Here is a 97326-nt window from a genome sequence, read left to right as displayed (position 1 = left end):
TGGTTATGCCTGCGCAGCTCAGGCGCAATTGTGAGGCTTGTTGGCAAGGGCGGTATTGAAGCCATCTCTCGTTTGATGGGGTTCTTGCTGGTTTGTATGGGGGTACAGTTCATCATCAATGGTGTGTTGGAAATCATCACGACGCATACCGGTGGGTGATTCAACATAGTGCTCTCAAAATAGGAACAGACAAGGAGACCGTGTCAGTTGCACGGTCTCTGGTAATCGAATAACAGCCTATGTCACTGACTCTGGTGAGTGTTCTCGACGAGGTGAGTAAACTTTCTTATTGAGTTTTGAAGGGGAAGATAAATTAGTTAGTTACGAATGATTTAAATGCTGCCGTTTACTTCTGATATTCATTAAAAAATAGCTTAATAAACTGACGCACGAATTTATTCCATTGTATCAAGCCCGTTTTAACACTAAAGACCAATGTTTTTTATTGAATGGTCCGGTTTTTCAATTTTCGAGGCTTATCTCTTTTTTCTTGGGCACTCACTCCGCACAATTCTAGAATGCTACAGCATAAGGTCATTTGGTCAGCACTTTGACAGAATCCTTATCTATACTTGCTTTAGTAATTGGTGTTTTATACCGATATTGTTATTTTAACGTTTCCTATTATCTTGCATTACATATAGTTTTTTTTGCAGGGTTAGGTATACTCTCAAAAATAGGTTTTTTCGTCGTACATAATGCTGTTGTCAGATATCCATGCTGGGAATTTTTTTCTCGGGCGTAGCGTTATGTGACAAAAAAATTCTCTTCGTATACCTTTATAACAGGTGCGAACGCCGATAATGAATATTACACCTTCCATCAAACTTAGAAGTTTTCTTCAGATGGCTCCCTATCTGGCCATGCGAGGTGTATCTTCGTTAGAGTTTTTTCAACGTCTTGGCATTTCCCCTAATATTTTCCAAAACCCTGATATCTGGATCCCACGTTCGGCCTGCTTTCGTATCGCTAATGAAATGGCATCCATTACACAGGATCCTTTCAGTGGTGCCTATGTGGGGCACCTGACCGAAATTCGCTCACTTGGCGTCTGGGGCGAATTGATCATGGGGTCAACAAACATTGCCCAGGCTTGTGCATTGGCTGCAACCCATGCGGCCATGCTGCATCAGGGAGGTGAAGTAAACATTGTTACTGAAGGCCGTACAACAAAGCTTATCCACCAATTTACAGGGCAATATGAAGCCGATCCGAGGCAATTCATTCTCGGTAGTTTGGCGGTGCTCAGAAAAGTGCCTCTCATGTCCGGCGAACCTTCCTCCATACGTGTACATATCAAGTCCTCAAGAGAAAGGGGAGACGAGGCGCTTGAAGAATACTTAGGGCCAAACCTGGTCATGAATTCGAAGTACAACATGATCGAATTCGACCGCGATTTGCTCGAGATCCCACTGAAAAATATCCGGGATGAAGCATGGAAAACGACTGAAGCCTTGAGAACGACAGTTGAAACTGCAGGTGCCCTGATCAAGCGGATAGCGGACCCAGAGCAACCTAAACTTACTGTTATTTCAAAAAGCATCAGGCTGTCCCCAAGAACTCTACAGCGTCGCTTAAAATATTGCGGTGTTGAATTTGAAGCCTTACGTGACGAGACGCGTCGTTGTGAAGCACTTCAGCTAATGGCTTGCGGTAAATACACGGCGACTGAAATTGCCTATATGGTTGGGTACAGCGATCAAGCGCACTTCACTCGTGCTTTTAAACGTTGGACCGGTAGCACGCCATCGTTCTATCGGTCTGCTACAAAGAAAGGGTGAGCGCCAACTCGCTTATGCCTGCCAACTTGCCGAAGGTTCCCGCCACCAATAAGCTTTGCTTTCAATATTCCATCTGGTCATCCGGCTTTAGGAGCTTCGTATCTACAGCAACCCTTGATCAAGGGTGGTCAGCAGAGATAAAGCCATCCCCCAGCATTTTACTCCTTCTACGCATGCAGGCTTTACCTTTGGCGTCAAATGGCAAGTCTCTGTTGAGGTGTTCTTATACAGTCTGTTGAGATAATTCTGAGATCTGTCAGAGGTACAGAATTAGAAAGTTTGAAATTGGGAAATGGTATTAAATTTCATACCATCATGGGGTTACATGTCATATCTATCCAAGGCCAGTATTGTCGTACTCACGTTGGCTACGTTAGGGAGCGTAAACGCTCAACCTGTCGCTGGTGAGGTGATACCGGTGGGTGTTGATAATTTTGCACGTGCCGAGTCTGATCTCTACATGGGCAATATGGTGAAGAATGGCTGTCTGGGACGGTTTGTACATAGCCGTGAACCGGTATCTATTGACGCTCAGGTTGTCATTCGCATGATGGCATGCGGGATGTGACGCTCAGAACCGGCCTGACCGCGCAGTTGCAGCCTCACTTTGCTTTGCAGGGAGGAATGAAACTGTTGCCCTGACCGCCAGTGCCCGACGGAGTCCACTGACGGATGATACCGTCGGTGTGGGCTTCTATCTGAATGCCTTGTATCAATTCTGACGGAGTGACGTGACACGCAATGGCTATGCGTTTTTTGCTGATGACAGACAGTCCAGTACTGGCGCACCACTTCGCGGTGGTGTGCGCTGGACGAGGTAATGTGTCGGAGACGCCGCCGGTTCTCTGCCTTTCCCCGGGCTCTGGCCATGTTACAGCATCGCCGGGGGGAAGGATTTGTGCTGGATCCCCGGGCGTGAGTAATCGGTATGGATTAGGGGCTGGACCAACAGACAAACCTGATGCATACCAGGTGCAATCACAAATTTATCGAGTGCTTGCATGAGGCAAAGTGGAAACAGGTTATTCCGATGTCCAGATTTTGTGATCCACTACAATAGGCTCTTACTGTCGTTAATGCGACAGAGTCGCTGACCGGCAATGAAGTGTAACCGGTGACTGAATTAATCAGTATAAGTTCATATAATTTCGGTGTGTGAATTGAATGAAACCCATTTAACCTCGGCCATGTCCTGCAACCCATTAGGAATGAGAGCTAAATATGAAGATGATATCTAAGGTTTTATTATTTGTAATCACCTTGTCAGGGCTTTTTCTGGCTGGGGGGGGCGGATGGTTAGTCATCCTGGGAGGTAGTTTATATTATCTATTTGCCGGGATTATTTATTTGCTTTCAGTTTATTTCATTTTGCGCAGAAGAAAAATCGGGATATATTGTATATACTTCGTTTTAGTCTTCTCAATTCTATGGGCTATTTGGGAACGAGGTTTTTTATTTTGGCCATTCTTCTCAAGAAGTCTTGTTCCGTTGGCGCTAACAATTTTAGCTACTTGTCTATTAAACGAGATGCGCCCGTTAATCGGTGTTAAAGAAAAACGAATGTTCATTGCCGGCGGACTGGCTGCTACAATGACTTTCTTTTCGATATTCATAGGGGCATTTTTTCCACATGATGCTCAATATGGTGATGCCGCGGTATACAAAAAACACCCTGAAAATAACAAGTCAGAAAATTGGTACGCTTACGGACGTTCCACTCACGGTACTCGTTTTTCTCCATTCACCCAAATAAACAGGGAGAATATAAAGTCATTACATCCTGTATGGCAATATAGAACCGGTGATCTTGGGCCTGGCATTGACCAAAATACTCCCCTGCAAATTGACCATTTTCTTTACAGTTGCTCACGCAATGGCGTGATAGCTGCACTGGACGTCGATACAGGAAAGGCGACATGGACATTTGATGCAAACGAGCGTTCTCCCATCTGGCAACGATGTCGTGGGCTAGGGTATTACGAGGCACCAAAAGTAGTTAAAACACAACAGCAACCAGAGCGAAGTACATGCTCGGAGCGCATTATCCAAACAACGAACACTGCAAAATTGATCGCACTGGATGCAAAAACTGGCCTGCGATGTGCAGGATTTGGTCACGGCGGAACTGTAGATCTTAAACAAGGAATGGGGGAGGTTAAACCTGGATTTTATTTCCAAACTTCAGCTCCATTAGTTGCAGGGAATAAAATTGTCGTGGGTGGATGGGTCGTGGATAACCAAGAAGTTGGTGAACCCTCTGGCGTGATACGTGCATTTGATGCTGAGACAGGTGAACTTGCCTGGGCCTGGGACCTCGGTAATCCGGCTATCGACCGCCTTCCTCCACCGGGAGAATCGTACACACGCGGCACCCCAAATATGTGGAGTACCGCTGCATATGATGAAAAATTGGGATTGGTGTATATACCATTAGGTAACACAACGCCTGATTATTATGGTGTTTTGAGAACCGAGTTGGAAAATAAATATAATTCATCTTTGGTTGCACTCGACGTAAATACAGGGAAGGAACGTTGGCATTATCAAACAGTTCATCGTGATATCTGGGATTATGACCTTCCATCACAGCCCGCGCTGGTAGATGTTCCTGATGAAAAAGGGAACATTGTCGCTGCTGTAATGCAAACGACTAAACGCGGTGAAATATTTTTACTCAACCGTGAAACTGGAGAGCCCATTACTGCAGTTGAGGAGAAGGCCGTCCCTACCAAGAGCACAATTCCCGGAGAGGTACTCTCACCGACTCAACCGTACTCTGTTGGTATGCCTAGCGTTCGGGCTGGTATATTGTCAGAAAATAAAATATGGGGAGCTACACTTTTTGATCAACTAGCTTGCCGAATTGAATTTAAGCAGTCGGTCTATCAGGGAGATTTCACGCCTATTGGCCTTAAAAAAGCGATTCAATATCCAAGTAACCTGGGGGGGCTAAACTGGGGCAGTGTTTCTGTTGATCCTAAAAATAATATAGCTTATGTTAATGACGTCAGAGTTCCTGTAACGTATTGGTTAATAAAAAGAAACGAATATCCTGAAGTTGAAAAAAAATACCACAGTGATCATACAGGTCACGGACCTTCCGCTCAGACTGGAACACCTTACGGTATGGTTACTACTGTATGGACATCCGCTGCGGGGATCCCTTGCGTTGAACCCCCATTTGGGACATTAACTGCAGTTGACCTCAATAGTCGTAAAATTGCATGGCAGGTACCCGTGGGTACAACAGAAGAATTAGGTCCTTTTGGAATAAAATCTCATTTGCCTATGCCTATGGGATTACCTACCTATGCTGGGAACTCCACAACTGCGGGAGGGGTAGTCTTCTTCGCCGGTTCACAAGATTACTATTTAAGAGCTTATGACGCTGCAACAGGAAAAGAAATATGGAAATATCCTTTGCCAGTCGGTGCAAGTGCAACCCCCATGACGTATATATCTCCCAAGACAAGCAAACAATATGTAGTGGTTTCCGTTGGTGGGGCCGCACATTCGCAGGATATTGGCGACTACGTGATTGCATTTTCTTTGTAGCCAAATAGACTTTGTCATCATGTGGCTTTCTTGGGCTATGTTGAACCGCAGCGGGTTTCCGGGGAAACTAAACTCTCAGTGAAAGGAGATCCAAAAATGACTGGCTCTGTCGTGTTAACAGAAGTGAGTTGGCAAAAGTGACGCTGCCGCTTTTTTAGGCGGCCAGCAAATAGAATTGTTCCGCCGGTGATAAACACTCACCGGCGGGATACTGGAGTTGCCCTTTGCGTTTCATGTGCACCAACTCAATACCCGCCAATATCGTCTGCGCCCGACGGAATGATTTGAATCCCAGCATCGGGCGTATCCGATGTTTGATATTCCCGTGGTCCTGCTCAATCAGGTTATTCAGATACTTGCTCTGCCTGATAGTAATGATGTCTTCTTCAGATTTATCGGCGTTAAGCGTCGCGAGCGCGGCTGAATCGCACCGGTTTTGTGGGAGAGTTTTTAGTCCGGGAACTCAGGCTGCCATAGCGCCGTTCCTGATGGAAGCATAATACGCTTTTTCAGCCTCTACTGGCGGGATGTTGCCAAGACGTTTCAGTAACCTGCGATTGTTGTACCAGTCCACCCACGCCAACTCAACTTCTGAGCGATTTTTCCAGCTCTGCCGGTGTATCACCTTCGCTTTGTAAAGACCGTTGATGCTTTCGGCCATAGCATTGTAACGTTGCGGGGAACTCACATTGACGGCAGGGAGCGCTTATGCGACCCCAGTTCCCTGTCTGCAGTGATTTAGGGTCAACAAGGTCAGGGCTGCAAGTACTGAGGCAGTATTGATGCCTAAGGTCACCGGGTTTCAGCGTCAGGTGTTTGAAGGCGATATCGCGGTTATCAACATGGGTTGTAACCAGCGGGCCGTCAGGCTTACGGGCTGTTTACCGTGTCAGGGACGAGAGTACGGATGACGGGATAGCCGCTCAGGGGGCGGTGCACTGCACAGGGATATCACTCAGGGCTGGCGAAGCGGTACGCCGGGAACGGCAGTAACTTATTCAGCCGTTCTTCCGGCCAGGATGGCAGACGTGGCAGCACGTCGGTCAGCCACGCATGCGGACCCAGACCGTTCATTTTCGCCGTTTCCAGCAGGCTCATAATCTGTGGTGCGCGAGTTCCTGCAGCCAGTGAACCCGCGAAAAACCAGTTAGAGCGGCCCATCACTACCGGCCGTATCGCCCTCTCGCAGCGATTGTTGTCAAGCGGCAGCGAACCATCATCAAGGAAGCGGCTGAGCGTTTCACGTCGTTTCAGCATATAGTTTATAACCTTACCCAGTGCGGAGCTTTCCGGGCACGTATCTTTTTGTTGCTCCAGCCATCGCCACAGTTTGTCGATAACGGCTCGGGAGTCACGTTGTTGCCACTGGCGGATCTTTTCTACCGGTCGATGCCGGATCTTCTTCTCCAGCCGGTACAGCCCGGTGATCTGTCTGACCGCCATCGCCGCACGCGGATCTTTGTTCGCTTTATACAGATCGGCGAAGCCACGGCGGGCGTGCGCCCAGCATCCGACCAGTCTGATCCCCGATACGTTACCCGCCAGCGTTTCATAGGCTTTATAACCATCAACAACCAGAGCCCCCCGCCAGCCCTGAAGCCAGGCGGCAGGGTGTTCATGTCCACGACCCGTCTGACTGTCGAAGCAGACAATCGCCGGGCCACTTTTTTCGCCGCTGGCGTAGGCCCACAGGTAGCCAGAACGCGTTTTACCGCCTTTGCGGGTATCCAGGATACGCAGGGTAGATTCATCGGCGTGCAGCACACTGTGGGTCAGTAGTTCCCGGTGCAACAACTCCGCCAGCGGGTTCAGCGCAACGCCGGCAGCACCCACCCAGCCATCGTGCTGACAGGCAACTCGACGTTTGCACGGGCGAAGATATGCTGCTGCCGGTACAGAGGCTGGTAGTCACGGTATTTTCCGACCACCACCTGCGCCACAAGGCTGGCTTCTGCTATACCTTTTGGGATGAGTTGTGCCGGCATCTGACCGCTGAACACCTTTTCGCAGCAGGGACATCCATACTGAGGGCGAACGTACTGATTGACGACGAAGCGTGCCGGGATGTACTCCAGCTTTTCGCTGATCTCATCGCGGATGAAGCGAAGCGCCACGTTGCCGTCGGCACAGGTATCTGACGCCGGTGGGATAGATTTTTTGACACGAGGAAGATGCGACGGCAGCGCTTTTCGCACAGGACGGGAGGCTAATGATTTTCTACGTCTTCCTTATATCCTGCTGCAGCAACGCGTTCAGTTGCGTTTCTGCGGCGGCGATATCAGCTTCAGTATCTTCTTCGAAGAGCTGATGCTGCAGGCCGGACAGCATTTCAGTTTTGCGTCCGAAGCGTTGCTGACGCGCCAGCATCAGCGTCTCTTCCAGCAAGCGGATACGCTGCTCTTTTGCTATCAGCTCGGTGTCTTTCTGCAACTGAAGCCTGTGATTCTCGTCCACCACCTTTCTCACCATGGCAAGGACCATAGCGCGAAGCTTTTCGATGTCAGTGGTAGTCGAGAGAAGCGAGATATCCATACCGGGTATTATACTCCGGTACAGATATTCACGTTTTTTCATGATGTTACTGTTTGTGATTACAACGAGGTGACAGCAGAACCACTCACCTCGCGGAAGACCCATTTTGCGAGTTCGTGGCCGTTGAGCTGCTGCCAGTCAACGTCCGTGATCAACCAGTTGAGCTCATCCTGAGTGAGAGACCAGGCTTTGTCACCCACACGAGGCCAGCGGAAGTACCCCTTGTGCAGACGACGGACGCACAGCCAGACACCGTGTTTGTCTCAGCGCTGCACCTTAATGCGCGAGCGCGCTGTCAGAATGTTGTTGGAACACCGTGATGAGTATGACTCTGAGCCGGATGCCATTCGTGCCATTTCGTCAAAAATCGGGTGCCATTACGACACCCTACGAGCCTGGTTGCGTCAGCATAAAAATAGTGTCCGTGGTGGTGTCAGCCCCGTCAGCACTGATGATTGCGGACTGAGTACCAATGAGCGCCAGCGTTTAAAAGAACTGGATTGTGAGAATCGGGAGCTACGTCGCAGCAATGATATATTGCGCCAGGCCTCAGCTTATGTCGCCCTAATTATTCCCCCTTAATTAAACAACGGATTAATTTGATCCCCCTTTTTTTTCTTCACTCGCCTCATTATCCAGAATAAAACGAATGCGCCGGATATTGTGTTGCAATGGGGGATCTGAAATTGCATGTGGAATTAACATTTTGAAAGTGTTTGATGTCACTGGTTTCATTTTGAATTTCCTTGTTTCACTAAATGCTTTTTACAAAGTAAAAACCGTTGATATTAGTGCTGGCATAAATAACAGGCCGTGCCGGGAGTTTGCGTCGATATTGCTCTCAGACTATTAACATTACCGACGAGAAAACACCTCGAGTGGTGAGTAAAGCGATGTCAGCCCCATGACCGGGTTACATGGGGGAAGTCGGAACCCCTGCTCTCGTGCATTTTCTACTTATGGCATCCAGGTACCGCGTGATTTTTGGAAAAATCACGGACCAGGATACTCAGAAGCAATGTCCAGGTAACGTATTACGAAATAGAGGAAATTATATGATATATCAACATGTTATTTTCGTTGCAACTGCTGACGCTACTGCATTCGGGAAGGAGAACAAAGTTGCCGCTCCTGGACCTGCCCGTACTCAGCAAAAAGTAGGTGAGTGTCAGAGGATGGGCAACCCGGGGGATCGTATATGAAGATGACACGTCGTTCCGTTGTGCTCGGTGGCCTGGGCTTGCTCGCGGGTACGGCAATGCCCCGGGCTGTACTCGCTGAGCCGGGAGCTTTTTACGACCTTGCTGAGGGTCCTGATGACCTTGGGTTGGCCGCGGAAGCTTACATCTTTGGATACCCTCTGGTGACGATGGAACTGACGCGGCGGGTCATGTCCAACGTTGCTGAAACTGAGGGAATGCGGGGGCCGATGGGTGAAATCGTAAAGATGCGCAATTATCCCGACGCGTCATTCAGGGACGTTACCGCGCCGAATGCCGATACGCTTTACACAAACGCCTTCTTCGATGTTGGCAGCGAGCCCTGGATACTCAGTATTCCCGATATGAAGGGCCGCTATTTCCTCATGCCGATGCTTGACGGCTGGACGACGGTATTTCAGGTGCCGGGCAAACGCACGACGGGTACCGGAGCGCAGACCTATGCGATCACAGGCCCGGGCTGGAAAGGAACGCTGCCGGCGGGCGTACAGGAGTACAAGTCAGGCACCGACATCGTGTGGATGCTTGGCCGTATCTATTGTACCGGTACACCGGAAGATTACGCTGCCGTCCACAGGTTGCAAGACGAATTCAGGCTTGTTCCGCTCAGTGCATATGGAAAACCTTATACCCCGCCGCGAGGTAAAGTTGATGCATCTGTCAACATGAAGACGGCTGTGCGTGATCAGGTCAATCGAATGGATGGGGTGTCTTACTTCACGCTGCTTTGTGAACTGATGAAGACGAATCCGCCGTCAGTGGACGACGCGTCCTCTATCGCCAGGTTTGAACGTATCGGCATCATCCCGGGTCAGGACTTTGATAAGAATAAACTCAAAGCGGAATTCGCACGCCGTGTCCCGGATATTGCGTACGAGAGGATCATGCAGCAATTTAAGTCACTCGATAGCGGGAATGGCTGGTCGTACACGCTCAACACCGGACGCTATGGCACCGATTACCTGATGCGGGCTTTCGTCACCGCTGTTGGTCTTGGGGCAAATCTCCCCGAAGACGCGATATACCCGATCTCGAAGGCTGATGGAGAGAGGCAGAAATACAGCGGCTCGAACAAGTATGTTGTACGTTTCCCCAAAGGTCATTTGCCGCCTGTAGAAGGTTTCTGGTCGCTCACCATGTATGACAGCGGTTATTTCTTTGTGAACAACCCGCTTAACCGATATTCGATCAGCCCGCGCCAGAATTTGCAGGTCAACCCGGACGGATCGACCGATCTCTATATACAGAAGGATTCACCGGGTAAGGATAAGGAGTCGAACTGGCTTCCCGCGCCTCCAGGGGACTTTATGTTGATGCTGAGATTGTACTGGCCGAGTGAGACAGACCCGTCGCTTATCAACGGAACATGGAATATTCCAGCAGTCCAGAAGGTTGATTGATAGGTGGCTGAAGGAGAGGGATTCGACCAGGAGATATAAAGCAAAAAACGCCCGGGGTGGGTTCTTTTAAATGATAGTGCCAAACCGTGCTTGATTCAGTCGCTATTTTCTATCTGTAGCCCCTGGTCGTATCATAGCGATATTTATAACGTGATGAATTCATGTGAAATACATCGTTAACATGAGGTGACTGTGTGGGGAAACACAGGTAAGTAATATTTACCACCGGGCTAAGGCAAAACACAGACCGCCACTCGCTCAGCAGGACAGAGCCGGTGACACTGATGTTGCAGGTGCGGGGTTCAAGGCCCCGCTGGCGGCCCACTTTGGCTTTTCGGCCTGCGATGAAGGGATAACCCTGAGTGGCCGGAGAGCCCATTCTCAGCCGATGTGTGCAAACACTGATCTCACTTGCTGTTGACCACCGCATATCCGCACTTAGCTGCTTGTGAATCTCGCAAGATACCGTCCCCCACAGTATTTACTTTCCGCGATACACCGGCGAGATCCATTCGCATGGATACGCAGGGCCTCCTCTGTCGTGCCGTTTAGTCTACCGGCCTTAATGAAGCGTCAGATTTTGCCTGCGTGACAGGCTGAGGTCATACCTGTTTTCCTTCCCGCCCTGATGGTACGTCTGGCCTGAACGCCGGTTACGTTTATTCATTGAATTTACGTCTGGCATAACCGTGTTACAAAGAATGAGTATCTCCGTTAAAAAAACGTTCGTATGTTTCCTGCTTCGATTGGCCGATATTTTATTCCTCTTTACTCGGTAAATAGATGTCTATCCTGCTTATAAATTAAATAAGCATGATCATTAATACCGTATTTTGAAATTGTCGCAGTGCAAAAAAATAGCGGAGTGACAGTGTTGCACTAAAGACGCAGGGATATTGGCTGGCATTATTAACCCACAGAACAGGGACAGTTATGTCTAACTCTTTTCAGTCAGAAATACCTAAAGCGCGAATAAATCTTCAGCTGGATTTGCACACGGGTGGGGCTCAAAAAAAATCTGAGCTCCCCTTGAAACTGGTCGTGTCGGGAGACTTCAGTAATGGCCGGGAGACGGCACCGCTTTCAGAAAGGAATAAAGTCAATATCAATAAGCTGAACATGCAGCAGGTGCTGGCAGAGTTCGCGCCGTCGACAAGCTTTGACGTGAAGCATACAGACGGTGATGAAGAAACGGGAGAGAAGATTAACCTCACGTTCCGCCACATGAAAGATTTCTCCCCGGAACAGGTTGCCCGGCAGGTGCCGCGACTGCAGGCGATGCTGACGATGCGTAATCTCCTGCGCGATCTCAAAGCAAACCTTCTGGATGATGCCAGTTTCCGCCGTGAACTGCTGAATATCCTGCGTGACCCCGCCCTGAGCGACGAACTTCGCGCTGATATTGCCGCGCTGGCTCCTCAGGACGTCTGATCTTCCCCTTTCCATTCGCGAGATAAATCATGTCAGCAGAAAATACGACAGCCACAACGACAGAAACTCTGGTGCAGGAGCAGTCTGCCGGGATCTATACATCTTTACTGAATAAAATCAACCTGGTACCCGTCGACCAGCTCAACGATATCAGTGCATGGCGGGATGAGGCCGATATGGCGGAAGCCGGTGCAAGCCAGCGTGTGACCGCTGCCCTGGGTGTCTTTCTGGAGCAACTACGCCAGTCGGGTATGCAAAAAGTCGATAAACTGGATAAAGCCCTGCTGGATCAGATGATCGGTGAACTGGATCGTCAGCTCAGCCAGGACCTGGATAAGATCCTGCACCACCCTGAGTTTCAGCGTGTTGAAAGCCTCTGGCGTGGCGTGGAGCACCTGATTACACGTACGGACTTCAGAAAAAATATTCGCGTAGAGCTTCTTGATTTGTCGAAGGAAGATTTGCGGGAAGATTTTGAGGACGCGCCGGAAATTATCCAGAGCGGATTATACCATCACGTTTATTCTTCGGAATACGATCAACCTGGTGGAGAGCCTATTGCGGCGCTGATTTCGGCTTATGAATTTGATGCGTCTGCGCAGGATATCGCGCTGCTGCGTAATATCTCTAAGGTGTCTGCCGCCGCGCATATGCCGTTCATTGGCTCGGTGGGACCGAAGTTCTTCATGAAAAACACGGTTGAAGAGGTGGCGGCCATCAAAGATGTCACCAACTACTTCGATCGTGCAGAGTATATCAAATGGAAGAGCTTCCGGGATAGCGATGATTCGCGCTATATCGGCCTGACGATGCCGCGCGTGCTGGGGCGTCTGCCGTATGGCCCGGACACCGTGCCGGTGCGCAGCTTTAACTATGTGGAAGAAGTCAAAGGCCCGGATCACGACAAATACCTGTGGACCAGTGCGTCCTTCGCCTTTGCGGCCAACATGGTGCGCAGCTTTGAGAACAATGGCTGGTGCGTGCAAATTCGCGGTCCGCAGGCCGGTGGCGCAGTGGAAGATCTGCCAATCCATCTGTATGACCTCGGGACCGGCAGCCAGGTCAAAATTCCGTCTGAAATCATGATCTCCGAAACCCGCGAGTTTGATTTTTCAAATCTCGGGTTAATACCGCTGAGTTATTATAAAAACAGAGATTATTCCTGTTTCTTCTCCGCCAACTCCACCCAGAAACCGGCGCTGTATGACACCCCGGACGCCACGGCCAACAGCCGCATCAACGCCCGTCTGCCGTATATCTTCCTGATGTCGCGCATTGCGCATTACCTGAAGGTTATTCAGCGCGAGAACATCGGCACCACCAAAGACCGCCGGGTGCTGGAGCAGGAGCTGAACCGCTGGCTGAGCGGCCTAGTGACGGAGATGACCGACCCGGGCGATGCGCTGCAGGCGTCTCACCCGCTGCGTGAAGGCAAAGTGGTGGTGGAAGACATTGATGACAACCCGGGGTTCTTCCGCGTGAGGCTGTTTGCGGTGCCACATTTCCAGGTGGAGGGGATGGACGTCAGTCTGTCTCTGGTCAGCAAGATGCCGAAGGCCAAAGCATAACGGGTTGGTGCCATGAAAATTTATCGTCCGTTATGGGAAGACGGGGCCTTTCTGGCCCCACAGCAGTTTCAGCAGCAGGCTCTGTGGGATGCCCATGTGTCGGAGACGGTAGCCCGGATGGCGCTGGCGGATCCGTGGGGCGTGATCACGGCGGAGTTTGATGACGGGGCGCTGGTGCTGGCGCGCCTGAATGCCACCCGTCTGAAAGTACGTTTTCCGGACGGTACGCTGGTTGATACCGAACTCAGCGAGAATCTGCCGCCCGTGTGCGATCTTCAGGGGATCACCGGCGAGTGTGTCGGGGTGGTACTGGCGCTGCCGCTTCTGAACGCCAACGGCGGGAATCTGGATGATGGCAGAGACAGCGAACGTCCTCACCGCTGGAAGTCGGACAGGGTGACGGTGCAGGAGCTGGCGGGTCATGAACAGACTTCCATTCCGGTACTTCGGCATGCGCTGACGTTGCGCCTTGCCCATCAGGAGAATACCGCCTGGCTGACCTGCCCGGTGGCCCGTCTGGTGCGTAATGCGCAAGGGCAATGGGTACGTGATACCGGCTTTATCCCACCGATGCTGGCACTGTCGGCAGCGCCGTCGTTGCTTACCCGTCTGCGTGACTTATTACACCGTCTGCAGGCCCGGCGTCTTCGGCTGATGAGCATGCGCCGTGAAAGCAATGCCCGTCTGGCGGATTTTGCCGTGGCAGACGTATCGTTGTTCTGGCTGCTCAGCGCCCTCAACAGCGCCGAACCGGTGCTGGTCGAACTGCTGGAGAACCCTCACCGTCATCCTGAACTGCTGTACCGGGAACTGGTCAGGCTGACCGGGAGCCTGCTGACGTTTTCCCTGGAGCACGACGCCCGGGATATTCCCGCGTATCGGCATGACACCCCTGAACAGGTTTTTAACCCCTTGCTGACGCTGCTCGATCAACTGCTGGAAGCCAGTTTACCTTCCCGCGTTGTGGCCATTGAGCTGAAACAGGACGGGGTGATGTGGAAAGGTGCGCTGCACGATGCCCGACTGCGCGAGGGGGCCGATTTTTGGCTGTCAGTACGTTCATCGATGCCGGTACATGAGTTGCAGACACGTTTCCCCCAGTTGTGTAAGGCGGGCAGCTTCGATGATGTGTCGGAGGTGGTGAACGTGGCGATGAGCGGGATGGCGATAAAGCCCGTCAGCCATGTCCCTGCCGCTATTCCGGTGCGTCTGGAGAATCTCTATTTCGCGCTGGATCTGAACACCGATGCCGCCCGCGCGATGCTGGACGCGGGCAACTGCACGTTCTATACCCCTGAGTCGCTGGGGGACGTGAAGCTGGAACTGTTTGCGGTGTTACGCTCATGACACAGACCCCCGTGACCCGAACTGAACAGATATTTTATCCCGGCTGGCTGATGGCCTGCCAGTTACGTAACGGACATCCGATCCCCGACGGTCAGGCGCTTTACCGGTGCGCCCGTCAGAGGGTCACTGATATGCGCAGCCAACTGTCTGAAGCGGGGTTCAGCGAGTCAGCCAGTGAACAGATGCTGTTTGCCCTGTGCGCCCTGCTGGATGAGAGCGTACTTAACCGGGGGCAGGATGATGACGCGTACCGGACCTGGCAGAAAGATCCGCTTCAGGCACATTTCTTTTCCCGTCTCGATGCCGGTGAGGCCCTCTGGGTGCAAATCCGTGAGTTGCTTAAATCCCCTGCGCCGGATGCCGCGGTGTTGACCTGCCTGTACCGTACCCTGCAGCTTGGTTTTGTCGGTCAGTACCGTGAGCAGGACGACGAGCGCCGCGAGGATGTGGTGCGTGCGCTGGCGGAGCGGGTACCGCCCTTTACCCTGAGCCAGGACAGCCCTGTGGTGGTACGGCCCTCAACGCTGCGTGGTGGCCGGTGGTGGTACTGGCTGTCATGGGGTGCGGGTCTGGTGGCGCTGGTCGCGCTGTGGTTCGTGTTCTCCACGCTCCTGGATGGTCAGGTGGCGCAGATTATCGGACCGGGATAATGCCCATGCGCTCTATGTTCCTCCATGCGTGGGGGTTGCTGACCTTTATCCTGTCCCTCTGGCTGGTCAACGGCTTTTTGATGGTGTCACTCAGCACGCAACGGCTGCTCAGCCTGCTTGTTCTGCTTTCCACTGGCGGGCTGTTATGGCGTCAGTGGCAACGTCGTCCATCAGCGGGTGAGGCCCATGAACAGTTGGCTGATGATGTCCTTCCGCCGGATACCTTTACCGGTGCGGTTATCCTGGTTGCCGGGGATACCGTGTCCCTGTTTTTACCGGAACAACGCTTTCGTGAAACGTCTCAGGGCTGGTATCTGCGAACTGATACCCCGGAGCAGTTGCCCCGGCTGGCTGAGCAGCTTGCGCATACGCGTCCTGCACTGCTGCCCCGCGTGGCTGTGTTACTGGCGGTCACGCCGGAGCAGCATACTCGTGAAGAAACTTTTCAGCAGACGTTGAGAAGCTGGCAGCGAGCGATTGTGCAGTGCCATGAATGGCTACCTGGGCCGCCTGCCTTACTGAGTGCGGTCTGGCTTTCGCCGCCCGATGTTTCTGCACTGGCGGAAGCCCGCTGGTTTACCGCGACGCCCGGCCCTTCAGGGCTGCGGGCCCATCTCCCCGGTGAAGGTGTACTGACGCTGGGGGACTGGATGCGGGAAGCGGCGCCGGCGGTACGTCTGTCCCTGCTCAGCCAGAGTCTCTGGCTTGATAGCCTGCAGGCATGGTATCAGCGCGTGGTGGTCCCGGCATTGCAGAACGCCCCCCATGGTCAGAACGGTCTGCGGCCTGCGGCACTGGGGTACTGCCTGACGTCAGTTAACGGGGAGCACGATAATCTGTGGCAACAGCGGGGGGCAACACTGACCACGATGATGCCTGCTGCTATTCCACAAGCGTCATTGTTACCGCTACCGGATGTGCTGCTCAGCTCGCTCTCTCGTCACCGTGGCATTAGTCGCCGGATGCAGCACTGGCGGATCGCCGGGCTGATAAGCAGCGTGTTTCTGCTGCTGGCGATGACGTGCTCCTTTGTGAATAACCAGCGCCTTATTCGCACCCTCAGTGACCACCTGACGTTGTATGCCCGTCTGGGTGAGCAATCCACCGGTCCCCGTCTGCAGGCACAGGCTACCCTGCGTAATGACCTGCAACAGCTGAATGACTGGCAGCGCAGGGGCGTTCCGCAGCGCTACGGGCTGGGACTTTATCAGGGCATGCGTCTGATAGCCCCGGTGAACGCGGCGGTCAACGGCTGGACGCCGCAAGCCCCTGTCGCGAAAACGCCCACGGTGAAAACGGCTCCTCAGACCGTGCGTCTCGACAGCCTGTCGCTGTTCGACACCGCCAGCGCCACCCTGAAATCCGGCTCCACAAAAGTGCTGGTGAATGCGCTGGTCGGCATCAGGGCGAAACCGGGCTGGCTGATTGTGGTCAGCGGGCACACCGACAACACCGGCAATGCACAGCTCAATCAGACACTTTCCCTCAAACGCGCTGGCGCGGTACGGGACTGGATGCGCGACACCGGCGGCGTGCCGGAAAGCTGTTTTGCGGTGCAGGGCTACGGGGCCACCCGTCCCCTGCAGACGAATGACACGACGGCGGGCCGTGCGGCCAACCGTCGGGTTGAAATCAGTCTGGTACCGCAGGCGGATGCCTGCCGGATACCGGGCGTAACCCCGGCGTCATCACAGGATGATGGCGCTTCTCAACATCATCAATAAAGGAATCAATCAAATGGCAATTCCGGTTTATCTGTGGCTGAAAGACGACGGCGGTGCGGACATCAAGGGCTCTGTGGACGTGAAGGACCGTGAGGGCAGCATCGAGGTGGTGGCACAGGAACATAATCTGTACATCCCGACCGACAACAACACCGGCAAGCTGACCGGTACCCGCATTCACGAGCCGTTCCTGCTTACCAAGGAAATCGACGCCTCCAGCCCGTACCTGTACAAGGCAGTGACCACCGGTCAGACCCTGAAGTCTGCGGAGTTTAAGTGGTACAAAATCAACGACGCCGGTCAGGAAGTGGAGTACTTCAACACCCTGCTTGAGAACGTCAAGGTAGTGAAGGTCAACCCGGTGATGCACGACATCAAGGACCCAACCAAAGAGAAACACAATCATCTGGAGCAGCTTGAGCTGCGCTACGAAAAAATCACCTGGACCTACAAGGACGGCAACATCATTCATTCCGACTCCTGGAACGAACGCGCCACCGCGTAAGCCCTCTGGCGGACAGCCCTTTCTGTCCGCCTTTTTTGTTCAGTTCCTGCCCGGCGGGTGCTGAGCAAAAAAAACACCACAATCCGAAAAACTGACCTGATGCGCTTAGGGCTCCTTATCCACGGGAAACAGCGACGGGCGGTAGCGTGTCTGAAATCCCCGACTGCGAGTAAATGAACATGGAAAATCCCGCTGTACTGTTACGTCGTCTCAACCCGTTCTGCGCCCGTGCGCTGGAGGATGCGGCCACGTTGTGCCAGACCCGCGCCCATGCGGAAATCCATCCCGAGCACTGGCTGCTGAAGCTGCTGGAGCAGGGCGAAGGTGACCTCACCGTGCTGGCCCGTCGTTATGAATGGGACCTGGATGTCCTCTGGCAGGATTTGCTGGCATACCTGGACCGTCTTCCCCGTTCGGTCAGAAGCCGTCCGCAGCTGTCTGCGCAGTTTAACGAACTGCTGCGTCAGGCCTGGCTGTGCGCGTCGCTCGCCGGGGAAGAGCATATACGCAGCATCCATTTACTGATGGCGTTTCGCAGTCATCCGTCGCTGCTGCGCTGCGATGGTCTCTGGCCGCTGCTCAGCCTGACGGCCGGACAGATAACACAGCTGCGCCCGCTGCTGGATATGCACTCCGATGAGCGCCCTGCGGTTCAGCAGGAAGAAGCCGCACTGATGGCCGATGACAGCCATGATACCGGCAACGGTAACGTGACCTTTGTCGGCCGTCCGGTCGGTGCGGGCGGGGCGGCAGACTCAGCCACAAAAGAAGGTAAACCCGCAGCGGGCCTGCTGGCCGTCCTTGACCGCTTCACCACAGACGTGACCGCCAGAGCCCGTGAGGGCAGAATTGACCCGGTATTCGGACGTGACACTGAAATTCGCCAGATGGTGGACATTCTCTCCCGTCGTCGCAAGAACAACCCGATACTGGTGGGGGAGCCGGGCGTGGGTAAAACCGCCCTGGTCGAAGGGCTGGCGCTGCGTATCGCTGAGGGCAATGTGCCGGCGAGCCTGAAACCGGTCATCCTGCGCACCCTCGACCTCGGTCTGCTGCAGGCCGGTGCGGGGGTCAAGGGTGAGTTTGAACAGCGGCTCAAAAACATCATTGACGCGGTACAGCAGTCGGACAACCCAGTACTGCTGTTTATCGACGAGGCCCACACCATCATTGGCGCGGGCAACCAGGCAGGTGGGGCCGACGCGGCTAACCTCCTCAAGCCCGCCCTAGCCCGGGGCGAACTGCGCACCATCGCCGCCACCACCTGGTCGGAATACAAACAGTACTTTGAACGCGACGCTGCCCTGGAGCGCCGTTTCCAGATGGTGAAAGTGGATGAGCCAGATGACGATACAGCCTGCCTGATGCTCAGGGGCCTCAAGTCCCGCTATGCGGAACATCACGGCGTGCATATCTCAGACGAGGCGGTGCGCGCGGCGGTCACGCTTTCCCGGCGCTACATTACCGGGCGCCAACTGCCGGACAAGGCGGTGGACCTGCTGGACACGGCGGCGGCCCGCGTGCGCATGAGTCTCGACACGGTACCGGAAGCCCTCACCCGGCTGGCGGCGCAGGAGAATGCGCTGGTGCTGGAAGAAGCGGCCCTGCTGGAAGACCAGGCGGTGGGCCAGTCCGTGCCCGATACCCGACTGACGGACATTGCCCAACTGACCCGTCAGCTCACCGCCGAGCAGCAGACGCTTGAAGTCCGCTACAGCCAGGAGAAGCAGATGGTCACGCAGCTGCTGGACAGCCGCAAGACCTCCGGGCAGCAGGCCGCAACCGCTACGCTTTCACAACAGCTCCGCACCCTGCAGCAGAACAACCCGCTGCTGTGCCCGGATGTGGATGTCCGCACGGTGGCAGAGGTGATTGCCGACTGGACCGGCGTGCCGCTCTCATCACTGCTGAAAGACGAACAGACGGAACTCCTGCATCTGGAGACGCTTTTGCAGCAGCGCGTTGTGGGGCAGGAGACTGCACTCACTGCCATTGCACAACGCCTGCGGGCATCAAAAACCGGACTGACGCCGGAGAACGGCCCGCAGGGTGTATTCCTGCTGGCAGGTCCCAGCGGTACCGGTAAGACCGAAACGGCGCACGCGCTGGCGGATGCGCTGTACGGTGGGGAAAAGTCGCTGATTACCATTAACCTCTCCGAGTACCAGGAGCCGCACACCGTCTCGCAGCTCAAGGGCTCTCCACCGGGCTACGTCGGCTACGGTCAGGGCGGTATTCTGACTGAAGCGGTGCGCAAGCGTCCCTACAGCGTGGTGCTGCTCGATGAGGTGGAAAAGGCCCACCGGGACGTGATGAACCTGTTCTACCAGGTGTTTGACCGGGGCGTGATGCGCGACGGTGAAGGCCGGGAAATTGATTTTCGCAACACCGTCATCCTGATGACCTCCAACCTCGGGAGCGAACACATCATGCAGCAGTTCGCGGAAAACCGGGAGACCACCGACGGCGAACTGCACGAGCTCGTCAGGCCGCTGCTTCGCGACCACTTCCAGCCTGCGCTGCTGGCACGTTTTCAGACGGTGCTGTACCGCCCGCTCGGCGAAGCGCCACTGCGCACCATCGTGGCGATGAAGCTGGAGAAAGTGACGCAGCGGCTGACGCGCCACTACGGTATCACCACCACCATCGGGGAAAGTCTTTACGACACGCTGGCATCCGCTTGCCTGCTGCCGGACACCGGGGCACGCAACATCGACAGCCTGCTTAACCAGCAGATACTCCCGGTACTGAGCCAGCAGCTGTTGCATCACCTCGCCGCAGGGCAGAAGCCGCAGCACCTGACGCTGGGCTGGCACGACGAGGAAGGGATAGTGATGGAGTTTGGCAATACACAACGTGACGCGACGGAGAATAAATCAGCATGAATAACACCCTGAACCGTTACCGACTCAATGTGGGCACCTGTCCATCCCTGCTGGACGTGGAAGATTTTACCGGCGCAGAGAAGCTGAGCGGGACGTACCGGTATGTCATCTATTTTACCAGCCCGGATAAGGACATTCCGGCAGACCAGATGTTACGCAAACCCGCCAGCCTGACGATGGCCGGGGGACAGCTGAAGCTGCTGACGGAGCAAAAACGGGTCCATGGCGTGGTGACGCAGTTTGAGCGCCTGACGGGCTCTGCTGACCAGACGAAGTACCGCATTACGCTTGAGCCAAAACTGGTGCTGCTGGACAGGCAGTTTCGTACCCACCGCTTTTTTATCAACAAGTCGGTCCCGGAAGTGGTCACGCAGATTCTGCAGGAGCATGGCCTGAAGAACTGGGAGTATGCGTTTTCGCTCAGACGTACTTACCCTAAGCGTGAGCAAATCAACCAGTACCAGGAAAATGACCTGCAGTTTATTCAGCGGTTGCTGGCCGAAGTGGGCATTTTTTACGGGTTTACCCTGCAGCAGGATACGCAGACGGAAGTGGTCAACTTTGGCGACACGCAGTATGCGCTGACGGCCCGCCATACCCTGATGCTGAACAGTCCGTCCGGCATGAATGACAACGCCGTGGATTCGGTCTGGGGACTGAAACTAACCCACAACGTGGTGGAGGCCTCGGTCTCCACCAAGGATTACAACCACCGGGAAGCCCAGTTCCGCCTGGAGTCCACGCCGGCAGACATGACGCGCGGCGATGGGGAAGGGGTGACCTACGGGGATGTGTACCACTATAAGCCACGTCATCTTGAGCTGGGTGAGCGGATTCACTCAGAAACCGAAAGTGCCAACTTCTACGCCCGCCTGGACCATGAACGTTTTCTGGCAAACCAGACGCACATCACCGGTACCAGCACCGATGCCAGCCTTTCACCGGGACAGGTGGTCACTATTACCGGGGACAGTCACAACTCGCTCCCTGAACTACTGCAGGGTGAAATTCTGCTGACCGGCGCACAATACCGTGCCAGCCGAAAAGAAGCTCTGATGGTGAGTCTGCACGCGGTACCGTACAGCGACACGCTCTGCTGGCGTCCGGCACTGCTGCCGCGTCCTCAGGTGACAGGAACCATGACCGCCTGGGTGACCAGCGCAAAAGCCCATGATATCTACGCCTGGCAGGATGCCTCCGGCCTCTACCGCGTGAAGTTTGATGCCGACATGGACGATAAGGACGCGGGGCTGGAGAGTATGCCGGTGCGTCTGGCGAAACCCTACGGCGGGGATATGTACGGTTTCCACTTCCCGCTGATCCAGGGTACGGAAGTGGCGATTGCGTTTCATGAAGGGGATCCAGACCGCCCCTACATTGCCCATGTGATGCATAACTCCCGTTCGCACGACCACGTGACCGACAAAAACGGCACGCGCAACGTCATTCGTACCGCCGGACTGAACAAGCTGCGGATGGAGGATAAACGCGGCGAAGAGCATATCAAACTCAGCACCGAGTACGGCGGCAAGACGCAGCTGAATCTGGGTCACAATGTCAACGCGGCTCGTGAATTACGTGGCGAAGGGGCTGAACTTCGTACTGACCGACATGTATCTGTGCGCGGTGGTGCTGGGGTCTTTATCACAGCCGACAGCCAGCCTGCAGCTGGTGGCAAAATGCTTGCAATGCGTGAAGCCATTTCTCAGCTCAATAATGCGCTGACAATAGCGAAAAGTCTTGCTGCTGCTGCAGAAGGGGCGCAGGCATTACCCTCTGATACCGAGAGCCAGGAAAGTCTTAATGCCGCGCTGAATGCGCTGAGCCAGCCAGGGATCCTGTTGAATGCTCCACAAGGGATAAGTATCACCAGCCCGCAGGCGGTACGCCTGGCGTCAGGGAGCGCCAGCGTGGGTATCATGTCGCAAAAAAATACGGATATCAGCGCACTGAAACGCTTTACGGTTGCTGCGGGAGAAGCGATCAGCATACTGGCCCGTAAAGCCGGAATGAAACTGTTTGCAGCAAAGGGAAAGGTGGAGATACAGGCGCAGGATGATGGGCTGGATGCGATTGCGAAGAAGGATGTCACGATAACCAGCACTGAAGGCCGGGTGGAGATTACTGCGTCGACAGAGTTAATTGTGAATTGTGGCGGGGCATACATCAAACTGAGTGGTGGCAATATTGAGGTGGGCTGTCCGGGAAATATATTGCTTAAGTGTAACACTATCCAGAAGACGGGAAGTGCTGATTATAACATTACCCAGCGCTCCCTGCCTCAGGGGTATAGTGAATATTTTGTTGCCAGAGATAAAGATACTGGAGACATACTGGCAAATACACGATACAGGATTACAACAAGTGATGGCGAGGTTTATGAGGGACGTACCGACAATGAAGGTAATACCTCAGAAATATTCGGCGCGGCAAAAAGAAAAATAAATATTGAACTGCTCGGTGGTTAATGCAGGGAGTGAGAGAATGGCTAAGGGTATACAACAAAGTAATCTGGATAATGTGAGTAAAGCAACGGTTGTCCACGGCGAACATGAGCCTCAGATTTACTTCCATCCTGGAAGCGCAACGCTTTTATGTGTCGATGCTCAGGATAATCGAATAATTGAGCAGGAGCACGCACTGTTATCCTCGCTTCTGGAATCGCAGAATAAAGCACAAAATGTTCTGGATGAGATTAATTATGAAATGCTCACCCAAGTGGGTACTAAACCACAGAGAGTCTATGACAGCAGACTGAAAGATGCTTACGATAATCTCAATAAAGCAAATGCAAAACTGACAGAAGAACTGAAAACTCTCTCAGAAAAAGTCCCCGAAGGTGAGTTGCTTGATGAGAACTCGAAGGAATCAGCAGTCGGGATAATGGAACTCATTCCATTAAAAGGCACCACCGGTTTTAAAATGACCCATGTCAGATCGGATAAAATAAAAAATCACTGGCGAAAATATAAGTTAAGCGAAGTTGATAAAGAAAGTGGTGAAGCCAGTTTTGTTAAATATGAAAACAAAGAAGTGGTTTCAGGGCATGATGCCAAGGGTAATGAAATAAAAACGAAAGTTCGCTCCGCCAAAATTGATGTGAAAGAGCTAAAAAAACAATTAAAAAAAGTATCAGCAACTTTGAAGTTTGAAGATGAACTACTGGAAGACAGCAATGTTGTTCTTACTGACTGGGCAAAAAAAATGAATAAAGGGCTAACCTGGCCCAATGAAAATGATAATCCCAATGATGAGTCAACCTTTCATCAGTACGTCGATCTGAGTGCTCAGGCCCAGTTAATGCGCTACAGCCAGGGGGCTGGGTTATCGGCAGAGTTTAATCCGTTAGAGAAAAAAGCCTCAGCAAAAATCGAGGGGCATTCGAGTTTTGCTCTGGGTGAAGCGAAAGGCTCTGCGGAACTCTATATTCCTGACAGGTTAGGGGTAAAGTTGCTGTTTCCTGCAAGAGAGGATGTCAACAATCTTGCGGAAATGGCGCTACCAGATGCTGGTGTGTGTAACATGGGCGCATTGCGATTTTCGCTTACGGCGGTACTGTCGGGCAACGCGGGTGCCAGCCTCGCGATTGAACTGGGTGTTGAAGCTGATGCCAGCGGGGAAATGGCAAAAGGATATGGTATTAAAGGTCGCAGGGCCAGCCTGGCCCCGCCACCTCAGCCAGGAAGACGAACGATCAATCTCGCCAATCCGGTTATCCCTGATGTTAAAGCGGGTGGGGAAATTGGGGCTTTTGCGGGAGCGCAGGCTGGCGGTAACGTCAAAGGGGCCATTGAATGGTTCGATCCACATCCGGATGAGGGAAAGAAAACGACGGATAATGCTGATAACCCCATTGTACCAACGGAGAAAAAATTTACGGCGATTGCCACACTTTCACTTGGTTCAAGCTTTCAGGTGGGAGCGGGAGGCTCTGGCGTATTTTACATCTCGTATATTAACAGCCGTTTCAGAATTTATTGTAAGGCTGCGCTTTGTTGGGGAGTGGGTGCAAAGGGCTCTCTCGGATTTGAAGTTGATGGTAATGCCTTTGCTGCATTTATGAAGAGCTTTATGTTTATGCTCAGAAATGTGGACTATCAAAAGCTGGATCAGATGATGGCAGGGGATGCCTTCCGTTCTTTGTGCGCAATTCCTATCATTATGGCTGCTCAAGGTATACAGGCTGGCGAAGCAATGCTTACAGATATGGTTGTGTTATTACAACGCATTGAAAAAGATCTTTTTGATGAAAAAATACGTGTTAAGTTAATGGAGAGCATTTTAAGTAACCCTGATCAGCTAAAGTATACACCACCAGAGACAAAGGGGGCCATAATCGCCACTCTGATAGACATCAACTGGGCGGATTGGATTGATCCAAGAAATCAAAACAATAATTTCTTTTCTGTTAATAGCTGGCTGATTGGACCATTGAAACTCCGAAAACAGGCTGTTTTTAAGGCGTTAAAGTGGGTCCAGAGCCAGGCTGATTATAATAACGTTATGCAGCATCTGAGTACGTCGCCAGGCGAGAAGAAAGGCGACAGCAAGCGCAATGAACAGGATGTCATCAAATTCCTTGGTATTGGTGAGCGTAGTTTGTTTTTCTACACCCACTACGGTGAAAAACTGGCGCTGCTATACGGTAACTTGCCCGTCTCTGTTGACCACGACGATCCCTTTGTTCCTATTCCCGACCAAGTAATGGATGAATACCTTGCGATGGTGGATGAACAACATCCGGCAAATCCCCTTATGAAAAACACTATGATGGCGTAATCATTGAGGAACGAGATGAATAAGAAGCTAATAACTATCGTGGCGGGAGTCTGTTTTCTGACCGGTTGTGAACGGAGTAATATTGATACTCAGGTCACGAAAGCCCTAGTAGATAATTCTGTTGCAAACATGATCCCCGTACAGGGAGGTGAATTTTTAATGGGGGACTTTGGGCCCTTAGTGAAAGAAAAGCTGCCATTTAGTATCCAGCAGGATGATAAACATCTGCACAAGGTTATTCTGAGCGACTTTGCGATATCGAAGTTCAAGGTGACGAATGCGGATTACGCGGCTTATCTGAAGTCTACGGGGAAAGAGAAACCACCTGCAGATATAATGGCAAAGCGTCATCCATCCCTACTAAAAGATGACTACCCTGTAGGAGTCATTTGGCAACAGGCTAAGGATTACTGTCAGTGGCTGGGTAAAGAGTCAGGTAAAAAAATCGACCTGCCGACCGAAGCTCAATGGGAATATGCAGCGAGATCAAGAGGTCAATATCTTCCCTTTGCCACCGACAATGGGGTGTTGGAGAAAGGCAAGAACATACCCGACGAAGAGCAACTGGATGAGTATACAGATGGACTAGGTATCCCCATCTACCCCATTGGCAAATACCCCCCAAATCAGCTCGGCCTGTATGACATGGGCTTAAGTGGCTCAGAGTGGGTGAATGACTGGTACGCATCAGATTATTACTCTCACTCCCCTGTGAAAGATCCTCAAGGACCTTCAAATGGTACTAAAAAAGTATTGCGGGGTTATGTTGGTGGTGACAGTCAATACGCCCTGACCATGTTCAGACAATCGTCACTGCCTATACCCAAAATCGACGAAGACGATGATTATGAGAAGTATGGGGTTGGTCCACAATATGTATTTCGCTGTGTGGTTAATTACTAAACTCCAGTTGTTTAGGTCATCATCCTTTCCAGCTTACAGACCTATTTATAAAACGTATTCTGATTATGTTTGTTTTTCTATACCCACTACGGTGAAAAACTGGCGCGTTTATACGGTAATTTGCCCGCCTCTGTTGACCACGACGATCCTTTTGTCTCTATTCCCGACCATGAAATGGATGAATACCTTGCGATGGTGGATGAACAACATCCAGCGAATCCAATCATGAAAAACACTATGATGGCGTAATCTTTGAGGAATAAGATGAATAATAATTTAATAGCTATCGTGACAGGAGTCTGTTTTCTGACCGGTTGTGATCGGAGTAATGTTGATACACAAGTCACGAAAGCCTTGGTAGATAAATCCGTTGCAAATATGATCCCCGTACAGGGAGGGGAGTTCCTCATGGGTGACTTTGGTCCCCTAGTGAAAGAGAAGCTGCCATTCAGTATCCAGCAGGATGATAAACATTTGCATAAAGTCGTTTTGAGCGGCTTTGCGATATCGAAATATAAAGTTACTAATGGTGATTATAATAAATATCTTAAGGTAACCGGTAAGCCCCCCCCTCCAGTCAACATATTGTTGAAAGACTATCCATCATTGGCAAAGTATGATTATTCTGTTGGTGTTACCTGGCAACAGGCGAAGGATTATTGTCAGTGGTTAGGTAAAGAGTCTGGAAGAAAAATAGACCTGCCGACAGAGGCGCAATGGGAATATGCGGCGAGGTCCAGAGGTCAGTATCTTCCATTTCCTACAAACAATGGCGAGTTTACACCTGGGGTTAATATACCAAATGAGGATGAACTGAGTAAATATACCGATGGGTTCGGCTTTCCTTTTTATCCAGTAGGAAAATACCCCCCTAACCCCCTGGGTCTCTACGACATGGGGTTAAGTGGTTCTGAATGGACTAATGACTGGTACGCATCGGACTATTACTCTCACTCCCCGGTGAAAGATCCTCAGGGCCCCAAAAAAGGAACGCGGAAAGTATTGCGGGGGTATGTTGGTGGTGACAGTCAATATGCCCTGACTATATTCAGGCAATCGTCACAGCCTATCCCCAAGGTAGACAAAGATGATGATTACGAGAAGGATGGTGTTGATCCTTCATATGTATTTCGCTGTGTTATTAACAGCTAGATTAAAGATGGTTTGTATATGCGATTATTCTCCTCAAAGATTATTTTTATTTTCTGTTCATTTTTATATTCATCAAGTGTTCTGGCGAATAGTCAGCATTATCTTGTTGAGGATATTAAGAACCTCAACCTTTACTTGTGGAATGGTCCAGAAGTTAAGGATAGAATACTCATTGGATACAATTTTTCAGGTGGTATGGATTTCAATGCTACTACCGGACTTATCTGTGGTGGAGTTGGTGAAGCCAGTAGTTATTTATGGGCTGCAAATGTTAAGTCTGGACTTAAGAAAAGTTTTTTCCCGTCAAGTGATGTGTACTTCAGGACGGCCCCCATCAATAATGTTGTTATTTCGTCAAATGATGGCCGTTGTATCTTTACCGACGGAGAAAATATTTACTCTTACAACATGAACTCTTCTGTATCTAAGGTTATATTTTCCGGTGGGGGAGATAAAACAGACAAGCCACATCGGCTATTCTTTAACGATAAAAACAATATTGCTGTTGCTATTTTTGACAAACACTTCTCTCTGTTATCGAAGTCCAGAAGCGAAAATACATTAAAGGAAGTTCACTTTTCAAAAGACATCAAATACTCTCTAAAATCACTAGGGGATTTTGCTTACCTTTCCGATAATGGCGATGTTTTATATGTCAATGCATATCTTGAAGATAGTGGCATGAATGAGATCGAAAACCCTGCGTTATTGTCAATCAATACACGCACCGGAGTTGTAAATAATATTTATCTACCACGTATGGATGATGCTGGATATGGGGTTGAGCAATTTTATGTCTTTAATGATGAACATAAAATCGCAATGCTACTTGGTGGGCGCTCAAAGCCCGTATGGTATGTTTTTACTGAAAATGGCGCGTCAAAAAGTAACGGAAGTGACTATGGGCTGCTTTTTAATAAATACAATTCCGGATTGAAGGCTGTTCAATTAACCAGTGGTCATGACTATTTTTATTCAGTTACCACCGATAAAGGTGATTTAATAAAGATAAATCTATCTGGTGGTTTTAACACTATTTCTTTTGATGTTAAGGGCGAACTGAACCGTACTGTTAGCGTGTCGCATGGTGAAGCTTCTTATCCGTTTGTAGAACCGAAACTATCCAGACCAAAGAAAGGTAGTGCCGTAAAGGTATTAGGTGATTATATGGTTTGCAAAGATTTGAATAACTCTCCGGACGAAAAGAACTGTGGTTCGGCAAGAAGTGGCGTTGATGCCGTTGTACAGGATATAAGAACCATTGAATCTCAGGAGTTTGTGAAAATATCTCCAGAAAAAGATCCGGATCTAGTTTTCTGGACGGTTGTTGAAAACTTGCAGTCAGTCAATTAATTATTTTTTTCATATAGCAAAGGGAAGATTATCATGTCAAAAGGGTTTGTATTACTCGGTGATAAAACTACGCATGGTGGTGAAGTGATTTCTGCATCGTCCACCATGATAGTCAATGATAAAAAAGTGGCACTGGTAGGTGATAAAGTCAGCTGTCCAAAAACGGGGCACGGTATTAATGCCATTATTGAAGGCTCTTCTGAATGGTTTTTAGATGGTAAAGCCGTTGTCGTCGATGGGTGTCATTGCGAATGTGGCTGCCAGGTGATCTCCGGTGCACCGGATGTCGCAATAGGATAATGCATGGCCTGGATACGTAATAAACCCGCTATAGCAAAAATGCCAGAAGAGCCGTCATTAATTATCTGGCTGTTTGCTGGTCTGGTTGCGCTGATTGCTGGCGTACTGCTGTTTGTGCTTCATGCAAACCATTTACTGAGGGTATGGCAGCAGTACAACGTCTGGCTACTGTCCGGTGCCCCGGTATTTGTCTGGTTTGTGCTGATTTGTCTGCGCGGCTGGATATATAACAATGGCGTGGACAAACACGAGTTTGAAGCTAAAGAAGCGAATTACGCGCAACAACAGTGGGTTGAATGGGCGGGACGTTATCTGGCAGTTATGTACAGTGAAGCGCTTCTGCCTGGCAGGCTGACTCCGGCACAGTTTATGGCCGCTTCCGGCAAGGAGAAACATATAAACCAGGCGCTAAGGATTGATGCGGACAATGACGTTGATGCACTGTCTGTGCTACTCGGTAACGTCTGCCCGGCTATCCAGCGATTGTCTGCTCGCCTCCCCCTGACAGTTGTCCTGTTGACCGATTCCCCCGACGATGATGATGTGTTGCTCCAGGCGTTTAGCGACTGCTGGCAGCAACAGATGCCAGCGGGCAGTGCGGTACCCTCTCTGGAGATATTACGTTCATACTCCTTTGCCTCCATTGAGCAGCGGATCAAAACGCCCGAGATTCTGGTCGAATTAATTCTGGTTCACCAGATGCACGGCGCAGAGCAGTACAGCGATGCGCTGGCAGCGCTGCTGCTGACCCTCGACGATGTCGCCGACAAATTTAAACTTGAGCATGATGTGCGTCTGTTGCGCCCGATGCCGTTGAGTACTGACGTTCTTCTCACAGAGCTGGATCTCTACTTTTGCACACAGATGCAGGCGAATACCACCGGATACATCATTGGCGATCATCTCCGCTGGGGGGATGACTTCGCCACTCTACTCGAAGCCAGCGAAAAATATGGCGGTGACTGGAAAACAGAGCAACTTCACTGGCTGGAAACATATACCGGTATCTGCGGTCCTTTTTCTTCCTGGATTTTGGCTGCCGTTGTCAGTGACCTGGTGCGTCTGCTGCAGGCTGACTGTCTGATGCTTTCCGGCAGCACCAATCATCGTTTTATTAATACCGTGACAACCGGGAATAAGGATCAGGAGCATGAGTAGTTCAGTGTGGCGCGGCAACTGGGGACGCTACGGATTAACGCTGGTGATCGCGGGGGCTATCGCCTGGCTGATAGGGTATTTTGGTGACGAAATCGGGATCACTTCATTGCGGGAAAAATGTCTTATTGTTGTTGCGGTCTGGATATTGTTGTTGATCCTGCGTCACGGTGGCGTGATTGGTCTGCTGGTGCAGGAGCGGTGGCATCGCTTTCAGGCTACACGCAAAAGTGAAATCCCTGACGAGGACATTCGCTCTGTCCAGACCGCGCCTCATAACGTCACCGTCAGCGAAATCCGCGAGACGCTGCGCCATCAGTACGGCCGATTCTGGTCCCATAAGATCCGCATTCTGCTGGTTACCGGCACCCCGTCGGAGGTCGAGTTGCTGACCCCCGGACTGACCACGCAATTCTGGCAGGAAGACCGGGGGACGCTGCTGCTGTGGGGCGGTGACCCGGCACAGCCTGTAGATACGGTCTGGTTGCGGGCGCTGCGTCAGTTGCGCCGCACTCCAGCCGACGGGCTGGTGTGGGTAACGGCCTCGCTGGAATCAGCTGACGAAGACGCTATGGACCAGCTCGGTCGAACGTTCCGGGAGGTTTACAGCCATCTTGCACGACGTCTGCCTCTGTACGTCTGGTCTCTGGAAACAGCGGGTAGTGTACAGGCCGATCGGGTCACCCAGGCGGTGGGCTGTCTGCTGCCTGCCGGTTGTCGCCCGGAGGCGCTGACCACTCACCTGCAGGCTCTGGTACCAAACCTTATCCGCCGTGGCATTCAGCAGATATGCCACGAGTCGACACATCACTTCCTGTTGACGCTGGCTGACCGCCTATCGGCCAGCCCGGAATCTATCTCTAAACCCCTGTCGCCGTGGCTGAATCCGCACCGTCCTCTGCCGCTGTCGGGCGTGATATTCAGCCCGCCCTCCGTCGGGGCTGAGCGCAGCGTGAAGCACCACTGGGCGAAAGACAACCGCTGGGACGTGCTGCCAGCAACGGTGCGGGAACTCCCTGCCGTACTCAGGCCTGCGGGACTCAACGAGGGGCGCATAAAACTCGCGGCCATAACCGCCGCCTCCGCGATGGCACTGTGTGGTATCGCGATGGTGGTCTCCTTTGTGGCTAACCGCACGCTGGTATCTGGTACACAACAGCAGGTGCAGGCGGTCCTGGATACGCACCGGTCCCTGACGGTTCGGCTGCAGGCGTTGACGACACTGCAGAAGACATTAGCCCGTCTGGAGTACCGTGAGGCGCACGGTGCCCCCTGGTATCTGCATGCGGGTCTCAACCAGAATAACGTGTTACTGAGTGCGGCATTTCCCCGCTATGCGCAGAGTGCGCTGCCGCTGATCCGGGATGCGGCAGCCGGCCATCTTCGCCAGCAGCTCCAGGCGTTTGTGCAGTTACCCGCGGACAGTCCGCAGCGGGCTCGCCTGGCAAAACCGGCCTACAACCAGCTGAAGCTTTGGCTGATGCTGACCCGTCCCGACAAAATGGACCCGGCCTGGTTCCGCGACACGCTGATGCAGGCGTGGCCGACTCGCGAGGGGATGGCGCCAGGGGCGTGGCAGGGGGACGGGCCAGCCCTGCTGGCGTTCTATGCCGCCGCCTTACCTTCGCACCCGCAGTGGCGCTTAAACAACGATGATGAACTGGTCAGCACCACCCGTGGGCTGCTGGTCCGCCTGACGGGGATGCGCAACAGTGAATCGGGCCTGTACCAGAAGGTGCTGAAACAGGTGTCACACCTCTACGCCGATATGCGTCTGGAGGACATGACCGGTGAGACGGACGTGGCGCGGCTCTACACCACAAAAGCTGTGGTACCGGGCATGTTCACCCGTCAGGCCTGGGAAAATGCCGTGCAGCCTGCAATTGAAAAGGTGGTGAAAGAGCGCCGGGATGAGATGGACTGGGTGCTGACCGACAGTAAGAAGTCCGCCTCGCAGCAGGTCTCCCCTGAGACCCTGAAACAACAGCTGACTGACCGCTATTTTGCCGATTTCAGCGGTGCCTGGCTTTCGTTTCTCAACAGCATCCGGCTGCAGCCCGCGCCGACACTCTCAGATGTTATCGACCAGCTTACCCTGATGGCGGATGTGCGTCAGTCGCCACTGATTGCGCTGATGAACACCCTGAACGTGCAGGGGCGTACTGGCGAGACAGGAGGCGCCATCACCGATTCACTGGTGAAATCCGCGAAGAATCTGCTGTCCCGTGAGAGCGTTCCGGCCATTGACCAGAGCGCTGCCACGCACGGCCCGCTGGATGACACCTTCGGTCCGGTACTGGCGCTGACGGGCAAACAGACCGACGGCAACAGCGACAGCCTCCTGAGTCTGCAGACCTTCCTTACCCGGGTGACCCAGGTACGCCTGCACCTGCAGCAGGTCACCGACGCCACGGACCCGCAGGCGATGATGCAGGCGCTGGCGCAGGCTGTGTTTCAGGGGAAGAGCGTAGATTTAACGGACACCCAGAACTACGGCAGTCTGGTGGCGGCAGAGCTGGGTCAGGAGTGGCGCAGCTTTGGGCAGACCCTGTTTGTTCGCCCGATGGCACAGTCCTGGCAGCAGGTCCTGACGCCGGCTGCTGAAAGTCTGAACGCACAGTGGCGCGCATCGGTGGTGAACGACTGGAACCGCGCCTTTGGCGGGCGCTATCCGTTTAAGGACACCGACAGCGACGCGTCGCTGACGCTGCTGGCAAAATACCTCGATGCGGACTCCGGCAGGGTGGCCGCGTTTATGAAGACCAGTCTGAACGGCGTGCTGCATCAGGAGGGGAGTCATTGGGTGCCGGACTCGCTCAACAGTCAGGGGCTGACCTTTAACCCCGCATTTCTGGATGCGATTAACACGCTGAGCCATGTTTCTGATGTGGCGTTCACGACGGATACGGCCCGCCTGCAGTTTGACCTGCGTCCGGGGACGGCGGCAGGGGTGGTGGAGACCGATTTTCGCACCGACGGTCAGACGCTCAGTTATGTTAACCAGATGCCGGTCTGGAAACACTTCAGCTGGCCGGGTGATACAACTTCACTGGGGGCTTCGTTAAGCTGGATAAGCGTGCAGGCCGGTACCCGCTCGTATGCTGAGTTACCCGGAGAATGGGGGCTTATCCGTCTGCTGGATAAAGCAGAGGTTAAGGGATATCCCGGACTCAACAGCAGTTACCGGCTGCGCTGGGATGCTCAGGACGGGCGGGCGCTGAATTACACCCTGCGAACGCAAGCCGGTGAGGGACCACTGGTCCTGCTGAAATTGCGGCACTTTACCCTGCCGGACACCGTCTTCGTTGTCAAAGATGCACACGCGGACCGGACAACGGCGGATGAGCAGACGGAGGACTCGGACTGATGGCGACGCTGCATTCCCTACTGGCGGCCTGTCAGGCCGAACAGAATACGCTGGCTGAACAGACTCAGCAGCGGCTTACGCTGTGGGAGAACTGGTTGTTACCGGTTTCGGAACGGGCCCCCACCGGCGATGATCCCGGCTACGACGATGATTTTCAGCGACTGCGCGAGGAGATGGACCGGCTTTCGGGTATTGACCCGGCGATGGTCTGTTGTCTGAGTGAAAAACTACTGACCACTGCCACGAAAGACATTCGTATAGCAGCCTGGTACGCCTGGGCGAGACTGACGATAGAGGGTGAGGCCGGTCTGGCTGACGGACTGGAGCTGCTGGCCGCGCTCCTGCAACGTTTTGGGACGCAGCTTCACCCGCAGCGTGAGCGCCCCCGGACTGCGGCACTGGAATGGCTGGCGGGAACGCGGATGCTGGACAGCCTGGCGCTGTATCCGGAAGCCTCGGTGGAAGATTCTCGACGTATCGCCGGGGCGCTGCAGGTAATAGCAAAGACAACCACGCCTGAGGAGGGCGAACCCAGGCTACAGACCGGTGCGCTGTACACGGCGCTGGCGTCCCGGCTGATGACATCCGGCGGGGCGGATGCCGTGATACCGCAGAACTCTGCCAGTGATGCACCAGGCATATCCGCAACGACCACGCGTACTTCGTCACTCCCGGGTGGAGCAACCATTGCTTCTGGTCGTGACCTGCTGGACCTGGCCCGACAAATGACCGCCTGGCTGAACGAACAACCTGAAGGCTGGCTTGCTGCACACCGGCTGATGAAGACGCTGCGTCATGACACGCTGCAGCAGTTGCCGCCGTCTGAGGGGGATGGCCGCACCCGCATTGAGCCTCCCAGGGCGGATGCCCGTGCACTTCTGAAACGGCTGTATCAGCAGCAGTGCTGGAGCGAACTTCGGGAGCAGGCGGACAGCCTGTTCTCACGCGGGGCCGGTCACCTGTGGCTGGATGTGCAGTGGTATATCCATCAGGCGTTACTGAAACTGGGCCGTGAGACGGAAGCCGCCATTATCCAGGACGACCTGAAAGGGCTGCTCAGTCGCCTGCCTGGTCTGGACGCTCTGGCCTTTAATGATGGTTCTCCCTTTGCCGACGAAGTGACATTGAGCTGGATACGCCAGCGGGTACTGAATGATGCGGCTGACTGGCAGGAGCCCTCCTTCAACACGGCAAGCACCACCGAAAACGATATTCTGGCGCTGGAAACCGAAGCCATGGAAAAAGCCGACAGCGACGGTGTGGAGGCGGCTCTGACCTGGTTACAACAGCGCCCCGGTGTGGTCTCCCGTCGGGAGCGCTGGCTGATGCAGTTGCTGATGGCCCGTATCGCCGAACAGTACGGTAAAAACACGCTGGCCCTGCATCTGCTGGGTGAGTTGAATGCGCAGGCGGGCAACCTGACGCTGCAACAGTGGGAGCCGGAGCTGCTGTTTGAGGTGAAGGCCCGAAAACTCAAATTGTTGCGTCTGCAGGCCGGGCGCAGTGAAGCGGAGAAAACGCGGCTACAGCCGGAGATGGAATCGCTACTGGCCGGACTGGTGGCGCTTGATCCCGCCAGAGCCTTTGTTTTGTGCGGTTAATCCTGAAGAGAAATGACAAATAATGGAAGATTTAACCCTGCGCTATTTTGACGCCGAAATGCGCTACCTGCGCGAAGCCGCGAAGGAGTTCGCTCAGACCCACCCGGACAGGGCAGCCAGGCTGGACCTGGATAAGGCCGGTACGCCGGACCCGTATGTGGAGCGCCTGTTTGAAGGCTTTGCGTTTTCAATGGGGCGTCTGCGGCAGAAAATCGATGACGACCTGCCGGAACTGACGGAAGGGCTGGTCAGCATGCTCTGGCCGCACTATATGCGTACCATTCCCTCCCTGTCGGTGGTGGGCTTCACGCCGGAGCTGCGGGAGATGAAGATTGCCGAAGAGGTTCCCGACGGGCTGGGGGTGTACTCTCGCCCGGTAGGCATTAAAAACACCGTCTGTCGCTATCGTACCACCCGGTCCATGATGCTTAATCCACTCACGGTGCGAAACGTCTCCCTGATCGCTGAGCCGGACGGGCGCTCTAAGCTCATTACGCGATTTGCCTGCGCCCCCCAGATTGACTGGGCGCAGACTGACCTGAAGCGCCTGTGCCTGTATCTGGCCGACGATGCCCCGGTCAGCAGTTCGCTGCACCTGTGGCTGACAAAGCGGCTGGATGCGCTGTATCTGCGTCTGCCCGGCTCCGGGGAGCGTATCCGGCTGGACGGCGGGTTCTCACCCGGTGGTTTTACCGATGAGGACCGTCTGTGGCCGAAGGGGGACAGTGCCTTCAGCGGCTATCAGTTGCTGCTGGAGTATTTCACCTTCCGCGAAAAGTTTATGTTTGTGCACCTCAACGGTCTGGAAAACATCACGCTCCCGCCGGGTATCACCCATTTTGATATTGAGGCGGTTTTCAGCCGGGTATGGCCGTCCGATTTGCCGGTTGCCACCGATGCCCTGCGGTTGCACTGCGTGCCGGTGATAAATCTGTTCACGCTGGACGCGGACCCGCTGAGGGTGAACGGCCTGGAAAGCGAGTACCTGCTGCGCCCGAAACTGCTTCAGGACGGTCATACCGAAATTTACTCCGTGGATGAAGTGACCGGCACCGGTACGACCTACGTCCCGTTCAGCAGCTTCCGCCATCAGGGGGGCATGCTGCGCCGCCAGGCCCCGGAACGCTACTTTCATACCCGAGTGAAGCGGAGCGTCACCGGCATGTATGACACCTGGATAATCCTTGGCGGAGAGCAGAACGTACCGCAGCAGGACACACTCTCTCTGGGTATCACTGGCACCAACGGTCAGCTACCGCGCCAGTCGCTGCAGAGCACGCTGCTGGAGCGCTGCGAGCAAAGGCTCAAGACCCCCGTGACCCTGCGTAACCTGTGCAAGCCGACGCTGCCGGTGTATCCGCCTGACGAGGACAGTTTCCACTGGCGCATCATGAGCCATCTGGGGACCCGCTTTCTGAACATGATGAGCAGCCCGGAAGTGCTCAGTGGCACGCTGAAACTGTATAACTGGACGGACGATGACCTGAATAATCGTCGTCTGTCGGCCATTCAGGATGTACGGCATCACCGCATTCAGCGCTTTGAGGACGGTTTTCTGCTGCGCGGGCTGGATATCGAGGTCACCCTCGACAGCAATGGCTTTACCGGTGAAGGGGATATCCACCTGTTCGGGGAGATGCTTAACCGCTTCTTCGCGCTCTATGCCGACATGAACCAGTTTAACCAGCTCTCCCTTATCGTTCAGCCAGAAGGAAAATGCATCCGGTGGAAAGAGAATCACAGTCCGCGACTGCCCGGCTGATAACGCAGCTTCAGGATACGCTTCCCCGCACCAACTTTTATCGGCTGTGCCAGATAGTGGAAAAACGCCATCCGGAGGCGCCCGTGGCGGGCAGCAGCTGGCAGGTGCGTCAGGAGCCGGTGCGCTTTCGCCCGCATCCAGGCATGGGCTTTCCGGTTGGAGAAATTAAAGGTGCTGAAATCCCGGAACCGCCGCACCTGCCGCCCACGGTGCGGGTCACTTTTATGGGGCTGTATGGCGTGGAATCGCCCCTGCCCACCATCTACACCGACGATATTACACAGCGTCAGGAAGGCTATGAAGCCGTCTGTGATTTTCTTGATATTTTCAATCACCGGCTGATTACCCAGTATTACCGTATCTGGCGCAAGTATTCTTATCCTGCGACCTTTGAGCCCGGTGGTCGGGACCGTACCTCACAGTATCTGCTGGGGATGGCAGGACTGGGCATACCCGGCTGTGCGCAAAATATTGCCACCCCGGTCTCGCGTTTTCTGGCGTTGTTGCCGGTGATGCTGCTCCCGGGGCGTACCGCCGAAGGGCTGGGCTCGCTGGTCACGCTGCTGGCGCCCGATACCCGTGCCACCGTCTGGCATCACGACCGCTACCCTGTACCGCTGACGTCGCCGGCAACCATGAGTACCCGCAACCCGGTCAGCCTGCGACAGCGCCCGGTTATGGGTGACCACGGTACAGACGTGAACAGTCAGGTGCTGCTGCAGCTCACCACGGATAATCCGGAGGAGGTAGAGGGCTGGTTACCTGGTAATCAACTGCATACCGACCTGCTGGCCCTGCTGCATGTTTACCTCGGCAGCGCACTGGATGTGCGCTTGCAGTTGTGTGTGAACCGTACCCTGCTGCCGGATGCGCAGGCACATTGCCATCCTGAGCATGGCGGCGTGCAACTGGGGCGTACTGCCGTGCTGCGGTCGCTGCGCCCACTCTCATCCGACAAACACCGGATACTCACTATTCCCCTGGGGCGCTGGCAGTGCATCAGGGAAAATGTTAACCGCAAGGAGACCGATGAAGATGGTGATTACCGCGCGTAAGACCGTGACGGTATGTGCTGCGCTGACAGCAGCCGTATTACTCACTGGATGTGGCCTGACGCAGAAAGTGTCAGAGGGTACGAAAGCCGTCGCCACGTCCATTTTTTACAAGCAGGTGAGGACGTTACACCTTGATATCCGGGCTCGCGCAGCGCTGAACGTCAACGACGACGGCATCCCCCTGCCCACGATGATACGAATCTACCAGTTGAAAGACCGTAAGGCATTTGATGGTGCGGACTATAAGGCGCTCTCTGCCGGTGACGCCCTAGTGATAAAGGCTGACCTGCTGGCGGAAAAGGATATTCGGCTGAAACCCGGCGAAGCCGTACAGATTGATATGCCAATGGAGGAGACCGCGCAGTACGTGGCGGTGGCCGCTATGTTCCTGTCACCGGACCAGACCCGTAATACCTGGCGGGTAGTCATTCCCCGCAAAGACCTTGCCCCTGATAAAGCGCGTCTGATTGAAGCGGGTGATAACCGGCTGACGCTGCTGCCCGTGAAGGAGAAATAACATGCGCCGTCCGTCGCTGTACGAAAAACTCTATGGACATTTTGCTGGTGGTCTGCCCCTGGAGCAGGTCAACGAAGAAAACCAGTACATTCTGTCGGTGCTGGATAACCTGCAGCGGGTGCTCAACACTCGGGCCGGTTCGGTGGCGCATCTGCCGGACTATGGCCTGCCGGATATGACACACATTCTGCAGGGGATGCCCGGCACAGCGCATGAGCTGAAAACCACCCTGGCCACTGTGCTGCTGAAATACGAGCCGCGCATTCAGGATATTCATGTGGTGATGCTGGAGCAGACCCAGCCCGGTGAACTGCGCTACGCCATCGAGGCTGAGATGCCGGACGGTGAACTGGTACGCTTTGGCACTGAATTTATGCCGGAAGGTAAAGTCCTGCTCCGTCACCTGAAACAACAACGAATACTCCCCTCCTGATTAAAGGTACTGACGCTATGTTTTCCCGACACCTGCCCGTTCATGCGGGCCAGGACCCGCGCGCGTGGTCTGAATACACGCAACTGCGCGATGAACTGAGCAAGCTGACTCATCCTGCGAGACCCGACGTGGATTGGGGCAGGGTAGAGCAGCTGTGCGTGACCCTGTTTCGTCACAACGGTACCGACCTGCAGACGGTAGCGTGGTTCTGCTGTGCCCGCCTGCAGCGCTCCGGTTTACCCGGTCTGTCGGAGGGGCTGGAGCTGGTGGATTCGCTTATCACGCACCAGTGGAGTGTCATGTGGCCGCCCCAGATGCCGGTGCGTAAGGACATTCTGGTGTGGCTCAGTGACCATCTGATGCTGAGCCTGCGCCGGTTTACCCTCAGTCACCAGGACCTGCCTGCTATTTATCGTCTTGAGCAACAACTGCGGCACCTGTGTGACCTGCTGCAGCGTCTGGTGCTTCGCCAGGTGAGTAAAATGGATGCGCTGCTGCACTGGATGCATGCGGCGGTGGTGAGGCTGGAGAACACTAAAGATACCCCCTTGCCCCCGGCCGTTGAGTCTTCATACCTGCATACCTCCCGTGCGATACCGGAGAGTATCGGGCAACCCTGTGGCAACAGTGAACCGGTGGTACTGGTGGTGAGGGATGACGGCACACAGCACATCACGCAGACCTCCATCCTGAAGCGTCATCGTCGTGGCGTGTGGACGGGATTTGCTGGTGGCGTTGCGGCCACCCTGCTGCTCACGGGGCTGAGCGCCTGGGGCTGGCAGCACTGGCAGGGCAATCAGCCGGAAACCCTGATTGGCGCGTCGCTCTCGCCGCTGCCGATGGTGCTCTCTTTCTCAGAACAGGGGGCAATGATTGAAGATAACGCAGTTGCGTTGCAGTCACAGGGGCGTGTTATCACGGAACGCACGCGTCGTCAACTGGATGCGGTGGCAGGGCTTTCCCCGTCATGGGCGCAGGACTACGGCTTCGCCCTGGTGGCGCAGACGCAGCGCCTGTGGCCGCATCAGCCGGAAACGGCAGTGCTTGTGAAGCAGTGGCAGCAGCAGGTGGAGGCAAATGCTCTACCGGAAGCCCGACTACAGGGCTGGCATCAGGCCATGATGCAACTGCAGTCGCTGACGGAGAAACTCAACAGCACCGATACACAGCGAGGGAAATACCTCACGGTTTCGGAGCTGAAATCCTCGGTGTTTGCTATCACGCAGACGCTGAGCCAGAACGTGCCGCTGGAAGAACAGTTACGCCAGTTGTCACAGCAAAAAAACGACAACGGCAGTCAGACAGTGACGGCGCAGCATCTTCAGCAATTGCAGAGCCGTTACGCACTGATAACTCATGCGGATTGAGTGACTGAATAATGAAAATGAAACCGAATTCATCATCAGTGGGTGCTGCAAAAAAACCGCTACGCGTCGTAATCACTATGTGCACTGGACGCTGGCAGAAATTGCCTTTGTTGAAGCAGGATGCCGCTGTTTCTTAATAATCCGGCGCAGCAGCAGACTACTGCTATCTCTCACCGAAGAAATACCGGAGTAAAAGGATAGTGTTAACATAGAAACAGAATTTGTCTGGAGATAGCGGGTCAAGAACTGCATGAACGGCCTAACTATCTTGATAAACTAGATTGAAATCTAAGGGGAATTCAGTTGGAAGTAGAAATGTGGGATGGTGGCTTACAAGCGCAAGAAGTGGTAGCTATCGAGAAAATAAAGGCTGCATTTTCCGATAATTTATCCAAGTCTGACAAGCCTGTTCGTGGAGGTTCTATTGGCGAGCAGCTACAAAGCTATGGTTATACCGGCAACGGAATGTTCCCCTGGAAAGGTTATGCAGGTTTTCGTTTTGTTGAGGCAAAAAAAGAAGGTGAATTCGATTTAGTCATTGTTACGCATTGCAATGTGATCATAGTTGAGTTGAAGGACTGGAACCATCAGCCTGTAACTGCGCGCGGGGAGACTTGGTATAAGGGTGATAAGAACATGGGACGCTCGCCAGTAAGCGTGACTCGTGGCAAAAAGTTCACGCTGGACAACAAACTCAAGCGTCTGACAGATCGTTTTACGAACAAAGGCTATGTTCCATTTGTACATTTCTTTGTTGTGATGACTGGCAATGCGGACTTCAGTGAGTTACCGGAAGAACAACTTCACCATACGATCTCGTTAACAGATTTTCTTAAATTTGCTGATCGCAACACATTCAACAACTACTTCAGACCCCATCCAGGCTCCCAGGTTCTAAACAAAGATTTTCCCCTTTTTGATAACCTTTTCTTAGGACCTCAGACAGCGCCAAAAGCCCTGAGGGTTAATGGATTCGAAGCTAAGGATATGATTTTCGAACATCCTAAAAAGGTGTATCGGGAATACCTGGCAAAATCAGAAATATCAGCAAATAGCGAAGCATTACTCAGAGTATGGAATTTCCGGAATATCCAAGGGACGAAAGCGTACACGCCGGAAGGAAGAGCTGAGATCGTTTCACGTGAGCGGGAAGTGTTACAGCACATCAATCACCAGAACCGGGATCTGTATAACCACTGTCTGAGGTCTCTGACGAGTTTTCAGAAAGACGAAGTGACGGCCGAGTACAGCGAAGTCTATGAACTTCCACCGGGTCATGTTCGGTTTAACGAATTCATCGGAAAGTATGGAAAGGCGTTTTCAGACCTGGACCGATTGAATGTGGTCAAACTGCTCATTGCGAAGTTTAGCGATCTCCATGAGATGAAAATTGCGCACAGGGATATCGCTGATCACAGTTTGTGGATTTCACCTTCAAAAGAAGTCGCCCTTTCGAACTTTATTTCGGCATATCATCGACCAACTGGAACGGTCGGAGATTATCGTAAGCTTTTATCCGTGGGCGCTGTCGAGGTAAAAGACATGCTTGATGGGGGCGAACTTACGCCTTTTCAGCAGGATGTTCATGCTCTGGGCCTTGTAGCGTGGCACTTATTAAACGGTAAGCGCATGTCGCCAAAGAGTCTGGAGACAGTACAGGAGAGTATGTTAAACAGCCAGCACTGGTATTCAGATGTATTACTGGATGCTGTTGCTGCAAAATTTGCTTCCGCGACGGATTTCTTTGATGCCCTTAAACAAGCTGAACCTGCAGGCAAGGTGATCCCAACATTTGATGATACTGAGCTTGACCCTTACAGGCATGCTATTAACCACTCTCGTCAGTATCGGGAAGATGAAGACTTTCTGGTAGAAACATCTGATAAAGAAGTCTATATCTCGGATGGACGGCTGGTGAAGGCGTGGCTGAATGTTGGTGGGCAAGGAGACGATTCATCAATAAACTTCCAGGTTTTGAAGTTTTTAAAACAGGTGGAACAGCTTTCTTTAGTTAAACCAACGTATCTGCCTGAAATTCGTGAATTTGGTATCGCATCTAAATCATCGAGCCTGTATATGGTCACGGATCAGGTACATGGAGAGACTTGGGACAAAATGGTGGTCTCAGATGATGAAAAAATCGATCTCATTGATAAGTTTGTCGCCGCAGTTGAGCATTTGCACAGTCTTGGTGTTTCTCACGGGGACATCCACCCTGGCAATGTGATGCTTGGGACGGAGGGGCGATCGCTTTTTCTCATCGATATCCCCGATTTTTCACTGTCGGGTGACGAACCTAAAAACCACAGCTACAGTCCTGAATATATTGATAATTGTACTTCCTTTGAACGCGATAACTATGCAGTGATGAAGATGTCCTGCGAGTTGTTAGGTTTGTCCTGGGGGCATGAATCAGACCTTTACCCGACCGTTGCGAATGCCATCCGGGCTGAACTGGAAGATCCGATTTTTGGGTTTAAGGATTTAGGCCGGTTTAAAAAAGCGATAGACAGTTATGACCTGGCGTCAAAACAAGCTCTGATAGAGATTACAGCAGGAAACGCCGATGAAATAATCTCTGTTCTGCCTGATAACGGGCATCTGTATGTCAAAGTTGAGCCAAATCGTAAAGAACCAGCTGAAGTAAAAGTCACTTTCACCGGGATTGGGGGCAGTTTTTCTGCAATGTTCAGCAAAGAACAGAAGGCGCTGCTTTATGGCTTTAATCCAAGGGCTCGCTCATCAATTCGTAAGCAAGATATTGATGAAAGCCAGTTCGAAATTGGTACCGGCATAAGGATTATTCCCGGCAGCCCGCAGAATATGTCGGCGTTGGCAGTATTACTTAATGAAGAAGAATCTTTTTCCCGGGCAATCGAGTTGATTGCCGCATCTGAAGACGTTCAGGCACAGGATCCGCTTACTCTTCAGTTAAAAGATGCCTTTGCAAGACTTGATAAGCAGTCTCTGGAGCCTGCTTTAAAAGAAGTGTTGGAAATCCAGACGGTGAAGTTGTGGCGCGCCATTCTGGATACTGAAACAGAATCGTATCCAAACATTGAGGTCAGTGGTGAGGTAGTCCCTGTTGCAGATGCTCATGGGGAGTTACTCATCCCTTACTCTGCAGATGTTGATCCTCTTGGCGCTTTCAGGAGTAGCGATGAAGTTGAAGCCTTACAGGTTGATCAGGAAGGGGTTGAGCGATTTATTGGTGAGGTGTCACTTAAGAAGTCAGAGCTCAAAGAGATTCGACTGGTCAAAGCGCGTTCAGCGGCCTACAGATTGAAAGATTCTGATATTGTCTTCTTTCGCACAAAGCAGGATCGAGCTTCTTATCAGAAGCGTAAACGAGCGCTGGAACGACTCCTCGATCGAGAAAGTGTGCTGCCTGACTTAATTGATCTGTTCGACCCATCCTGCAAACAGGTTGCTCAAAATTATGATATCACTGTCAGCGATGCCGATTTTGCCAGATACGATCGTGAAGACCAGCACGGAAACAGGATCAGTCTGAATGACCAGCAAAGAAAGGCGTTTAACATACTGGTTAATAATGGCCCTCTATCCTTGCTGCAGGGGCCTCCGGGGACCGGTAAAACCGAGTTTATCGCGGCCTTTGTCCACTACCTGATTGAGAAACAGAACACCAAACGCATTTTATTGGTTAGTCAGTCACACGAGGCTGTGAATACAGCGGCCGAGCGCATCAGAAAGCACTGTTCCCGACTTGGTACAGAGCTGGACGTCGTCAGATTCAGTAACCGTGAAGGGGCCGTTTCTCCTGGCCTGAAAGATGTGTATTCAAACGCAATCACAACGGAGAAGCGCGAACTGTTCAATGCTGAAATTAAGTACCGCGTTGAATCGTTGAGTGAAGCCATTGGTTTGGAACCGGGGTTTATTTCTGGTGTCGTGCTTGCGGAGCTAAGGTTGTTCAAGCAAATAGATCACCTTGAGAAATTACTCTATCAGGTTAACGAGTTAACTGATCCAAAAGAGCTCAAGGAGCTGAAAGATATTTCACTTGAGCTCGATTTTTCGATCCGCTCTAGGTTGAGCCAAGAGTATGGGATAAACTTGGACAAAGACGCTAAGGTCTCTGCAGCAAAAGAAATTCTGATTTCCAAGTTGTGTAAGGAGTATGGCGTCAGACCTGATGAGGCAAGACGAGTAAAGGCATTAGCTAAAATATCCCGGGATATGCAGGATGCTATGTCGGGAGAGCGAGTGAACCTTGACGAGTTTTATTCACGCTCCAGGCAGTTAGTGGCTGGTACATGCGTCGGTATTGGACAGGGGCACATTGGCATCCAAGAGAATATCTACGATTGGGTGATCATTGATGAAGCTGCGCGCTCGATTGCGAGTGAACTTGCTATTGCGATGCAGTCGGCGAGACGCGTCCTGTTAGTTGGAGACCATCTGCAGCTTCCACCACTGTACTCAGATGCTCACAAGGCGGCATTAGCGAGGAAATTGGGTATCAATAATTCTCGCACTGAAATTGATGAGGTATTACGAAGTGACTTTGCGCGTGCCTTTAACTCTACTTATGGTGCGCAAGCTAGTGCAGCTCTACTGACTCAATATCGTATGGCTCCACCAATTGGTGAACTTGTATCAAAGACCTTCTATGAAGGGAAGCTTCGAAATGGAGAGCGAGCAATTCCTGATGTCTATCAGCATGCACCAGAAGCTTTATGTAGCGTAGTGACCTGGCTGGATACTGCTACCCTGGGCCATCGGGCCCACCATCTTGAAGATCGTGGAACAAGTATTTACAACCGAAGCGAAGCTGACGAGATTATTTCTGTACTTAAACAGGTGTCAGAGAATGAAGAATTCGTCGCTCAGCTTTCAAAGCTCGTTAACAAAGATGAAGCCGCTATCGGAGTAATTTGTATGTATGCCGAACAAAAGCGGTTGCTACGTCAGAAATTCAATCAGGAAATCTGGAGCGACGGCTTTAAGGATATTGTTAAAATTGACACGGTTGACAGTTATCAGGGCAAGGAAAATCGTATCATCATTTTATCTCTGACGCGTTCGGATAAACAACATAGCCCAGGTTTCTTACGCGCTCCAAATCGTGTCAATGTAGCAATGTCACGAGCAATGGATCGCTTATTAATCGTTGGCAATGCCGATGTATGGAAGGGAAACAATAAAGAGCGGCCATTAGGCTCCGTTGTTCGCTATATGGCTGAACGAGGTCAGGACGCTGGATATGTGTTCCTCTCAGCTCAGCAGGGAGGGAAAAAGAAATGATATCTGATAACAAAGTAACCTATCACGAGGTTGACTTCTTACTTCCTGCGCAAAGGTTTAACATTCAGTTTTCATATGTTTCCCAGAAAGGGTTGCCATTTATCCGGGAATTTGTTCTGAGACTTGTTCATGTAGCCTCAATGAGCAAAGCACAAATATCAACCTATTTCGGCCTGAGCCACCGTGAGACAGAGGAGGCGATCTCAGATCTTGTGCAACGTGGAGAACTTACGCTCTCCTCAGACGGCAGACTGACATTAACCGACAAATCAAATGGATATTTTTCTGAGGTTGGAGAGATGCCGCACCTTTCAACTGTCCAAGATAGTGGAGGTACCTTATCATTTGATTTAGCTACTTTTAGTTGCTTCAGCAACCAAAATGTCCAGGACCACTGGAGGGGAGGGATATCATTAAAGGTTGATGACAATAATATTTCTCAAAGTGAGAGGTTGGTTGAGAAACACTTTCAGTATCAGTTTAATCAGATCCTGGATAAAGGCTACCTGTCTCACTTACAAGTTCAGGGCGGAAAAGAGCAGCCTTCTATTTATACCGTTAATTCTGTTAATAAACTCCGGCAATTTCCGCTACGTTTAACAACTGAGTTTAAAATGGATAACGATGGTAAGGCTGTCGAGCGTGAAGACTACGAATACTTAAATAGCTCTGAATGTGTTCATGAGTTAATGGCTATTGAAATATCAAGGCTATTACGGCTTAACAATACCATGAGTATATTTAAGGGCATGGTATCACTCAATGATGAAAATACGCTTAAATTATTTGACTCAAAAACTAATCAGCTTAATCCAGCTTTTATTAAGGATATGCAGGCCCTGGAAGAATACTCTGCCTCAGGCAGAACGACTTTCTTAGGCCCAATATACGCTAAAAATAATTGGGCAAAGCTGCAAAAAACTTTGGCACCGGTGATCGGGCAGCGTATCAAAGACAAAGCTGATCATGGCAGTAGTCATTTCATGTGGATCGCACCATCAGATCCATACTGGTCAAAGAGCGAATGCTTTATCTCTAGCTTGAGTGATTTTATTCATAAGTCGAGTACTAAAGATAAGCAGTTATATAAACCTGTATTATACGTACCAGTCTCAGATGATGATTCTAGAGTAGCCAAGCAATGGATGTATGAACTTGGACAATTCCACGAGTATGCTAAAGGGATTATTGAAGGATTGTTAGATGGTAATGTTGAGATCCTTCATCTCGATAATGAATTATCTGTTGTTATCTATCATATTTCTCAACCAGAAACTTTGCCAGTGACTATGCCATTGGGTTTTATAACAACTAACAAAGAGTCGGTAAAAATTATTGGAACGCTGATTACTGAATATATTAAAAGTAGCTCTGCTTTTGATAAACCACATGATTGTGGTTCTATTTCATCAATAGTTCGAAATCGTTGAACGGCTGGCATCAGAAGTAACAATAATCCTCCTGAATTAAGGACGTTTGATTATGTTTTCCCGAAACCTGCCCGTTCATGCGGGCCTGGATCCCTGCGCATGGCCTGAATACACGCAGGTGTGCGACGAACTGAGCAAGCTGACCCACCCGGCCAGACCCGACGTGGACTGGTGGAAAGTGGCACAACTGTGTGCCCCCTGTTTCGCCATAACGGCAGCGACCTGCAGACCGCCGCCTGGTTCTGTTGCGCTCCGGTTTACCTGGTGAGAGCATTATTCGCGTCACACCAGACGACCTTGAACATGTGGTTTTTACACTACCACCAGTATCGACTGGAGTTAACCATGATCAGACATATTCTGTTTATCACGTTCACTGACGAGGCGTCAGTGGAACAAATACTGGCCGTCAGATCAGCATTTCTGGAGATCCCCGATCGGATTGAAGGCGTTATAAGCGTGGAATGGGGCATCAATGATAGCCCCGAAGAGAAGAATACGGGGTTTACTCACTGTGTGATGATGACATTTGCGGATGAAGCTGCTCGTCAGCGCTATCTGCCGCATCCGGCCCATGAGGCGCTGAAGGTTATCTTCAGGCCCGTTCTGCGGGACATCATCGTACTGGATTATACCCTGAACCCCTGATTTATTTTTTTTCTGTAGATTGATAACCTGATGGATTTGAGTGAAATGGCACAGACGATGACGGATGACGCAAAACGCATTATGGGTGCATTCAGAGAAGCACCGGTCATGACGTTACAGGCAGTCACCACCATGACAGGCCTGAGTGAGCACACCACGCGATTTATCCTGGAGCAGTTGCGGCAGGCCGGGTGGGTTCTTGACAGGCATGAGCGCTGGAGTCTTGCTGAGGGGGATAACATCCCCGTTTTTAATGACGCAGATAGGTACTGAAGTCATACACCAACTACCGGGCAGGAATGAGGTTGCCGTCAGGGTGATGGCGAGAAGGCTGGGCCTGAAGAAATCCCGGGAAAGCACAGCCGGATTTCGCCCCTGGAGCGCAGAAGAGTGGGCGTTGCTGGAAAAAATATGCATCTCAGTGTTGCTGAGCAACAGGCCACGCTGTTCCCCGACAGGACCAATCGGGCGGTAGAAAAAGCGCGGGAGCGACTTTTACGCAGAAAAAACAAGTGTGAGCTGGATTGACGAAAATATTCGTCGTCAGGTTCCTGTTAACAGAGCGGGGATTAGTCTTCTTGAAGCATCACTAACCGATTGAAAAGTTGTGGTACTCGTTGTGTGTACTTGTTTTTTTATAAAGAACCTTAATTTGCAGGCGTTATTTCAATGAACATGATGTATTACACGATTTCAGCAGGGATTCTTACTTTTATTACCATGCTGGTTGTGATGGTGGTATATAGCAGAAAATTAAAAAATGCCAGGGCGGACGCTGCTGATAAAGCAGCACGGCTTGAACGTTATGCGCCTATCGTTAACGCTGAGTCTGAAGCTATTAGTATCGTGGAACTTGCGAAAGCGGCTGCGCATGAGATAGAAATTGAATCACAGCGCATTCTGGATGAAGGAAAAATAGAAGCAGCTAACATTATTTCTGTTAGTAAGCAAGGGGCGAAAGAGATTATTACCCGTGCCGATAACATTCTTTCTGATGCGCAGGTTGCCGCTCGTCGTCTGAACAGCGATGCGCTGGCCGCTGTGGAAACGCAAAGCACCAGGCGAACTGAAATTGAAAAGCAGATTGATGAGCTGCGCACTTCATATCGTGATAAAAAAGTTATCTTCGACGAACTGGAAGAAGCATTATCCATCTATAAAGACGACATGGATTTTGCCGAAATGGGATTCTATGCGCCGCATTTTGAATTTGATACATCTGCGATTTTCCAGGATGCAATACGTGCCAACCGCCAGCGTCAGAAAGACATGTTACGTGTGAAGACCGCGCTAGGAGCCATCTATTGCAACACGGAATGGATTGTACACGGCTCGAAGTCTGAAGGTAAGAAGATGACCACACGCGGCATTAACATGACTGCCCGTGCGTTTAACGGTGAATGTGATGCAGCCATTGCTAACACCACCTTTAAGAACGTCGCCACCATGGAATCACGTATCTATAAAGCTTTTGATGTATTAAACAAGCTGAACGAAGTGAATCAGATCCATATCAACCACGCTTACCGCGATTTGAAAATTGAAGAACTGCAGCTCACTTTTGAATACCGCGCCAAAAAGCAGGAAGAAAAAGAAGAACAACGAGAAATCCGTGCCCAGATGGCCGAAGAGCGTAAAGCCCAGGCTGAGATTGAACGAGCCATCCGTGAAGCCGAAGAGGAAGAACGCCGAGCACAGAAAGCCCTGGATAAAGCGCGTAAAGAAATGAGCGAGAAACTGGCAAAAATGACCGCTGAGCAGGCGTCAAAATATCAAGATAAAATCGACGCATTGGAAGAGGCCCTGACTGAAGCGGAGCTGAAAGGACAAAAAGCCCTGAGCATGGCGCAGCAGACCAGACGCGGCCATGTATACGTGATATCTAATATTGGTTCTTTTGGAGAGGACGTCTTTAAAATTGGTATGACGCGTCGACTTGACCCACAAGATCGCGTGGACGAATTGGGTAGTGCTTCTGTACCGTTTATGTTTGATGTCCATGCCATGATCCACAGTGATGATGCCCCTGCTATGGAAAGTTCACTTCACCAGCATTTCAGCGAGAAACGCACCAACTTAGTTAACAAGCGCAAAGAGTTCTTTAACGTGAGCCTGGCGGACATTAAAGCCGCGGTGTTTGATGTGGCGGGTAATGATGTCGACTTTATAGAAACGGCCAGTGCTCAGCACTACCACGAAACGAAGGCAATTCGTAAACAGCAGGCTGCAGAAGCCACCGTGGCGAAAATTGAAGTGAAACAATCCCGATTTGCGGAAACCCTTTAATCCTCTGGCTTCCGCATTCTGCTTATGAAGTCCTGAAGTCGATTTTCAGAGCAGTCCAAATCGTGGATACTCTCGTGCTGAGCTGCGGGAGCAGCACCGTTAGTGCTGGTGATGTTGATTAGAACATAACGATAAAAGGACGCCCGGCCACAAAGGCTGAGCGTCCAAGATTATTCTTTTATTTTTTCTTTGATGTAATAGTAATATTAATTAAGGATCAATTAGGCAGAGAGCCCGCCAGATTCTTCGCTGAAACACTGCAGTTGGATTGTTCAGTTACAACAGGAGCTTGCTCTATAGCAGTCATCACTACAGGTGGCCCAGAGCCATGCTGGATATTCAGAAACGACGACAGCATGGTGCGCAAGGTTTCCGGACTGGTGTTTTCAGCCAGAAGCGCAGCCAGTACCGACGGCAACCGGCTGTCAATCTCGCCCAGCGCTATACCAGCCAGTAACGCCGTTCGTGATAATTCACCGCGATCGCCGCGATGATGTGCCTCAATCCTCGCATCAGCAAAACGTTCGCTGGCATGCGTATCAGGGCGAAGGTAAATCAGTACCTTTCTGCGGTTCATTAGACATCCTTATTAACCCAATGCTTTCAGACCGTGAACCAGTGCGAATTGCGGATCCGGTGCCACAAAGAAACGATCTTCGCGCAGGTTAACATGGGTGCGAATGGCATCAGCCAGCAGACAGGCTCCACCACCAACCACCGCGACATGGGTATAACCTTTGAAACGATCAACCGCTTCCAGTACCCGCGCACGATAACGCGCAATACCGTTGTGGATAGCCTGCTTAATGCTATCGACATCACGGGGATCGTTGATATTGTTCGCCAGGTACGTATCGTCGAACCGTTTGATAATCAGCCGGTCCACGTTGTAACGGGATGGCGACATACCGGCTTTACGTAAAGCCTTCTGCACTTCATCGGTCACCAGCGATACGCCTAACGTGGGATCGCCGTAGATACGTGATACCGAAGACATCTGGCCCGCTACCTGCGAGATATCAAGCGTTGTTCCGCCGAGATCAACTATCAATACCGAGTTGGATGCCGAGAGTTGATCGCACAACGCAATCCCGGCAGGAATGGACTCCGGACGCACGGTAACGCGGGTGATGGTAAACAGGTGACCGTTATTCAGTTCCACAGGTTGCAGCAGACTCTGTTTCTTGCGCTCAATGTTATCGAGTCGGTACTGGGCGTCTTCGTCGTAGAACTCCGCCAGCGGCAGTGTCACCACGATATCCACGCACTGTGGTGCAAGCCCACTGGTTCGTAGCGCGTGATGGACTGCAACGGCATTGAGCGGACTGTACTGCCATTCGATATTACTGGTGGTGAGTGAATCCGGAGAAATCAGGTCGAATGAATATTTCTCTTTGCCTGCTGTGTAGTTGAACGGCTTACCGTTGCCAAATGTGGCTGACCATCCGCGTTTGAAGCTGTTAGGGCTGATGTGGGTAAAGGTTTTGCCGTGCTGTTCCCACAGCATCTTGATATGAGTTGAGCCGTCGTCAATAAAAATGCGCATAAATGCACCTCTTGTTGAGTCAAATGTGAGTTGAAATTGAGACTTTCTGCGTGGTCACGAGCATAAATGGTGCTGAATGAGCTATCCCAGAGTCTATGTTGAGAAAAACGGAGGTTTGTTGATGTTGGGGAGGTTAAGGCAGTGGCTGATGGGGCGGTTACACACGAGCAATTGAGCGGTATGAATCGTAGGAAAGGGGCGCCCAGTCTTGAAAGCCAGGCGTCCGGGTTATGCCGTTTTCTTTTCTGCGCTGGTGGCAAGATTGTCAATGTAGTCTGCGTACCATTGCATCATTTCACGTCGGCTTTCGAGATATTGGGCGTGGTTGTATGTGCCACGTATACTGTTTTTGTCCAGATGGGCCAGTTGCATTTCGATCCAGGCAGAATTAAAGCCCTGCTCATGCAAAATGGTGCTCATGGTATGTCGAAAACCGTGACCCGTTGCTTTCCCCTGGTAACCCAGGATTTTGAGGACCTTGTTTATAGTGGCTTCACTGATGGGTTTGTTAACATCATTTCGGCCAGGGAACAGCAAGCGAAATTGGCCTGTGAGGGACTGTAGAGCACGTAATATAGTGATCGCTTGCTGTGATAATGGGACCAGATGCATACGCCGTTTCTTCATACGGGATTTTGGTATGGTCCAGAGCGCATTATCAAAATCGAACTCGCACCATTCAGCAGCCCGTAATTCAATCGTCCGAAGACCGGTAAGAAGCATCAGTTGTGTTGCGGCACCGGTGACCGGTCCCTGATAACTTCGTAGTTTATGAATAAATGCCGGGAGTTCGTCATGACTAAGGTGGGGGAAATGCGATGTTTCGGGGGTTGCCAGTGTACAGGCCAGATCCGCAATAGGGTTTAGCGTGGCACGTCCGGTTGCGATGGCGTATCGGAATATTTGGCTGCAGTAGCGTCGTATCTTTCCCAATTTGACCAGCGCGCCACGTTTTTCGATGCAACGAAATACGGTGAGCATTTCCAGGGGGACAATGTCGGTGACAGGACGGTTACCTACGGCAGGGAAGATGTCTTTCTCAAGCGCATCTAAAGCCCAGTCGGCGGTATTTTTAGCCCAGGTGGTGGATTTGTGCTGATACCATTCTAGAGCCAGGGCTTTAAACGTGTTTTCAACGGAAATTTTACGTGTAAGTTTATCGCGCTTTTTCTTCTCACCCGGGTCTTGCCCATCGGTTATTAACTTTCTGGCGTCATCACGACGACTACGAGCGTCAGCAAGAGAAATGTCAGGATATACACCGATGGATAATTTTTTCTCTTTACCGCCGAAATAGTACTTCATTCTCCAGTAGCGTGAGCCATTGGGTTTGACGAGCAGGTAAAGGCCGCGTTCGTCGGAGAGCTTATATTCTTTCTCTTTTGGTTTGCAGGTCTCTACCTGCCTGGCGTTCAGTGGCATATGGGGGCCCCAAGAAATCGTTGAACTGGAAGAGCCCCAAAAATGGCCCCCACCTTGTAGTTGATTTAGGTGGAAGTATAGAGAATTGGGTGGAGCTCAGCTATGAGTAAAATCAATGATATCAGGGTTTCTAGCGAGGGAAGGTGGAGTTCGGTGGAACTCCATCGACTTGAGTTTGGCTCCTCTGACTGGACTCGAACCAGTGACATACGGATTAACAGTCCGCCGTTCTACCGACTGAACTACAGAGGAATCGTGTGAACGGGGCGAATAATAGCGGGGTGGTGCGGCTTTGTCAAAGCACTAAACTGCAAGAAAAGCGCGTTTGCTGATGGAATGAGCATGTTGCGTTGTTTTTCGGCACTCATCCTGTTCAATCACGCTGTTTATCACCACAAAATCCCCGACTTCCTGGTTGCACCTGCCATTGCACGCTTCTGGTGCGCAAGGGGAGAGGCACCTGGCGAGCAGCAGAAAGATTTTGCCGCGAATTTGCCACTTGATCCCCCCGCTGCGCCTTCTGACGGCAGCAAACCTCCGCGTTTTGCCTCTGATATGTAGGATGAATGAACAGAAAATATGTATTGGCCGTCACAATGGCTGGATTTTTGCTTACCTAAATTCGGGTAATGCGACTGCGCTCTCGCGCAAATTATTTTCCCCGTCTACACATAAAGTGACTGCTCCACGCCCCTGGGCGTTTCGCTAAAACAGTGCTGAGGAATACAACAATGTCATCGAAACTTATTAAAAGTCCGCTCGCTGCTCTGCTTATCGGTTGTTTAGGTTCTGCTTTTTATGCTCAGGCGGATATTGTTATTGGCGTCGCCGGGCCGTTCTCCGGGCCGAATGCGACCTATGGCGATCAGTACTGGCGTGGTGCCTCGCAGGCGGCAGCGGATATCAACGCCGCCGGTGGGATTAAAGGGGAAAAAATCAAACTGGTGCAGGGGGATGACGCCTGCGAACCCAAACAGGCGGTCTCGGTCGCCAACCGGTTAGTGGATCAGGACAAGGTCGCGGCGGTGGTCGGGCACTTCTGCTCCTCCTCCACCATGCCGGCCTCCGAGGTGTATGACGAAGCCGGAATTATCGCCATCACCCCCGGATCCACCAACCCGCAGATCACCGAACGCGGCATGACCAACATGTTCCGCATGTGCGGCCGTGATGACCAGCAAGGGGTGATAGCCACCAACTACATGCTCAATACCCTGAAAGCCAAACGCATTGCGGTGATCCACGACAAAGACACCTACGGCCAGGGGCTGGCAGATGCCGCCAGGGCCGAGATGAACAAGCGCGGCGTGAAGGAAGTGCTGTATGAAGGGTTGTCACGCGGTGAAAAAGACTTCAACGCGCTGGTGACCAAAATCGCCTCGGTCAAACCTGACGTGGTCTATTTCGGTGGTTGCCATCCAGAGGCTGGGCCATTGGTGCGCCAGATGCGTGAGCAGGGTGTGACCGCCAAGTTCTTCTCCGGTGACTGCATCGTGACCGAAGAGCTGGTGACCGCTGCCGGTGGGCCGCAGTACACCAACGGAGTGCTGATGACATTCGGCAACGATCCGCGCCAAATTCCTGAGGGCAAGGCGGTGATCGCCAAGTTCCGCGCCAGCGGTTTTGAGCCGGAAGGCTACACCCTCTACTCCTATGCTTCAATTCAGGCAATCGCCGCAGCCTTCAGCGCTACCGGCGGCAAAGACAGCGCCAAGGCCAGCGAATGGCTGAAATCGCATGATGTGGATACCGTGATGGGCAAAAAGGCCTGGGACAAGAAAGGCGACCTGAAGGTATCGGATTACGTGGTCTATCAATGGGACGATAAAGGCAAATATCACCAACTCTAATCAGCCCGAAGGCTCAGGTTTTTCCTGCCCGCATGGGGCTGGATTGACATGATTGACAAGCGGATCCGCGTGTTCGGCGGATCCGCGCCGATACTTCCCTTGGGCCGCGTCTGCACTAGTTTGCGGTCCCACCAGGCGAGACTGCTCATTATGGATGTTTTCTTTCTGCAACAGTTGATCAACGGCCTGACGCTCGGCGCGGTTTACGGCCTGATCGCCATCGGCTACACCATGGTTTACGGCATTATCGGCATGATTAACTTCGCCCACGGCGAGGTGTACATGATCTCCGCCTACCTGTGCGCCATCGGGCTGGCGCTGCTGTCGTTCTTCGGCCTGCAATCCTTTCCGCTGCTGATCCTCGGCACGTTGGTGTTTACCATCGTCGTCACCGGGGTGTATGGCTGGGTGATAGAGCGGATCGCCTACAAACCCTTGCGCAATTCCACTCGTCTGGCACCGCTGATCTCCGCCATCGGCATGTCGCTCATTTTGCAAAACTACGCGCAAATCAGCCAGGGGCCGCGCCAGCAAGGGATCCCGACCTTGCTGGACGGCGTGTTCCGCCTCAACTTTGACGGTGGGGTGATCCAAATCACCTACACCAAGGTGTTTATCCTGGTCGCCTCACTGCTGGGCATGGCCATCCTCACTTACATCATTCAGCACACCCGTCTGGGGCGTATCTGCCGCGCCACCCAGCAGGATCGCAAGATGGCGTCCATTCTGGGCATCAACACCGACCGGGTGATCTCCCTGGTGTTCGTGATTGGTGCCGCCATGGCCGGGCTGGCGGGGGTGTTGATCACCATGAACTACGGCACCTTTGATTTTTACGTCGGCTTTATTATCGGCATCAAGGCCTTTACCGCCGCGGTGCTGGGGGGCATTGGTTCGTTACCCGGCGCGATGCTGGGCGGGCTGCTGCTGGGCGTGGCGGAGGCGCAGTTTGCCGGCATGGTGAACTCCGATTACAAAGACGTATTCTCCTTCGGTTTACTGGTGGTGATCCTGATTTTCCGCCCTCAGGGCCTGCTCGGTCGGCCAATGGTCGCTAAGGTTTGAGGGGAAAACTATGTCGCAATCTATGGTTCACCCAGGGCTGAACGTTAAACGCAGCCTGCTGGATGCGGTGCTGGCCGGGCTGATCGCTTTGATCGTCTTCGGGCCGATCGTCGGTATTGTTCTCAACGGATACAGTTTTAACTTTGAACCGCGCCGCCTGGCGTGGATTATCGCCGCGGTAATGGCCGGGCGGCTGTTGCTCAGCCTGTTCCTGCAAACTGCGCCGGGGCGGAAATTGTTGACGCGTTTTGACGGCGGCAATGACGGGGTGTATGTCCGGCCGATAGGGGCCAAAACCAGTCTGCGATGGATCATCCCGTTAATGGCGGTGATCGCGCTGCTGTTCCCGTTTGTCGCCACCAAGTACCTGCTGACGGTGGCGATCCTGGGGCTGATTTACGTGCTGCTTGGGCTGGGGTTGAACATTGTTGTCGGGCTGGCCGGGCTGTTGGATCTCGGTTATGTGGCGTTCTACGCCATTGGTGCTTATGGCCTGGCGTTGGGTTATCAGTATCTCGGGCTGGGGTTCTGGGCGATGTTGCCGCTGGGGGCGCTGATGGCCGCGCTGGCCGGTGCGCTGCTGGGGTTCCCGGTGCTGCGCATGCACGGTGACTATCTGGCGATCGTCACGCTGGGGTTCGGGGAAATTATCCGTCTGGTGCTGAATAACTGGATGTCGCTGACCGGTGGCCCCAACGGCGTCTCGGTGCCTGCGCCGACGATTTTTGGCCTGGAATTTGGCCGACGGGCGAAGGACGGCGGGGTGCCGATCCACGAATTCCTCGGTATCGCCTATAACCCCAACCTGAAATTTATCTTTATCTATGCGGTGCTGTTCCTGGTGGTGCTGCTGGTGCTGTACATCAAGCACCGGCTGACGCGCATGCCGATCGGCCGCGCCTGGGAGGCACTGCGTGAGGATGAAATCGCCTGTCGCTCGCTCGGGCTGAACCACGTTCTGGTGAAGCTATCGGCCTTTATGATGGGCGCCTCTACCGCCGGGCTGGCCGGGGTGTTTTTTGCCACTTATCAGGGCTTCGTCAACCCCACCTCATTCACCTTCTTTGAGTCGGCGCTGATCCTGGCGATCGTGGTGCTGGGCGGTATGGGCTCGACCATCGGCGTAGTGCTGGCGGCGTTTGTACTCACGGTGGCACCTGAGCTGTTGCGAAGTTTTGCCGAGTACCGGGTACTGCTGTTCGGCGTGTTGATGGTGGCGATGATGATCTGGCGGCCACGTGGGCTGGTGCGCATCAGTCGTTCCAGTTTTGCTCCGCGCAAGGGGGTAGAGCCATGAGCGACGCTATCTTGCAGGTTGAGCATCTGATGATGCATTTTGGCGGTATCAAGGCGCTGAATGACGTGAATCTGGCGGTAGAGCGCGGTTCCATCACCGCGCTGATCGGCCCCAACGGTGCCGGTAAAACCACGGTATTCAACTGTCTGACCGGTTTTTATCGCGCCACCGGCGGCGCGATCCTGCTCAATACCCACAAGCGGCCAACCGACGTGATCCAGGTGCTGGGGCAGAAATTCCACGCCGGTGACTGGGTTAACCCGAAACGCCTGGGCTCGCGCGTTTACTACAAAATGTTTGGCGGCACCCATCTGGTCAATCGCGCCGGGCTGGCGCGTACCTTTCAGAACATCCGTTTGTTCCGCGAAATGTCGGTGGTGGAGAACCTGCTGGTGGCGCAGCACATGCTGAGCAACCGCAATCTGATCGCCGGCGTGCTCAATACGCCGGGTTACCGCCGGGCCGAAAACCAGGCGCTGGATCGCGCCTTTTACTGGCTGGAAGTGGTGGAGCTGGTGGATTGCGCCAACCGGCTGGCGGGGGAGATGTCCTACGGCCAACAGCGGCGGCTGGAGATCGCCAGGGCAATGTGCACCACGCCGGAAATGATCTGCCTCGATGAACCCGCCGCCGGGCTAAACCCGGTAGAGACGGCGACGCTGAGCCGCATTATCCGTTTTCTGCGTCAGCACCACGGCATCACGGTACTGTTGATCGAACACGATATGGGCATGGTGATGGAGATCTCCGATCGGGTGATTGTGCTCGATCACGGTGATGTGATCGCCGAAGGCACGCCGAAAGAAATTCAGCACAACGATACGGTGATCGCCGCTTACCTTGGCGCGGACGAAGAGGAACTGGCGGGATGAGCAATGTGATGTTGGAGTTTCGCAACGTAGACGTGTTTTATGGCCCGATCCAGGCGTTACAGCAGGTCTCGTTACAGGTGAATGAAGGGGAAACGGTGGCGCTGATTGGCGCCAACGGCGCGGGCAAGTCGACGCTGCTGATGTCCATCTTCGGCCAGCCACGCATCAGCGGCGGGCAGATCCTGTTTCGTGGCGAGGATATCAGCCAGCGTTCCACCCATTACGTTGCCAGCAGCGGCATCGCTCAGGCACCGGAGGGGCGGCGTATTTTCCCGGACATGAGCGTGGAGGAAAACCTGTTGATGGGCACCATTACCATTGGCAATCGCTATGTGGATGAGGATTTGTTGCGCATGTTCGATCTGTTCCCGCGCCTGAAGGAACGGCGCAACCAGCGGGCGATGACCATGTCCGGCGGCGAACAGCAGATGCTGGCGATTGCCCGGGCGCTGATGAGCAGGCCCAAACTGCTGTTGCTGGACGAGCCGAGCCTGGGGCTGGCACCGATCATCGTCAAACAGATCTTCAGCATTTTACGGGAACTGACCCGTGGCGGCATGACGTTGTTTCTGGTGGAGCAGAATGCCAACCACGCGCTCAAACTGTCCGATCGCGGCTATGTGATGGTTAACGGCCAGATCCGCCTGACCGGCAGTGGTTCGGAGTTGTTAAACGATCAGGAGGTGAGGAAAGCCTATCTGGGCGGGGCCTAGAACTGGCGCTGGATCCAGCGCACGTTCAGCCGCACCAGTGCAATAATGCCGTTGGACAACATCCGCAGCCCGGTGGGTAAATCGCGGCGGCGGATATCCAGCAGCAACACGGTGCGCACCTGGTCGCTGTCGTTCCACACCTCGTGTTCGAAGGTATCGTCCCACAGCATAAATTCCCCCTCATTGAGCCGGTATTCCTGCCCGTCGACTTTCAATACGGCGGCGGGCAGACCATCGGCACCCTTGGGCATCGACAGCACCAGATAACCGCGCAGAATGCCACGGAACGGGCCACGGTGCGCCGGCACCTGTTTACCGGGGGCCAGGAAAGACAGCGAGGCGGAGAGCACATCCGGAGAGGAAGCGATCAGGCTGGCCAATAAGGGGCAGCGTGCAAGGTTGCGCGTTATCGGCTGGCCGTAGGCCTGCATGATAAACATGCGCCAGTCACGCGCGTCATTGGCGGAGATCGACGCCTGTTCGCTCATGATTTCGTGAAATCGCGGAATATTGTGCAGATCTTGCGCCAGGGTCAGTGCCTCATCACGGATCTGCGGCCATTGGGCGGTAAAACGCTGTGCGTCGGGGAACAGTTGGGCACTGTCGAGCACCGGCGCACCGCTGATGCGGCGATCGTAAATACGGCGTAATGCCAACACCGACCAATCATAGATAGCTGACATATGACCTCAATAAGCCTGACCCGAGTTCTCGCCGTCTGTTGATATCATTATTGTTTAATATGCGACCGCCGGACGATTAATTCACCGTTATATAAACGTTGGCCGCCCGGTTCGAAAGCCTGCGTCAGGCAATGAATGCCATCGGCAATCAGCGACTGCATCGGCTGGCGATAAGTGGTCAATTGGTAACTGGGGGAGGCGGCCAGTTCAATGTCATCAAAGCCCACCACGGCAATCGGTGTACAGCCCGGTGTGGCGCGGATGGCGTCGATAACCCCCACTGCCAGAATATCGTTCTCACAAAAAATCGCCTCAACCCGTTGTTCCGCCGGGGTGGTTGCCAGGTAGGCCGCAAAGGCTTCCATGCCGCACTGACGTTGATAATGCGGGGCCTGCAGCACCACGCTGACGTCGCGTTGTTTTTCCGCCAGCGCGGCGCGGAAACCGTCAAGGCGGCGTAACTGGGTGGATTCACTCACTGGCCCAGCCAGATAGCCCATGCGCTGATAATTTTGCGTCAGCAACAGTTCGCCAATTTCACGCCCGGCCTGATAGCCGTTAGTGGCCAACACCTGGATATAGGGGCTTTCGCTATAGCGATACAGCACCACCAGCGGAATATGGTGAATATCCTGTGCCAGCGTAATCAGCCGATCGTTGAGCAGGGTGCCGAGAAACAGCAGGCCATCCACCTGCATTTGATCGGCCAGCGTCAGCACCGATTCATAGTCGTGTTCCGAGGTGATATTCAGCAGCAAGGCCATATAGCCGCGGCTTTGCAACTGGCGGGTGACTTCGTCCAGCAGCGTGAAAATATGCGGGTTTTTTAGCTCGTCCGCCACCAGCCCGATGATGCGGGTGCTTTTTTTCGACAGGCTACGCGCCAGCAGATTAGGGCGATAGCCCAATTCTCTGGCCGCGGTCTGAACGCGCAACATCGCATGGGGCGAGATCGACGCACCGTCGGTAAAGGCACGCGATACCGTCCATTTGGACACGCCGGCGCGGGCCGCCACATCACTGGCCGTCGCTTTGCGTGCAGTGGGCGCGGGGATCGCGCCGGGTTTCTTCGCCATCATCTTTGCTCGTGATGAAAAAACGGTATGGGTTCAACAGATTAGCACAGCCTTGCCGGATGCGGGAGTTGCTGCCGTCAGCGGTGGGATCCCTGGTGCAGGACAGGGCGCCATATTGATCCTTTGATCGGTAAATTGTGATCCTGAGCGGCAGTTTTATCATGGCGCATTTGACTTATTTTTAACCCTCTCCAATAGTCCATCGCAAGTGGCATTTGTTTTGCGGTCAAGTTGCCACCCAATTTTGCACCCGGGTGCATTTTAAATTTGCACCCGGGTGCAATGCGGCGGAAATATCAGAAACTTTGAGCTTCGGGAGTAACTATGTTGAATGGTGAAAGAAAAACGCCACGGCCTCTGCGCTGGGCGATGGTCGGCGGCGGGCGGTTGGGGCAGGTGGGTTATAAACACCGTTGCGGTGCATTGCGGGATAATACCGCCTTTGCGCTGGTGGCTGGGGCATTTGATATTGTGCCGGAGCGCGGCCGCGAATTCGGCGTCAATCTGGGGGTGGATGCCGATCGCTGCTATGACGATTACCGCACGCTGTTTGCTCAAGAGGCACAGCGTGAGGACGGCATTGAAGTGGTGTCGGTGGCTACGCCGAATGGCACCCATTACCAAATTACCCGTGCGGCACTGCTGGCCGGGCTGCACGTGATTTGCGAAAAACCGCTGTTTTTCACCAGCCGGGAAGCCTACGAAATCAAGGCACTGGCGGCGGAGAAAAACCGCATTGTCGGCGTAACCTACGGTTTCTCCGGCCATCCGTTGCTGCTGCAGATGCGCGCCATGATTGCCAACGGGCAGATCGGCGAGGTGCGCATGGTGGATCTGCAATATACCCACGGTTTTAATGCCACCGACGAGGTTGACCGTCTCAGCGACGCGCAGAAATGGCGCATTGATCCCCAAATCTCAGGCCCGAGCTTTGTGCTGGGCGATATTTCCACCCACACCTATTACCTGTCCCAACTGGTGATGCCGCAGATGCAAATCAGCGAACTGCTTTGCGATCGGCAGAGCTTTATTCCCTCGCGTGCGCCGCTGGAAGACAACGCGCTGGTGATGATGCGCTATGCCAACGGTGCGGTGGGGCGCATGTGGGCCTCATCGGTCAATGCCGGTGCCATGAGCAGCCAGCGTATTCGCATCGTCGGCTCGAAGGCCAGCCTGGAATGGACCGACGTCAACCCCAGCGAGCTGAGTTACCAGGTGCAGGGGCAACCCAATCAGACGCTGTATCGCGGTATGCCCTATCTGGACGAAACCTGCAACGCCTGGGAGCGACTGGGGGCGCTGCATACCGAGGGGCTGACCGAGTCCTGGGCCAACATATACCTGAAATTCGCCCTGGCGATTGATGCCTGCAACCGGGGCGATCGGCAGGCGTTGGATCAACTGGTGTATCCAGACATCGACGCCGGGATCGACGGTGTGCGCTGGATTGAAAACTGCGTGCGCTCAGCCGATCAGGGTGCTCGCTGGGTAGCCTTTGAATAAACCTTTTTGCGGAGACATAACATGAAGCTTTCTTTCTGTACCGATAGTCTGGGCCACCTGCCGTTTGAAGCCATGTTGGATCGATTGGGCGAATTGGGAGTGTTTGGTGTGGAAATGACCACCGGCGGCTGGTCTTCGGCACCGCATCTGGATACCGTGGCGTTATTGCAGGACGCCGGTAAGCGCCGACGGTTACTGGCGGCACTGGAAAGCCGCGGCATGAAGATTGCCGCGCTGAACGTTTCCGGTAACCCGCTAGAGCCGGGCGTGTTGGGGGAAAAACATCGCCACGATACTGACAACACGCTGGCGCTGGCCGCCGGCCTGGGGGTGAAGAAAATCGTCATGATGAGCGGATTGCCCCCTGCGGCGCCCGGCGACAGCATCCCCAACTGGATCACCTATACCGTCAGTTGGCCGCCGACGCTGAAAAACTGCCTGGATTATCAGTGGAACGAAGTGGCAATCCCCTACTGGCAACGGCTGGTGGAAAAGGCACAGGCGTTTGGCATCGAGAAATTCGCGCTGGAGAACTTTAGCTCGATGCTGGTGTGGAACCCCGACACCTTGTTCAGGCTGCGTGACGCGGTGGGGCCGATGGTCGGGCTGAATCTTGATCCCAGCCACCTGATTTGGATGGGGGCCGATCCGATTGCCGTAGCCCGCCGTTTGGGGGACGCCATCCACCACGTGCACGGCAAGGACGTAAGGCTGGAAAGGGGCGTGGTGGCAGTCAACGGGCTGCTGGAAACCCGGCCGGTGGAGCAGGTGGCGGAGCGCGCCTGGAATTATGTGGCGGTCGGCTGCGGGCAGGATCTGCAGTGGTGGAAAGAGTTTTTCTCGGTGGTACGCATGATGGGCTATAACGACTGGGTGTCGCTGGAGATGGAGGATCTGACCATGTCGGTCGATGCCGGCATCAATACCTCGGTCGAGGCGTTAAAGCACTGTATCAGTCAGTAAACGGCATCCGTTGCTGTCCAGGGTCTGCCGTTGTGCAGGCCGTGGATGGCAAAAGGCTGGCGAAAAAAACAGGTTAATAAAAATGTGACGCATGTCGCATTTACCCTGCCGATTGGTTAAAATATCGCTACTTCCCGCTCCCGTCCGGATCCCGTTTAACATGGAACAAACTCAGGTCTCTCGCTCAACTGCCTGGTTGCGCGTGGTCATTCTTGCCGTTTCGGCCTTTATCTTCAATACCACCGAGTTCATTCCGGTCGGGTTGCTGAGTGATATCGCCCAAAGCTTCTCGATGCAGACCGAGCAGGTGGGGTTGATCATCACTATTTATGCCTGGATCGTCGCCGCCAGTTCGCTGGTGTGTATGCTGCTGACCAGCCGGATTGAGCGGCGCAAACTGCTGATCGGGGTATTTATCCTGTTTATCGCCAGCCATGTGCTGACCGCCGTGGCATGGAACTTCACCACGCTGGTGATTTCCCGTGCCGGCGTGGCGCTGGCCCATGCGGTATTCTGGTCGATCACCGCCTCGCTGGCGATCCGGGTCGCACCCGCGGGCAAAAAGGCGCAGGCATTGAGCCTGCTGGCGGGGGGAACCGCGCTGGCGATGGTGCTCGGTCTGCCGCTGGGCCGTATCGTGGGTCAAATCCTCGGCTGGCGCATGACCTTTATTGGTATCGCCGTCTGTGCCACGCTGGCGTTGGTGCTGCTGTGGCGCTTGTTGCCGGTGCTGAAAAGCGAGCATTCCGGCTCGCTGGCCAGCGTGCCAATGCTGTTTAAGCGCCCGGCGTTGGTCAGCCTGTATATGCTGACCATCATTGTGGTGACGGCCAATTTTACCGCCTACAGCTATATCGAACCCTTTATTCAGACCGTGGCTGGGCTGTCGGAAAACTTCACCACCCTGATGCTGTTGCTGTTCGGTGCCGCCGGTATCATCGGCAGTCTGCTGTTTAGCCGTTTCAGCGAGCGTTTCCCGTCGGGCTTTTTCATCGGCGCCATCGCCTTATTGATGCTGAGCCTGCTGCTGCTGTTACCGGCCTCCGGTGATGAAAACCACCTGACGGTGCTGTTTGCGGTATGGGGCATGGCAATCATGGCAATTGGTTTGTCGATGCAGGCCAAAGTATTGAACCTGGCCCCGGACGCTACCGACGTGGCGATGTCGATCTATTCCGGGCTGTACAACTTCGGCATCGGTGCCGGCGCACTGCTGGGTAACCAGGTCAGCCAGTATCTGGGTATGGGCAACATTGGCTTTGTCGCTGCCCCACTGGCGTTGATCGCCCTTGGCTGGTGCCTGCTGAACTTTTACCGTAGTGAACGCCTGCAACACCACCAAATCCGCTAACTGCCTGCACTCTGATAGTGGGCCGCCGGCTCACTGTCAGGCATCTTCCCACGGCTTAAATTTTCTCTCAGCAAAACAGATTGCTGCAGTTTTTTATGCTTAATTACCTTTCATAGCCTGCTAATTAAATATTTAACTCCGACGCCGAGCCTATAGCATAGAAAAATAATAATTATGTTATGGCGAGGTTAATGGTGAGTGGTGTTTTGGTTGCAGGAAGCGATGCGGTGGCCCAGTCACCGATCCATGAACAGGATTTGTCAGCAAGAATTGATGCGTTGCCGACCTCGGCCGGCCTGTGGAAGTTTATCGCTTTGCTGGCGTTGGGCGGTTTTTTTGAGCTTTATGACCTGTTCCAGACCGGCTATATCAGCACCGGTTTAATTGCCGAGGGGATATTCCATACCGGCGCGCAAGGCGTGTTCGGCGTCTCCGACCAGGCGGCTTTTGCCTCCGCCACCTTCCTTGGCCTGTTTATCGGCGCCAGCCTGCTCAGCCCCTACGCCGACCGCTTTGGCCGCCGCACCACCTTTATGTTTGCGCTGGCCTGGTACGGCGTGTTTTCGCTGTGCCTGGCCTTTCAGCATCAGGCAGAGTGGGTGATCTTCCTGCGTTTTTTGGTGGGAGTCGGATTGGGGATTGAACTGGTCACCATAGATACCTATCTGACCGAGTGGGTGCCTGCGCATCTGCGTACCCGGGCCTTTGCCTTTTCGTTTTTCATTCAATTTCTGTCGGTGCCAACGGTCGCGTTGATGTCGTGGTGGCTGGTACCACAGACCATTTTGGGTCTGAGCGGCTGGCGTTATGTGGTGATCGCCGGTGCCGTGGCTTCGCTGGTGATTTGGCTGGTGCGTAAAGGCTTGCCGGAGTCCCCGCGTTGGCTGGCGCAGCAGCGACGTTACCCGGAGGTCAGGCAGGTAATGCTAGCGATGGAGCGTCGTTGCGGTGTTACCCAGGTGACGGAATTCCCGTTGCGTGATGCCGAATCAGCAAGCGAAACGCCCGCGCAGGGAAGCTTTAAAGATATCTGGTCGCCTCGTTACCGGGGCCGCACCCTGATGCTGGTGGTGATGAATTTCTTCCAGGCGATTGGTTTCTTCGGTTTTGGCAACTGGCTGCCGGCCTTACTGGCCGGAAAGGGCGCTTCAATCACCCACAGTCTGCTGTACGCCTTCTTTATTACCCTGGCTTATCCGCTGGGATCATTACTGTGCAGTCGCTATGCCGACAAGATGGAAAACAAATGGCAGATTGTTCTTTCCTGCCTGGTGACTGTGATTTTCGGCTCACTGTTTGCCATGCAGAATAACCCTCTGTGGCTGATTCTGTGCGGGTTCTTCATTACCTGGTCCAATGCCTGGCTGACCTACAGTTACCACTCCTACCAGTCAGAAGTGTTCCCGACTTATATCCGTGCCCGTGCGGTCGGATTCTGTTATTCGTTCAGCCGATTGTCGACGGTATTCAGCAGCCTGATTATTGGCATGATCCTGCAATACGGCGGTTCGGTAGGGGTGATTGCGTTTATCGTTGCCAGCATGCTGATTGTGATGGTGGTGATCGGGGTGTTTGGTCCAAAAACTCGCGGTATCGATCTGGAAAATATCTGACCGAGCCACCCGGCGTTGCGCATTGAGACAACGCCGGGATCTTCATGCTGTTATAACTTAGGCCAGATCAAAACGATCGAGGTTCATTACCTTATTCCAGGCGGCGACAAAGTCGTATACAAAACTCGCCTGAGCATCCGAGCTGCCATAGACTTCCGCCAGCGCGCGCAGTTGGGAATGTGAACCGAAGATCAGGTCGGCGCGGGTCGCCGTCCATTTGAGCGCGCCGGTTTGGCTGTCCTGGCCTTCAAACACGCCATCTTCGCTTGCCGCTTTCCAGGTGGTGCCCATATCAAGCAGATTGACGAAGAAGTCGTTGCTCAGTGCCTGCGGCCGTTGGGTCAGCACGCCGTGCTGGCTCTGGCCGACGTTGGCGTTTAACACCCGCAGCCCGCCCACCAGTACCGTCATTTCCGGTGCCGTCAGCGTCAGCAATTGTGCTTTGTCGACCAGCAAGGCTTCGGCCGGAATGTTGAACTGGCGCTCCAGGTAGTTACGGAAACCATCGGCAACCGGCTCCATCGCTTCGAAGGAGTCGACGTCGGTCTGTTCTTGCGTGGCATCCATACGGCCCGGAGTGAAGGGCACGCTTACCGGATGACCGGCGTTGGCTGCCGCCTGTTCGACCGCCGCGGCACCGGCCAGCACGATTAAATCTGCCAGCGAGACGCGTTTGTTGCCCGACTGGGCATTATTGAACGCCTGCTGGATATCTTCCAGCTTGGCCAGCGTTTGCGCCAGTTGCGCCGGTTGGTTGATTGCCCAGTCCTTCTGCGGCGCCAGACGAATGCGCGCACCGTTGGCACCGCCGCGCTTGTCTGACCCGCGGAAAGTGGAGGCTGAAGCCCAGGCGGTGGACACCAGTACCGAGATCGGCAGACCGGAAGTCAGGATGCTGGTTTTGAGATCGGCGATATCCTGATCGTTGATCAACTGATGATCGACGGCTGGGATCGGATCCTGCCAAATCAGCTCTTCGGCCGGCACTTCCGGGCCGAGATAGCGGGCGCGTGGCCCCATATCGCGGTGGGTCAGCTTGTACCAGGCACGGGAAAAAGCATCTGCGAGCTGGTCAGGATGTTCATAGAAGCGACGCGAGATCTTTTCGTATGCCGGATCGAAACGCAGCGACAGGTCAGTGGTTAACATGGTTGGGCGCTGTTTCTTCGCCGGATCGAACGCATCGGGAATGGTCTCGCCAACGTCTTTGGCTACCCACTGGTGGGCACCTGCCGGGCTTTGCGTCAGTTCCCACTCGTATTCGAACAGGTGTTTAAAGAAGTCGTGGTTCCACTGGGTCGGCGTGGTGGTCCAGGTGACTTCCAGGCCGCTGGTGATGGCGTCCTTACCTTTACCGGTACCAAAACTGCTCTGCCAGCCGAGGCCCTGTCGTTCGAGACCTGCGGTTTCCGGATCGTCACCCACATGCGAGGCCGGGCCTGCGCCATGAGTTTTACCGAAAGTGTGACCGCCGGCGATCAGCGCCACGGTTTCTTCATCATTCATCGCCATTCGGGCAAAGGTCTCGCGAATGTCACGGGCGGCAGCGACCGGATCTGGGTTACCGTCCGGCCCTTCCGGGTTAACGTAAATCAGGCCCATTTGCACCGCTGCCAGCGGATCTTCCAAATCGCGATCGCCCGAGTAGCGGCTATTCTGGCCGCCGCTCAGCTCCAGCCAGATTTTTTCCGATCCCCAATAGACGTCATCCGGCTCCCAGGTATCGGCGCGGCCGCCCGCATAGCCGAAGGTTTTAAAGCCCATGGATTCGAGTGCGACGTTACCGGTCAGGACAATCAGGTCGGCCCAGGAGATTTTGCGGCCGTATTTCTGTTTGATTGGCCACAGCAGACGTCGGGCCTTATCGAGGCTGACGTTGTCTGGCCAGCTGTTGAGCGGTGCAAAACGTTGCTGGCCTTCACCTGCGCCGCCACGGCCATCGCCGATACGATAAGTGCCGGCGCTGTGCCAGGCCATACGAATGAACAGGCCGCCATAGTGGCCGAAGTCTGCCGGCCACCACTCTTGTGAGTCGGTCATCAGGGCGTGGAGATCTTGTTTAACGGCGGCCAGATCCAGACTGTTAAAGGCTTTGGCGTAATCGAAGTCAGGGTCCATCGGGTCGGAGAGGGAGGAGTGCTGGTGCAGTGGCTTCAGGCTGAGTTGGTTGGGCCACCAGTCCTGATTCGAAGGGCCACGGCGTGGCGTGTTCGGTTTACCGCCACCCGAAAATGGGCATTTGCTTTCAGTTGTCATGATGCGCTCTCTGCTTCTGTAAGTTCGCTCGCCAGGCCCTGTCTGCAGTCCCTGGGGAGCCGTTAGCTTGATATCGCGGGCTAATGCTCGCGTCGGGTGTTGCGCTAATGGTTTGTCTAATCAACTGATTTTAAATAATAAAAAATGAGGCTTCGCCAACCGCTGATGGGGCTCGCACTGACACTCAGTTCTAAGCTTAGTCAGTGGATGCAGATAGATAAAATAGGAATGGTTGAATGTTGTAATAGTCTATGGCTATTGAAATGGTATTAATTGATAGGGTCTTTCTGGTGATAAGGCCGGACGGGATTATCGAATAGTCAAAAATAGCATTATCACCTGCCAGCCAAATGGAATTATTCGTCCTCTATCTATAGGCTATTCCCCCTATAATTGCTGCACGGGTCTAAACTATCAGCTTTGAATATATGTATTTTTTGACTTGCCGATTAAACAGGATGAAAATAATTTATTAGTCAGTGCCTACCAGCATCACTAAATAAATCTATGCATTGATAATAAACATCGAAACCAGGGATTTTGCTTTCAGCCAATTCTGGAACCCAATAAAGAGGAGTTTGAATATTGAGTTAATTATACTCATTATATAAGGAGGGGTCATGCTTGGTAATATTCATAACGTTGATATCCGATTGTTACAGATATTTTTGACCATAGTGCAGTGTAATGGATTCTCGGCCGCTCAGGCACAGCTGAATATGAGCCAGTCCGCCATCAGTACATGTATGTCGACTCTGGAGACGCGGCTGGGCTTTCGCCTCTGTGAACGGGGTAAAAAAGGATTCAGTCTGACAGCGGAAGGGGAACAGGTGCTGTGTTATACACAACAACTGTTCGCCAAATTAGATGCTTTTGTTTTACAGGTTCATAACCTTTCAGGGCGGCTACGCGGCGAGTTAATGATCGGGCTGTTAGACAGCACATTGACGTTGCCCGAAGCAAAAGTAGTTGAGGCAATAAGACGTTTTTATCAGCGTAATCATGAGGTAAGTCTGCAGGTTTTTATTAAATCACCAACAGAACTTGAACAAGAAATTATCAGCGGCGAACTGCATGCGGCGATATCTTATATTGGACACAGATTAGAAAACCTTGAGTATATCGATCTCTTCAGTGAAAAAATTTCAATCTATTGCGGAAAGCACCATCCGCTGTATTTATCATCAAAGGTAACCTCCGAGGACTTACTGCGCTTCAGTTGGGTGAAGCGTGGTTATCTGATGCCGTCGGATTTGGTGCCTGTAATGCCACCACTAATCACTGCCACGGCCCACCAGATGGAGGCTGTCGCCTTACTGGTTTTGGCAGGGACACACATTGGTTATCTGCCGCAACATTATGCTCAGCAGTGGGTCGATAAACAGGAAATGTACTTGCTGAAATCTGAAGAATTAAGCTATGAGGTGACTCACTGCCTTATTCTTAACCGAAGTCGCCCGCATAATGAAGCACTCGAAGCCCTGGTGTCTGACATTCTTCTGGAACATGGATGACCCTACTAAAAATAATGCATACTTATATTACAACGCTTTCCGGTTAAACATTCATAAATGATAAAGTCAGCTTTGTTTTATATCTATTGTTAGCAATGTATTTCAGTCTTACGCTCAGTGGCACATCAGTAAATATTCAGATGGGTACAGTGGCTGGAATGCTGCTATCCGTAAAATGGGCGTTTTACCAAACATCGAGGGATATGAAATGAGAGATAAATTTCGCGCTAAACACTATCTTGCCATGCAGGATTATACAGCGGAAGAGATCCGTTATTTGGTCGAGCTGGCAGCCGATTTAAAACGCAAATGGACCATGCGTGAGCCACATGAATATTTACGTGGGCGTACCTATGGCATGATTTTCGAAAAAAAATCTACGCGTACCCGTAATTCCTTCCATGCCGCCGCAACGGCGCTGGGGGCTCAGTCTATCTATCTGCGCCCGGATGAAATGCAACTCAGCCGTGGCGAGCCAATTAAAGATACCGCACGCATTATTGATCGCTATTTTGATGGTTTGTATATCCGAACTTATGGACAGGAAATTGTTCAGGAGTTTGCGCAATACATGAAAAATCCGGTGATTAACGCGTTAACGGCGCTGGAACATCCTTGCCAGGGGCTGGCCGACCTTCTGACCATTAAAGAAAAATTTGGTGAATGGAAAGGGGTAAAAGTCTGTTATGCCGGCGATGTCTATAACGTCTGTCATTCCCTGATGATCGGCTGCGGCATGATGGGAATGGATATTTACGTTGCTGCCCCTGAAGGGTACGAACCCGTACCGGAAATTCTGGCCTGTGCGCAGCAACACGCGGCGAAAAGCGGTTCCAAAGTCATCGTGACCCGGGACTTCGACGAGGCGCTGCGTGGAGCTGATGTGGTATATGGCAACACCTGGCATAGCATGGGTGAAAACGAAGCCCAGAAAGAAAAACGCATTCAAGACTTTATGCCGTACCAGATCAACGCACAGGCAATGGCGAAAGCGCGTAAAACGGCGGTCTTCATGCATTGCCTGCCGGGTTACCGTGGCGAAGATATGACAGACGAAGTCATTGAAGGGCCACAGTCCGTGGTGTGGGATCAGGGTGAAAACCGCATGCACACCGTGAAGGCCGTTATGGTGGCTACGGCGGTCTAGCATTCCGGCTCAAAGGCGAGGGAGCCAAAATTCTGGCTCCTCCGCGTAATGCCGTCAGATATCACTTCTACTTTTAGTCGCCATCCGTACTTCACTAAGGAGTTTGTTATGAGCCAATCTGTGGAGAATAAAACACATCTAAAAAAAGCCATTACCTTCAATGGTTTCTTGGGGATGGGTATTGGCTGCGTGTTTGGTGCTTCCTGGTTGGTACTTACCGGCACCTGGCTAAGCACCGCCGGTGGCCCATCCAATGCGGCACTGGCCATTTTGCTCTGCCTTCTCATTGAGCTTCCCCTGGCGCTGGCTTATCTGGAAGCCATCTCGGCGGTTCCGCTGGCAGGCGGAGAGGCTGCGTATTCTTACCTTGCCTTCGGTAGTTTTGCCGCGATGATTGCCGGATGGTTCGGCGTGTTGGTGAATATCATTTTATGCGCCTGGGAAGCGCTGGCGATCACCACCATGCTGGGCTACCTGCTGCCTTCCATGAAGAGTGCGGCGATTCTCTATGAGGTCGGCGGGTTTGCGGTCAGTGCTCCATTATTGATTATCGGGCTGTTACTTGTCGCGGGGATCGGCATGATGCAGCACCGGGGGGTAAAACTTTCATCAACGTTACAGACGGTCATTACAGTGACTGTTTTAACCCTGGTTATCGTCTCGCTGATTGCATGTTCATTCTATATCAACCTTGAAAATCTCAGCCCGTTACAGAGCAAACCGACCTTTGCCGGCGTGGTGGCTCTGCTGGCGCTCCTGCCATTTTCTATTGCCGGATGGGAAACCATAGCCAAGGGGGCGGAAGAAGCCTCTGCCAGCCTAAGCCGTAAAAAAACCGCTCTCGCTTTGATTATCTCTCTGGTCATCGCCACCTTTATGTATCTGATTACCATGCTGGTTCCTTCGGCCATTGTGCCGTGGCAAAGCCTGATGACCATGGATATCCCCTTTGCTCATGCAGCAGAAATAGTGACAGGTACGCCAGTTTGGGGGTTGGTATTAACGGCGGCTGCTTGCTGCGGAGTCGTGGGTGTTTATAACGCCTGTTTTTATGGCGCAACTCGTTTACTCATGTATATGAGCCAGGTGGGTTTAATTCCGGCCGCTTTCTCCCGGTTGCACCCGGTTTACCATACGCCAACGGTAGCCATCCTTTTCGTTTCATTAATAGCCGCTTCTGCCTGTCTGCTGGGTAAAGCCGTGTTTCTCCCACTGGTCACCGTGGCCGCTTTTTCCTATATCGTCTTGTGGGGGTCAACGCTGTTTTCCGTGATGCGACTGCGGAAATTGCGCCCTGAGCTTCCGCGCCCACTTCCCACTCCGGGAGGAAAATTCACCCTGGCTGTGGGGGCCATTGTGACTCTGCTTATGGCTGCGGCCATGTTGGTTCCTGGCAGCCCGGCGTCGCTTAAGTGGCCCTATGAGCATCTGCTATTGGGTGTGCTGCTGGTGATTGGCATGATCCTCTATTTGTTGCGGGATAAATCTGTTTCCGGAGAAGAACAGGCCAAATTGATACTGGAAAATATTCCTACCGAAATAGTGAAAAAAGACTGATTACTCAATATAGGCATTCGGATTAATTCTGTACTCATATCGATGAAAATACCCTGAATGTATCTTGTGAAATAAAGATAATTAAGAGGTTAAAAATGGAAAGAAGCTATGTAAAAAATGCAACTAATAGACTGAAGAAGGTTTTATTATGTCCACCAAAACATTTTTCATTCCAGCCTATTAATGTCATTACTGAAGACTGGCTGGAAAAAGGCGAGTCAGCCGATATTAGCGCATTTCGGCGCGAACATGATGCGCTGGTTCAGGCTTATCGTGAAAATGGCGTTGAAGTGGTATTGATGGATCCTGATCCTGACCTTCCTTATCAGGTTTATGCGCGCGATTTCGGTGCCTGCGTCGCGGAAGGCTTCATTATGGGGAGGTTCCGCGAACCTTGCCGGCAGGGGGAAACGGCAACTTATGAGGCCAAGATGAAACAGCTTGGTATCCCCTGCGTTGCACGCTGTACCAGTGGGGCATTTGAGGGCGGTGATTTCTGGATGATAGATGAGCACACTATTGCTCAGGGCGTGGTGGCAAGAACGGACTATGACGGCTACAAGAACATTGAACGCCAGATGTGGGAACTGGGTTACACCATGGTACCTATCTTCTGTAAGCGTGAAAATCTTCACCTGGACATGTGCTTTAATATTGTTGCAGAGAAAGTCGCGGTCGTTTGCAAAGCCGCGCTTCCCGATGAGTTTTTAAATCTGCTTGCCAGAAGAAAATTCACCCTGATTGATGTTCCGCAACAGGGGGTATTCCGCCATCATTGTAATTTGCAGGCATTGGGTGATGACCGGGTACTGACCTTCAAAAATAATAAAGAGACCAACCAGCAACTTGCTGCTTTGGGAATTAAAACCATTGAAATTGAATTGGAGGAAATTCTCAAAGGTGGCGGTGGGCCTCACTGCATGACTTTCCCATTAGAACGGGCATGAAATAGTCAGCCATCTAAAGGGGAGGGTTGGGCTTCCCCTTTCTTATCTGTCAGGGAACAGGAGAGGATAATTATGAGAATACTTATAGCATTAGGCGGCAATGCGCTATTAAAACGTGGGGAAGCCATGACTGCGGAAAACCAACGGCGAAATATCGTTATAGCCTGTGAAGCTATTTCCCGTCTGGATGGCAAACACCAGATAATTATCAGCCATGGAAATGGGCCACAGGTAGGATTATTAGCACTGCAGTCTGAGTCCTACGCCGATAAAGTTGAGCCCTATCCCTTTGATGTTTTGGGCGCGGAAAGCCAGGGGATGATTGGTTACATGCTGGAGCAGGAGCTACGCAATCATATGCCCGGCAGGCAGGTTGCCTGTTTGCTGACTCAGGTAGAGGTTGATATCAACGATCCTGCAGTCAAACAACCCAATAAATTTATTGGGCCGGTCTATAACGAAGAACAGGCCAAAAAATTAATGCAGGAAAAAGGCTGGATAATAAAACCGGATGGTAAATATTACCGCCGCGTTGTTCCCAGCCCACAGCCATTGGCGATCGTCGAAATTGAGACATTACGCACGCTGGTAAACAATGATGTGATTGTGATTGCCGGCGGCGGTGGCGGTATCCCGGTCACCACCCTCAGTTCGCAAAGCCGTGGGCTGGAGGCCGTTATAGACAAAGACCGTTGCTGCAGCCTGATGGCTCAGCAGCTGGATGTTGACTTACTGATTATCGCGACCGACGTCAGCAGAGTTTTCACTGATTTTGGCACGGCGGACAGCAAAGCAATTAAAGCCGCTAATCCACACGCACTGCTTGAAATGGATTTTCCGGCAGGTTCAATGTGGCCCAAGATCCAGGCTACGTGTGAGTTTTCTATCAATAGTGGCAGATCGGCAGTGATCGGATCGCTGGAGGACATTGTTGATATGGTCGATGGACGGGCGGGAACCTTGATCAATAAAGATATTGATGGCGTGGCGTTTCACTGACGAGCACCTTAAAGCTCGTTGATTACACATGGGTGTACCAGATATTGGCACCGCGGCTATTCCGGGCCATCAGCCAAAGCGACATGGCAAAGGAGACAATTGTGGTTATTGATCTCTCCCTCATTGGGCTTTACTTGTTATTGGTGTTAGGCGTGGGGTGGCTGGGCTGGAAGCGCGCAAAAACGCGAGATGATTATGCCGTGGCTGGCAGGCGTCTCGCGCCGTTGATGTTCACCGGGACTATGGCCACGACGGTGCTTGGCGGTGCGGCAACCATGGGCAGTATGGGGCTCGGCTATCAATATGGTATCTCTGGGTTATGGCTGGCAACCAGCCTGGGAATGGGGCTCATTGGTCTGAGCTTGTTTCTGGTTACCCCGTTGTTGAAACTCAATTTGCACACCGTAACTCAGGTGCTGGCGATCCGTTATCGTCCCCGTGTTCGTTTGTTGGGAGCGGCTATTATGATGGTCTATGACCTAATGGTTGCGGTTACTTCCATTATCGCCATAGGCAGCATTATCGAGGTTTTGTTGGGCATCCCCTTTCTGTATGCCATCTGGATCGGTGGCGGGGTGGTGGTTATTTATGTTTTTCTGGGGGGGATGTGGTCATTAACCATGACTGATATTTTTCAGTTTATTATGATGACGGTCGGAATACTTTTTATCTTAATGCCTGCCAGTATTATTCATGCCGGTGGTTGGCAAAATATGCAGGATATTTTACCCGAGGGTTTCTTCTCTCTGAACAATATTGGCTTACCGAATATCGTTACTTATTTTTTAATCTACTGCCTGGGAATGTTTATCGGGCAGGACATCTGGCAACGCATGTTTACCGCACGAAGTGCCGGCGTTGCTCGCTGGGGAGGCTTCGTCGCCGGGGTTTATTGTATTGTCTGGGGCGTGATGGGTGCAGTTATCGGCATGAGTTGTCGGGTGTTTTTGCCCGATATTGGCAACCCGGATGCCGTATTCATGAGCGCCGTACAGACGGTGCTTCCCGTAGGCCTTCGGGGGATTGTCATTGCTGCTTCACTCGCGGCACTCATGTCTACAGCCAGCGCCTGCATGATGGCGACCTCAACCCTGTTTGTTTATGATATTTATGCCGCTTTATTCAAGAAAGAAAAATGTTCAATTAAAACAGACCGCTGCGCAACCCTGGCCTTTGGTTTCACTATACTGATCATCGCCAGTTTGATTGGCGATGTTATTACTGCGCTGACTGTCGCTTATACCATTCTGGTTGGCGTGCTGTTGGTCCCCCTGATTGGAGCCATTTGTTGGCAAAGGTCTTCAACCACCGGGGCGATATCGGCAATGGTGTCCAGTGCTGTCATCATCATCTATTTTATGGCCAGATACGGAATGCAGGCTAACAGTGTGACCTATTACGGGCTGTTGGCGAATCTGGTGACCTTCGTGACAATAAGCCTGTTATGGCCTGATTTTCGGACACCAACCCCGCAGAATTAATCGGAAACTCAATTCTCGTGGGCTTCCTTACTGAGAATTCGGGAGCGGCAAACGTCCAAAATCTCATCTGCCAGCGCGGAGTCATCAGGGCAGGCGCGGGACAGCACCAGAGCACCGACAAGATGTGCGATGGTATCGATCAGGTCGGCACGCGTTAAGTCACCCTCGCCATTTTCATTGGCTAACAGAGCCAGCTGACGTTCAATGCCAGCCGCAAACGTCGCCTTAATCGATTCAGATTGGCGCGCCGTATCAGTACCTAGTGCCGACATCACACAACCCTTGCCCATATCATCACGATGCTGACGGGAGAGATAGTTTTCAACAAATTGTTCCCGGTTCACACCCGCCGTATTTTCTGCGGATTGCGTAAAACCACAGCTCATCGCCTCCGCCATCAAATCAGCCTTGGAAGCAAAGTGCTTATAGAACCCGCCATGAGTTAAACCTGCCGCAGACATCAGCTCTGCTACACCCACGCCGTCATAGCCTCGCTCACGAAACAACGCTGAAGCTGTTTCAACAATACGTATTCGGTTTGCACGAACCTGCTCTTTAGAAACCCTCATTGCTCTGCCTCTTCTCCTAAAACTCATGTCGTCAGTATACATTGATGATGATCGTAATCAAACGGATTGACTTTTTAGATTATGATCATCATCATCGCGATGGTCCCGTTAGCCACCACTATCAGGGTTCTACAGACATCGCAGTTTGCGAATTTTATTTACTCATTGATAAAGAAGGGTATTTCATGACCAAACCAACAGTTCTGATTACAGGCGCTTCCACAGGCATTGGCGCCGTATACGCTGAACGGTTCGCACGCCGGGGCCATGACCTGGTTCTGGTCGCCCGCGACAAGACAAAACTGGATAGCCTTGCCGAGCAGTTGAGACAAGAAAGCGGTATTGCCGTCGACGTTCTGCCTGCGGATCTCACGCAAGCGGATGATTTAGCGGCTGTTGAAGCTCGTTTACGTGATGACACGCGGATAGGCATTCTTATCAATAACGCGGGTATCGCGCAGTCGGGCAGCTTTATAGAGCAGACGTCTGATTCAATTGAGCAGCTTATCGCGCTTAATGTGACGGCTTTAACCCGACTGGCTAATGCTGTGACGCCACGGTTTGTGCTGGCTGGCGAGGGCGCTATCGTCAACATCAGTTCCGTCGTCGGGCTCGCCCCTGAATTTGCAATGTCGGTTTATGGCGCAACCAAAGCCTTTGTTCTGTTCCTGTCTCAGGGCATGAATATTGAGCTGGCGCAGAAGGGGGTTTATGTTCAGGCGGTGCTCCCTGCCGGGACTTATACGGAAATTTGGCAACGTGCAGGTATCGACACCAACACTTTGCCCCAAATGATGGAAGTGGGCGAATTGGTTGATGCAGCCCTGGTTGGGTTTGATCGGCGTGAACTTGTTACCATCCCACCTTTGCAGAATGCCGCACGTTGGGACAACCTCGATGCTGCGCGTCAGACCCTGCTATCGGATATCAAACAAGATGAAGCCGCAGAGCGATATAAAACCCTTTAGATAATAAAGGGTACTGCTCAGAACAATCGTTCAGCTGCCTGCACGGCAGGGGAAAAATAAATGAATAATAAGACGATGAAAGCCTTCACGTTTAAGCGTTACGGTAAATCTCCTGAATTAGGGTTTGATAACGTAGATTATCCTTCGCTCAAGGCTAATGAAGTCTTGGTTAAAGTTTACGCTGTGGGCCTAAATCCAATCGACAATATGATCCCAACCGGAATATTTAAGCCGGTTCTGCATTTTAAGCTTCCCGCAACATTGGGTAGCGATCTGTCTGGGGTTGTTATTGCCGTGGGAAGTCGCGTGACTCGTTTTTCCCCAGGCGATGAAATCTTCGCCAGCATCTTCGATACGGGAACGGGGTCTCTTGCCGAATTTGCCGTGGTGCCTGAGAGCGCTGTGGCTATAAAACCGGCAAATCTGGATTTTGTGCAGGCGGCTTCGCTCCCTATGGTTAGCCTCACGTCCTGGCAAGCTCTGACCGAGCGTGTCAGGCTACGGCCTGGTCAGAAGGTTTTCATCCCGGCAGGTTCTGGAGGAATAGGCACCGTTGCTATCCAACTGGCGAAGCAATTGGGCGCAACCGTGGGGACGACAACCAGTACGGGCAATATCGAATGGGTGAGGAGCCTGGGGGCTGACGAAGTCGTTGACTATAAAAAAGAAGAGTTCGAAAAAGTATTGGCTGGCTATGATGTGGTACTTGGCACCACCAGGGGAGATATGATTGAAAAATCCACCCAGATCCTTAAGCCTGGAGGAAGTATTGTTTCTCTCGTCGGGCCGTTAGATGTCAAATTTGCGCGGGCTAGAGGGTTAAATTTCTTTCTGACTTTTATCTTCAGGCTTATGAGCCGCAATATTATGCGTCTTTCAAAAAAGCGGGGCTTGACCTATACGTTTCTATTCGTTCGGCCAGAAGGTGATCAACTCAGCCAGATAGGTAAACTGGTAGAAACCGAACAAATCAAACCCATGATCGACAAGGTATTCCCCTTTGCTCAAACAAAGGAGGCTCTTGCCTACCTTGCCCAGGGGCATGCAAAGGGAAAAGTGGTTATCAAGATGCAGGATTAATTCCTTATTCTATGCTGCCGTGTTGCCGTTGTCGGATAAGTGGCTATCATCTTTCCTTTAAACCCTTGCCGCTTCCGAAAGGATTGCCTGTCACTATGCCCGTAAATTTTGACCTCAACGATCTCTACGCCTTCCGCGCGTTGGTTGAATACGGCAATTTTCGGCTTGCCGCGGAGTCCATCTGCCTTTCGCAGTCAGCATTGAGCCGCAGGATAGAGAAGCTGGAATCCGCGCTGGGCATTAAGCTGTTCGATAGAACCACCAGACGTGTCACGCTAACCCTTTATGGACAGACCTTCGCCGAGCGTTCAGATCAACTATTGATGAACGTTGAGTTGGTATTAGCAGATATCAATAAAGTCAGTCAGGACAGAACGGGCCTGGTCACCGTCGCCACGGTGCCTTCAGCGGCCTACTACTTCATGCCCGACGTGATTCGCCGCTTCCAGGCTCGCTATCCCCGCGTACGCGTTAAGCTTATCGATAGCAGTGCAGGCAATGTCATCGAAGCGGTTACCAGTGGCCAGGCCGACTTCGGCATCTGTTTTGCGAGAAACCTGCAACCCAATATCGAATTTTTGCCGTTGATTGGGGATGTTTATGTGGCTGCCTGCAGGCGCGATCACCCTCTGGCCACTAAAAAAAGCCTGACCTGGCGCGAGTTTTATCAGCAGGATTATGTGGGGCTGGATAAAACCTCCGGCAACCGCAATCTGCTCGATCAGATGCTGGCGCATATCATCCCTGAGCGTCCCAGCCTCTGCGAAACCCGCCATGTGACGACCCTGCTGGGCATGGTTGAGGCGGGTATCGGCATTGCCGCCGTACCCGCTATGTCTATGCCGGGATCGGACCATTCGGTGCTGACTCACCTGCCGCTGACCGAGCCGGTTGTCAAGCGCACCGTCGGCCTGATCCGGCGCAGCGGACGTATGCAATCCTATCTTGCCGCTGAGCTGGAAAAATTGATCACTGAACAGTATCACTCTGCCTAGCCGGTTGTTCAGCCTTCACGGTTCTCATCCCGGTGGTGTGAATGGTTTTTTGCGCCTGCGAGGAGGACAGGAAATCCAGTAGCGCTTTGCCTTCCTGACGGTGTTCGGCTTTGGCGGTGACCGCACCGGCAAAACGGGTAATGTACTGGACATTGTCAGGCAGTTCGCCAATAAAGGTTACGCCCGGGACAGGGAGCAGTTCACTAACCTGCTGGAAACCTAGCGCATATTTTCCTTTTGCCACCTCGGATGCCACCGGAATGCGTTCAACCTTATGCGCTTTCTCCTTCACCTGGTCTTCAATACCCAGTTTTTGGAACAGCTGGCTGCTGACATATCTGCCGCTGGCACTGTCAGAATAGGCAATGGATTTAGCCTGCAGCAGGGTATTACGCAGCTCTGCATCATTTTTGATATTGGGTTTAGGGTCACCTTGTTTGACCACCATGCCAATCGGCGAGTCGGCCAGTTCCACGCGCGAACCCGGCTGGATCCAGTTATCCTTTTCCAACTTTTTTAGCGCATCGCCCACCATAATCACCACGTCGGCATTTTCGCCGCGAGCCAGGCGTGCTGGGATCGCCTGGGGCGTATTACCCATCGAGGGGCCGGACACCAAAATGATTTTGTCGCCACTCTTTGCTTCAAACTCTGGCGCCAGTTTTTCCAGTGCGGCTTTAAAGCCCCCTGAAATCATGACGGTCACTTCTTTAGCTTGTACTCCCGTACTGACAGAGAAAATCACCAACGTGGCGAGCAATGAACGATAGATTTTTTGCATGACGTAATCCCTGATTTAAGCGGCTGTTTGTAAAGATAATGGGCTGCGACGGTACAGATAGAACGTCGCCAGCAATGCACATAGCGCAGCAAAACTCATCCAGTAGCCGGGGGATGCCTTATCGCCGGTGTACTCGATCAGTGCGGTAGAAATGACCGGTGTAAATCCGCCAAAGACAGCGGTCGCCAGGCTGTAGGCCAGTGAGAAACCGGCAACCCGGACCTCCGTCGGCATGATCTCGGTTAACGCCGGGATCATGGCACCGTTGTAGAGCCCATAGATGAAGGAGAGCCATAACAGCACCGTGAGCATCATGGAGAAACTGGGGGCTGCAGCAAGCAGGCCAAGTGCCGGATACGCAGTGACCAGTGCCAGCAGGGCCATGGTAATCAGGACCGGTTTACGACCAAAACGGTCTGACAGAGCGCCCCCAACCGGCAGCCAGAGGAAGTTGGATATCGCTACCAGCAAGGTCACCAGCAGGCTGTCAGAGGCGCTTAGCATCAGCACTTTTTTACCGAACGTCGGTGCATACACGGTGATCAAATAAAACGCGGTGGTGGTCATGGCGACCATCAGCATGCCGGCAATAACCACCTGCCAGTTCGCCAAGAGGGTTTTAAACACCTCGCGCATCGCCAGGTGGTTGCGACGGGCGTTAAACTCCTGGGTCTCTTCCAGTTTGCGACGCAGGAAAAAGATGAAAGGGACAATCAGGCAACCGAACAGGAAAGGCAGACGCCAACCCCATTCGCGAATGGCGCTTTCTTCCATGACGGCATTCAGGGCGAAACCCATCGCCGCTGCCACCATAATGGCCACTTGCTGGCTGCCAGACTGCCAACTGGTGTAAAAGCCTTTACGGCCAGGGGTGGCAATTTCGGCCAGGTAAACGGATACGCCACCCAGTTCAGCACCGGCTGAAAAGCCTTGCAATAAACGGCCGCCCAGCACCAGCAACGGCGCCCAGATCCCGATCGTCTGATAGGACGGAATGAGTACAATCAGGAAAGTCCCGGCGGCCATGATCGACAGGGTAACAATCAGCCCTTTACGTCTGCCGACTTTATCAATGTACGCGCCCAACACGATTGCACCGATAGGACGCATCAAAAAGCCCGCGCCAAAGACCGCGAAGGTCATCATCAGCGAGGCAAATTCACTGCTGGCCGGAAAAGGTATGGGCGATGTAGGTGGCATAGAACCCGAACAGGAAAAAATCAAACTGCTCCAGAAAGTTGCCAGAGGTAACTCGCAGTATCGCGCTGATTCTGGCCTGGCGGGTCATGGGGGCGTTAGAGGAATGCATCTTAATCTCCAGTTTGTCATTGACGCTTTTACTGCGCCTGTTTCTGCAGACTGGATCAGGTCAATAAAGTAAATAAGCGCAATAAACGCATCAGCTGATGCGTTTGCCGCATGAATCAACGTTAACAATTGAATGCGATAAGCTGTAACGGGTCGTTAACAATGATTCCCCTGCGCTGACTTGTTCGCTGGACGCTAAAACTTCATGCGCGTTTTGTGACAAGCCTCATACAGGGAAAAGGGCGGAGAACGCTGAAAGGGAGATAGGGGGAAGTTTGCTGGTTGGCAAACTCACTGCCGCGATCAGATTTGCTTATCCTGATGACTATTTTCAGCCGATCTCTGCGTCTCTTTCATGTAGTCAATAAAAGCGCGTAATGGGCCGGACATATATTGGCGATTAGGATAATAGAGTTGCAGGGATGGGCGTTCGGGGAGCCAATCGTCCAGAACCTTGGCGAGCTTGCCGCTTTGCAGATGTTCTTTCACCTGTTCGTAATAGAGATAGCCCAGCCCGGCTCCGCGCAGAACCGCCTCAAGCGCTGAATCCATATCGTCGAGCATGATATTTCCAACCGGAGCCACTTCAAGTTTCCCTGATGGGGTTTCAAATTCCCAGAGATAAGGGCGGCCGCTCTGGAAACGAAAAATGACGCTTTGGTGATGAATCAGCTCGCACGGATGCGTCGGTGCAGGATGATGCTTAAGGTATTCAGGCGTGGCGACCACCACCAGTTTGATTTTCGGCCCGATAGGGACGGTAATCATGTCTTTTTCTACCCGGTTATTCAGGCGGATCCCGGCATCGAACTCCTGTCGGACAATGTCCACCAGCTTGTCATCGGTGGTGATCTCCACTTTTATGTCCGGATATTTGCGGCTGAACCCGGCGATTATCGGCAACAGAAAGAGACGTGAGGCCAGGCGTGAAGTATTGATTTTCAGAGTGCCCATTGGGGCATCGCGAAAGCAATTCATCTCGTCGAGTATGGTATTGAATTCATCAAACACCGGGCGCAGCCGTTCAAAAAGGGTTAATCCCGCTTCAGTCAGCGCCACGCTGCGAGTGGTGCGATTAAATAAACGGACCTTTAATCTCTGCTCCAGCTGCTTGATGGAATGACTCATGGCGGAGGGGGATAACCCCAGCTCATCACCCGCCTCCCGAAAACTTTTGTAGCGTGCGACGGCAATAAACGAAGCAAAGTCTGAAAAGTTCGGCTGCATTAGTGAATTTTCCTCAATAACCCATCTCAAATACTACGTTTTACACAACTATCCTGCGGCCGTAAAGTAATAGTTCTTTCACGGAGAATTAGGGTAATTATATGAAATTAAATAATATTTACTTTATCTGGGCCCATCCGCGTCCCGATTCTTTAACCGCGCAGGTGGTGGGTGAGATGCAGAGCGAAGCGGCGCGTCAGGGCTACAATGTTTCCAGCCTTGATCTCTACCGCAGCCATTTTGATCCGCTACTCAGGGTGGAAGATGAGCCGGACTGGGATAATCCGCAGAAAACCTATTCTGAAGAAGTGCATCGGCTTTTCAATGAGCTGGAGGATAAGGACACACTGGTTCTGGTGTTCCCCGTATGGTGGTATGCCTTTCCGGCAATGCTTAAAGGTTACCTGGAACGCGTCTGGAACTATGGTCTGGCCTACGGCGCAGGGAGTGGCCTGAAGGATAAAAAGATCCGCTGGCTGGCTTTGGTGGGCGGTTCACAGTCAGGATTCATTAAGTACGGCTGGGAAAAGAACATGACCGATTACATTAATGGCAGCATGGCCTATCTGGGTGTGGAGGATGCAAGGATCGATTTTCTCTATAATACGATTGGCGTGGAGGAGGGGATCACCGACGGCGAGGCCCACTACCAAAAACTGTTCGCCGAAGCGCGTGAAGTTGTCAGTTCTCTGAGAGCAACCAGTGAAGCCTGAGCACTAACGCCTGGCTAAAATACCAAAAGCAGACTTCCGGAGAAGCCTGCTTTTCTAATTTGGCGGGGTTATTTAGCGGAGAGTTCTCTGCGGATGATCTCAGCGCCTGCACTCAAAGCATTGAGCTTGCCTGTGGCTACCCGACGAGACAACGGGGCCATGCCGCAGTTGGTTGAAGGGTAGAGCTTGTCGGCGTCAACAAACTGCAGTGCCTTACGTAAAGTATTGGCGACTTCCTCCGGTGTTTCTATGGCATTGGTTGCCACGTCAATGGCGCCTACCATCACTTTTTTACCGCGGATCAGTTCAAGCAAGTCCATTGGAACATGCGAGTTATGACATTCCAGTGAGATTATATCGATATTGGATGTCTGCAGCTTGGGGAAAGCTTCTTCATATTGCCGCCATTCTGACCCCAGCGTTTTTTTCCAATCGGTATTGGCTTTGATGCCATATCCATAGCAGATATGCACAGCCGTTTCACATTTAAGCCCTTCGATGGCTCTTTCTAAAGCGGCGATCCCCCAATCATTCACTTCGTCAAAGAAAACATTAAATGCCGGCTCATCAAACTGGATAATATCGACACCGGCCGCCTCTAACTCTCGGGCTTCCTGGTTGAGAATTTTAGCGAATTCCCAGGCCAGTTTTTCGCGGCTTTTATAGTGGCTATCATAAAGCGTATCTATCATCGTCATTGGGCCTGGCAGGGCCCATTTAATCGGCTGCTTGGTTAGCTGACGTAAAAAACGGGCGTCTTCAACAAACACTGGCTTTTGACGGGCCACCGCACCGACGACAGTGGGTACACTGGCATCATAGCGATTACGAATTCTGACCGTCTGCCGTTTTTCAAAATCAACGCCGCTCAGGTGCTCAATAAAGGTAGTTACAAAGTGTTGGCGCGTTTGTTCGCCATCACTGACAATATCAATGCCTGCCCGTTGCTGATCTTCCAGGGACAAGCGCAGGGCATCTTGTTTACCCTCAATCAGTTCCTCATCCTGCAATTTCCAGGGTGACCAAAGTGTCTCTGGTTGTGCCAGCCAGGAAGGCTTGGGTAAGCTGCCGGCAGTCGAAGTTGGGAGTAATATTTTCATCAGAGTGCCTCCGGGAAACCTCGGCCTTCAGGCCGGGGAGGAAAGGAGGCGGTTTTCGAGCTAACTTCTTTTTGTCTTTTCACGATGGCTCCTGTAATTTTGTACATATGAAATGCGCATACAAATACCGATTCTATCCAACAGCCGATCAGGTTGAGCTTTTGGCTCAAACGTTCGGCTGTGTGCGTTTTGTCTATAATTCAATCCTTCGCTGGCGTACTGATGCTTACTATGAGCGCCAGGAGAAGATCGGCTATCTGCAAGCTAATGCGCGGTTAACCGCGCTTAAAAAAGAGCCTGGATGCGCATGGCTCAATGACGTTTCCTGTTTCCCCTTGCAACAATCGCTACGCCACCAACAGACGGCCTTTTCTCACTTTTTTGCAGGTCGGGCTAAATATCCAGCATTCAAAAGCAAACGCCACAAACAGGTCGCTGAATTGACCGCCAGCGCGTTTAAATATCGTGATGGCAAGCTGCATATGGCTAAGAGCAAAGCCCCATTGGACGTGCGCTGGAGCCGTGAACTCCCATCCGTGCCGTCAACCGTCACTATTTCCAAAGATGCAGCCGGACGATATTTCGTTTCCTGTCTGTGCGAGTTTGAACCTGTATCACTGCCCATTTCCGCTAAAACCGTGGGCATTGATGTGGGCTTAAAGGATTTGTTCGTTACTGACGCTGGATTTAAACAAGGCAATCCCCGCCATACCGCTAAATACGCGGCTCGCCTGGCGCTACTTCAGCGCCGTTTAAGCAAAAAAGCGAAAGGTTCGAAAAACCGCGCTAAAGCCCGCTTGAAGGTGACCCGACTCCACGCGAAAATTGCCGATTGCCGCATGGATAACTTGCACAAGTTGTCCCGCAAACTGATTAACGATAACCAAGTTGTTTGCGTTGAATCCCTGAAAGTGAAGAACATGATCCGCAACCCTAAGCTGTCGAAAGCGATAGCCGATGCAAGCTGGGGCGAGTTTGTGCGCCAGCTCGCATACAAGGCTGAATGGGGCGGGCGTTCACTGGTCGCAATTGCCCCGTTTTTCCCGTCCTCAAAGCGTTGTAGTTGTTGCGGCTTCACCATGAAAAAATTGCCTCTTGATGTTCGTAAATGGAATTGTCCGGAATGCCAGACAAGCCATGACCGTGACATCAATGCGGCACGGAATATAAAAGCTGCCGGGCTGGCAGCGTTAGCCCACGGAGAGTCTGTAAATCCTGAATCGCATCAAGCGGCTTAGGTTCGACTCAGTGAAGTGGGAATCCTCGCCCTTTAGGGCGGGGAGCAGTCAAAATGGATGACCTTTTATTTTTTGGTTAATCAAAGCGCGCAGTGAGCAGACCATTGCTCAAAAATAGTCTTATAGGGTTTGATAAAGTGTTCTTCAGTAAATTTCCCCTGCTCAATGGCCAACTGGCTACGCTCTTCACGGTCATAAACAATTTTTGTTAATGAATGATCCTGGTGATTCAGGGCCGGCTGATAGTATTGTCCGGCTGCAGAGTTTGCATTGTAAATCTCAGGGCGGTAAATCTTTTGGAAAGTCTCCATCGTGCTGATGGTACTGATAAGTTCAAGATCGGTGTAATCACTAAGTAAATCACCAGAAAAATAAAAGGCCAAGGGCGCAACGCTATTTTTTGGCATAAAATAGCGAACCTGCAGGCCCATCTTGCTGAAGTACTTTTCAGTCAAAGAAGAATCGTTTTGCTGGTATTCAATGCCTAATACAGGATGCTGATTCCCAGTCTGGTAATAGGTGTCTTTACTTGAAACGCTTAAGCATATTACCGGTGATTTTTTAAAGTTATCTCTGTACTCATTTGAGTTGACGAAATATTTAAATATATTCCCGTGCAAGTTGCCAAAGTCATCTGGAATGCTAAAGCCGGCTTGGTTATTATTGTGCTCTAACAGCAACACACTGAAGTCATAATCTCGCACGTAAGAAGAGAAATTATTCCCTACGATACCTTCAGTGCGTTTGTTGGTTTTTTTATCAATAATGTTGGTTTTTAATATCTCAATGACGGGGAAGCTATTGTCATTGTTTTTAATATTCATCTCAACGGAAATGATTTCAAGTTCGACAGAATAGCGATCGCCTTTGGGGTTATCCCAATGCGCCAGGGTATTGAAACGATTGTCAATCATCACCAGAGTATTGCGCAGGTTCTCCTGACGGTTCTTGCCTCTGGCCAAATTGGCAAAATTGGTCGTGATGCGCGTATTTTCGGAAGGGTTATAGTTTTCATCGAAACTACTGCTCTTGATAGTAAATGTAAAATCTTTGTTCATCGTGATCTTGCACCCTGATTTCTGGTATGAAAACTGAATCTAACTTTTTGATTTACCAGAAACTACTGGGTTTCTCATTCGTCAGTCTTCATGTTGTCAGTAAGTTAACATTGCATCTTTTATGCCAGAGCCACGGAATGAGTGAAAGCGACTTAATTTCATTACCACATGAGGTATCTTCATGATCTGAGTGCGGAGGGGGTAGGTGCCGGTAGTGGGGGCAGTGACGGGTCAAAAAGCTTTGAGAAACGCCCCCTACAAACGCCGTTGGTGTTTAGCGCTTCAACCCGGCCCCTCGCTTCCTGCTGCCAACAAAGGAACCAGGATGTCGCTAATGGGGGTAGGAATACCCTGCGCATGACCATAACGCTGCACGACGCCGTTGCGTATCTCCCATTCCAGCGGGCGATTGGCCTGGCGATCGGCGAGAATGGAGGTACCCAAGTCCGCAGGCGCACGATGAAAACCGTCAACGATCTCCTGGGGAACGTTATCGCTAAGTACCGCACCTTCGGCTCGTGCGACAGTCAGACATTCATGCAAATAAGCCAGTGCCAGTTTCGTGATATCCCCGCGTGAGAACATTCCCGCACGGCGGTTTGCAAGAACCATCAGGCCCGCGACCGCATTCTGCAATAGTTTGCGCCAGGCGATCGAGAGGAAATCGGATGACAACTCAACGCTGCAGCGGCTACCGCTGAGCGCATCAACGACCCGTTTTACCTGCGGCACATCCGGGAGTGTCAAACGCGGTTTAGCCCGCAGGCGGACAGAGGAATCTGGTTCGCGCTGTGCCGGGAACCATACGACCGAAGGCAGTACCGTTGCTCCGTTAATATAGGGTTCCAACAGAGTTTTCTGTTCGACGCCGTTTTGCAGCGCACACACGACAGTGTTTTCATCGCATAACGCGGCAAGCCAATGGGCGCTCTCAGCCACCTGGGTCGTTTTCACCGCCACAAAGACCAGATCGAAGGGTTGGGTGCTGGTCGGCGGCCTGCTCAATACCGGACCAGGAACCACCACTTCACCTTCATCGTGACGCAGAATTAATTGTGGGTGCGCGGTGCGCCCACAAAGTAGTGGCGTGCGGCCGACTTCGTGTAGTGCAGCAGCGATAGTGGTACCAATCGCACCGGGACCAATCAGAGCAATAGTAGGGGAGTCAGGCATTTTAAGTCCTCCTGTTATCGTCAATCCATCAACAGCGTGCCGGTAGCACTCACCGTGCTCGCCAGTATTTTGCTCAGCGTGAGTATTTCACCGAGAAACAGATAACCCAGGACTGCGGCAAACAGCAAGCTGATTTCGTGTCGCACTGATACGGCACTCATCACCTCTGGTAACCCACAAGCGAGCCTCACAGAGCCGTTGCTTTGGGATGTGTTGAGAATAGAGGGGAAAAATTGCTTAAAACCAGGAGATGAGCATGTTTTTGCCTGGCATGTGCGATATCTGGAAAAGCAAAAAGCCCGCTTAAGTTTCCTTAAGCGGGCTTCTCTAATTTGGCTCCTCTGACTGGACTCGAACCAGTGACATACGGATTAACAGTCCGCCGTTCTACCGACTGAACTACAGAGGAATCGTTTGAACGGCCGGAATCATAACGGGGTGTTGGCAGCATGTCAAAGGTGGATTACGCATTCTGTGACTGTTTGCTTACAGAATGCGCAACCCGTTGAGCTTTTGGCAGATTTAGCTCCGTTCTGCACGTTTTAGACGCAGTTGATAATGGTAATGGCTGCGGTTGAGCAGGTAGTCCTGATTAACGCTCGGGCTCCAGGAGTCGTCACCGCCCACCCCCATGTGAAAACCGTCCAGGCTGAGCCAGGTGCCGGCTTCCGGTTGTAGCAGGTGCTGGTGGCTGCATTCCATCAACTGGCGCAGGCCGTAGCGGCTGAGCGAGAAGTGGAACCGTCCGTCGATGTACCAGCCACCGTACTGCAGGCTGCGGGTCTCGCAGCGCAGCCCGTTCTCGCCGGGGAAGATATACGGCGTGTGCAACGCTTCCAGCGGCTGCTGCCAACGCCCAAATTGCGCGGCGAGGCGGCGGTCCGGGTAGTTCTCATGCGGGCCCAGCCCCAACCATTGCGCCTGTGGATGAATTTCTTTCAATTGGCAGCTCAGGCCAATACGTGCCGGTGGCGGCAGACTGGCGGCAATATCGACGTCGACGCTGATGCTGACGGCGCCCTCGCTGTCGAACAGCCACTGTTTGCGACTGCGCAGCAGCGTTTGCCCATCGGCTTCGAACAGGTGTTCACTCACCACCCGCACGCCGTCGCTCAATTGATCGGCCTGCAACAGCGTGCAGCGCTCCTCCAGCCGATACATGCCTGCCAGTTTCCAGCGTTCTACCCAGGCGTTGGGATCGATGCGCTCAACTTCGCTGATGCCGATGTCGTTATCCAGCGGCGCACGGATAAAGTTATCGCGCAGTGGCGTCAGCAGTTGAGGGTGGTCATGTTGCCACCATTGGCTCAGGCAGCCGTCGTGGCGCGTAAACTGCCAGCGTTGATGGCCATGGGTGATGTCGATAGTTTGCTCATTTTGGCTCAGCTGTGGCGCTGACCCGTCCGCTGTCGCTGGTGCAAAATGCAGCGTTCGTGGCACCAACCATTGGCCCCAGGCGCAGCGATGGTTGACTTCGGACCAGTCGGTGGCCAGCGGTTGCACCACTTCAACATTCAGCCACAGTTCGCCGGGTTGATGGAGCATCGGCAAGCGTTCGAGCAGTGGAAAGCTGGCGCTACTCTGCGGTAGCAGGTTGAGATCGAAGCTGCCGCTGGCGCGCTCCGTGCCATCGAGTTCCAGCCGCCAGTTCAGCCGTTCATTATCGGTTTGGCGGAACAGATACTCGCTGTTGACGGTCAGCGTCAGCGTTTCGGCGTCGAAGGTAAACTGGAAAAATTGCTGTGCGCGTTGCGCTTCAAACAGCGCAGGGTGGGGTGTGCGGTCGGGGAATACCAGACCGTTAAGGCAGAATTGTCGATCGTTTGGCGTGTCGCCAAAGTCGCCACCGTAAGCCCAGTAAGGGTTGCCGTTTTCATCACTGCGGGTCAGTGCCTGATCGACCCAGTCCCAGACGAAGCCACCCTGCAGGCGCGGATACTGACGGAAGGCCTGCCAGTAGCGGTCAAAACCCCCGAAGCTGTTGCCCATCGCATGAGCGTATTCACACAGGATCAGCGGACGATGCTCATCCGGCAGGCCGATCCACTTTTTGATTGACCACTTGGGCACGGCGGGGAACGGCTGATCCTGATCCACCCGCGCATACATCGGGCAGATAATATCGGTGGCGGCGCTGTTGGCCCCGCCGCCTTCGTACTGAACCGGGCGGGTAGGATCCTGAGTTTTCACCCAGCGATACAGCGCGTCGTGGTTGCAGCCGTGACCGGATTCGTTACCCAGCGACCAGATAATAATACAAGGGTGGTTGCGGTCACGCTGCACCATGCGGGTTACGCGTTCGCTCATTGCCGGCAACCATAGCGGATCGTCAGACAACCGGTTCATCGGCTGCATGCCGTGGGTTTCAATATTGGCTTCATCCACCACATACAGCCCGTAGCGATCGCATAGCCGGTACCACAATGGATGGTTCGGGTAGTGTGAGCAGCGCACCGCGTTGAAGTTGTGTTGCTTCATCAGCAGGATGTCATGGCGCATGGTGGCCTCGTCCATCACCTGGCCGTGCTGCGGATGATGTTCGTGGCGGTTGGTACCGCGGATCAACAAGGGCTGGCCGTTAAGCTTCAGCAGTCCATTGCTGATTTCCACCTGGCGGAAGCCGACGTCATAGGCCTCCACCTCAATAATTTTTCCTTCCGGCGACAGCAGGGTGACGGTTGCGCGGTACAGCGTGGGTGTTTCCGCGCTCCACAACGCCGGTTGTTCCACCGGCAGGCGCAGGGTAGTGCGATCCTCATAGGCACCGCGTTCGTCGATAATTTCACTGCCGAATGCCTGAGTTTTTTCCCCAACCAACTGGCCATCACGCCATAACTGCAACTGTACCCGGTGCTGCGTGGGCTGGTTGATGTGAACTTCCGCCACCAGTTCGCCACGGCGGAAACTGTCATACAGCGGGGTGGTGATGCGGATATCGCTCAAATGCGTGGCGGGTTTATGCAGCAGGCTGACGTCGCGGAAAATACCGCTCATGCGCCACATATCCTGATCTTCCAGATAGCTGCCATCGCACCAGCGCAGCACCATCACCGCCAGTCGGTTCTCACCGGCCTGCAACCAGGGGCTGAGATCAAACTCGGCGGGCAGGCGGCTATCCTGTGAATAACCAACCCAGTGGCCGTTGCACCACAGATAAAACGCCGAGTTGACGCCGTCAAAAATGATGCGCGTCTGGCCTTCCGCCAGCCAGGCAGGGTCGACGGTAAACTGCCGCGAATAGCAGCCGGTCGGGTTTTCCTCTGGTACCTGTGGCGGATTGACCGGGATCGGGTAGCGGACGTTGGTGTAGATCGGCGCGTCATAACCGGCAAGTTGCCAGTTGGACGGCACCGCAAGAGTATCTGCGTCGGCCAGGTCCTGTTGTAACCAACCGTCGGGTACCGCCTGGGGCTTATCGAAATAGCTGAACTGCCAGTCGCCGTTCAATATTTGCCGGCTCTCGCTGCTCTTGTCATCACGGGCGGCATTCAGGTTGCGCCAGCTCGAGAAAGGCGGATGTGCAGCCAGCCGCTGATAATGGGTACAGGCCGGATTTTGCCAGTCCCGGCGGGCGAGGAGGTCTTTCAGGGAAGGAAGGGGCAGGCTACTCATCGGCGATCGTCCTGTCGGCAGATTATAGAGGCATCATGCCGAATAAGATGCTGATGAGTACCAAAAAAGTAAAGCGGTTATACCCGTCATCTTTCAAGCCGCAGCGTTGTTACCTGCACTCAGTTATGTGGCCCGTCCATGGGCCACACCCCTTCGGGGCCGCTGCAAGCAGCGTTCAAATCTGCTCCTGGCAGATTTGTCACCCCAGTAACTTACTCGAGTAAGCGCCTGGGGATGAGCGAGCTGGGCGCCTAGCTGCGACTTGAAAGCTATAGGGTATACATTCAAGCTTGCAGGGGCGATCAAATAACCGCTTATTCTGGCAGGTTGGGGCGATAAATCCGCTGCGGACGGCCCACTTTGCCGTAAATGATTTCTGCACGCAGCTGCTGGGCGGCGGTACAAAACTCCAGATAGCGGCGTGCGGTGGTCCGGCTTAGCCCCATTATTTGCGCAACGCTTTCAGCGGTGTGGCTGCTGGAGGCGTGATCGAACAAGGCGCGGACTTTTACCAGCGTCAGTTCATCAATGCCCGCTGGTAGCGCCGCCTGCTGTTCACCGCGTGCGTAGGTGTTGAACATCTGATCGATGCGGTGCTGGCTAAGCCGCGCTTTGTCTTTCAGCGCCAGACGCCGCTGGCTAAAGCGCAGCAGCGTGTGGGCCAGACGATCATAGGCCAAGGGTTTGATCAGGTAATCGAACACCCCGTAACGCAGCGCTTCGGCCACGGTATCCATATCGCTGGCGGCGGTGATAAACACGATGCCGCCGACATAACCACTCAGGGTCAGCTCACGCAGCAGCTCAATGCCCTGGCCATCGGGCAGGAAGTTATCCAGCAGGATCAGATCCGGTTTGAAGCGCTCAGTCATCATACGGGCTTGCGCCAGGGTACCGGCCAGCCAGATTTGCCGACAACCGCCGTTCTGCCGGATAAACTCCGCATGCATCTCCGCCAGCGGCGTTTCATCTTCGACGATCAGTATATTCAACCATTCCATAGTGAATCTCGTCTCCCCATCGTCTTTCAATATGCAATCAACATGCTAATAAAATGTAAGTTAATTGCCGCGTAAAATAAAGATTATCTCAATAATAAACACCATAAAAATAATTAAGTAAATAAAGAACATTAAATAACTTATTAACCAGAGGTGGTTTGTGAAACAGGTCAATAATTGGCTATTTTTTTCTGATTACTATCGTTTAATCAAATGCGGGCCATGATTTTAACTACTTTATCTTTATGGTTTTTAAGGTTTTAATTCCCCGCTGAAATGTTAATTGATGTTCGTTTTCTGTTTTATTTGTTATTTATTAGTTAACCCAGAGAGTGTGATATGTTGGGCGATGCCATATTTGACCGAGTGAAAAGATCAGATCATAAAAATATTGCGCAGATTAATGCCTTCCTGCGGAGTAACGATCTGAATATTGATACGACGGTTGAAATATTTATTACCGTTACGCAAAACGATAAGTTGGTCGCCTGCGGCGGCATAGCAGACAATATTATCAAATGCGTCGCTATCAGCCCACAAATGCGTGGCGAAGGCTTGGCACTGCGGCTGGCGACCGAACTGGTGAATCTGGCGTATGAACGCCACCACACCCAGCTATTTATCTATACCAAAATCCAAAATGAACCGCTGTTCCGCCAGTGTGGTTTTTATCCGATAGCCCAGGTACCGGGCATCGTGGTGCTGATGGAAAACAGCCCGTGCCGCCTGAAGCGCTATGCCGCCCAACTGGCGGGTCAGCGGCAGCCGGGCAAGCGCATTGGCAGCATTGTGATGAATGCCAACCCCTTTACCCGTGGTCACCAATATCTGGTGCGCCAGGCGGCCGAAAAGTGCGACTGGCTGCACCTGTTTTTGGTCAAGGAAAACACCTCGCGTTTCAGCTATGAAGACCGGCGGCGACTGGTGCTGGCAGGCACGGCAGACATTGCCAACCTGACGGTGCATGAAGGCTCGCAATACGTCATTTCCCGCGCCACTTTCCCTTGTTACTTCATTAAAGATCAGGGCATTGCCGACGACTGCTACACCGAGATCGATCTGAAGATCTTTCGTCAGTATCTGGCACCCGCGCTGGGCATCACCCACCGTTTTGTCGGCAACGAACCGTTCTGCGAGGTCACCGCGAAGTACAACCGCGATATGCGTTATTGGCTGGAAACCCCGGCGTTATCCAGCCCGCCAATCGCGCTGGTAGAAATTGAGCGTTTGCAATATCAGGGCACGGCAATCTCCGCCTCCTGGGTGCGCAAGCTGTTGGCCGCGGGTGATTTTCACGCCGCCGCGCCGCTGGTGCCACCGGACACCCTGTATTACCTGCAAGATTTGCAAATGCAGCGCCGGGCCAAACCGGCGGCCACCCCCTTTGAATCCGCACAATCAGGTGAAAGATGAAAATTATCCGAGAAGCAATGGCCGGCACGCTGGAATCCAGCGATGTCATGGTGCGCATCGCCCCCGCCGAGGGGCCGGAACACGACCTGCTGATCGCCAGCAGCGTGGAAAAACAGTTTGGCGAAGCCATCCGCCAGACGCTGTTGCAGGTGCTGCAGCACTACCAGGTGGAGCCGGTGCAGGTGATGGTGGACGACAAAGGGGCGCTCGACTGCGTACTGCGGGCCCGACTGGAAACCGCGCTGATGCGTGCCTGCGACAATGGCCAACTGCCTTGGGGAGCGCCTAATGAAAACGCTGAATAAACACCGCCTGCGTCGCAGCATGCTGTTCGTGCCCGGTGCCAACGCGGCGATGGTAAGCAACGCCTTTATCTATCAGGCCGATGCGCTGATGTTCGATCTGGAAGACTCGGTGATCCTGCGTGAGAAAGACGCGGCGCGGCGGCTGGTTTACCACGCACTGCAACATCCGCTGTATCAGGAAGTGGAAACCATTGTGCGGGTTAACGCGCTGGATTCCGCCTACGGCCTGGCAGATCTGCAGGCGGTGGTGCGGGGCGGTGCGGACATTGTGCGCCTGCCGAAAACCGACAGTGCGCAGGACGTGGTGGACATGGATCGCGAGATTGCCGCCATTGAAGCCGACTGCGGACGCCCGGTCGGCAGCACCGGCCTGCTGGCGGCGATTGAGTCGGCGGCGGGTATTACCCAGGCGGTGGCGATTGCCCATGCCTCACCACGGCTGATCGGCATTGCGCTGGGAGCGGAAGACTACGTGCGCAACCTGCGTACCGAGCGTTCTCCGGAAGGCATCGAACTGTTGTTCGCACGCTGTTCGTTGCTGCAGGCGGCGCGGGCGGCTGGCATTCAGGCGTTCGACACGGTTTATTCCGATGCCAATAACGAAGCCGGTTTCCTGCAGGAGGCGGCGCTGATCAAACAGCTCGGTTTCGACGGCAAATCCCTGATTAACCCCCGGCAGATCGAACTGTTGCACAACCTGTATGCACCCACCGCCAAAGAGGTGGCCCATGCCCAGCGGGTGGTGGATGCCGCGGCGGCGGCGGAGCAGGAAGGGCGCGGCGTGGTGTCGCTCAACGGCAAGATGGTCGACAGCCCGGTGATTGAACGCGCACGGCTGGTGCTGCAGCGTGCAGCGCTTTCCGGCATCCGCGAAGCCTCGGTTCAGCATGGAGAGGAAGCATAATGAAACGCCAACAACGACTGATGACCCTGAATAATTTGGCGGAGTTGCGCTGCTATCAGGCGTCCTCCAAGGCTAACCAGCAGGCGAGCAAACCCCGTGATATCAAACGCTGCGACACGCTGGAACAGGCGGTGCGCCGCAGCGGGTTGCAGGATGGCATGACCATTTCTTTCCACCATGCGTTTCGCGGTGGCGATCTGGCGCTAAATCAGGTGATGGAAACACTGGCGGCGATGGGGTTCCGTAACCTGACGCTGGCTTCCAGCTCGCTCAGCGAATGCCATGCGCCGCTGGTCGGCCACATCCGCAACGGGGTGGTGAGCCGCATTTATACCTCCGGCGTGCGCGGTCCGCTGGCGGACGCCATCTCACGCGGCCTGTTGGCCGAACCGGTACAAATCCACTCCCACGGCGGCCGGGTCAACCTGATCGAGTCCGGTGAACTGGCCATTGACGTCGCCTTCCTTGGGGTACCGGCCTGCGATGAGTTCGGTAATGCCAATGGCTACAGCGGCGAAGCCTGCTGCGGCTCGCTGGGCTATGCCAGAGTGGATGCCGAGGCGGCAGGCACCGTGGTGCTGCTGACCGAAGCGATTGTGCCTTATCCGCATCATCCGGCCAGCCTGGCGCAGGATCGGGTGGATCTGATCGTTCAACTTGAGCGAGTGGGCGATGCCGACAAGATTGGTGCCGACGCCACGCGCATGACCTCCAACCCGCGTGAACTGCTGATTGCCCGCCGGGCCGCCGAAGTGATCGCCGGTTCCGGCTACTTTACCGAAGGTTTCTCGCTGCAAACCGGTACCGGCGGCGCTTCACTGGCGGTGACGCGTTTTCTGGAAGACAAAATGCGCGCGCGCGGCATTCGCGCCGGTTTCGCATTAGGCGGCATCACCTCAACCATGGTGGATTTGCATGAAAAAGGGCTGATTACCCGCTTGCTGGACGTGCAGAGCTTTGACCGTGCGGCGGCGATGTCGCTGGCGCGCAACCCCAATCACATAGAAATCAGTGCCAATCAATACGCCAACTTCAGCTCGAAGGGGGCTTCAGTCGACAGGCTTGACGTGGTGGTGCTGAGCGCGTTGGAAATCGACACCGGTTTTAACGTTAACGTGCTGACCGGTTCCGATGGTCTGCTGCGCGGAGCTTCCGGTGGCCACTGTGACACCGCAGCCGCGGCGCGGCTGGCGATCATCGTGGCACCGCTGGTGCGCGGGCGTATCCCAACGCTGGTTGAGCAGGTCACCACCTGTGTCACGCCCGGCTCCAGCATCGACATTCTGGTTACCGATCATGGTATTGCCGTTAACCCGGCGCGGCCGGAATTGGCGCAGCGGCTGCAAGAAGCCGGTTTGCCGGTGGTCAGCATCGACTGGCTGCGCCAGCGAGCGCTGCTGCTGACCGGTGAACCTGAGCCGATCGTCTTTACCGACAAGGTGGTGGCGGTAGTGCGCTATCGCGACGGTTCGGTGATCGACGTGGTGCATCAGGTGGCGGAGTAATCCCATGGCTAACGTCCCTCCCGAACTGGCCGCCAACCGCGCAGTCAGCCTGCCGGAATTGCTCACCAGCCGTGAATGCCGTCAGGCCCGGCAACAGGCGTGGCTGGCGCAGCATCAGTCCACCTTGCTGGTGTTGACGCTGGTGGTGCCCGGCGCGGTAAAAGACAGCGCGCTGACGCGCAATATCTTCAACCTGGGCTGGCAGGCGCTGCAGCAAATGTGGGGCGAACAGGGTTGGCACTGCCTGCAGGCCGAAACGCTGGCGCTGTCCACCGGCTGCGAGGGTTTTGTGGCGCTACAGGCAGACGCACAGCGGGTGAAAGACTGCGCCATCCAGTTGGAAGTGCAGCAGCCGATTGGCCGACTGTGGGATATCGACGTGCTGGACTCACAGGGGCACATTTTGTCGCGCCGCGATCTGGGGTTGGCGGAGCGTCGCTGTCTGCTGTGCAGCCAACCGGCCAAACTCTGCGCCCGTCAACGGCAGCACGGCAGTGAACAGCTACTGCAGGAAATGGAAAGGATGCTCAATGATGCACTCGCTACC

Annotated in this window: 74 protein-coding genes, 2 tRNA genes and 6 pseudogenes (2 of these 82 cut by a window edge); 59 read left to right on the top strand and 23 right to left on the bottom strand. The window is 53.0% G+C overall.

What is annotated here, in order from left to right:
* From M2406_RS10855 to M2406_RS10845, 3 genes are all read left to right on the top strand, one after another.
* Positions 1-159 (top strand): MarC family protein (locus M2406_RS10855; protein ID WP_310473611.1); only part of this gene is annotated, 159 nt, incomplete at its 5' end.
* Positions 160-803: 644 nt separating this feature from the next.
* The gene (locus tag M2406_RS10850) at positions 804-1781 is read left to right on the top strand and encodes an AraC family transcriptional regulator (protein ID WP_259189916.1); all 978 of its coding nucleotides are present in this window, start codon (positions 804-806) and stop codon (positions 1779-1781) included.
* A 1221-nt stretch (positions 1782-3002) separates the two neighbouring features.
* Entirely contained in the window at positions 3003-5336 is a 2334-nt protein-coding gene (locus M2406_RS10845) for a membrane-bound PQQ-dependent dehydrogenase, glucose/quinate/shikimate family (protein ID WP_259189915.1), read from the top strand.
* 154 nt (positions 5337-5490) lie between these two features.
* Here M2406_RS10845 and M2406_RS10840 read toward each other — a convergent pair.
* The 4 pseudogenes from M2406_RS10840 to tnpB form a co-directional block, all read right to left on the bottom strand.
* Positions 5491-5760, bottom strand: a pseudogene (locus tag M2406_RS10840) (DDE-type integrase/transposase/recombinase); the annotation flags it as partial.
* Between the two features lie 39 nt (positions 5761-5799).
* A pseudogene (locus M2406_RS10835) lies at positions 5800-6003 on the bottom strand (integrase core domain-containing protein); the annotation flags it as partial.
* 284 nt (positions 6004-6287) lie between these two features.
* A pseudogene (gene tnpC / locus M2406_RS10830) lies at positions 6288-7910 on the bottom strand (IS66 family transposase).
* 17 nt (positions 7911-7927) lie between these two features.
* Positions 7928-8158, bottom strand: a pseudogene (gene tnpB / locus M2406_RS10825) (IS66 family insertion sequence element accessory protein TnpB); the annotation flags it as partial.
* On the opposite strand from tnpB, the pseudogene M2406_RS10820 reads away from it, so the two are divergent.
* Positions 8148-8432: pseudogene (locus M2406_RS10820) on the top strand (IS3 family transposase); the annotation flags it as partial. The pseudogenes tnpB and M2406_RS10820 overlap by 11 nt on opposite strands.
* A gap of 30 nt (positions 8433-8462) precedes the next feature.
* Here the strand turns inward: M2406_RS10820 and M2406_RS10815 are convergent.
* Positions 8463-8603, bottom strand: a complete 141-nt coding sequence (locus M2406_RS10815; RefSeq protein ID WP_259189914.1) for a hypothetical protein — start codon at positions 8601-8603, stop codon at positions 8463-8465.
* Positions 8604-9066: 463 nt separating this feature from the next.
* On the opposite strand from M2406_RS10815, the gene M2406_RS10810 reads away from it, so the two are divergent.
* The 28 genes from M2406_RS10810 to M2406_RS10670 all read left to right on the top strand — a co-directional run bounded on the left by M2406_RS10810 (position 9067) and on the right by M2406_RS10670 (position 49974).
* On the top strand, positions 9067-10488 hold the full coding sequence (locus M2406_RS10810) for a DUF1254 domain-containing protein (RefSeq protein WP_259189913.1): 1422 nt from the start codon (positions 9067-9069) through the stop codon (positions 10486-10488).
* A gap of 933 nt (positions 10489-11421) precedes the next feature.
* Positions 11422-11919 (top strand): type VI secretion system contractile sheath small subunit, encoded by a 498-nt coding sequence (gene tssB, locus M2406_RS10805; RefSeq protein WP_259189912.1) that lies wholly within the window; start codon positions 11422-11424, stop codon positions 11917-11919.
* A gap of 29 nt (positions 11920-11948) precedes the next feature.
* On the top strand, positions 11949-13487 hold the full coding sequence (gene tssC, locus M2406_RS10800; protein WP_259189911.1) for a type VI secretion system contractile sheath large subunit: 1539 nt from the start codon (positions 11949-11951) through the stop codon (positions 13485-13487).
* A gap of 12 nt (positions 13488-13499) precedes the next feature.
* Complete coding sequence (tssK, locus tag M2406_RS10795; RefSeq protein WP_259189910.1) at positions 13500-14834, top strand: type VI secretion system baseplate subunit TssK; 1335 nt, start codon at positions 13500-13502, stop codon at positions 14832-14834.
* On the top strand, positions 14831-15484 hold the full coding sequence (gene tssL, locus M2406_RS10790; RefSeq protein WP_259189907.1) for a type VI secretion system protein TssL, short form: 654 nt from the start codon (positions 14831-14833) through the stop codon (positions 15482-15484). The genes tssK and tssL overlap by 4 nt, the downstream gene beginning before the upstream one ends.
* Positions 15485-15489: 5 nt before the next feature.
* On the top strand, positions 15490-17208 hold the full coding sequence (locus M2406_RS10785) for an OmpA family protein (RefSeq protein WP_259189904.1): 1719 nt from the start codon (positions 15490-15492) through the stop codon (positions 17206-17208).
* A 13-nt stretch (positions 17209-17221) separates the two neighbouring features.
* Positions 17222-17713 (top strand): Hcp family type VI secretion system effector, encoded by a 492-nt coding sequence (locus M2406_RS10780; RefSeq protein WP_259189903.1) that lies wholly within the window; start codon positions 17222-17224, stop codon positions 17711-17713.
* 179 nt (positions 17714-17892) lie between these two features.
* Positions 17893-20598 (top strand): type VI secretion system ATPase TssH, encoded by a 2706-nt coding sequence (gene tssH / locus M2406_RS10775; protein WP_259189974.1) that lies wholly within the window; start codon positions 17893-17895, stop codon positions 20596-20598.
* Positions 20595-23066 carry a type VI secretion system Vgr family protein gene (locus tag M2406_RS10770; RefSeq protein ID WP_259189901.1) on the top strand — a complete coding sequence of 824 codons (2472 nt, stop codon included), beginning with the start codon at positions 20595-20597 and terminating at the stop codon, positions 23064-23066. Before tssH ends, M2406_RS10770 begins: the two co-directional genes overlap by 4 nt.
* A 16-nt stretch (positions 23067-23082) precedes the next feature.
* Entirely contained in the window at positions 23083-25377 is a 2295-nt protein-coding gene (locus M2406_RS26510; protein WP_259189900.1) for a hypothetical protein, read from the top strand.
* Between the two features lie 15 nt (positions 25378-25392).
* A complete protein-coding gene (locus M2406_RS10760; protein WP_259189899.1) occupies positions 25393-26280 on the top strand; it encodes a formylglycine-generating enzyme family protein in 888 nt (295 codons plus the stop codon).
* A gap of 69 nt (positions 26281-26349) precedes the next feature.
* Positions 26350-26529 carry a hypothetical protein gene (locus M2406_RS10755; RefSeq protein WP_259189898.1) on the top strand — a complete coding sequence of 60 codons (180 nt, stop codon included), beginning with the start codon at positions 26350-26352 and terminating at the stop codon, positions 26527-26529.
* 15 nt (positions 26530-26544) lie between these two features.
* Positions 26545-27432, top strand: a complete 888-nt coding sequence (locus M2406_RS10750) for a formylglycine-generating enzyme family protein (protein WP_259189897.1) — start codon at positions 26545-26547, stop codon at positions 27430-27432.
* 18 nt (positions 27433-27450) lie between these two features.
* Complete coding sequence (locus M2406_RS10745) at positions 27451-28785, top strand: hypothetical protein (protein ID WP_259189896.1); 1335 nt, start codon at positions 27451-27453, stop codon at positions 28783-28785.
* A 33-nt stretch (positions 28786-28818) separates the two neighbouring features.
* Positions 28819-29085, top strand: coding sequence for a PAAR domain-containing protein (locus M2406_RS10740; protein WP_259189895.1), 267 nt, complete (start codon positions 28819-28821; stop codon positions 29083-29085).
* Between the two features lie 3 nt (positions 29086-29088).
* Positions 29089-30243, top strand: a complete 1155-nt coding sequence (locus tag M2406_RS10735) for a hypothetical protein (RefSeq protein ID WP_259189894.1) — start codon at positions 29089-29091, stop codon at positions 30241-30243.
* Complete coding sequence (locus M2406_RS10730) at positions 30236-33607, top strand: ImcF-related family protein (RefSeq protein WP_259189893.1); 3372 nt, start codon at positions 30236-30238, stop codon at positions 33605-33607. The genes M2406_RS10735 and M2406_RS10730 overlap by 8 nt, the downstream gene beginning before the upstream one ends.
* Positions 33607-35208, top strand: coding sequence for a type VI secretion system protein TssA (gene tssA / locus M2406_RS10725; RefSeq protein ID WP_259189892.1), 1602 nt, complete (start codon positions 33607-33609; stop codon positions 35206-35208). The genes M2406_RS10730 and tssA overlap by 1 nt, the downstream gene beginning before the upstream one ends.
* A gap of 22 nt (positions 35209-35230) precedes the next feature.
* A complete protein-coding gene (gene tssF, locus M2406_RS10720) occupies positions 35231-36970 on the top strand; it encodes a type VI secretion system baseplate subunit TssF (protein WP_149330763.1) in 1740 nt (579 codons plus the stop codon).
* Positions 36925-38025: a type VI secretion system baseplate subunit TssG gene (tssG, locus tag M2406_RS10715; RefSeq protein WP_259189890.1), complete on the top strand. Its 1101-nt coding sequence runs from the start codon at positions 36925-36927 to the stop codon at positions 38023-38025. Before tssF ends, tssG begins: the two co-directional genes overlap by 46 nt.
* A complete protein-coding gene (tssJ, locus tag M2406_RS10710; RefSeq protein ID WP_259189973.1) occupies positions 38006-38542 on the top strand; it encodes a type VI secretion system lipoprotein TssJ in 537 nt (178 codons plus the stop codon). Before tssG ends, tssJ begins: the two co-directional genes overlap by 20 nt.
* Position 38543: 1 nt before the next feature.
* The gene (tssE, locus tag M2406_RS10705; RefSeq protein ID WP_259189888.1) at positions 38544-38975 is read left to right on the top strand and encodes a type VI secretion system baseplate subunit TssE; all 432 of its coding nucleotides are present in this window, start codon (positions 38544-38546) and stop codon (positions 38973-38975) included.
* A 17-nt stretch (positions 38976-38992) separates the two neighbouring features.
* Entirely contained in the window at positions 38993-40342 is a 1350-nt protein-coding gene (locus M2406_RS10700) for a VasL domain-containing protein (RefSeq protein WP_259189887.1), read from the top strand.
* A gap of 315 nt (positions 40343-40657) precedes the next feature.
* Positions 40658-45610, top strand: a complete 4953-nt coding sequence (locus M2406_RS10695; RefSeq protein WP_259189972.1) for an AAA domain-containing protein — start codon at positions 40658-40660, stop codon at positions 45608-45610.
* Entirely contained in the window at positions 45607-47040 is a 1434-nt protein-coding gene (locus M2406_RS10690; protein ID WP_259189886.1) for a hypothetical protein, read from the top strand. The genes M2406_RS10695 and M2406_RS10690 overlap by 4 nt, the downstream gene beginning before the upstream one ends.
* A gap of 345 nt (positions 47041-47385) precedes the next feature.
* On the top strand, positions 47386-47688 hold the full coding sequence (locus M2406_RS10680; RefSeq protein WP_259189970.1) for a Dabb family protein: 303 nt from the start codon (positions 47386-47388) through the stop codon (positions 47686-47688).
* A gap of 30 nt (positions 47689-47718) precedes the next feature.
* Entirely contained in the window at positions 47719-47961 is a 243-nt protein-coding gene (locus M2406_RS10675; RefSeq protein ID WP_259189885.1) for a hypothetical protein, read from the top strand.
* A 396-nt stretch (positions 47962-48357) separates the two neighbouring features.
* Positions 48358-49974 carry a DUF4041 domain-containing protein gene (locus M2406_RS10670; RefSeq protein WP_259189884.1) on the top strand — a complete coding sequence of 539 codons (1617 nt, stop codon included), beginning with the start codon at positions 48358-48360 and terminating at the stop codon, positions 49972-49974.
* 217 nt (positions 49975-50191) lie between these two features.
* Here the strand turns inward: M2406_RS10670 and M2406_RS10665 are convergent, their stop codons facing one another.
* From M2406_RS10665 to M2406_RS10650, 4 genes are all read right to left on the bottom strand, one after another.
* The gene (locus tag M2406_RS10665; RefSeq protein ID WP_259189883.1) at positions 50192-50551 is read right to left on the bottom strand and encodes a plasmid partitioning/stability family protein; all 360 of its coding nucleotides are present in this window, start codon (positions 50549-50551) and stop codon (positions 50192-50194) included.
* Positions 50552-50563: 12 nt separating this feature from the next.
* Complete coding sequence (locus M2406_RS10660) at positions 50564-51520, bottom strand: plasmid segregation protein ParM (protein WP_259189882.1); 957 nt, start codon at positions 51518-51520, stop codon at positions 50564-50566.
* Positions 51521-51748: 228 nt separating this feature from the next.
* Entirely contained in the window at positions 51749-52942 is a 1194-nt protein-coding gene (locus M2406_RS10655) for an integrase arm-type DNA-binding domain-containing protein (RefSeq protein WP_259189881.1), read from the bottom strand.
* A gap of 176 nt (positions 52943-53118) precedes the next feature.
* A tRNA-Asn gene (locus tag M2406_RS10650) sits at positions 53119-53194 on the bottom strand.
* Between the two features lie 90 nt (positions 53195-53284).
* On the opposite strand from M2406_RS10650, the gene M2406_RS10645 reads away from it, so the two are divergent.
* The 6 genes from M2406_RS10645 (at position 53285) to M2406_RS10620 (ending at position 58739) form a co-directional block, all read left to right on the top strand.
* Complete coding sequence (locus M2406_RS10645; protein ID WP_041418622.1) at positions 53285-53503, top strand: hypothetical protein; 219 nt, start codon at positions 53285-53287, stop codon at positions 53501-53503.
* A gap of 170 nt (positions 53504-53673) precedes the next feature.
* Entirely contained in the window at positions 53674-54792 is a 1119-nt protein-coding gene (locus M2406_RS10640; protein ID WP_012145919.1) for a branched-chain amino acid ABC transporter substrate-binding protein, read from the top strand.
* A 150-nt stretch (positions 54793-54942) separates the two neighbouring features.
* The gene (locus tag M2406_RS10635) at positions 54943-55857 is read left to right on the top strand and encodes an ABC transporter permease subunit (protein WP_017893418.1); all 915 of its coding nucleotides are present in this window, start codon (positions 54943-54945) and stop codon (positions 55855-55857) included.
* 10 nt (positions 55858-55867) lie between these two features.
* Complete coding sequence (gene livM, locus M2406_RS10630) at positions 55868-57154, top strand: high-affinity branched-chain amino acid ABC transporter permease LivM (RefSeq protein ID WP_012145917.1); 1287 nt, start codon at positions 55868-55870, stop codon at positions 57152-57154.
* Positions 57151-58026, top strand: coding sequence for an ABC transporter ATP-binding protein (locus tag M2406_RS10625; protein ID WP_012145916.1), 876 nt, complete (start codon positions 57151-57153; stop codon positions 58024-58026). The genes livM and M2406_RS10625 overlap by 4 nt, the downstream gene beginning before the upstream one ends.
* Positions 58023-58739, top strand: coding sequence for an ABC transporter ATP-binding protein (locus M2406_RS10620; RefSeq protein WP_129939732.1), 717 nt, complete (start codon positions 58023-58025; stop codon positions 58737-58739). Before M2406_RS10625 ends, M2406_RS10620 begins: the two co-directional genes overlap by 4 nt.
* Here M2406_RS10620 and M2406_RS10615 read toward each other — a convergent pair.
* Positions 58736-59422 (bottom strand): aspartyl/asparaginyl beta-hydroxylase domain-containing protein, encoded by a 687-nt coding sequence (locus M2406_RS10615; RefSeq protein ID WP_112362550.1) that lies wholly within the window; start codon positions 59420-59422, stop codon positions 58736-58738. The two genes, M2406_RS10620 and M2406_RS10615, sit on opposite strands and share 4 nt — an antisense overlap.
* 47 nt (positions 59423-59469) lie before the next feature.
* Complete coding sequence (locus M2406_RS10610) at positions 59470-60501, bottom strand: LacI family DNA-binding transcriptional regulator (RefSeq protein ID WP_259189879.1); 1032 nt, start codon at positions 60499-60501, stop codon at positions 59470-59472.
* Between the two features lie 321 nt (positions 60502-60822).
* Here M2406_RS10610 and M2406_RS10605 point away from each other — a divergent pair, with 321 nt between their 5' ends.
* From M2406_RS10605 to M2406_RS10590, 4 genes are all read left to right on the top strand, one after another.
* A complete protein-coding gene (locus tag M2406_RS10605) occupies positions 60823-62001 on the top strand; it encodes a Gfo/Idh/MocA family protein (RefSeq protein ID WP_129939734.1) in 1179 nt (392 codons plus the stop codon).
* 21 nt (positions 62002-62022) lie between these two features.
* Entirely contained in the window at positions 62023-62964 is a 942-nt protein-coding gene (locus M2406_RS10600; protein WP_012145911.1) for a sugar phosphate isomerase/epimerase, read from the top strand.
* A gap of 160 nt (positions 62965-63124) precedes the next feature.
* The gene (locus M2406_RS10595) at positions 63125-64315 is read left to right on the top strand and encodes a sugar transporter (RefSeq protein ID WP_041418615.1); all 1191 of its coding nucleotides are present in this window, start codon (positions 63125-63127) and stop codon (positions 64313-64315) included.
* 191 nt (positions 64316-64506) lie between these two features.
* A complete protein-coding gene (locus M2406_RS10590) occupies positions 64507-65928 on the top strand; it encodes an MFS transporter (RefSeq protein ID WP_259189878.1) in 1422 nt (473 codons plus the stop codon).
* A gap of 57 nt (positions 65929-65985) precedes the next feature.
* Here M2406_RS10590 and katG read toward each other — a convergent pair whose 3' ends face one another.
* Positions 65986-68184, bottom strand: coding sequence for a catalase/peroxidase HPI (katG, locus tag M2406_RS10585; RefSeq protein ID WP_259189876.1), 2199 nt, complete (start codon positions 68182-68184; stop codon positions 65986-65988).
* Positions 68185-68804: 620 nt separating this feature from the next.
* Here katG and M2406_RS10580 point away from each other — a divergent pair.
* The 6 genes from M2406_RS10580 (at position 68805) to M2406_RS10555 (ending at position 75829) form a co-directional block, all read left to right on the top strand.
* On the top strand, positions 68805-69698 hold the full coding sequence (locus M2406_RS10580; protein WP_115184300.1) for a LysR family transcriptional regulator: 894 nt from the start codon (positions 68805-68807) through the stop codon (positions 69696-69698).
* Positions 69699-69906: 208 nt separating this feature from the next.
* On the top strand, positions 69907-70845 hold the full coding sequence (gene argF / locus M2406_RS10575; RefSeq protein WP_218216792.1) for an ornithine carbamoyltransferase: 939 nt from the start codon (positions 69907-69909) through the stop codon (positions 70843-70845).
* Positions 70846-70953: 108 nt separating this feature from the next.
* Entirely contained in the window at positions 70954-72402 is a 1449-nt protein-coding gene (locus M2406_RS10570; RefSeq protein WP_012145905.1) for an APC family permease, read from the top strand.
* Positions 72403-72497: 95 nt separating this feature from the next.
* A complete protein-coding gene (locus M2406_RS10565) occupies positions 72498-73349 on the top strand; it encodes a dimethylarginine dimethylaminohydrolase family protein (RefSeq protein ID WP_012145904.1) in 852 nt (283 codons plus the stop codon).
* Between the two features lie 72 nt (positions 73350-73421).
* Complete coding sequence (gene arcC / locus M2406_RS10560) at positions 73422-74348, top strand: carbamate kinase (protein WP_259189874.1); 927 nt, start codon at positions 73422-73424, stop codon at positions 74346-74348.
* Positions 74349-74449: 101 nt separating this feature from the next.
* Positions 74450-75829: a sodium:solute symporter gene (locus M2406_RS10555; protein ID WP_112362540.1), complete on the top strand. Its 1380-nt coding sequence runs from the start codon at positions 74450-74452 to the stop codon at positions 75827-75829.
* Between the two features lie 8 nt (positions 75830-75837).
* Here the strand turns inward: M2406_RS10555 and M2406_RS10550 are convergent, their stop codons facing one another.
* Positions 75838-76398, bottom strand: coding sequence for a TetR/AcrR family transcriptional regulator (locus M2406_RS10550; protein WP_026142447.1), 561 nt, complete (start codon positions 76396-76398; stop codon positions 75838-75840).
* A gap of 185 nt (positions 76399-76583) precedes the next feature.
* Here M2406_RS10550 and M2406_RS10545 point away from each other — a divergent pair, with 185 nt between their 5' ends.
* The 3 genes from M2406_RS10545 (at position 76584) to M2406_RS10535 (ending at position 79441) form a co-directional block, all read left to right on the top strand.
* On the top strand, positions 76584-77366 hold the full coding sequence (locus M2406_RS10545) for an SDR family oxidoreductase (protein WP_259189969.1): 783 nt from the start codon (positions 76584-76586) through the stop codon (positions 77364-77366).
* Positions 77367-77426: 60 nt separating this feature from the next.
* Positions 77427-78446, top strand: coding sequence for an NADP-dependent oxidoreductase (locus M2406_RS10540; protein WP_259189872.1), 1020 nt, complete (start codon positions 77427-77429; stop codon positions 78444-78446).
* A 95-nt stretch (positions 78447-78541) separates the two neighbouring features.
* Positions 78542-79441 carry a LysR family transcriptional regulator gene (locus M2406_RS10535; RefSeq protein ID WP_012145899.1) on the top strand — a complete coding sequence of 300 codons (900 nt, stop codon included), beginning with the start codon at positions 78542-78544 and terminating at the stop codon, positions 79439-79441.
* On the opposite strand, the gene M2406_RS10530 is transcribed toward M2406_RS10535, so the two are convergent.
* The 3 genes and pseudogenes from M2406_RS10530 to M2406_RS10520 all read right to left on the bottom strand — a co-directional run bounded on the left by M2406_RS10530 (position 79416) and on the right by M2406_RS10520 (position 82757).
* Complete coding sequence (locus M2406_RS10530) at positions 79416-80222, bottom strand: substrate-binding domain-containing protein (protein ID WP_259189871.1); 807 nt, start codon at positions 80220-80222, stop codon at positions 79416-79418. The two genes, M2406_RS10535 and M2406_RS10530, sit on opposite strands and share 26 nt — an antisense overlap.
* Before the next feature lie 15 nt (positions 80223-80237).
* Positions 80238-81531 (bottom strand): annotated as a pseudogene (locus M2406_RS10525) (MFS transporter).
* 302 nt (positions 81532-81833) lie between these two features.
* Positions 81834-82757, bottom strand: coding sequence for a LysR family transcriptional regulator (locus M2406_RS10520; protein WP_259189870.1), 924 nt, complete (start codon positions 82755-82757; stop codon positions 81834-81836).
* Positions 82758-82858: 101 nt separating this feature from the next.
* Between M2406_RS10520 and M2406_RS10515 the strand changes: the two genes are divergently transcribed.
* Complete coding sequence (locus M2406_RS10515) at positions 82859-83470, top strand: NAD(P)H oxidoreductase (protein ID WP_259189869.1); 612 nt, start codon at positions 82859-82861, stop codon at positions 83468-83470.
* Positions 83471-83538: 68 nt separating this feature from the next.
* On the opposite strand, the gene M2406_RS10510 is transcribed toward M2406_RS10515, so the two are convergent.
* Complete coding sequence (locus tag M2406_RS10510; RefSeq protein WP_012145894.1) at positions 83539-84570, bottom strand: methionine synthase; 1032 nt, start codon at positions 84568-84570, stop codon at positions 83539-83541.
* 107 nt (positions 84571-84677) lie between these two features.
* Between M2406_RS10510 and M2406_RS10505 the strand changes: the two genes are divergently transcribed.
* A complete protein-coding gene (locus tag M2406_RS10505; protein WP_259189868.1) occupies positions 84678-85808 on the top strand; it encodes a transposase in 1131 nt (376 codons plus the stop codon).
* An 80-nt stretch (positions 85809-85888) separates the two neighbouring features.
* Here the strand turns inward: M2406_RS10505 and M2406_RS10500 are convergent, their stop codons facing one another.
* The 6 genes from M2406_RS10500 to dpiA all read right to left on the bottom strand — a co-directional run bounded on the left by M2406_RS10500 (position 85889) and on the right by dpiA (position 92652).
* Entirely contained in the window at positions 85889-86866 is a 978-nt protein-coding gene (locus M2406_RS10500; RefSeq protein WP_259189866.1) for a DUF1852 domain-containing protein, read from the bottom strand.
* A 282-nt stretch (positions 86867-87148) separates the two neighbouring features.
* Positions 87149-88039 carry an oxidoreductase gene (locus M2406_RS10495; protein WP_259189865.1) on the bottom strand — a complete coding sequence of 297 codons (891 nt, stop codon included), beginning with the start codon at positions 88037-88039 and terminating at the stop codon, positions 87149-87151.
* Positions 88040-88059: 20 nt separating this feature from the next.
* Positions 88060-88200, bottom strand: a complete 141-nt coding sequence (locus M2406_RS10490) for a hypothetical protein (protein WP_259189863.1) — start codon at positions 88198-88200, stop codon at positions 88060-88062.
* Positions 88201-88372: 172 nt separating this feature from the next.
* A tRNA-Asn gene (locus tag M2406_RS10485) sits at positions 88373-88448 on the bottom strand.
* Positions 88449-88561: 113 nt separating this feature from the next.
* The gene (locus M2406_RS10480; protein ID WP_259189862.1) at positions 88562-91651 is read right to left on the bottom strand and encodes a beta-galactosidase; all 3090 of its coding nucleotides are present in this window, start codon (positions 91649-91651) and stop codon (positions 88562-88564) included.
* Positions 91652-91965: 314 nt separating this feature from the next.
* A complete protein-coding gene (dpiA, locus tag M2406_RS10475) occupies positions 91966-92652 on the bottom strand; it encodes a two-component response regulator DpiA (RefSeq protein ID WP_112362519.1) in 687 nt (228 codons plus the stop codon).
* Positions 92653-92991: 339 nt separating this feature from the next.
* Here dpiA and citC point away from each other — a divergent pair, with 339 nt between their 5' ends.
* Positions 92992-94065, top strand: a complete 1074-nt coding sequence (gene citC / locus M2406_RS10470; RefSeq protein WP_259189861.1) for a [citrate (pro-3S)-lyase] ligase — start codon at positions 92992-92994, stop codon at positions 94063-94065.
* A complete protein-coding gene (citD, locus tag M2406_RS10465) occupies positions 94062-94370 on the top strand; it encodes a citrate lyase acyl carrier protein (RefSeq protein WP_012145888.1) in 309 nt (102 codons plus the stop codon). Before citC ends, citD begins: the two co-directional genes overlap by 4 nt.
* The gene (citE, locus tag M2406_RS10460) at positions 94354-95274 is read left to right on the top strand and encodes a citrate (pro-3S)-lyase subunit beta (RefSeq protein ID WP_017893387.1); all 921 of its coding nucleotides are present in this window, start codon (positions 94354-94356) and stop codon (positions 95272-95274) included. Before citD ends, citE begins: the two co-directional genes overlap by 17 nt.
* Entirely contained in the window at positions 95274-96779 is a 1506-nt protein-coding gene (gene citF / locus M2406_RS10455; protein ID WP_259189860.1) for a citrate lyase subunit alpha, read from the top strand. The genes citE and citF overlap by 1 nt, the downstream gene beginning before the upstream one ends.
* Positions 96780-96783: 4 nt before the next feature.
* A protein-coding gene (gene citX, locus M2406_RS10450; RefSeq protein WP_112362515.1) for a citrate lyase holo-[acyl-carrier protein] synthase crosses the window boundary here: on the top strand, positions 96784-97326 show its 5' portion. The gene runs 6 nt beyond the window's last position; 543 of the gene's 549 nt are visible here — the first part of the coding sequence; it begins with the start codon at positions 96784-96786; its stop codon lies off the right edge, out of view.
* Positions 97310-97326 carry the 5' portion of a triphosphoribosyl-dephospho-CoA synthase CitG gene (citG, locus tag M2406_RS10445; RefSeq protein WP_259189856.1) on the top strand. It continues 868 nt past the right edge of the window, so only the first 17 of its 885 coding nucleotides appear in the window; its start codon is at positions 97310-97312; the stop codon falls past the right edge of the window. Before citX ends, citG begins: the two co-directional genes overlap by 23 nt.

It is taken from the genome of Serratia sp. BIGb0163 (genome assembly GCF_024809935.1).
GTDB lineage: Bacteria > Pseudomonadota > Gammaproteobacteria > Enterobacterales > Enterobacteriaceae > Serratia > Serratia quinivorans.
The sequence above is the reverse complement of the archived record's forward strand: the minus strand, read 5'-3'. Positions and strand labels throughout refer to the sequence as shown.

Excerpts from the sequence above, each read along its gene's own strand:
- M2406_RS10850 (WP_259189916.1), top strand. The coding sequence starts at position 804 with ATGAATATTACACCTTCCATCAAACTTAGAAGTTTTCTTCAGATGGCT.
- M2406_RS10845 (WP_259189915.1), top strand. The coding sequence starts at position 3,003 with ATGAAGATGATATCTAAGGTTTTATTATTTGTAATCACCTTGTCAGGG.
- M2406_RS10815 (WP_259189914.1), bottom strand. The coding sequence starts at position 8,603 with ATGAAACCAGTGACATCAAACACTTTCAAAATGTTAATTCCACATGCA.
- M2406_RS10810 (WP_259189913.1), top strand. The coding sequence starts at position 9,067 with ATGAAGATGACACGTCGTTCCGTTGTGCTCGGTGGCCTGGGCTTGCTC.
- tssB (WP_259189912.1), top strand. The coding sequence starts at position 11,422 with ATGTCTAACTCTTTTCAGTCAGAAATACCTAAAGCGCGAATAAATCTT.
- tssC (WP_259189911.1), top strand. The coding sequence starts at position 11,949 with ATGTCAGCAGAAAATACGACAGCCACAACGACAGAAACTCTGGTGCAG.
- tssK (WP_259189910.1), top strand. The coding sequence starts at position 13,500 with ATGAAAATTTATCGTCCGTTATGGGAAGACGGGGCCTTTCTGGCCCCA.
- tssL (WP_259189907.1), top strand. The coding sequence starts at position 14,831 with ATGACACAGACCCCCGTGACCCGAACTGAACAGATATTTTATCCCGGC.
- M2406_RS10785 (WP_259189904.1), top strand. The coding sequence starts at position 15,490 with ATGCGCTCTATGTTCCTCCATGCGTGGGGGTTGCTGACCTTTATCCTG.
- M2406_RS10780 (WP_259189903.1), top strand. The coding sequence starts at position 17,222 with ATGGCAATTCCGGTTTATCTGTGGCTGAAAGACGACGGCGGTGCGGAC.
- tssH (WP_259189974.1), top strand. The coding sequence starts at position 17,893 with ATGGAAAATCCCGCTGTACTGTTACGTCGTCTCAACCCGTTCTGCGCC.
- M2406_RS10770 (WP_259189901.1), top strand. The coding sequence starts at position 20,595 with ATGAATAACACCCTGAACCGTTACCGACTCAATGTGGGCACCTGTCCA.
- M2406_RS26510 (WP_259189900.1), top strand. The coding sequence starts at position 23,083 with ATGGCTAAGGGTATACAACAAAGTAATCTGGATAATGTGAGTAAAGCA.
- M2406_RS10760 (WP_259189899.1), top strand. The coding sequence starts at position 25,393 with ATGAATAAGAAGCTAATAACTATCGTGGCGGGAGTCTGTTTTCTGACC.
- M2406_RS10750 (WP_259189897.1), top strand. The coding sequence starts at position 26,545 with ATGAATAATAATTTAATAGCTATCGTGACAGGAGTCTGTTTTCTGACC.
- M2406_RS10745 (WP_259189896.1), top strand. The coding sequence starts at position 27,451 with ATGCGATTATTCTCCTCAAAGATTATTTTTATTTTCTGTTCATTTTTA.
- M2406_RS10740 (WP_259189895.1), top strand. The coding sequence starts at position 28,819 with ATGTCAAAAGGGTTTGTATTACTCGGTGATAAAACTACGCATGGTGGT.
- M2406_RS10735 (WP_259189894.1), top strand. The coding sequence starts at position 29,089 with ATGGCCTGGATACGTAATAAACCCGCTATAGCAAAAATGCCAGAAGAG.
- M2406_RS10730 (WP_259189893.1), top strand. The coding sequence starts at position 30,236 with ATGAGTAGTTCAGTGTGGCGCGGCAACTGGGGACGCTACGGATTAACG.
- tssA (WP_259189892.1), top strand. The coding sequence starts at position 33,607 with ATGGCGACGCTGCATTCCCTACTGGCGGCCTGTCAGGCCGAACAGAAT.
- tssF (WP_149330763.1), top strand. The coding sequence starts at position 35,231 with ATGGAAGATTTAACCCTGCGCTATTTTGACGCCGAAATGCGCTACCTG.
- tssG (WP_259189890.1), top strand. The coding sequence starts at position 36,925 with ATGCATCCGGTGGAAAGAGAATCACAGTCCGCGACTGCCCGGCTGATA.
- tssJ (WP_259189973.1), top strand. The coding sequence starts at position 38,006 with ATGGTGATTACCGCGCGTAAGACCGTGACGGTATGTGCTGCGCTGACA.
- tssE (WP_259189888.1), top strand. The coding sequence starts at position 38,544 with ATGCGCCGTCCGTCGCTGTACGAAAAACTCTATGGACATTTTGCTGGT.
- M2406_RS10700 (WP_259189887.1), top strand. The coding sequence starts at position 38,993 with ATGTTTTCCCGACACCTGCCCGTTCATGCGGGCCAGGACCCGCGCGCG.
- M2406_RS10695 (WP_259189972.1), top strand. The coding sequence starts at position 40,658 with ATGTGGGATGGTGGCTTACAAGCGCAAGAAGTGGTAGCTATCGAGAAA.
- M2406_RS10690 (WP_259189886.1), top strand. The coding sequence starts at position 45,607 with ATGATATCTGATAACAAAGTAACCTATCACGAGGTTGACTTCTTACTT.
- M2406_RS10680 (WP_259189970.1), top strand. The coding sequence starts at position 47,386 with ATGATCAGACATATTCTGTTTATCACGTTCACTGACGAGGCGTCAGTG.
- M2406_RS10675 (WP_259189885.1), top strand. The coding sequence starts at position 47,719 with ATGGATTTGAGTGAAATGGCACAGACGATGACGGATGACGCAAAACGC.
- M2406_RS10670 (WP_259189884.1), top strand. The coding sequence starts at position 48,358 with ATGAACATGATGTATTACACGATTTCAGCAGGGATTCTTACTTTTATT.
- M2406_RS10665 (WP_259189883.1), bottom strand. The coding sequence starts at position 50,551 with ATGAACCGCAGAAAGGTACTGATTTACCTTCGCCCTGATACGCATGCC.
- M2406_RS10660 (WP_259189882.1), bottom strand. The coding sequence starts at position 51,520 with ATGCGCATTTTTATTGACGACGGCTCAACTCATATCAAGATGCTGTGG.
- M2406_RS10655 (WP_259189881.1), bottom strand. The coding sequence starts at position 52,942 with ATGCCACTGAACGCCAGGCAGGTAGAGACCTGCAAACCAAAAGAGAAA.
- M2406_RS10645 (WP_041418622.1), top strand. The coding sequence starts at position 53,285 with ATGTTGCGTTGTTTTTCGGCACTCATCCTGTTCAATCACGCTGTTTAT.
- M2406_RS10640 (WP_012145919.1), top strand. The coding sequence starts at position 53,674 with ATGTCATCGAAACTTATTAAAAGTCCGCTCGCTGCTCTGCTTATCGGT.
- M2406_RS10635 (WP_017893418.1), top strand. The coding sequence starts at position 54,943 with ATGGATGTTTTCTTTCTGCAACAGTTGATCAACGGCCTGACGCTCGGC.
- livM (WP_012145917.1), top strand. The coding sequence starts at position 55,868 with ATGTCGCAATCTATGGTTCACCCAGGGCTGAACGTTAAACGCAGCCTG.
- M2406_RS10625 (WP_012145916.1), top strand. The coding sequence starts at position 57,151 with ATGAGCGACGCTATCTTGCAGGTTGAGCATCTGATGATGCATTTTGGC.
- M2406_RS10620 (WP_129939732.1), top strand. The coding sequence starts at position 58,023 with ATGAGCAATGTGATGTTGGAGTTTCGCAACGTAGACGTGTTTTATGGC.
- M2406_RS10615 (WP_112362550.1), bottom strand. The coding sequence starts at position 59,422 with ATGTCAGCTATCTATGATTGGTCGGTGTTGGCATTACGCCGTATTTAC.
- M2406_RS10610 (WP_259189879.1), bottom strand. The coding sequence starts at position 60,501 with ATGATGGCGAAGAAACCCGGCGCGATCCCCGCGCCCACTGCACGCAAA.
- M2406_RS10605 (WP_129939734.1), top strand. The coding sequence starts at position 60,823 with ATGTTGAATGGTGAAAGAAAAACGCCACGGCCTCTGCGCTGGGCGATG.
- M2406_RS10600 (WP_012145911.1), top strand. The coding sequence starts at position 62,023 with ATGAAGCTTTCTTTCTGTACCGATAGTCTGGGCCACCTGCCGTTTGAA.
- M2406_RS10595 (WP_041418615.1), top strand. The coding sequence starts at position 63,125 with ATGGAACAAACTCAGGTCTCTCGCTCAACTGCCTGGTTGCGCGTGGTC.
- M2406_RS10590 (WP_259189878.1), top strand. The coding sequence starts at position 64,507 with ATGGTGAGTGGTGTTTTGGTTGCAGGAAGCGATGCGGTGGCCCAGTCA.
- katG (WP_259189876.1), bottom strand. The coding sequence starts at position 68,184 with ATGACAACTGAAAGCAAATGCCCATTTTCGGGTGGCGGTAAACCGAAC.
- M2406_RS10580 (WP_115184300.1), top strand. The coding sequence starts at position 68,805 with ATGCTTGGTAATATTCATAACGTTGATATCCGATTGTTACAGATATTT.
- argF (WP_218216792.1), top strand. The coding sequence starts at position 69,907 with ATGAGAGATAAATTTCGCGCTAAACACTATCTTGCCATGCAGGATTAT.
- M2406_RS10570 (WP_012145905.1), top strand. The coding sequence starts at position 70,954 with ATGAGCCAATCTGTGGAGAATAAAACACATCTAAAAAAAGCCATTACC.
- M2406_RS10565 (WP_012145904.1), top strand. The coding sequence starts at position 72,498 with ATGGAAAGAAGCTATGTAAAAAATGCAACTAATAGACTGAAGAAGGTT.
- arcC (WP_259189874.1), top strand. The coding sequence starts at position 73,422 with ATGAGAATACTTATAGCATTAGGCGGCAATGCGCTATTAAAACGTGGG.
- M2406_RS10550 (WP_026142447.1), bottom strand. The coding sequence starts at position 76,398 with ATGAGGGTTTCTAAAGAGCAGGTTCGTGCAAACCGAATACGTATTGTT.
- M2406_RS10545 (WP_259189969.1), top strand. The coding sequence starts at position 76,584 with ATGACCAAACCAACAGTTCTGATTACAGGCGCTTCCACAGGCATTGGC.
- M2406_RS10540 (WP_259189872.1), top strand. The coding sequence starts at position 77,427 with ATGAATAATAAGACGATGAAAGCCTTCACGTTTAAGCGTTACGGTAAA.
- M2406_RS10535 (WP_012145899.1), top strand. The coding sequence starts at position 78,542 with ATGCCCGTAAATTTTGACCTCAACGATCTCTACGCCTTCCGCGCGTTG.
- M2406_RS10530 (WP_259189871.1), bottom strand. The coding sequence starts at position 80,222 with ATGCAAAAAATCTATCGTTCATTGCTCGCCACGTTGGTGATTTTCTCT.
- M2406_RS10520 (WP_259189870.1), bottom strand. The coding sequence starts at position 82,757 with ATGCAGCCGAACTTTTCAGACTTTGCTTCGTTTATTGCCGTCGCACGC.
- M2406_RS10515 (WP_259189869.1), top strand. The coding sequence starts at position 82,859 with ATGAAATTAAATAATATTTACTTTATCTGGGCCCATCCGCGTCCCGAT.
- M2406_RS10510 (WP_012145894.1), bottom strand. The coding sequence starts at position 84,570 with ATGAAAATATTACTCCCAACTTCGACTGCCGGCAGCTTACCCAAGCCT.
- M2406_RS10505 (WP_259189868.1), top strand. The coding sequence starts at position 84,678 with ATGAAATGCGCATACAAATACCGATTCTATCCAACAGCCGATCAGGTT.
- M2406_RS10500 (WP_259189866.1), bottom strand. The coding sequence starts at position 86,866 with ATGAACAAAGATTTTACATTTACTATCAAGAGCAGTAGTTTCGATGAA.
- M2406_RS10495 (WP_259189865.1), bottom strand. The coding sequence starts at position 88,039 with ATGCCTGACTCCCCTACTATTGCTCTGATTGGTCCCGGTGCGATTGGT.
- M2406_RS10490 (WP_259189863.1), bottom strand. The coding sequence starts at position 88,200 with ATGAGTGCCGTATCAGTGCGACACGAAATCAGCTTGCTGTTTGCCGCA.
- M2406_RS10480 (WP_259189862.1), bottom strand. The coding sequence starts at position 91,651 with ATGAGTAGCCTGCCCCTTCCTTCCCTGAAAGACCTCCTCGCCCGCCGG.
- dpiA (WP_112362519.1), bottom strand. The coding sequence starts at position 92,652 with ATGGAATGGTTGAATATACTGATCGTCGAAGATGAAACGCCGCTGGCG.
- citC (WP_259189861.1), top strand. The coding sequence starts at position 92,992 with ATGTTGGGCGATGCCATATTTGACCGAGTGAAAAGATCAGATCATAAA.
- citD (WP_012145888.1), top strand. The coding sequence starts at position 94,062 with ATGAAAATTATCCGAGAAGCAATGGCCGGCACGCTGGAATCCAGCGAT.
- citE (WP_017893387.1), top strand. The coding sequence starts at position 94,354 with ATGAAAACGCTGAATAAACACCGCCTGCGTCGCAGCATGCTGTTCGTG.
- citF (WP_259189860.1), top strand. The coding sequence starts at position 95,274 with ATGAAACGCCAACAACGACTGATGACCCTGAATAATTTGGCGGAGTTG.